101 protein-coding genes, 4 tRNA genes and 1 other annotated feature (2 of these 106 cut by a window edge) are annotated in these 115,343 nt (G+C 44.3%); of the genes, 56 read left to right on the top strand and 49 right to left on the bottom strand.

Features of this window, described 5'->3' with window-relative positions; all coding sequences use genetic code 11:
• The 5 genes from R7044_RS10610 to R7044_RS10590 all read right to left on the bottom strand — a co-directional run.
• A protein-coding gene (locus R7044_RS10610) for a septation protein A (RefSeq protein ID WP_205390935.1) crosses the window boundary here: on the bottom strand, positions 1-376 show its 5' portion. It extends 188 nt beyond the left edge of the window; the window shows 376 of its 564 coding nt (coding positions 1-376); the start codon lies at positions 374-376; its stop codon lies off the left edge, out of view.
• A 198-nt stretch (positions 377-574) separates the two neighbouring features.
• The gene (locus tag R7044_RS10605) at positions 575-817 is read right to left on the bottom strand and encodes a hypothetical protein (RefSeq protein ID WP_017634694.1); all 243 of its coding nucleotides are present in this window, start codon (positions 815-817) and stop codon (positions 575-577) included.
• Between the two features lie 111 nt (positions 818-928).
• The gene (locus R7044_RS10600; RefSeq protein ID WP_054577047.1) at positions 929-3,469 is read right to left on the bottom strand and encodes a hybrid sensor histidine kinase/response regulator; all 2,541 of its coding nucleotides are present in this window, start codon (positions 3,467-3,469) and stop codon (positions 929-931) included.
• Entirely contained in the window at positions 3,462-4,646 is a 1,185-nt protein-coding gene (locus R7044_RS10595; RefSeq protein ID WP_225455561.1) for an acyl-homoserine-lactone synthase, read from the bottom strand. The genes R7044_RS10600 and R7044_RS10595 overlap by 8 nt, the downstream gene beginning before the upstream one ends.
• A 156-nt stretch (positions 4,647-4,802) precedes the next feature.
• Positions 4,803-6,062 carry a dicarboxylate/amino acid:cation symporter gene (locus tag R7044_RS10590; protein ID WP_005376774.1) on the bottom strand — a complete coding sequence of 420 codons (1,260 nt, stop codon included), beginning with the start codon at positions 6,060-6,062 and terminating at the stop codon, positions 4,803-4,805.
• Between the two features lie 543 nt (positions 6,063-6,605).
• Between R7044_RS10590 and R7044_RS10585 the strand changes: the two genes are divergently transcribed.
• Positions 6,606-8,147: a long-chain-fatty-acid--CoA ligase gene (locus R7044_RS10585; RefSeq protein WP_225455560.1), complete on the top strand. Its 1,542-nt coding sequence runs from the start codon at positions 6,606-6,608 to the stop codon at positions 8,145-8,147.
• Between the two features lie 126 nt (positions 8,148-8,273).
• On the opposite strand, the gene R7044_RS10580 is transcribed toward R7044_RS10585, so the two are convergent.
• From R7044_RS10580 to R7044_RS10545, 8 genes are all read right to left on the bottom strand, one after another.
• Positions 8,274-8,969, bottom strand: a complete 696-nt coding sequence (locus tag R7044_RS10580) for a Crp/Fnr family transcriptional regulator (protein WP_033905676.1) — start codon at positions 8,967-8,969, stop codon at positions 8,274-8,276.
• 196 nt (positions 8,970-9,165) lie between these two features.
• Positions 9,166-9,972, bottom strand: a complete 807-nt coding sequence (gene trpA / locus R7044_RS10575) for a tryptophan synthase subunit alpha (RefSeq protein ID WP_033905674.1) — start codon at positions 9,970-9,972, stop codon at positions 9,166-9,168.
• A complete protein-coding gene (gene trpB, locus R7044_RS10570; RefSeq protein ID WP_005445041.1) occupies positions 9,972-11,162 on the bottom strand; it encodes a tryptophan synthase subunit beta in 1,191 nt (396 codons plus the stop codon). The genes trpA and trpB overlap by 1 nt, the downstream gene beginning before the upstream one ends.
• Before the next feature lie 64 nt (positions 11,163-11,226).
• A complete protein-coding gene (gene trpCF, locus R7044_RS10565; protein WP_033905672.1) occupies positions 11,227-12,666 on the bottom strand; it encodes a bifunctional indole-3-glycerol-phosphate synthase TrpC/phosphoribosylanthranilate isomerase TrpF in 1,440 nt (479 codons plus the stop codon).
• Between the two features lie 13 nt (positions 12,667-12,679).
• On the bottom strand, positions 12,680-13,690 hold the full coding sequence (trpD, locus tag R7044_RS10560; RefSeq protein WP_033905671.1) for an anthranilate phosphoribosyltransferase: 1,011 nt from the start codon (positions 13,688-13,690) through the stop codon (positions 12,680-12,682).
• Positions 13,691-13,727: 37 nt separating this feature from the next.
• Positions 13,728-14,336 (bottom strand): aminodeoxychorismate/anthranilate synthase component II, encoded by a 609-nt coding sequence (locus R7044_RS10555; RefSeq protein ID WP_064376489.1) that lies wholly within the window; start codon positions 14,334-14,336, stop codon positions 13,728-13,730.
• A gap of 16 nt (positions 14,337-14,352) precedes the next feature.
• Complete coding sequence (locus R7044_RS10550) at positions 14,353-15,918, bottom strand: anthranilate synthase component 1 (RefSeq protein WP_033905669.1); 1,566 nt, start codon at positions 15,916-15,918, stop codon at positions 14,353-14,355.
• Positions 15,919-16,044: 126 nt separating this feature from the next.
• Positions 16,045-16,148: a sequence feature (Trp leader region), on the bottom strand.
• On the bottom strand, positions 16,095-16,220 hold the full coding sequence (locus R7044_RS10545) for a trp operon leader peptide (RefSeq protein ID WP_005376787.1): 126 nt from the start codon (positions 16,218-16,220) through the stop codon (positions 16,095-16,097). (Overlaps the previous feature by 54 nt.)
• A gap of 95 nt (positions 16,221-16,315) precedes the next feature.
• Here R7044_RS10545 and rnm point away from each other — a divergent pair, with 95 nt between their 5' ends.
• Positions 16,316-17,173 carry an RNase RNM gene (gene rnm / locus R7044_RS10540; RefSeq protein ID WP_005386777.1) on the top strand — a complete coding sequence of 286 codons (858 nt, stop codon included), beginning with the start codon at positions 16,316-16,318 and terminating at the stop codon, positions 17,171-17,173.
• Between the two features lie 59 nt (positions 17,174-17,232).
• Positions 17,233-17,853 carry an L-threonylcarbamoyladenylate synthase gene (locus R7044_RS10535; RefSeq protein ID WP_005376791.1) on the top strand — a complete coding sequence of 207 codons (621 nt, stop codon included), beginning with the start codon at positions 17,233-17,235 and terminating at the stop codon, positions 17,851-17,853.
• A gap of 91 nt (positions 17,854-17,944) precedes the next feature.
• On the opposite strand, the gene R7044_RS10530 is transcribed toward R7044_RS10535, so the two are convergent.
• On the bottom strand, positions 17,945-18,655 hold the full coding sequence (locus tag R7044_RS10530; protein ID WP_005376796.1) for a calcium-binding protein: 711 nt from the start codon (positions 18,653-18,655) through the stop codon (positions 17,945-17,947).
• A gap of 565 nt (positions 18,656-19,220) precedes the next feature.
• On the opposite strand from R7044_RS10530, the gene rluB reads away from it, so the two are divergent.
• On the top strand, positions 19,221-20,159 hold the full coding sequence (rluB, locus tag R7044_RS10525; protein WP_005376798.1) for a 23S rRNA pseudouridine(2605) synthase RluB: 939 nt from the start codon (positions 19,221-19,223) through the stop codon (positions 20,157-20,159).
• 187 nt (positions 20,160-20,346) lie between these two features.
• Here the strand turns inward: rluB and R7044_RS10520 are convergent, their stop codons facing one another.
• On the bottom strand, positions 20,347-20,667 hold the full coding sequence (locus R7044_RS10520) for an HI1450 family dsDNA-mimic protein (RefSeq protein ID WP_005376800.1): 321 nt from the start codon (positions 20,665-20,667) through the stop codon (positions 20,347-20,349).
• Positions 20,668-20,669: 2 nt separating this feature from the next.
• Positions 20,670-21,236 (bottom strand): elongation factor P-like protein YeiP, encoded by a 567-nt coding sequence (gene yeiP, locus R7044_RS10515; RefSeq protein WP_005376801.1) that lies wholly within the window; start codon positions 21,234-21,236, stop codon positions 20,670-20,672.
• 194 nt (positions 21,237-21,430) lie between these two features.
• On the opposite strand from yeiP, the gene R7044_RS10510 reads away from it, so the two are divergent.
• Positions 21,431-22,198 carry a nucleotidyltransferase gene (locus tag R7044_RS10510; RefSeq protein ID WP_033905668.1) on the top strand — a complete coding sequence of 256 codons (768 nt, stop codon included), beginning with the start codon at positions 21,431-21,433 and terminating at the stop codon, positions 22,196-22,198.
• On the opposite strand, the gene R7044_RS10505 is transcribed toward R7044_RS10510, so the two are convergent.
• Entirely contained in the window at positions 22,195-24,558 is a 2,364-nt protein-coding gene (locus R7044_RS10505) for a DNA polymerase II (RefSeq protein ID WP_033905667.1), read from the bottom strand. The genes R7044_RS10510 and R7044_RS10505 overlap by 4 nt on opposite strands.
• 427 nt (positions 24,559-24,985) lie before the next feature.
• On the opposite strand from R7044_RS10505, the gene uvrY reads away from it, so the two are divergent.
• The 10 genes from uvrY (at position 24,986) to nspC (ending at position 35,247) form a co-directional block, all read left to right on the top strand.
• Positions 24,986-25,630 (top strand): UvrY/SirA/GacA family response regulator transcription factor, encoded by a 645-nt coding sequence (gene uvrY, locus R7044_RS10500; RefSeq protein WP_005386783.1) that lies wholly within the window; start codon positions 24,986-24,988, stop codon positions 25,628-25,630.
• A 1-nt stretch (position 25,631) separates the two neighbouring features.
• Complete coding sequence (gene uvrC, locus R7044_RS10495; protein ID WP_017820475.1) at positions 25,632-27,464, top strand: excinuclease ABC subunit UvrC; 1,833 nt, start codon at positions 25,632-25,634, stop codon at positions 27,462-27,464.
• 46 nt (positions 27,465-27,510) lie between these two features.
• Positions 27,511-28,068 carry a CDP-diacylglycerol--glycerol-3-phosphate 3-phosphatidyltransferase gene (pgsA, locus tag R7044_RS10490; RefSeq protein WP_005394805.1) on the top strand — a complete coding sequence of 186 codons (558 nt, stop codon included), beginning with the start codon at positions 27,511-27,513 and terminating at the stop codon, positions 28,066-28,068.
• Positions 28,069-28,530: 462 nt separating this feature from the next.
• Positions 28,531-28,604: transfer RNA gene (locus tag R7044_RS10485), tRNA-Cys, on the top strand.
• Between the two features lie 37 nt (positions 28,605-28,641).
• A tRNA-Gly gene (locus R7044_RS10480) sits at positions 28,642-28,717 on the top strand.
• Positions 28,718-28,795: 78 nt separating this feature from the next.
• A tRNA-Leu gene (locus R7044_RS10475) sits at positions 28,796-28,882 on the top strand.
• 13 nt (positions 28,883-28,895) lie between these two features.
• Positions 28,896-28,971 (top strand) — tRNA-Gly (locus R7044_RS10470).
• A gap of 899 nt (positions 28,972-29,870) precedes the next feature.
• Entirely contained in the window at positions 29,871-32,747 is a 2,877-nt protein-coding gene (locus tag R7044_RS10465) for a pyridoxal phosphate-dependent class III aminotransferase (protein WP_225455559.1), read from the top strand.
• 18 nt (positions 32,748-32,765) lie between these two features.
• On the top strand, positions 32,766-34,010 hold the full coding sequence (locus tag R7044_RS10460; RefSeq protein WP_012841628.1) for a carboxynorspermidine synthase: 1,245 nt from the start codon (positions 32,766-32,768) through the stop codon (positions 34,008-34,010).
• Positions 34,011-34,113: 103 nt separating this feature from the next.
• Entirely contained in the window at positions 34,114-35,247 is a 1,134-nt protein-coding gene (gene nspC, locus R7044_RS10455; RefSeq protein ID WP_005386789.1) for a carboxynorspermidine decarboxylase, read from the top strand.
• Between the two features lie 77 nt (positions 35,248-35,324).
• Here the strand turns inward: nspC and R7044_RS10450 are convergent, their stop codons facing one another.
• Both R7044_RS10450 and R7044_RS10445 read right to left on the bottom strand, forming a co-directional pair.
• Complete coding sequence (locus R7044_RS10450) at positions 35,325-35,837, bottom strand: glycine cleavage system protein R (protein WP_047103274.1); 513 nt, start codon at positions 35,835-35,837, stop codon at positions 35,325-35,327.
• 221 nt (positions 35,838-36,058) lie between these two features.
• Positions 36,059-36,961: a DUF3943 domain-containing protein gene (locus R7044_RS10445; protein WP_205391087.1), complete on the bottom strand. Its 903-nt coding sequence runs from the start codon at positions 36,959-36,961 to the stop codon at positions 36,059-36,061.
• 191 nt (positions 36,962-37,152) lie between these two features.
• On the opposite strand from R7044_RS10445, the gene R7044_RS10440 reads away from it, so the two are divergent.
• Positions 37,153-38,385, top strand: coding sequence for a CinA family nicotinamide mononucleotide deamidase-related protein (locus R7044_RS10440; RefSeq protein ID WP_005376816.1), 1,233 nt, complete (start codon positions 37,153-37,155; stop codon positions 38,383-38,385).
• Between the two features lie 96 nt (positions 38,386-38,481).
• On the opposite strand, the gene yfaE is transcribed toward R7044_RS10440, so the two are convergent.
• The 4 genes from yfaE to ubiG form a co-directional block, all read right to left on the bottom strand.
• Positions 38,482-38,763, bottom strand: a complete 282-nt coding sequence (gene yfaE / locus R7044_RS10435; protein WP_005376817.1) for a class I ribonucleotide reductase maintenance protein YfaE — start codon at positions 38,761-38,763, stop codon at positions 38,482-38,484.
• Positions 38,763-39,896 carry a class Ia ribonucleoside-diphosphate reductase subunit beta gene (nrdB, locus tag R7044_RS10430; protein ID WP_005376818.1) on the bottom strand — a complete coding sequence of 378 codons (1,134 nt, stop codon included), beginning with the start codon at positions 39,894-39,896 and terminating at the stop codon, positions 38,763-38,765. The genes yfaE and nrdB overlap by 1 nt, the downstream gene beginning before the upstream one ends.
• An 83-nt stretch (positions 39,897-39,979) precedes the next feature.
• Positions 39,980-42,262, bottom strand: coding sequence for a class 1a ribonucleoside-diphosphate reductase subunit alpha (gene nrdA, locus R7044_RS10425; protein ID WP_005376819.1), 2,283 nt, complete (start codon positions 42,260-42,262; stop codon positions 39,980-39,982).
• Between the two features lie 501 nt (positions 42,263-42,763).
• A complete protein-coding gene (ubiG, locus tag R7044_RS10420; protein ID WP_017636129.1) occupies positions 42,764-43,471 on the bottom strand; it encodes a bifunctional 2-polyprenyl-6-hydroxyphenol methylase/3-demethylubiquinol 3-O-methyltransferase UbiG in 708 nt (235 codons plus the stop codon).
• Positions 43,472-43,946: 475 nt separating this feature from the next.
• Between ubiG and gyrA the strand changes: the two genes are divergently transcribed.
• The 3 genes from gyrA to R7044_RS10405 all read left to right on the top strand — a co-directional run bounded on the left by gyrA (position 43,947) and on the right by R7044_RS10405 (position 48,004).
• On the top strand, positions 43,947-46,658 hold the full coding sequence (gene gyrA / locus R7044_RS10415) for a DNA topoisomerase (ATP-hydrolyzing) subunit A (RefSeq protein ID WP_017636128.1): 2,712 nt from the start codon (positions 43,947-43,949) through the stop codon (positions 46,656-46,658).
• Positions 46,659-46,783: 125 nt separating this feature from the next.
• Entirely contained in the window at positions 46,784-47,407 is a 624-nt protein-coding gene (locus R7044_RS10410; protein ID WP_025767276.1) for a tetratricopeptide repeat protein, read from the top strand.
• 42 nt (positions 47,408-47,449) lie between these two features.
• On the top strand, positions 47,450-48,004 hold the full coding sequence (locus R7044_RS10405; RefSeq protein ID WP_047103266.1) for a hypothetical protein: 555 nt from the start codon (positions 47,450-47,452) through the stop codon (positions 48,002-48,004).
• A gap of 130 nt (positions 48,005-48,134) precedes the next feature.
• Here the strand turns inward: R7044_RS10405 and nrfA are convergent, their stop codons facing one another.
• Positions 48,135-49,562, bottom strand: a complete 1,428-nt coding sequence (gene nrfA / locus R7044_RS10400; protein ID WP_206971310.1) for an ammonia-forming nitrite reductase cytochrome c552 subunit — start codon at positions 49,560-49,562, stop codon at positions 48,135-48,137.
• A gap of 450 nt (positions 49,563-50,012) precedes the next feature.
• Here nrfA and nrfB point away from each other — a divergent pair, with 450 nt between their 5' ends.
• The 15 genes from nrfB (at position 50,013) to R7044_RS10325 (ending at position 64,506) form a co-directional block, all read left to right on the top strand.
• Positions 50,013-50,615, top strand: coding sequence for a cytochrome c nitrite reductase pentaheme subunit (nrfB, locus tag R7044_RS10395; RefSeq protein WP_064354129.1), 603 nt, complete (start codon positions 50,013-50,015; stop codon positions 50,613-50,615).
• Between the two features lies 1 nt (position 50,616).
• On the top strand, positions 50,617-51,303 hold the full coding sequence (gene nrfC, locus R7044_RS10390; RefSeq protein WP_225455558.1) for a cytochrome c nitrite reductase Fe-S protein: 687 nt from the start codon (positions 50,617-50,619) through the stop codon (positions 51,301-51,303).
• Complete coding sequence (gene nrfD / locus R7044_RS10385) at positions 51,300-52,271, top strand: cytochrome c nitrite reductase subunit NrfD (RefSeq protein WP_053304292.1); 972 nt, start codon at positions 51,300-51,302, stop codon at positions 52,269-52,271. The genes nrfC and nrfD overlap by 4 nt, the downstream gene beginning before the upstream one ends.
• A 9-nt stretch (positions 52,272-52,280) precedes the next feature.
• Complete coding sequence (locus tag R7044_RS10380; protein ID WP_053306574.1) at positions 52,281-54,188, top strand: heme lyase CcmF/NrfE family subunit; 1,908 nt, start codon at positions 52,281-52,283, stop codon at positions 54,186-54,188.
• Positions 54,166-54,699 carry a DsbE family thiol:disulfide interchange protein gene (locus R7044_RS10375; RefSeq protein ID WP_005376839.1) on the top strand — a complete coding sequence of 178 codons (534 nt, stop codon included), beginning with the start codon at positions 54,166-54,168 and terminating at the stop codon, positions 54,697-54,699. The genes R7044_RS10380 and R7044_RS10375 overlap by 23 nt, the downstream gene beginning before the upstream one ends.
• Positions 54,686-55,096, top strand: coding sequence for a heme lyase NrfEFG subunit NrfF (gene nrfF / locus R7044_RS10370; RefSeq protein ID WP_053306573.1), 411 nt, complete (start codon positions 54,686-54,688; stop codon positions 55,094-55,096). The genes R7044_RS10375 and nrfF overlap by 14 nt, the downstream gene beginning before the upstream one ends.
• 146 nt (positions 55,097-55,242) lie before the next feature.
• Positions 55,243-55,419: a hypothetical protein gene (locus tag R7044_RS10365; RefSeq protein WP_020480909.1), complete on the top strand. Its 177-nt coding sequence runs from the start codon at positions 55,243-55,245 to the stop codon at positions 55,417-55,419.
• 271 nt (positions 55,420-55,690) lie between these two features.
• The gene (locus R7044_RS10360; RefSeq protein WP_025767283.1) at positions 55,691-56,287 is read left to right on the top strand and encodes a GTP cyclohydrolase II; all 597 of its coding nucleotides are present in this window, start codon (positions 55,691-55,693) and stop codon (positions 56,285-56,287) included.
• Positions 56,288-56,461: 174 nt separating this feature from the next.
• Positions 56,462-57,724, top strand: a complete 1,263-nt coding sequence (locus tag R7044_RS10355) for an imelysin family protein (RefSeq protein WP_053304295.1) — start codon at positions 56,462-56,464, stop codon at positions 57,722-57,724.
• A gap of 92 nt (positions 57,725-57,816) precedes the next feature.
• Entirely contained in the window at positions 57,817-59,199 is a 1,383-nt protein-coding gene (locus R7044_RS10350) for a di-heme oxidoredictase family protein (protein ID WP_065274667.1), read from the top strand.
• Positions 59,200-59,209: 10 nt separating this feature from the next.
• Entirely contained in the window at positions 59,210-60,247 is a 1,038-nt protein-coding gene (locus tag R7044_RS10345; protein WP_005376849.1) for an imelysin family protein, read from the top strand.
• Complete coding sequence (locus tag R7044_RS10340; protein ID WP_005376850.1) at positions 60,228-61,310, top strand: DUF1513 domain-containing protein; 1,083 nt, start codon at positions 60,228-60,230, stop codon at positions 61,308-61,310. Before R7044_RS10345 ends, R7044_RS10340 begins: the two co-directional genes overlap by 20 nt.
• 153 nt (positions 61,311-61,463) lie before the next feature.
• Complete coding sequence (locus tag R7044_RS10335) at positions 61,464-63,005, top strand: L,D-transpeptidase family protein (RefSeq protein ID WP_005376852.1); 1,542 nt, start codon at positions 61,464-61,466, stop codon at positions 63,003-63,005.
• Between the two features lie 166 nt (positions 63,006-63,171).
• The gene (locus tag R7044_RS10330; protein WP_031778936.1) at positions 63,172-63,720 is read left to right on the top strand and encodes a DUF882 domain-containing protein; all 549 of its coding nucleotides are present in this window, start codon (positions 63,172-63,174) and stop codon (positions 63,718-63,720) included.
• A gap of 129 nt (positions 63,721-63,849) precedes the next feature.
• Complete coding sequence (locus R7044_RS10325; RefSeq protein ID WP_225455557.1) at positions 63,850-64,506, top strand: MBL fold metallo-hydrolase; 657 nt, start codon at positions 63,850-63,852, stop codon at positions 64,504-64,506.
• A gap of 18 nt (positions 64,507-64,524) precedes the next feature.
• Here the strand turns inward: R7044_RS10325 and R7044_RS10320 are convergent, their stop codons facing one another.
• A complete protein-coding gene (locus tag R7044_RS10320) occupies positions 64,525-65,190 on the bottom strand; it encodes a DUF2982 domain-containing protein (RefSeq protein WP_005386825.1) in 666 nt (221 codons plus the stop codon).
• Positions 65,191-65,463: 273 nt separating this feature from the next.
• On the opposite strand from R7044_RS10320, the gene R7044_RS10315 reads away from it, so the two are divergent.
• From R7044_RS10315 to R7044_RS10290, 6 genes are all read left to right on the top strand, one after another.
• Positions 65,464-65,868: a MarR family transcriptional regulator gene (locus R7044_RS10315; protein ID WP_225455556.1), complete on the top strand. Its 405-nt coding sequence runs from the start codon at positions 65,464-65,466 to the stop codon at positions 65,866-65,868.
• A gap of 414 nt (positions 65,869-66,282) precedes the next feature.
• Complete coding sequence (locus R7044_RS10310; protein WP_017636112.1) at positions 66,283-67,374, top strand: TRAP transporter substrate-binding protein; 1,092 nt, start codon at positions 66,283-66,285, stop codon at positions 67,372-67,374.
• Between the two features lie 115 nt (positions 67,375-67,489).
• Entirely contained in the window at positions 67,490-68,029 is a 540-nt protein-coding gene (locus tag R7044_RS10305) for a TRAP transporter small permease subunit (RefSeq protein ID WP_225455555.1), read from the top strand.
• Positions 68,030-68,041: 12 nt separating this feature from the next.
• Positions 68,042-69,328, top strand: a complete 1,287-nt coding sequence (locus R7044_RS10300; protein WP_005376871.1) for a TRAP transporter large permease — start codon at positions 68,042-68,044, stop codon at positions 69,326-69,328.
• A gap of 151 nt (positions 69,329-69,479) precedes the next feature.
• Positions 69,480-70,835 (top strand): cache domain-containing protein, encoded by a 1,356-nt coding sequence (locus tag R7044_RS10295; RefSeq protein ID WP_053306569.1) that lies wholly within the window; start codon positions 69,480-69,482, stop codon positions 70,833-70,835.
• Positions 70,828-71,466 carry a response regulator gene (locus tag R7044_RS10290; protein WP_005376875.1) on the top strand — a complete coding sequence of 213 codons (639 nt, stop codon included), beginning with the start codon at positions 70,828-70,830 and terminating at the stop codon, positions 71,464-71,466. The genes R7044_RS10295 and R7044_RS10290 overlap by 8 nt, the downstream gene beginning before the upstream one ends.
• A gap of 40 nt (positions 71,467-71,506) precedes the next feature.
• Here R7044_RS10290 and R7044_RS10285 read toward each other — a convergent pair whose 3' ends face one another.
• Complete coding sequence (locus R7044_RS10285; protein ID WP_005376877.1) at positions 71,507-71,983, bottom strand: MarR family winged helix-turn-helix transcriptional regulator; 477 nt, start codon at positions 71,981-71,983, stop codon at positions 71,507-71,509.
• Positions 71,984-72,370: 387 nt separating this feature from the next.
• On the opposite strand from R7044_RS10285, the gene R7044_RS10280 reads away from it, so the two are divergent.
• Positions 72,371-73,942, top strand: a complete 1,572-nt coding sequence (locus tag R7044_RS10280) for a BCCT family transporter (RefSeq protein ID WP_005376879.1) — start codon at positions 72,371-72,373, stop codon at positions 73,940-73,942.
• A 231-nt stretch (positions 73,943-74,173) separates the two neighbouring features.
• Complete coding sequence (locus tag R7044_RS10275; RefSeq protein ID WP_005376880.1) at positions 74,174-76,057, top strand: methyl-accepting chemotaxis protein; 1,884 nt, start codon at positions 74,174-74,176, stop codon at positions 76,055-76,057.
• 70 nt (positions 76,058-76,127) lie between these two features.
• Here the strand turns inward: R7044_RS10275 and R7044_RS10270 are convergent, their stop codons facing one another.
• Together R7044_RS10270 and R7044_RS10265 are read right to left on the bottom strand one after the other, a co-directional pair.
• A complete protein-coding gene (locus R7044_RS10270; RefSeq protein ID WP_017820458.1) occupies positions 76,128-76,847 on the bottom strand; it encodes a 3'-5' exonuclease in 720 nt (239 codons plus the stop codon).
• A gap of 8 nt (positions 76,848-76,855) precedes the next feature.
• On the bottom strand, positions 76,856-78,745 hold the full coding sequence (locus R7044_RS10265; protein ID WP_047103226.1) for a DUF294 nucleotidyltransferase-like domain-containing protein: 1,890 nt from the start codon (positions 78,743-78,745) through the stop codon (positions 76,856-76,858).
• Between the two features lie 314 nt (positions 78,746-79,059).
• Here R7044_RS10265 and R7044_RS10260 point away from each other — a divergent pair, with 314 nt between their 5' ends.
• Positions 79,060-79,701 (top strand): outer membrane beta-barrel protein, encoded by a 642-nt coding sequence (locus R7044_RS10260; RefSeq protein ID WP_005376883.1) that lies wholly within the window; start codon positions 79,060-79,062, stop codon positions 79,699-79,701.
• An 89-nt stretch (positions 79,702-79,790) separates the two neighbouring features.
• On the opposite strand, the gene R7044_RS10255 is transcribed toward R7044_RS10260, so the two are convergent.
• The 3 genes from R7044_RS10255 to R7044_RS10245 form a co-directional block, all read right to left on the bottom strand.
• The gene (locus R7044_RS10255) at positions 79,791-80,981 is read right to left on the bottom strand and encodes an amino acid aminotransferase (RefSeq protein ID WP_005376884.1); all 1,191 of its coding nucleotides are present in this window, start codon (positions 80,979-80,981) and stop codon (positions 79,791-79,793) included.
• 332 nt (positions 80,982-81,313) lie between these two features.
• Entirely contained in the window at positions 81,314-81,613 is a 300-nt protein-coding gene (locus tag R7044_RS10250) for a hypothetical protein (RefSeq protein ID WP_005376885.1), read from the bottom strand.
• 245 nt (positions 81,614-81,858) lie between these two features.
• Positions 81,859-82,089: a hypothetical protein gene (locus tag R7044_RS10245; RefSeq protein ID WP_005376886.1), complete on the bottom strand. Its 231-nt coding sequence runs from the start codon at positions 82,087-82,089 to the stop codon at positions 81,859-81,861.
• Positions 82,090-82,348: 259 nt separating this feature from the next.
• On the opposite strand from R7044_RS10245, the gene R7044_RS10240 reads away from it, so the two are divergent.
• Positions 82,349-83,740: a PLP-dependent aminotransferase family protein gene (locus R7044_RS10240; protein WP_005376887.1), complete on the top strand. Its 1,392-nt coding sequence runs from the start codon at positions 82,349-82,351 to the stop codon at positions 83,738-83,740.
• Positions 83,741-83,838: 98 nt separating this feature from the next.
• A complete protein-coding gene (locus R7044_RS10235) occupies positions 83,839-84,063 on the top strand; it encodes a hypothetical protein (RefSeq protein ID WP_033905633.1) in 225 nt (74 codons plus the stop codon).
• 91 nt (positions 84,064-84,154) lie between these two features.
• Here the strand turns inward: R7044_RS10235 and asnS are convergent, their stop codons facing one another.
• Entirely contained in the window at positions 84,155-85,555 is a 1,401-nt protein-coding gene (gene asnS / locus R7044_RS10230; RefSeq protein WP_054577700.1) for an asparagine--tRNA ligase, read from the bottom strand.
• A gap of 210 nt (positions 85,556-85,765) precedes the next feature.
• Entirely contained in the window at positions 85,766-87,370 is a 1,605-nt protein-coding gene (locus tag R7044_RS10225) for a methyl-accepting chemotaxis protein (protein WP_193838081.1), read from the bottom strand.
• Between the two features lie 293 nt (positions 87,371-87,663).
• Here R7044_RS10225 and queD point away from each other — a divergent pair, with 293 nt between their 5' ends.
• The gene (gene queD, locus R7044_RS10220) at positions 87,664-88,026 is read left to right on the top strand and encodes a 6-carboxytetrahydropterin synthase QueD (protein ID WP_005376896.1); all 363 of its coding nucleotides are present in this window, start codon (positions 87,664-87,666) and stop codon (positions 88,024-88,026) included.
• A gap of 89 nt (positions 88,027-88,115) precedes the next feature.
• Here queD and R7044_RS10215 read toward each other — a convergent pair whose 3' ends face one another.
• From R7044_RS10215 to R7044_RS10195, 5 genes are all read right to left on the bottom strand, one after another.
• The gene (locus R7044_RS10215) at positions 88,116-88,583 is read right to left on the bottom strand and encodes a GNAT family N-acetyltransferase (protein WP_172563569.1); all 468 of its coding nucleotides are present in this window, start codon (positions 88,581-88,583) and stop codon (positions 88,116-88,118) included.
• A gap of 94 nt (positions 88,584-88,677) precedes the next feature.
• Positions 88,678-90,393, bottom strand: coding sequence for an EAL domain-containing protein (locus tag R7044_RS10210; RefSeq protein ID WP_086046898.1), 1,716 nt, complete (start codon positions 90,391-90,393; stop codon positions 88,678-88,680).
• 211 nt (positions 90,394-90,604) lie between these two features.
• On the bottom strand, positions 90,605-91,966 hold the full coding sequence (locus R7044_RS10205) for an L-serine ammonia-lyase (RefSeq protein ID WP_005376899.1): 1,362 nt from the start codon (positions 91,964-91,966) through the stop codon (positions 90,605-90,607).
• Between the two features lie 97 nt (positions 91,967-92,063).
• Complete coding sequence (locus tag R7044_RS10200) at positions 92,064-93,317, bottom strand: aromatic amino acid transport family protein (RefSeq protein ID WP_005376900.1); 1,254 nt, start codon at positions 93,315-93,317, stop codon at positions 92,064-92,066.
• Positions 93,318-93,662: 345 nt separating this feature from the next.
• Positions 93,663-94,262, bottom strand: a complete 600-nt coding sequence (locus R7044_RS10195) for a CoA pyrophosphatase (RefSeq protein WP_005376901.1) — start codon at positions 94,260-94,262, stop codon at positions 93,663-93,665.
• 231 nt (positions 94,263-94,493) lie between these two features.
• Between R7044_RS10195 and R7044_RS10190 the strand changes: the two genes are divergently transcribed.
• Positions 94,494-95,033 carry a heme NO-binding domain-containing protein gene (locus R7044_RS10190; protein WP_005388282.1) on the top strand — a complete coding sequence of 180 codons (540 nt, stop codon included), beginning with the start codon at positions 94,494-94,496 and terminating at the stop codon, positions 95,031-95,033.
• A gap of 7 nt (positions 95,034-95,040) precedes the next feature.
• A complete protein-coding gene (locus tag R7044_RS10185; RefSeq protein ID WP_225455554.1) occupies positions 95,041-96,741 on the top strand; it encodes an ATP-binding protein in 1,701 nt (566 codons plus the stop codon).
• Positions 96,742-97,106: 365 nt separating this feature from the next.
• Here R7044_RS10185 and pabB read toward each other — a convergent pair whose 3' ends face one another.
• Complete coding sequence (gene pabB / locus R7044_RS10180) at positions 97,107-98,471, bottom strand: aminodeoxychorismate synthase component I (protein WP_017820445.1); 1,365 nt, start codon at positions 98,469-98,471, stop codon at positions 97,107-97,109.
• A gap of 270 nt (positions 98,472-98,741) precedes the next feature.
• Between pabB and R7044_RS10175 the strand changes: the two genes are divergently transcribed.
• The 8 genes from R7044_RS10175 (at position 98,742) to R7044_RS10140 (ending at position 106,630) form a co-directional block, all read left to right on the top strand.
• Positions 98,742-100,259, top strand: a complete 1,518-nt coding sequence (locus tag R7044_RS10175) for a fumarate hydratase (protein ID WP_005376905.1) — start codon at positions 98,742-98,744, stop codon at positions 100,257-100,259.
• Between the two features lie 174 nt (positions 100,260-100,433).
• The gene (locus R7044_RS10170) at positions 100,434-100,619 is read left to right on the top strand and encodes a hypothetical protein (protein ID WP_005376906.1); all 186 of its coding nucleotides are present in this window, start codon (positions 100,434-100,436) and stop codon (positions 100,617-100,619) included.
• A gap of 255 nt (positions 100,620-100,874) precedes the next feature.
• Entirely contained in the window at positions 100,875-102,251 is a 1,377-nt protein-coding gene (locus R7044_RS10165) for a YcjX family protein (RefSeq protein ID WP_033905625.1), read from the top strand.
• Positions 102,248-103,288 carry a YcjF family protein gene (locus tag R7044_RS10160; RefSeq protein WP_225455553.1) on the top strand — a complete coding sequence of 347 codons (1,041 nt, stop codon included), beginning with the start codon at positions 102,248-102,250 and terminating at the stop codon, positions 103,286-103,288. The genes R7044_RS10165 and R7044_RS10160 overlap by 4 nt, the downstream gene beginning before the upstream one ends.
• A gap of 100 nt (positions 103,289-103,388) precedes the next feature.
• Positions 103,389-104,933 (top strand): transcriptional regulator TyrR, encoded by a 1,545-nt coding sequence (gene tyrR / locus R7044_RS10155; RefSeq protein WP_017820442.1) that lies wholly within the window; start codon positions 103,389-103,391, stop codon positions 104,931-104,933.
• A gap of 36 nt (positions 104,934-104,969) precedes the next feature.
• Positions 104,970-105,554, top strand: coding sequence for a ribosomal protein S5-alanine N-acetyltransferase (rimJ, locus tag R7044_RS10150; RefSeq protein ID WP_005376916.1), 585 nt, complete (start codon positions 104,970-104,972; stop codon positions 105,552-105,554).
• 1 nt (position 105,555) lies between these two features.
• Entirely contained in the window at positions 105,556-106,143 is a 588-nt protein-coding gene (locus tag R7044_RS10145; protein WP_225455552.1) for an HD domain-containing protein, read from the top strand.
• Between the two features lie 13 nt (positions 106,144-106,156).
• Complete coding sequence (locus R7044_RS10140; RefSeq protein ID WP_033905624.1) at positions 106,157-106,630, top strand: DUF2947 domain-containing protein; 474 nt, start codon at positions 106,157-106,159, stop codon at positions 106,628-106,630.
• 449 nt (positions 106,631-107,079) lie between these two features.
• Here the strand turns inward: R7044_RS10140 and R7044_RS10135 are convergent, their stop codons facing one another.
• The 10 genes from R7044_RS10135 to R7044_RS10090 form a co-directional block, all read right to left on the bottom strand.
• Complete coding sequence (locus tag R7044_RS10135) at positions 107,080-109,365, bottom strand: hypothetical protein (RefSeq protein ID WP_225455551.1); 2,286 nt, start codon at positions 109,363-109,365, stop codon at positions 107,080-107,082.
• A gap of 125 nt (positions 109,366-109,490) precedes the next feature.
• Complete coding sequence (locus R7044_RS10130) at positions 109,491-110,726, bottom strand: site-specific integrase (protein ID WP_225455550.1); 1,236 nt, start codon at positions 110,724-110,726, stop codon at positions 109,491-109,493.
• Positions 110,726-110,956, bottom strand: a complete 231-nt coding sequence (gene xisR, locus R7044_RS10125; RefSeq protein WP_137282197.1) for an excisionase family protein — start codon at positions 110,954-110,956, stop codon at positions 110,726-110,728. The genes R7044_RS10130 and xisR overlap by 1 nt, the downstream gene beginning before the upstream one ends.
• Before the next feature lie 121 nt (positions 110,957-111,077).
• Positions 111,078-111,341 (bottom strand): hypothetical protein, encoded by a 264-nt coding sequence (locus R7044_RS10120; protein ID WP_005376929.1) that lies wholly within the window; start codon positions 111,339-111,341, stop codon positions 111,078-111,080.
• A 10-nt stretch (positions 111,342-111,351) separates the two neighbouring features.
• Complete coding sequence (locus R7044_RS10115) at positions 111,352-111,564, bottom strand: hypothetical protein (protein WP_140131135.1); 213 nt, start codon at positions 111,562-111,564, stop codon at positions 111,352-111,354.
• A gap of 52 nt (positions 111,565-111,616) precedes the next feature.
• Positions 111,617-112,435 carry a DUF2303 family protein gene (locus R7044_RS10110; protein WP_225455549.1) on the bottom strand — a complete coding sequence of 273 codons (819 nt, stop codon included), beginning with the start codon at positions 112,433-112,435 and terminating at the stop codon, positions 111,617-111,619.
• Between the two features lie 40 nt (positions 112,436-112,475).
• A complete protein-coding gene (locus R7044_RS10105) occupies positions 112,476-112,871 on the bottom strand; it encodes a hypothetical protein (RefSeq protein WP_005376932.1) in 396 nt (131 codons plus the stop codon).
• A 136-nt stretch (positions 112,872-113,007) separates the two neighbouring features.
• Positions 113,008-113,802, bottom strand: coding sequence for a hypothetical protein (locus R7044_RS10100; RefSeq protein ID WP_213907193.1), 795 nt, complete (start codon positions 113,800-113,802; stop codon positions 113,008-113,010).
• Entirely contained in the window at positions 113,795-114,691 is an 897-nt protein-coding gene (locus R7044_RS10095; RefSeq protein ID WP_213907194.1) for a DUF4747 family protein, read from the bottom strand. The genes R7044_RS10100 and R7044_RS10095 overlap by 8 nt, the downstream gene beginning before the upstream one ends.
• Before the next feature lie 23 nt (positions 114,692-114,714).
• Positions 114,715-115,343: the 3' portion of an XRE family transcriptional regulator gene (locus tag R7044_RS10090; RefSeq protein WP_225455548.1), read on the bottom strand. The gene runs 94 nt beyond the window's last position; the window shows 629 of its 723 coding nt (coding positions 95-723); its start codon lies beyond the right edge, outside the window — the gene reads right to left on this strand; it ends in the stop codon at positions 114,715-114,717.

Raw genomic sequence — 115,343 nt, 5'->3', positions numbered from 1 at the left:
AGAAGCCAACCCAAGCCCAGTTAATCTTTGCCCAAACAGCGTCAGGTAACGTAATTTCCTTGCCTAGCATACCTTTGATGGCTGATTTTCCCAATGCGTGGCTCACTGCTAAGCCAATCGCCAGAATCGCGTAAATGATGGTGACTTTCCACTTTATAAAATTGTCGTCGTGGAAGAAAAGGGTCATGCCGCCGAAGATAGTGACGATAACAAATGTTATTAGCTGTATCTTTTCGACTTTCTTATACAGCGCATAGGTGACGACAAGTTGAATGGCTGTTGCTACGATCAGTGCACCTGTCGCCACGTAGATGTCGTACAGCTTGTATAAAGCGAAGAAAACGATGAGTGGTATAAAGTCTAGGATCTGCTTCATGATGGCAAAATCTACCTAATTATTGAATTGAAGACAGTCTAACGGAATCTGACAAGATGTGAATACTGAGGAAGTTAAGGTAAGAATAGTAACACTTAGTATATCGTACAGCCCGCAAGCTTCTTCCACGTCGAAACAGCAAATGGAAGGAATAAAAATTGCCGCGTGAAGCGGCAATAGAGTTGAGAGTTTTAAACCTTAAGCCACACGTTGATATTGGGAAATAAGCGTTTTTACATCTTCTAAATAGCCTTCCCGCAGTAAGTTATCGACCGTTGCTTCTAGCTCTTCGAGGGACATCGTGAAGCAAGTGGATTTACCAGTCATCAGGGTCAGATATTGATGATACTCTTCTTCTGTATAGTGGCCTAAGCGATCAAGTAACAGTGTTTTGATTCCATGATGAATCAAGCCGTAGTATGTATGTCGATGAAGTAACATGGCGATCTCCTTATCAAGCTCATACGCTACTCATTTGCAGCCTGCTTGACCTTCTGGATAATTCGATTTACTCCAATAATGCACATCTAGTGCCAATTCTATATTTGCAAATTAAAAAGTGCTGGAAGGTGCAAAATTCTCGTTCTGTAACCATCTTTGGATGACGACTTGAAGTGCATTTAACGTGGTGGGCTTTTCGAGCCTGTCATCCATGAGTGTCGAAATTAGCTCCAACTCTCTAGCTCCAGACTCACCAGATAAGGCAATGATTGGAACGGAGGATGTGATTTGCTTAATCCGCTGGCTGGCGTCAAATCCATTCATTACCGGCATTTGGACATCCATAAGAACGAGATCAATCTTGTGAGAGTGGAATAGTTCTACCGCAGAGGCTCCATTATTTGCTTGTAAGCTGTTGACTCCCAATCTTTTTAAATACATCTGTACCAAGGTGCGTTGCACCTCTTTGTCATCTACAATGAGCACTGTTGGTGCATCTTTACATACTTGTACGTGTTGAGCTGAATGATTTTCAGAATGTGATGCAGTTGCTTTCCAGCTATCAAAGTCCGGTGCTCTTAATGTCTCTGGTTTTGGTGCGTTTGGTACGACTGGGAAATACAAGTAGAATTCTGTGAACTCGTTCAATTCAGACTGGCACTCTATTCGTCCTCCGAAGGAGCGCATAACACGTTGGCAATAGCCCAAACCTAAGCCACTGCCTCCGCTTTTTTGATACGAGAAAAAGTCATCAAATATCTTGTGTAAGATACTGCTATCTATACCTGGCCCACTATCTCGGAAGATCAGAATGTTTTCGTAAGCCCCCGTCTGGGTACGAATCTCAATTTGACTGTCGGGATAAGAATCAAAATAGTAGATAGCGTTACGAATCAAATTGAAAATGACAAAGTTAAACAGGGTCTCATTTAACTTCGCGACAAAATCGTGTGCCTGTGGCAGGTTAATTCTCTCTATTATTTGATCGTTTTCAAAACCATAACGGCTTACTGCTTGGTCGATGGCTTTATGTATGGAAGTGAGAGCTAAAGGCTCATGCTCTGGTGAACTGTCGCTAACTTCTCGTAAAATAATATCGATAAGTTGTCTACCGCGTTGTATAGCGGCTTCACCTTTATCAATTTCTCTTTTTAGCGTATCCAGTGAGGCGTTTGACTCTATATGCTGTTTTAAAGCTTCAAATTGTAATTGTACTTGAGCGAGAGGGTTACGCATTTCATGTGCAATGGAGTTAGCCAGCGCACGGCTTTGGCGTACCTTTCTATCGGCTTCAATGGTGCTCTGGATGCGAACTAATAACGTTTGCAGAGCTGAGATTTCTTCATTAGAAAACAGCTTATTATCTATTTTATGTGAAGAAATTAGTAAGTGAGTAACAGACTTTCCACGACCGAAGAGAGGCATAACGAGCGCAGTATTGCTTGAGCGCATGCGCTCGTAGAGCTTTCTCATCGACCCTTTAGAAGAGGAGGCATAATCAATTTCTTCAGACAACTCATCTAGCACGAGAACTGACTTGCTTGACGGCAGGTACTCTTCGTAAAACGTTTCTGTGTAATTGCTAGTGACTAGCTGTAGCTTGTTGTTTGGTATGTTAAGTAACGATGCCAACTGACGCATAGCATCATCTATTGAGCGTTTAAACTCTTCCTCTAACCCAAGGATTTGCTGAACGGGAGTGTGTCGTTTCCCATAAATAAAATACGAAGCGAAACGACTGACTCGCTTAAAAAGCAAGTGCCAAGTGATACCGATAAGCGCACATAAAGGTACCGCAACAAGCCATTGGTTATCTTCAGAGATAGGAATAAATATCGCCCCTAGCGGCAGAACAAAAATGGCGCAGACTAAGAGCGCGCTTACCGTTAAGTACGTGAGATATTTAGCGCTGTAGAAGCGAGAGGTAAGTAGGGCATAGCCCACAAACAACATTTCGCTGATTGAAAGTGCTGGTGGTAACCAAGTTAGGGAGAAGTCGCCAAGGAAATACGTCATTCCAAGGTGTATCACTGCCGTAGATAACATGAATACCAAAATGCCAGCGATCATATAGTTGCTTTTTGCTAGCGTGAGCTTGCTGCTGTTAGCGCGCATGGCAATCAAGTTAAGCAGCGTTAGTACCACGAAAGCTAGCAAACTAATGAAAAAATATGAGGTATGTGGGCCAAATTCAATGACGAACTGGCTTGGACCACTAATGGTGACATTTTCGACAGTAAGATTCGGCACTAAGTTGATGTACAGTGAATACGTTGCTAGTGCGACAAAGACGACTTTTTGCCAGACTTTGACCGCTGTTTTTTTAACATCTGCGGTTAACTGGCAAGAAAAATAGAATGCAAACGCAAAGGCGAAAAAAGACGCTAAGTTCGCTAACTTAGCCATAAAAATGCCACCAACAGAGCCTAATTCTGGCAATAAATCGGTATGGAAATAGGCGTTACTGCTTATCCAAACAATGATACAGCTGGAATAAGCGATGTAAGGCGCGTGATGCGAGCCTAAGATTGATTCACTCTTCTGTTTTAGGCGATAGCAGTAATACAGTAGCCAAGCGAATACTATTAGTACAGTCGCGTACAATGCCATTGCTTTTGGGTAAAAGAGACCGTGCAAATGAACATCAAGCATGCTCATTCACCTTTTTATCCATTCTTTTTGTTCGTACGCAATGTTTGTAGTCGCGAAATTGTATGTCTTGAAATGCTTCAACCATCATACCTAAATTCCAGAAACCGCGGTATGTCTTGGTACCGTCACCGTTAATGTCGCGGTATCCTGAGTGAAAGTAGGCACTTAAATCAATAGATTGATAGAAATTTAACATAAATACTTGCTCAATAATGGTAAAGCCGAGCTTATAGCCTGCTTTATAGAGCTCGCTCATCATAGTTTTTTGCGCCAGATACAAAAAATACAGCTTTTGTTGGATGTTGCCTCCCACCATAAGGCGCAGCACTTCGCAAACCGCTTCAGTGTTCTTTACATGAGATTGAAACTGAGCATCAAACCCAATAAGAGTGTGCTCATGAGTTAGAGCACGACACTCCAAAATACCCAGTTGATTGAGAACACTGTACCCATGATTAGGAAAGCAAAACTGCCATTGTTCGTTACTAAACTGTGGTGAGTAACTGAGCCAGTTATTTCGCTGATGCCAGCCTTGCACTAAAGTGGAGGAGACCATGATTGGTGAAGATGACGATTTGAGCAAGAGCGCAAAGTGCTGCCCTTTTTGCGAGAGTGATAAAAGAGGCAAGATTTCAAACCATTGTTCAGTTTGGACGAAAAGCTCAAGATTACTCAGTGTGATCGCTTTGGAAATCGGCATTAACGCTGCATGATTTGGCAGCATTACCTCAAGATCGCAATCTGCGATATCTTCAATTAACACGCTAGTATAGCTGTGGTCGTCAAACGGAAGCGGAGTAGGAATCGCAGCTTCGTTTGAAGGATATTTTTGCTTGATTGCTTCGATCTCGCATTGACACCAGAAAACCATCCAATGCGGGTAACAATCTGCGGCAAGTTGTTCAAGTAAATGAATCTCTTTGGAGAAACCTGTCGGATACTGTTGCACTAAATCTCGATAATCCATTAACTCAAATAGTGCAGAAAGACTTTTTGATGCGTGTTTAGGAAAGAGAGATTTAAGCAGTTTTATTCGATACAGAGCAACCTGTTGAAAAAGAGCATCTCGTTTTTGTTTCGTTAGGGTAAGAATAACTGAGTCAACCAGTGCCTGCTGCTTTGATTCGATCGGCAAATTTGTTTTGGTGAGATATTCCAAAGATTGCTCAAGACTCATGATATAACCTAGTTCTAACGTTTTTTTATATTTTGTAATGGTTTATATCATTTTGAAAAATTTATGCCATCGGTTTCTATTTGTATAGTTACGTAATGCAAGAAAAGACAAAAAAACCGCTCATTATGAGCGGTTTTTGGTCTATTCAAGAAAGGGTTAGGCTTCTTGCTTTTTTAGCTCAGCTTCTGCCGTTTCTTCTTCAATTAGCGCATCAACGATAACTGCACATGCAGCATCACCTGTGATGTTCAGTGCTGTACGAATCATATCGAAAATACGGTCAAGAGCGAATAGCAGCGGTAGACCTTCAATTGGAATGCCAGCGGCAAGAAGCACGGCAACCACTAGGAAAGAAGGGCCAGGAACACCCGCTTGACCAACCGCACCCAATGTAGACGTTACGATAATTGCAATGTAAGCGCCCATGCCTAGATCGATATTGAACAGTTGAGCAAAGAAGATAGCAACCAAGCCATAGTAAATCGCATTACCTGACATGTTGATCGTTGCGCCTAGAGGCAGAACAAATGATGCAGTTGAATTTTTTACGCCCAGCTCTTTTTCACAGGTGTCCATTGTGACAGGCAGTGTTGCCATAGAAGACGCTGTTGAAAGCGCAACTGCTTGCGGTTTCTTCATTGAAGACAGGAATTTCTTCGCAGATGTCTTCGTGAAAACATGCACCATTGCTGGGTAAACAACGAAACCGAAGATTAGGATGGCGGCAACGTAAACAACGAACAGTTTAAACACCACCATTAGCGCACCAAAACCGAACGTACCGACGGCTTCTGCCATCAGACCAAATACACCGATAGGTGCAATGATCATTACTTTGTTGATCATCCAAACCATTGCGTCAACGATGCAGTTAACACCATTGATGATTGGTTCACGACGTTCTTTTGCTTGCTTAGAAATCGCAATACCAAAGAACATACAGAAAACGAGGATCTGTAGGATGTTTGCTTCATTTAGTGATTGGAAAACGTTGGTTGGGATCATACCAGTGATGGTTGCCCAGAAAGTAGGTAGTTCACCTTTTGAAGCGTATTCTGCTGAGAACATGCCTTCAACGCCAGAGACGTCGATACCCATGCCTGGTTGGAATACTTCACCCATAAATAGTGCAAGCGCAACGGCTAGGGCGGATGTTAAACCAAAATAACCTAGAGTGACGATACCAACTTTACCTGCTGACTGGCTGTTCCCAAGACCAGCGGCGCCAGAAATCAAGGCTACAGCGACCAAAGGAATAACCAACATTTTGATTAAGTTGATAAAGATAGCACCTAAAGGAGCGAACACTGTCGCATCATGACCCATCATGGCACCAACGGCTGTGCCCACGATCATGGCGATTACGACTTGTACGCCAATGTTGTTTAGCAAACTCTTTTCTTTTAACACTTCCATAACCTCTGTGCTAATAAAATGTAAAATCCTAAAATTACCCACTAACCATAAATGGATTTACGGATAATTATCTCGCCTTGCTTTTTACACTTATCGTTTACAATTGGCAATATGCAGCAAGGTATTATTGATGGATTAATCGATATTTTATTGACGAACGATAAAGTTTTGTTCAGTAGCAAACGTTTGCTATTGATTTTTCTTATAAGGGTTACGCTTGGGATTGTTCAAGTTTATTTTTCTTTATTTGTTTTCTTTTTGTTAATTTTAACCGCTTTTGTATTTGCTATTGCAGTCAGAGTTTTTAGTGACTTGGGGTGATATTTATAACAATTCATCTCTTTCAAGCTCACACTTTTATTAATTTGCCTTCTGAAATGTTAATTACTTTACATTCTTAGTCCTGATTGCGTTGTAAACATAATGTTAAATGGTAATGACTGGTGAGAATCAAATGCTGACGATCCAGTGTTAAGGATAACTTGCTTAGTTAATGCTCCTGAGCTGATTAGACGAGAAAGACAAGTAAGAGGTGAAGAGACTATGATGAATCTTGCTGCTGCGTTACAAAGAAATGCTGCGAGTAAACCAGATAAAACGGCGTTGATATGTGGCGCTGAAAAGATAAATTATGCGCAGTTTAATGCGATCGCCGGCAAGATCGCAGCGTCTTTAATCAATAAAGGCGTAAAGCCAGGTGACCGCGTTGCGATTTCATGCCCAAACATTCCTTTTTTCGCGTTTGTTTATTATGCAATACAAAAAGCTGGCGCGGTTGCAGTCCCATTAAATGTGCTTTTGAAAGCGCGAGAAATTAAGTATCACTTAGAAGATTCAAAAGCGAAGTTTTATTTCTGCTTTGAAGGGACGAAAGAACTGCCAATGGCAAAAGAGGGCGTCAAAGCCTTTGAACAAGTCGATACATGCGAAGGCATAGTCGTACTGACTCAATCTCAAGATCAAAGCTATTGGAATGGTGTAATAACTCTCAATGCGTTTATAGCCGATGTCCAACCGTTGCCGGATTATATACCGCGTAATGCGGATGATACTTGTGTGGTTTTGTATACATCAGGGACGACAGGCTTACCAAAAGGCGCTGAGCTGACCCAGCAGAACATCATAATGAACGCTCTGGTGGCACAAAATATTATGGGCAGCCAGGCCGATGATATTCACTTAGTAACTTTGCCTTTATTTCATACATTTGGTCAAACCGTCCACTTAAATGCTAGTGTTTTGGGCGGGGCAACATTGGTGTTAGTGCCTAGGTTTGAGCCTAAACATGTTCTTGAGCTGGTGGAAAAACATAGGGTGACGATATTTGCTGGTGTGCCAACGATGTACATCGGTCTGCTTCATGTGCAGCATCAATTTGATACCTCGTCATTGCGTGTTGCAGTAAGCGGTGGTGCGTCATTGCCAACCGAAATCTTTCGAACCTTTGAAGAAACATTTAATGTGCCGATCTTAGAAGGATACGGGTTGTCGGAGACAAGTCCTATTGCATGTTTTAATCATTTAGATCAGGAGCGAATACCAGGCTCGGTAGGTCAACCGGTTCAAGGCGTCGAAGTAAGAGTTATCGACATTGAAGGCAATGCACTACCGATAGGCGAAGAAGGTGAGATTGTTGTGCGTGGTCATAATGTTATGAAGGGATATCTTGACCGCCCAGAAGTTACTGAATCTGCGCTACAAAATGGTTGGTTCCATACTGGTGATGTGGGCCGCTTTGACAGTTCAGGTAATTTATTTATTGTCGATAGAATGAAAGATCTGATCATTCGAGGTGGATTTAATGTTTATCCCAGAGAAATTGAAGAAGTTTTCATGACTCATCCTGCCGTTTCAATGGTCGCGGTGATAGGGATTCCAAATGAAGAGTATGGCGAAGAGATAAAAGCCTACGTTGTACTTAAACCAAAAGAATACATTGACGCCGATTCATTACAAAAGTGGGGTAAAGAGCAATTAGCCTCGTTTAAATATCCTCGTTATGTCGAAATTCGTGAACACCTCCCGATGAGTGCGACAGGAAAGATTTTGAAACGTGAGTTGAAATCTGAATTGAATATAGCTTAGTCAATTCAATGGTTTTTGTGTCACAGCGCCACTTGCCTAAGTGCAAATGGTGTTGTGCTCTTGACCAATTAGATGCATAAGGTTTTTAGCTATCGTTAGACAATACTTACCGTTTGTTGAATGGATCTATTGCTCGAGTTCTTTAAAGTATTCTTCTAAGCGTTTCGGATTGGTAATGGTTACTGAGCCATAGTTTAGCTCTAGCATCCCAATACTTTCTAATCGTTTTAGTATCTTGTGTACGCTCTGACGAGTTAGCCCCATCATGTTAGCGATATGTTCTCTTGTTACCCTGACAACGCATGGTCGAGTAGCGATCGCTTGATTAAGTTGGTATTCAGCAAGTAGCAGCAACCTTTTGGCGACTCGTTCTTCAATTCCTCTAATCGCGTCATCTTCGATAACAGAAATAGCAGACCACAAGCGGCGGCTAAGTAAGTCGAGTATAGTGGGGTAACTTTGAGGGTATTTGGCGAGTAATTGGCGAAATTTATCTCCAGGAAGCTCCATTACAGTCACGTCCGAATGCGCGGTCGCACCAAAAATACGAGGCATGCCGGGAGAAAAAACATTGTCTCCAAACCAGCCACCAGCTTCGAAAATCATCAGTGTGACTTCTTTGCCTTTTGAACTAATTGAGTTCACTCTCACTGCACCTTGAGCTATGACCATAAGAGAAGATTGAAGCGCACCTTTATTGCAAATCAGTGCTTTTTCGTCGAAGCAGCGAACCTTAGTCATTTGCGCTGCTTCACTAAGCCCTTTATCTGGCAGCCCTGATAGTACAGGACATTTGGCTAGCAGTGTTTTGACTTCTTCCATGTAGCAACCTTACTGCACATTGCTTTATTGAGTTAGTTAAGTTACCCAAGCTTAACACTCTTTGAGTGCTCTGCTTGAGATAGATTTGGAAAGTGCGGGCGTTGAACAAAAAATGACGTGGTATAAACGCGATAGTAAGAAAACGCCCACTAAACATAATGTTAAGCGGGCGTTGTTGTGTCATATCAAACTGAAATTATTTTTGAGTGGCAGCTTTCATTACAGAAACGAATTCACCTAGCTTGTCGAGCATAATTTGTGGCTGCTCAACGTTCGCTTCAATGATTTTTACCACGGCTGAACCAGAAATTGCACCAGCCGCACCAGATTCTAGTGCTTGTTTCACCTGTGCAGGCTCAGAGATGCCAAAACCAAGTAGCGCTGGTGGTGCATCAAATTGGTTCAGTCTATCGAGCATATGACCTACAGGCATGTTTGCTTTGGTTTCTGCGCCAGTAACACCTGCACGAGAGAGTAGGTAAGTGTATCCGCCACCCAACTCTGATACTTGCTTCAGTGTTTCATCACTTGCCGTTGGTGGTGCGATGAAGATTGGGTGAATACCAAACTTTTCTGCAGCAGCAACAAATTCAGCACTTTCATTAGTTGGTACGTCTGCAATCAAAACAGAATCGATGCCTGCTTTTGCACAACGCTCATAGAAGTTCTCGATACCACGAGAGTAAACAAGGTTCGCGTACATCAGAAGGCCAATAGGCAACTCTGGGTACTTAGCTCGGATCTTACCGATTTGCTCGAAGCAGATATCTGGTGTTGCACCTGAATCTAACGCGCGAATGTTAGCGCCTTGGATGGTTGGGCCATCGGCTAGCGGATCTGAAAATGGAATACCAAGTTCAAGGGCATCTGCGCCAGACTCAACCAGTGTTTCCATGATTTTGTAAGACTGCTCTGCGTTTGGATCGCAAACCGTTACGAACGGTACAAACGCGCCTTGGTTCTTTTCGTTTAGGCGCTCAAACATCTTTTCATAACGGCTCATTAGATTGCTCCTTTTTCTTCTAGGATGGCATGCACAGTGAAGATATCTTTATCACCACGACCAGATAGGTTAACAACCAACAATTGCTCTTTTTCTGGGTTCTCACGAGCCATACGCAGTGCATGAGCCAGTGCGTGAGAAGATTCTAGAGCAGGGATGATACCTTCGTGACGCGCAATCTCTTGGAATGCTTCTAGCGCCTCATCATCTGTTACGTTGTCGTATTCAGCACGGCCGATTGCGTTTAGGTGGGCGTGTTGTGGACCAACTGAAGGGAAATCAAGACCAGCAGATACTGAGTAAGACTCTTCAACTTGGCCGTTTGGATCTTGCATCAATGGCGCTTTCATACCGAAGAAGATGCCTGTTTTACCATGCTTAAGTGGTGCACCGTGCTGGTCAGTATCGATACCTTTACCTGCTGGCTCAACACCAATTAGGCGAACGCTTTCTTCTTCGATGAAGTCAGCAAACATGCCGATAGCGTTTGAACCACCGCCCACACATGCGATAACCGCGTCAGGAAGACGACCTTCACGTGCCAAAATCTGATTCTTCGTTTCTTCACCAATCATTCTCTGGAAATCACGAACGATCGTTGGGAATGGGTGAGGACCTGCCGCTGTACCTAGTAGGTAATGCGCATCTTCATAAGTTGCAGACCAGTCGCGTAGCGCTTCGTTACATGCGTCTTTAAGCGTTGCTGAACCCGAGTGGACAGGAATAACTTCTGCGCCCATTAGCTTCATACGGAATACGTTCGGGCTTTGACGCTCAACGTCTTTTGCACCCATGTAAACGCGACACTTAAGGCCAAGTAGTGCACACGCTAGTGCAGTTGCTACACCGTGTTGGCCTGCCCCCGTTTCTGCGATGATTTCGTTTTTACCCATGCGTTTTGCAAGCAGAGCTTGACCTAACACTTGGTTGGTCTTGTGCGCGCCACCGTGAAGTAGGTCTTCACGTTTTAGGTACAGTTTGGTTTTCGTACCTTTGGTTAGGTTACGAGTTAGAGTCAAAGCCGTTGGACGACCCGCATACTCTTGAAGAAGCGTCATGAATTCGCTGCGGAATTCTGGATCTTCTTGCGCGTCGATAAACGCTTGCTCTAGTTGCTCCAGCGCTGGAACTAGAATTTGCGGAACGTACTGACCGCCGTATTCGCCAAAGTAGGCATTCAGTTTTGCCATCGTTATATTCCTTCTCGTATTTTTCGCTACGAATAGCTTTAAATTTTTTAGCTGATGTCCAGCTTTAGTAGTTGCGAATGGCGGTGAAGGCCGCAAGCAACTTCTGTGAATCTTTTTTGCCTGGTGCGCTTTCTACACCAGAGTTTAAATCTAATCCCAAGCAACCTAGTGTCGCTGCTTGTTGAGCATTTTCTGGCGACAGTCCGCCCGCTAGCATAATTTGACTTGGGTCGCCGATCAGTGACCAGTCGAACACTTGTCCGGTTCCACCTGTTTGAGTGCCAACTTGTGCATCTAATAGGTGACGGTCAATGTTGTCCGAAAGCAGTTCTGGCTTCGCATCTGTCACACCGTAAGCTTTCCAGATTTCAACACATGCTGGTAGCTCTGCTTTTAGCTGATTAACGTAAGCTTGGTCTTCTTGACCGTGCAGTTGCACCGCTTTTAAACCCAAAGAGGTCACGACAGAAGCAACAAAATCGATATCGTGATTTTGGAACACGCCTACGTAGTTAAGTGGAGCACCGCTCATGGTTAAGCGCGCACCTTCAAGGTCGACCGCACGCTTCGAATTCTCGACAAAAATCAGACCACCAAATACCGCACCAGCTTGGTACGCTTTCGCTGCGTCATCTGGGTGCGTTAAGCCACAGACTTTGTTTTCGCCTAACGTCACTTTACGTACTGCAAGTTCAAGGTTGTCTTCCGCCATCAGTGAACTACCAATCAAGAAGCCGTCTGCGTATTCCGCTAAATCACGAACTTGTTGATGTGTATAAATGCCAGATTCTGAGATTACTGTTGCGTTAGGAGCCAGTTCACGAATGGTCGGTGCCAGTTCTTTAGTACGATTCAAATCGGTACTTAGATCGCGAAGGTTACGGTTATTAATGCCGATAACGCGTGCGCCTAGCTTAACTGCACGATGAAGCTCTTCTTCGTTGCTGACTTCGGTCAAGATACCCATGTTCAGGCTGTGCGCTGCTTCCTCTAGCGCTTTGTACTCTTCGTCATTAAGGACAGAAAGCATAAGTAGCACGGCATCAGCACTGTAATGACGCGCTAGGTAAACTTGGTAGGTATCTACCATGAAGTCTTTGCACAGAACCGGTTGTTTGACTTGACCACGCACTTGAGGAAGAAAGTCAAAGTTACCTTGGAAGTACTTCTCGTCTGTTAGGACTGAAATCGCATCAGCATGGTTGTTGTAAACCGATGCAATGTAATCCAAGTCGAAGTGATCACGAATCAAACCTTTAGAAGGAGATGCCTTCTTACATTCGGTGATGAAGGCCGTCTTTTCGCCACTCAGAGCATCGTAGAAGCTGCGGTCCGATGGCAGCAAATCAGACTTAAATGTGCTTAGCGGTTGAGACACCTTACGGTCTGCTACCCACTGATATTTGTCGCGGACAATTTTCGCCAGTACTTCTGCCATTTCTGCTTCTTTCTTAGAAACGTGTTCAGACAGGTTGTCAGCTTGCTGAGTGTTGAAGTCAGTCATCTTCTTCAATTCCTTAAGCGTGTGCGGCAAGTTGTTGTACCAATTGGTACGCCTTGCCTGAATTCATTGCCTCAATCGCTTGTTGCGTGTTGGCTTTTAAATCTTCGTGGCCGAATAGACGCATTAGCAGAGCAACGTTTACTGCCACTGCACCCAACTGTGCGTCTGTACCTTTACCCGTCAGGATATTGGTAATGATCGCTTTGTTTTCTTCAGGATCGCCACCTTTGATTGCTTCTAGTGGGTGCGCTTCTAGACCGAAGTCTGCAGGCGTTAATTTGTATTCTGTGATCTTACCGTCTTTGATTTCGGCAACGGTTGTTTCACCGTGAATTGCTACTTCGTCCAAGCCACTGCCGTGTACTACAGCGGCGCGCTTCATACCCATTTGTAGCATGGTTTCTGCGATAGGACGAACCAGTTCTTCACTGTAAACGCCCATCAATTCGATGTTAGGACGAGCAGGGTTAATCAGTGGGCCAAGAATGTTAAAGATGGTGCGTGTTTTCATAGTTTGACGCACTGGCATCGCATGGCGCACACCACCGTGGTATTGAGGTGCAAATAGGAAAGCGACACCAATATCGTCTACCGCTTTGCGCGTATCTTCTGCGCTCATAGCTAGGTTGATACCAAATGAATCAAGAAGATCAGAAGAACCAGATTTGCTTGAAACGCTGCGGTTACCGTGTTTCGCTACTTTTAGACCACATGCTGCAGCAACAAACGCCGCAGTGGTTGAAATGTTGATGGTGTTGTGACCGTCACCACCAGTACCTACGATATCTGCGAAATCGTAATCTGGGCGAGGGAATGGATTTGCGTTTGCCAGCAGTGCTTTCGCCGCGCCTGCAATTTCGTCTGGCGTTTCGCCTTTGAGTTTTAGTGCAGTCAGTGCTGATGCCATCAAAATTGGGTCTAGTTCACCACGGATAATGATGTCGAATAGCTGTTGGCTCTCTTCCTGAGTAAGCGATTCTTGCTCGTACAGTTTGGTAATAATAGGGTTGATGATTGCTTCCATATTTCCTCTCCTAAATTTCTTATGTGCCAAGTGCTTTTTAAGCAGTGAGTGGGGTCGCTGAAGCTTGTTCTTCAAGTGCCCACTCAATGGCATTGGCCAACAGTGTTGCTCCGTAGGTCGTCATAATAGATTCCGGGTGGAACTGGAACCCGCAAACTTTATCTTCTTCATGTACAACAGACATTACCAAGTCATCCACTTCTGCTGTGATGGTTAGGCTCTCAGGAACCTTGGTCGCAACTAGCGAGTGGTAACGTGCAATTGCAAGTGGTGATGGTAGATTTTGGTAAATCGCATGGTTTTGGTGCTCCATCATAGAGACCTTACCGTGAATGATTTCGCCCGCGCCAGCAACGGTGCCACCGTACGCTTCAACAATCGCTTGGTGACCAAGACAAATGCCGATCATCGGCACTTTGCCTTTCATGCGTTGGATAAGCTCAGGCATTGAGCCTGCTTCTGAAGGAGCACCAGGGCCTGGCGATAGCAGAACCACTGGGTTTTCAAGCTCGTTTACCGCTTGTTCGATGGTTTCTGCTGGGATGTTGTTTCGGTAAATCTTGACCGAGTGACCTAGCGAGCGGAATTGATCCACAAGGTTGTAGGTGAACGAGTCAAAGTTGTCGATAAAAATGATATTAGCCATCTCTGAACCCTATTCCTTATTGTGACTTATGAGCTGCTTGGATAGCAGAGATTACCGCTTGTGCTTTGCCGCGCGTTTCGTCTGCTTCCGCTTGTGGATCAGAGTCGAACACCACGCCCGCACCAGCTTGAACTTGAGCAATGCCGTTCTCAACGTACGCTGAGCGGATCACGATACAGGTGTCGAGTGTGCCTTCACCAGTGAGGTAGCCAACAGCGCCGCCGTAGCTACCGCGTCGTGCGCCTTCTACATCGCGAATCAACTGCATGGCACGAATCTTAGGTGCGCCGGTGAGCGTACCCATGTTCATACATGCTTGATATGCGTGCAGCGCGTCTAGGTCTTCACGCAGTTGACCAACCACACGAGACACCAAGTGCATTACGTGGCTGTAGCGGTCGACTTTTAGAAGGTCTGCTACGTGGCGAGTACCAGCTTGAGCAATACGAGCGACGTCGTTACGTGCCAAGTCAACCAACATCATGTGTTCTGCGTTTTCTTTCATGTCGGTGCGCAGTTCAAGTTCGATGCGGCTGTCTAGGTCGAAATCAATCTCGCCGTTAGGGCGCTTACCGCGGCGACGAGTGCCTGCGATTGGGTAGATTTCAATTTGGTTGGTATCGGTTTCATACTTAAGCGCGCTTTCTGGTGATGCGCCAAACAGAGTGAACAGCTCATCTTGCATGTAGAACATGTAAGGGCTTGGGTTACTTTGTTTCAGTTCTTTATAAGCAGCCAGTGGAGAAGGACAAGGTAGAGTGAATCTACGAGACGGTACAACTTGGAATACATCGCCTTTCACTACGAACTCTTTTAAGTCGCGAACGGTTTGGCAGAAGTCTGCATCAGACACGCTAGGTTCTACCGTTACATCTGTTATTTGCTCTGCACTCGGCAACAGTTTTGGCGCTGCACATTGGGCGCTAATTTCTGCAATACGAGTCTCTAACGCTGTTTTCTCTGAACCATCAACAAACAACGTCGCTTGAAGCTGGCAAGATTCCGTTTGATGGTCGACAACAAGTAGTGTTTCCGCGACGTAGAAAACGTAATCTGGACACTGATTTGTTGCTTCGGCATTACCAAGCGGCTCAAAGTTTGCGACTAAGTCGTAGGCAAACAGACCACCAAGGAAAATTGCGTGTTTGTCTTGCTGTGAAATATCAAAACTATGCTGAACCAAACGCAGCGCATCGAAAGAAGAGGCTTCACGTAGGCGAGAGTCTTCATCTAACGTGTCGCATGGCTGGTTAAACTGCAAAGTTAGCGTTTCGCCATCGAACTTGCTCTCAACGTCACCACGGATGTTCTGGTTTAGGTGAGACAGTAGGTTTTTACCGTTATTGGTCAAGGCGTGCATGCTAACGGTATGGCCGAAGCAAACAATGCGAACCGCTGAATCTACGATCAGCAGGGATTTTAAATTTTGCTTTGAATCGATCTCAGCAGATTCCAGCAATAGGCTGTCAGTTTTGTTCTCACATAGTGTGTGGAACAAGCGAGTCGGGTCTTGAGTATAAGGGACGGAAGCCGTTAGCACTTCAAGCTGTCCAAGTTTCTTAATTTCAATGGCCTTGTTCACAAGACCTCCTTGTAGCTGTTTAAATCTTCCTGCCGTACATAGTCGCATAAAGCAAACGTTCTCCCAATCTAGAGTTGGCTATATTCGATTAATGTTTAGGCAGTTGAATGTGAAATGAGCAACAAAACAAAAAAGCCCGCTTAAGTAGCGGGCTTTACAACGTTTGGTTCTATAAACTAGAAGTATACGTTTGCCCACCAAGAACTAGTCCAAGTGCGCCACCAAGCAAGATCTGATGAGTTTGCCTTATTAAGACAAACCGCAACTTTCGCTTTTTGGTTTTGGTTAAATTCTTGTAACATGGTGAACCTTAAATTACGTACTTTGTATTTGTGTACTAGTTAACTAGTGCGAGAGTAAAAAGTCAACCCCAAAACGGCATTAAAACGATAAAAATATGAGAATTGATTTACATAGTCACACCACTGCATCGGACGGTCGGTTAGAACCTAAAGATTTAGTGGAAAGGGCGCTGAGTTTTGATATCGAGGTTTTGGCGATCACTGATCACGATACGGTTGACGGTTTGGCGTTAGCTAAGCAATACGTTCAAGATAATAATTTGCCGATAAAAATCATCAATGGCATTGAGATATCGACCGTCTGGCAAAACAAAGACATTCATATTGTCGGCCTGAATATTGATCCGGAAAATGAACAATTATCTGCCCTCATAGAGCAGCAGAAGCAGCATCGCATAACACGATCTGAGTTAATTGCAGAGCGACTACAAAAAGCAACTCGAGTAGGTGTGCTTGAAGAGGTAAGGCAAATCGCCGGTGATGCCCCAGTGACAAGAGCGCATTTCGCGAAATGGTTGGTAGATAATGGTTACGCAAAAACCATGCAAATGGTGTTTAAAAAATACCTAACGCGTAATAACCCAGGTTATGTACCACCGAATTGGTGTTCGATGAAGGATGCGGTTGATGCTATCCATGCGGCTGGTGGAATGGCGGTATTAGCGCATCCTGGCAGATATAAGTTGACAGCGAAGTGGATTAAGCGTCTTCTAGCAGCGTTTGTCGAAGCAGGTGGTGATGCGATGGAAGTTGCACAGCCACAGCAAGCGCAACAAGAAAGGCGCAACTTGGCTGATTATGCTATACAATACAAACTATTAGCCTCTCAAGGCAGTGATTTTCACTACCCATCACCGTGGATGGAGCTAGGAAGGAACCTATGGTTGCCTGCTGGCGTCGAACCAGTTTGGAAAGATTGGGGAATAGATCCTTCGTTGAATAATACTCAGTAATACGAAGTCGAGAACCCATAAAAATATAGAGCCGAGAGGCTCGATAATGAGGAATTACAATGAGCCAGTTTTTTTACGTTCACCCAGAAAACCCACAGGCTCGCTTGATTAATCAAGCAGTAGCAATCATTCGTAACGGCGGCGTTGTGGTTTACCCTACTGATTCAGGGTATGCACTTGGCTGTCAGTTGGAGAACAAACAGGCACTGGAACGAATCTGTCAGATTCGTCGTCTGGATGATAAGCATAACTTTACTTTGCTGTGTCGTGATTTGTCGGAGCTTTCTCTCTATGCGCGAGTGGATAACTCTGCATTCCGACTGCTGAAAAATAACACACCAGGTCCTTACACCTTCATCTTCAAAGGCACAAAAGAGGTGCCGCGTCGTTTGATGAATGCAAAACGTAAGACCATCGGTATCCGTGTTCCAGACAATCAAATTGCCTTGGACTTGTTGGAAGCATTAGGTGAGCCGATGATGTCTACGTCGTTGATTCTACCTGGCAGTGACGTAACAGAATCTGATCCAGAGGATATTCGAGATAAACTAGAACATGCGGTTGATGTGATTCTTAATGGCGGTTACCTAGGTGAGCAACCTACGACTGTAATTGACTTTAGCGAAGGTGAACCTGTTGTAGTTCGTTTGGGATCAGGTGACCCTGCACCATTCGAATAGTAGACGCACCACCGCCAAACAAAATAGGAGGCATCGCGCCTCCTATTTTAGTTGTCATATCGAATATCTCATTGAACTTAACTGATTGAGGTTAAGCAAAATCGAAAATGTCGATACCATTTTGTTCTGCATAGTTGATGTATGCAGAGCTCACACCGTTTAGTGTCACTTCAACATTGTATTCATCACTTGAGAATACTGCCCAGCCACACTCATTGTAAGATAAAGTCAGATCATCCGCTGAATCCAAGAACGTATCTCGAATGCCATCGTTATCAGTGTCTCGGCCCATATCAAAGACAAGTTTGTCATGGAAAATATTAAAATCGACAATGTCGGCTTTGACATCAATATCGTTGGAAGATACTGGCTGATCAGGTACACCAATAGCCAGGCGGTTTGTAAGCACGAAGGTGTCGTCTCCACAGCCACCGCTCAGTACTGATTCACCATCACCAACAACGAGGGTGTCGTTACCCCAGCCACCACTCAAGTAGTTGTTGCCTGAATAATCAAAAATTGTGTCGTCGCCACAGCCACCAAAGAGTTTGTCGTTTCCTAATCCTCCGGATAGGAAATCGTTTCCAAAGCCGCCAGAAACAAAGTCGTTACCTCGGCCACCAAGCAAGGTATCATCTCCCCAGCCACCGAAGACAATATCATTACCTCCGTATCCTACAAACTTATCATCACCACAGAAGCCGAAGAAAATATCGGTTGTTTCAGAGCCTTTTGTGCCTGTCATATCGTCATCTTGAGATGTCCCAAAAATCCAATTTAGGTCGAGATTTAGCATAGACATTGTTCTATTCCTTTTTGTCTGATTTATGCCAATCGCCGAGAGTGCAGAGCGAACCTAGAGAGTCAGAGTACACGATAGCATTAGTGTTATTTTTGATGTGAACTAATGACTTAAAGACAATTTTTGTCTTGTTACCCACGACCTTGTTTTGCTATGAGCGCTCATTGTCTGCGGTGATTGGTATTACTTAGCAGCAAACCGGGACGGCTTATTCTTCGTTGCTTTCTAGCAATACGAACAGTAAACACACCCCAAGTGGTTATTGTTGTAACCCTGACAATTTTATCAGGTACAGCGTGGTTAAAGTGGTTCAGGAAGACCGATATTAGTGGGATTCTCGTTGATCAATGCCTGCATTAAGTAGTAAAAAAGTTGCAGAATAGGACAAATATTTCGGTCATTTTTGAAGTGAATTTTGGTGTGGAGAATGGCGCCGATTTAGCTTACATTAACTAAGAAAGTTACGTATAATGTCCGACCGAAAAATCCCACTGAAATGGGTAAATAGCAAAATGCAGACCAATCCTGGTCTAGACGTCTGTGAAGACGACACATAGGTAGATAAATGAGCGAAAAGTTACAAAAAGTATTAGCACGTGCTGGTCACGGTTCTCGTCGTGAGATTGAATCGTTAATTAAATCTGGTCGCGTTAGCGTGAACGGTGTAGTCGCTAAGCTTGGTGAAAGACTTGAAGACGAGAGCAGCGTAGTTCGTATCGATGGTCACATTGTCTCTGCAAAGATTCAAGAAGAAGTGATTTGTCGTGTACTTGCGTACTACAAACCTGAGGGTGAACTGTGTACTCGTCACGATCCAGAAGGTCGTCGTACTGTTTTTGATCGTCTGCCAAAAATTCGTGGCTCTCGTTGGATTTCAGTTGGTCGTCTGGATGCGAACACTTCTGGTCTTCTACTTTTCACAACGGATGGTGAACTGGCGAACCGCTTAATGCACCCAAGCCGCCAAGTTGAACGTGAATACCTAGTACGTGTGTTCGGTGAAGTAACTGAACAGAAAGTTCGTAATCTAGTAAAAGGTGTTGAACTGGAAGACGGTTTAGCTCGCTTTGAAGATGTTGTTTACGCGGGTGGTGAAGGCATGAACCACACGTTTTACGTTGTTATCAACGAAGGTCGTAACCGCGAAGTTCGTCGACTATGGGAATCGCAAGAGTGTACCGTTAGCCGTCTGAAACGTGTTCGTTACGGCGACATCTTCTTAGACAAGAAACTGCCTCGTGGCGGTTGGATGGAGCTTGACCTGAAAGAAGTAAACTACTTGCGGGAGCTTGTAGAGCTTCGTCCAGAGAAAGAAACCATGCTTGATCTGAACAAAGACAACACGTCACGCAAACGTGAGCGTGCACGCAGCCAAAAAATTCGTCGCGCAGTTAAGCGCCATGAAGAGCGTGTTAACACGCCAAAAGGTCGCAGCAACAACCCTTCTCGTCGTAAGCCGAAGAAGACTGCTGGTGACCAAGGCGCACGCAACAAGCATCGTTAATCGATAGCAAAACATCAGAAAGGCTTGCCAATTCGGCAAGCCTTTTTCTTATCTGTTACATAACAAAAGGATCTAAAGCCGATATAGAGCAGGGTGCTTTGTATAAACAAATATCTCAGCTAGACGAAAACAACAGATAAAAAAATACCAGCACTAGGCTGGTATCTTTGTTCATGATGAAGAAACGTTAATCGCGTTTCCAAAGCATATGGCAGAACTTATGTTCAGGGTCTCGGCTGATTAGCATACGAGCAAATACGTCATCAAGAACGTCATTTTCCTCATTTACTAGGCCGATACGAACCTCTGCATATACTTCTTTGTCGATCTCGAAGCCAACATGTTCAACCCAGTCATCACCGGTTTCAACAAGTTCTGCGGCACCACGATCTTCAAATTGCGCAGTAAACAGAATCACGTCAGCAGGCTCTAGGTTATCTGGAGCCATCTCAAGGAAAATGTCGTACGCTGCGTCGATGACGTCGTCGTAAGAAATCAAATCAGACATGCTTATGCTCGGCTCATGTATTTACGTTCAGCTGTGTTAATGATAACTCGGTCACCAGTTGCAATGTACTCAGGAACCTGGATGACAAGACCTGAAGCGAAGCGTGCTGGTTTAGTACGAGCAGATGCAGAAGCACCTTTGATTGAAGGGTCAGTTTCTTCAATCACTAGCTCAACAGAAGATGGTAGTTCAATACCCACTGCAGCACCGTTAACAAGGATAATGTGGATACCTTGTGTATCTTCGTTGATGAACAGCATGTCGTCTTCAACTTCATTGTGCTTGAATGTGTATTGTGAGTAGTCTTCGTTATCCATGAAGATGTGCTCATCGCCGTCAGCGTATGAGTACACAACTGCACGTTTGTTCATTTCTACCGTTTCAACAACGTCATCAGACTTGTAACGCTCATCTACACGTGCGCCCGTGTTTAGATCTGTACAACGCATTTTGTAGATTTTAGCGCCGCCACGACCGCCAGGAGTCGTTACTTCGATGTCTTTAACTAGAAGAGTTTTACCATTAGACTCGATTGCGAAGCCTTTTTTGATTTCACTTGCCTTTGGCATTGTATATTCCTATTCATACTTATTAAGCAAAACTCGGTGATTATAGCGCTAAGTTAGCCGCCTAGCATTAAAATTCATTGCAGAAATTTGTTGTTACTCCCATGACTAAACACCTGAATGGACTTGATTCGGTGAGTCGGCTAAGAGAACATATAGCCCAACTTCTTGAACCATCTGAGAACACGTTTTAAGTCATGTCTCTGCCTGTTATCGATCCTAAACAACCATTTCAACCAGAGTTTGCGCCTTTAATTAGGGAAGTCACCGCTTGTCTCAAAGGTGGATTGGGGCAAAACTTACACAGCGTTTATGTATACGGTAGTGTTGCTCGTAAAACAGCGATCGTTGGGAAGTCGAACTTAGACCTGGTTGTCGTTACTCAATCATCCTTTGAGCACAATCGCGCGACTTTGCTCAACACAATTAAGTGGCGTGCGCAGCAGAGTTACTCTCAAGTTAATGGTGTATCGGTCCGTACAGCCTTAGTGAGCGAAGTGGCTAATTTAGATAGTATTTTTACTTGGGGCTTTATGCTTAAGCATTGCTGTGTCTGTGTTTATGGTGATGATCTAGCAGACTGCTTCGGTGATTACGTCCCAAGTTGGGAAATTGCTAAGCACTGGAATATGGATGTGGAAGATTGGATTACGGTGTATCGCAAAAAAATCGTACAAGCGAAGACGATAGAAGAGCAGGTGGCCGCCCAGCGCGTGATTGCTAAAAAGTTACTAAGAGCGTCATACTCTTTGGTGATGTATCGAGATAAACGTTGGTTTGATGACCCCGTAGAGTGTGGCAAGGTATTCTTAACTTATCATCCTGAAAAGCAGCTTGAGATCGAGCGGCTAGAAATTTTACTTTCTGGCCGGGGGATTCCCAAGCGTTCTGTTATCGGGCTAATTGATGCGTTTGGTGATTGGTTAGTCAAACAGTACCAGAAAACAGAGTTTCGTATCGGCTAAAACAACCCCATTTGTGGCGCTGAAAGCCTGTCAAAGTCCGTCCCAATGAAAGGGAGAATCGCATCTGCAACGGGTTTGAGTTGTTTATCAATGTAATGTTGATAATCAATCGGGCTATTGAGGTACTCATAAGGTTCAGGGCCGTTCACGGTAATAATGTATTCAATTCGTCCTTTGTTTTGATACTGTAATGGGCGGCCAAGCTTGGCATTTATCTCATCCGCTAAACGAGCTGCACGCACTTGTGGCGGGACGTTTTTCTGATACTCATGCAGTTTTCTGCGCAGTCGCTTTTGATACACCAACTGTTCATCAAATTCACCGTTGTTAGTTTTCTCAACCATCTCTCGGACATAGTCGCTTGGATCTTCACCATGGAAAATCATGCTATAGAGTGTATTTTGAAATTTCTGTGCTAACGAGGTCCAGTCAGTACGGGCACTTTCTAACCCTTTAAATACAATCCGTTCTTGCTCTCCTTCACCGATTAAACCCGCATAGCGCTTTTTCGAGCCAGTTTCTGCGCCACGAATCGTTGGCATAAGGAATCTGCGATAATGGGTTTCATACTCGATTTCCAACATAGATGTTAGGTTGTACTCAGAACGCAGGTGTTCTTGCCACCAAGAGTTGATGTAATCAACTATTTGATTTCCAACAGCGTCAGCTTCTACTTGACTGTATGGTCGATTCAACGACACGAATGTGGAATCCGTATCGCCGTAAATCACTTGATATCCTTGCTCCTCAATCAGCACCTTAGTTTGCTTCATGATTTCATGTCCGCGCATGGTAATACTAGAAGCTAACCGAGTATCAAAGAAACGACATCCCGATGAGCCCAGTACGCCATAAAAGGAGTTCATGATGATTTTGATTGCCTGAGAAAAAGCTTTTTCATTGTTCTTCTTTGCAACATCACGTGCTGCCCAAAGCTTTTCAATCATTTCTGGTAAAAAGTGTTTCGTACGATGGAACTGCCCACCGCGAAAGCCAGGTACAGCCTGATTTTCTTCTTTTCCAATATCGAGCAATAACCCCTCAACTAACCCCATAGGATCAATCAAGAACGAGCGAATAATCGATGGATATAGACTCTTAAAATCCAATACTAAAACAGAATCATATAGGTTAGGGATGGAGTCCATCACGTAACCGCCGGGGCTCGCAATCCAATTTTCAGGGTGTAGGTTTGGGGCAACGTAGCCTGCTCGGTGTATCTGAGGCATGTATAGGTTTGTGAATGCTGCAACCGAACCGCCGACACGATCTAGTTCGACACCAGTGAGACGAGAGCGCTCTATTGCAAAGTCAAGCAGGTGAGTGTGATTGAAAATCTTATTCACCAACACGCAGTCTTGTAAGTTATATTTAGCCAGCGATGGTTTGTCGGAGCGGTACATACGATTGATCTCATCCATGCGGTCATGAACGTTGTGGATTTCTTTCCCTTCCCCTAAGAGTTCTTGAGATACAGACTCTAATGACCAAGACCGAAAGTGATAAGTCGCCGTTTTTAACGTATCGATACCGTCCATTACAACTCGCCCTGGAATGGAAATAAACCCTTGTTGGCTTTGAGATGAACTTCTGAAAAAGCTGGCTTGGTCTGCTCTACCAAGCATTAGCTTCATGTTGTGCCATTCTGCTCGTTTGTGTAGCAGACGAAAGTCAAAATCAATGACGTTCCAACCGACAATGACATCGGGGTCGAATTGTTTAAACCAATCGATGAGTGCTTCTAGAAGCGCTTTTTCATCCTTAACCCATTGTATCGGTGTCTCCGAAGGTTCTGGTTCTCCGATCATGATAACGCGGGAATCCATGACGCTGTCTAATCCGATTGAGTAAAGAATGCCTTTCTCAGAGCATTCTAGATCTAACGAGACAACGTTTAACTTCGGCTCATATTGCCCCGCACGGCATTTTGCGCTCTGGACGCGTTGGTAGCCATTGGTGCGAGTCACATTGCCTGTAAACTCGATACTGCCTTTGATAAAACGCTCCATTAGGTAGCGATCGGCGAGGCGAATATCACTTTCATACGTAGTGATATCTTTTTGAGCGAATGTGTCTTTGAGTGCGAGAGCGTCTCTGGTTACATTGGTATAGCAGGCAGCAAGAGGCGTATGTTCAAACGTTTTGAGATCCAAAAGGCGGATGTCGACGAATATGTTTTTTTCTCGTGCGAGTGTCTTTGCTTGCTCTGAGTGTTTCTGAGCGATGAAAAATACTGGCTTCTCACCATTAATAAGTAACTGAGTAGGACCTGCTTCTGTCGAAAGCCACAGCTCGATTTTAGTTTGACCTTTGATGTCTCGTGCCTGTCGAGTTAGCAGGAAGCCTTGTTGAATATTCAAATGTGAGAAACCTTAGAAAACTTGAAGAACGTTAGTTTAACACTAAGAACTGTGAAAATAACCAGTAAAGAAAGCGTCTCAAATTTTTGCTGGAATTAGTGATTACAAGTTAGTCTTTGGTGCAAGAGGGACAGTGTCATTTTAAGTTATTGCGTGTTTCTCTGGGCAATATGAAACCTAGTTACTTGATTTATTGTACTTAATGTTGTTAATTGTCTTTTCTTAGATTTCGGTTCTGCTCATCACGCTCTAAAATAATAGAGTGGTTTATGAATAAGTTCTTGCTAAAGTTTGCGTTTCAGCACATATTCATAGAAAGCAATTTTTTGTCGATTACGTTAGTATATAGGCAGTCATACTGATATCCACATTTAACAAATAATGGTTATGTGGGTGCAGAACCAATACAAAGTGTGGAGATACAAGTTTGATAAATGTTTTCCTTGTAGATGATCACGAGCTGGTTCGCACAGGGATACGACGTATTATTGAAGACGTCCGTGGAATGAACGTAGCAGGAGAAGCTGACAGCGGTGAAGATGCAGTAAAATGGTGTCGCAGTAATCATGCTGACGTCGTTTTAATGGACATGAACATGCCAGGAATTGGTGGCTTGGAAGCCACTAAAAAAATTCTTCGCGTGAATCCTGATGTGAAAATCATCGTACTTACCGTTCATACAGAAAACCCGTTTCCAACCAAGGTGATGCAGGCAGGTGCGTCTGGTTATTTAACCAAAGGTGCTGGCCCTGACGAAATGGTGAATGCGATTCGTGTAGTTAATAGTGGACAGCGTTACATCTCGCCAGAGATTGCGCAGCAGATGGCATTGAGTCAATTTTCTCCAGCCTCTGAGAACCCTTTTAAAGACTTATCCGAACGTGAATTGCAGATCATGCTTATGATCACCAAAGGCCAAAAGGTAACGGATATTTCTGAGCAACTTAATTTAAGTCCAAAGACAGTCAATAGCTATCGCTACCGACTCTTTAGTAAATTGGACATTAATGGTGACGTTGAGTTAACTCACTTAGCGATTCGCCACGGAATGCTGGACACCGAGACCCTTTAGCGTGAATCCTCCTTTCGATTCGGCTTCCTTTCTCAAGACAGTAACTCATCAGCCCGGCGTTTACAGAATGTACAACGCCGAAGCTGTTGTAATCTACGTAGGTAAAGCCAAAGACCTTAAAAAGCGCCTTTCAAGCTACTTTCGGAAAAAAGTAGACAGTGAGAAAACTCGCGCGCTTGTCAGTAATATCGCCAAAATAGACGTCACGGTGACTCACACTGAGACAGAAGCGCTGATCCTAGAGCATAACTACATCAAGCAGTATTTACCGAAATACAATGTGTTGCTGCGAGATGATAAGTCTTACCCTTATATCTTTATTAGCGGTCATAAGCACCCACGGCTTTCTATCCACCGTGGCGCCAAGAAGCGCAAAGGTGAATATTTTGGCCCCTACCCAGATTCTGGTGCAGTAAGAGAAACATTGCATTTGCTGCAAAAGATATTTCCTGTGCGCCAGTGTGAAGACACTGTCTATTCCAACCGAACGCGCCCATGTTTGATGTACCAAATTGGTCGTTGTGCAGGACCATGCGTTAATACCATCATTTCTGATGAAGAATATGCAGAGTTGGTTGGCTTTGTGCGCATGTTTTTGCAAGGCAAAGATCAGCAAGTACTCAAACAGTTGATTGAGAAAATGGAAGTTGCCAGTCAGCAATTGCGCTTTGAAGATGCCGCTAAATTTCGCGATCAAATCCAAGCGATTAGGCGTGTTCAAGAGCAGCAGTACGTCTCAGAAGACAGCATGGATGATATGGATGTACTCGGGTTTGCTCAGGAGAATGGTATCGCGTGTATCCATATCCTGATGATACGCCAAGGCAAAGTGCTTGGTAGCCGTAGCCATTTTCCGAAAATCCCACAAAATACAAGCCAGCAGGAAGTGTTCGATAGTTTTCTGACTCAATACTATTTGAGCCATAACGAAGCACGTACAATTCCTTCTCGTATTATTTTGAATCAAGAGTTGGCAGAAGATATTGCGCCAATACAGAAAGCGTTAAGTGAAGTGGCAGGCCGTAAGGTTCATTTTCATACGTCGCCAACTGGCTCTCGAGCAAGGTATCTCAAGCTTTCGAACACTAATGCACTAACGGCGATTACCACCAAAATCAATCACAAAATGACGATTAATCAGCGTTTTCATGCGCTTCGCGAAACATTGAATTTGGAGTCTATAGCTCGAATGGAATGTTTTGATATCTCCCATACGATGGGGGAAAGCACGATTGCGTCATGTGTGGTGTTCAACAATGAAGGCCCCGTTAAGCAAGAGTATCGTCGCTACAACATTACTGGGATTACCGGTGGTGATGATTACGCAGCAATGGGACAAGCGTTGGAGCGCCGTTATTCGAAGCAATTGGACGTAGAGAAAATTCCCGACATCATCTTTATCGATGGCGGTAAAGGTCAGTTAAATCGTGCGCATGACATCATTTCGCAGTACTGGGGGGATTGGCCAAAGCGTCCTATCATGATTGGTATTGCAAAAGGCGTTACTCGCAAACCAGGTTTAGAAACGCTGATTACAGTCGATGGGGACGAGTTTCATTTACCAAGCGATGCTCCTGCGCTGCATCTTATCCAACATATTCGTGATGAAAGCCATAACCATGCTATAGCGGGGCACCGTGCTAAGCGAGGTAAAACCAGACGTACGAGTGCACTCGAAGGGATTGAGGGAATCGGCCCTAAACGACGTCAGGCGTTACTCAAGTACATGGGTGGGTTACAAGAACTTAAACGTGCAAGTGTCGAAGAAATCGCCAAAGTACCGGGAATAAGTCACTCTTTAGCAGAAATTATTTTCCAAGCATTGAAACAATAAGGAAAATCGCGCAACATTAAGCCGCAATGTGTAAGAGAATAATAAAATGCGTTTGAATATCCCGAACATTCTGTCTCTTCTTAGACTGTTCCTAATCCCTGTTTTTGTGGTTGTCTTTTATCTACCTTATTCATGGGCACCGTTTGCAGCAGCAATGGTGTTTTGGGTAGCGGGTTTTACTGACTGGCTTGACGGCATGTTGGCCCGTAAACTTGGCCAAACTTCTCGTTTTGGCGCGTTTATTGATCCTGTCGCTGATAAAGTGCTAGTGGCAACGGCATTGATTCTAATCACGGAACATTATCATTCAATTTGGGTGACCATTCCTGCGGTAACGATGATTGCGCGAGAAATCATTATCTCAGCATTGCGAGAATGGATGGCTGAAATCGGTAAGCGAGCGAGTGTTGCGGTATCTTGGGTTGGCAAAGTAAAAACTGTTTCGCAAATGTTCGCCTTATGGGTGTTGATATGGCGTTACGATGAATGGATGGTTTGGCTAGGCTTTGCGGCCTTGTATGTGGCAACTTTCTTGACATATTGGTCAATGATTCAATATTTGGCTGCTGCGAAAGACGATCTGTTGAATGAAGAGCACCATTAAATTCTGATGTTAGAAAGCAGGCTTAATAGCCTGCTTTTTTGTATCTAAGACAATCTACAGCATTTTTTGCTTCTCTCGCTTTTCAATGCTTGCTAACGGCCATGCTTACAATTTGTATCTGGGGCTTTTGCTTCGATAGAGTTCCATTTGTGATCTAAGTCTTGTTTTTGTCCTTGGAGAGTCTTAGAGAGGCGAGTCTTCTGATTATTAATACTTCAATGCACGCAACGCACGGCCAGCAGTGTAAGGCGTAGCCAAAGTTTTATGATAAACAAGTGTATTTAAGCGATTTTTAGTATTAAAACTAAGCAATCCATCGTCTTTCGCACAAATTCTAGTCAAACGATTTAAAAAAATAAAAATAGTGTTGACTCGATCGCTCGAATCCGTAGAATGCATCCCGTACCCAGGAGAGCACGGCTCAAAAGGGTGGTGAAAAAGCTTAGCTTTATTCACAAATGAGGCGCCTTGGCAGAGTGGCTATGCAGCGGATTGCAAATCCGTGGACCTCGGTTCGACTCCGGGAGGCGCCTCCATTATTCTTTTGAGAGTGAATGGCTTTCGAGAATAAATGCGACACTAGCTCAGTTGGTAGAGCGCAACCTTGCCAAGGTTGAGGTCACGAGTTCGAACCTCGTGTGTCGCTCCAAATTTTATTGATATGGCATTTAGCGGTATCAGATGGTGTTTTACTTTTCTGTAAAGGCATCACAAAGAATATTTGTGTGCCCTGGTGGTGGAATTGGTAGACACAAGGGATTTAAAATCCCTCGACGTTCGCGTTGTGCCGGTTCAAGTCCGGCCCGGGGCACCATCTCATATTAAATGCGACACTAGCTCAGTTGGTAGAGCGCAACCTTGCCAAGGTTGAGGTCACGAGTTCGAACCTCGTGTGTCGCTCCAGATTTAAGGCCTAACATGAAAATGTTAGGCCTTTTTCGTATTTTTTTGAAAATCTCAAACTTCTTTTCTGTCACAGACTTCGTTAAGTAGCGAACCCTTTGTCTCATTGACTCAAGTGATTGTTAATTCTGCCATTGCAAAACATCTTAGCTATTCCTACTAGTCTATGTTTAAACCATCACTTGTGGTGAATAACCACTCTTACTCCAGGCAAAGCTGTGACGAGAATGCTATCTTTTTAAATGTTCCGGATATAGAAAGGAATGTTTTACGATTAAGCAGCACAACCTTAAACCTCTGTTTAGATGAGGTGATGATATCTCAAGAATATTTGTTTAAATAACAGCTATTTGAGAGAAGCAGAAAAGCATAGCTCATGAATATGAACATGTGAGTTGCAATGGGGTATGTTTTGTTGTGATTTACATCACTGTTACTAATATGAAAAATCGTTGCCAGAAGATTTTATTTTGTGATAAATTCGCGCGCAATCTCGGAGCGTAATTAACAACGTTTGATCTCTGGGGGATACGCGTAGTGACCATTCAAGCTGATTGTGACACTGCGTAGGGTAGGTATCGGCAAAGCCTTTTGTCGATAGACGGGATACTAATGCTGTAAACGCGGCATATTAATGGGAAACCCAACATTGAAACCTTTGAATAAACACACACTAATCAGCTTCATACTGCCGAAATGTCCTGTTTTACAAAACGGGTGCATTACAGAACCTTGATTAATCCCTTTTACATATAAAGTCGCGAGTATCGTGGCGGATGATCTGTATTTGTCATTTATGCACTGACAAATGCGGAGGGGTATTCACACCTCCTGTAATTTCATTCTAATGATTATTAATACAGGATACAGAATTATTATAATTCAAGGGATTATGTAGTATGAGCACTGCCTTTGAAGTCGATAGCAATATCGCAAACATTTTTTCGTCTCAGGTTCCTATCGTTGAGGGAACGTATGACTTAACGCCAGATCAAGTATTGATTGATCAGGCTGAGCATGAATCTGAAGTACGTTCTTATCCACGTCGTTTGCCGATCGCAATTAAACAAGCCTTTGGGTGCTTGGTTGAAGATACGCGTGGACAGATCTTTCTAGACTGCCTTGCGGGGGCAGGCACTCTAGCTTTGGGGTATAACCATCCTGAAATAAACCAAGCTCTGAAAGAGCAATTAGATTCAGGACTGCCATATCAGACGCTAGATATTGCAACATCAGCAAAAACGACGTTTATTCAATCTGTTAAGTCTTTTCTTCCTCAAGAGTTAAGCGAGAACAGCGTTATCCAATTTTGTGGCCCGTCTGGAGCTGATGCGGTTGAAGCTGCTATCAAGCTCGCGAAACAGACTACCGGTCGCAACACTATGTTTGCCTTCCGTGGCGCATACCATGGTATGACTAATGGTACGATGGGGATGATGGGTAACTTAGGCACCAAAGCTCGTCGAACTGGTTTGATGTCGGATGTGCACTTTATGCCTTTCCCATACAACCTGCGTTGTCCTTTTGGGCTTGGCGGTGATGAAGGTGCGAAAGCAAGTATTCGCTATATCGATCGTCTTTTAAACGATGATGAGTCAGGCATTATGAAGCCTGCCGCGATTATCGTGGAGCCAGTGCAAGGTGAGGGTGGTGTTGTTCCTGCGCCAGCATTCTGGCTACGAGAGTTACGTCGTATTTGTGATCAGCACGGTATCTTACTGATCTTCGATGAGATCCAGTGTGGTGTTGGTAAAACTGGCTACAATTTCGCGTTCGAAGAGTCGGGCATTGTTCCAGATATTCTGTGTTTATCAAAAGCAATTGGTGGTGGCTTACCAATGTCGCTATTGGTTATCAACAAGCAACATGATACATGGAAGCCGGGCGAGCACACAGGTACATTTCGTGGTAACCAGCTAGCTATGGTCTCTGGTGCGAAAGCATTAGAAATTATCCAGCGTGATAACCTTGTTGAGCATGCCAATATTGCGGGTCAGTACCTGCGTTACGGCCTTGAGAGTATTCAAAAGCGTGTGAACTGTATCGCAGAGGTTCGTGGGAAAGGTTTGATGCTAGGCGTTGAGATTAAAACTCCAAACGGTGAACTCAATAAATTTGGTGAACCTCAAGCGGATAGTGAACTCACACTGTCTATTCAACGCGCAGCACTCGAGCGTGGCTTGATCGTTGAGAAAGGTGGACGCGAAGGCGCAGTAATTCGTTTCCTTCCTCCTCTTATCATCTCGTTTGAACAAATCGACTTTGCTTTACGTGTATTTGAAGACGCGATTTTAGCCGCTGGCGGTAGTCACATCGAAACTCAGCCACAAGATGAATGGAAGAAGCATTTCATCCACACTGGAGAGATGGGCAGCAATGAATTTGCTTCGGTGATGAATCACACTACTACGGCAATGAAGTCAGTGTTTGAACAAGTGACTGCACCGTATTCAGGTATGGATCCAAAAGCATTGGAAGCAGCGATTCACGACGTTGATCTTGATAATGGAAATGCGCCTCTTAAATCCGTTATCGACGATGCTGCTGATCTGGTCGCGAAAAACGCAATTTTTACTCAACATCCAGATTGTATTGCTCACCTGCATACTCCACCGTTGATGCCAGCGATTGCGGCAGAGGCAATGATTGCGGCTTTGAACCAGTCGATGGACTCATGGGATCAAGCTTCATCAGCGACTTATGTTGAACAGAAAGTTGTGAACTGGCTATGCGATAAATATGAGTTAGGTGAAAAAGCGGACGGTATCTTCACGAGCGGCGGCACGCAAAGTAACCAAATGGGTTTGATGCTTGCGCGAGATTGGATTGCTGACAAACTCAGTGCACACTCAATTCAAAAGCTTGGCCTTCCTGAATACGCAGACAAGCTACGTATTGTATGTTCGAAAAAATCCCACTTCACGGTTCAAAAATCAGCGTCTTGGATGGGATTGGGTGAAAAAGCGGTCATGACCGTCGATGCTAATGCCGATGGAACGATGGATGTCACTAAGTTAGACGAAGTTCTCCATCAGGCCAAAGCAGAAGGTTTGATCCCATTTGCCATTGTTGGTACAGCGGGTACAACGGACCACGGTGCTATTGATGACTTAGACTTTATCGCCGATATCGCAGCGAAACATGACATGTGGATGCACGTCGACGGTGCATACGGTGGAGCTCTGATTCTAAGTAGCCAAAAAGCGCGTCTGAAAGGTTGTGAGCGTGCACATTCCATCAGCGTAGACTTCCATAAGCTGTTTTACCAAACCATCAGTTGTGGTGCGCTATTGGTAAATGACAAGTCTAACTTTAAATTCCTGCTTCACCATGCAGACTATTTGAACCGCGAACACGACGAACTACCGAACTTGGTGGATAAGTCTATTGCGACAACTAAGCGTTTTGATGCGCTCAAAGTGTTTATGACGATGCAAAGCGTAGGGCCAAAAGCCCTAGGCGATATGTATGATCATTTGCTTGAACAGACGCTTGAAGTGGCGGACATGATTCGAGATAACAAACACTTTGAGTTGTTGGCTGAACCATCACTATCTACGGTTCTGTTCCGCGCGACAAATGAATCAGCGGATCTTGATGAACTGAACAAAACGTTGCGCTTAGAAGCGTTAACACGCGGTATTGCGGTATTGGGTGAAACCATTGTCGACGATAAAACTGCATTGAAATTTACGATTTTGAACCCGTGTCTGACGACGGCGGACTTTGAATCTTTGCTCTCAAAAATCAATACGCTAGCGGCAGAGCTAGTTTAACAAAGGTAACGGAAAACTATGGCAATTCTACAGATTGGTGCAGGCGGCGTTGGCTGGGTAGTTGCACATAAAGCAGCACAAAACAACGACGTTCTGGGTGATATCACAATCGCATCACGTACCGTAGGTAAGTGTGAGAAAATCATCGAATCGATTCAGAAGAAAAACAATCTGAAAGATTCAACTAAGAAATTAGAAGCGCGAGCGGTAAACGCGGACGACGTAGATTCTTTAGTTGCTTTAATTAAAGAAGTACAACCTGACTTAGTGATCAACGCAGGTCCTCCTTGGGTGAACATGTCTATTATGGAAGCATGTTACCAAGCTAAAGTGTCATACCTTGATACATCTGTTGCGGTTGACTTGTGCTCTGAAGGCCAACAAGTACCTCAAGCTTACGATTGGCAGTGGGGTTACCGTGAGAAGTTTGAAGAAGCGGGCATTACAGGTATTCTTGGTGCTGGTTTCGATCCGGGCGTAGTATCGGTGTTTGCCGCATACGCAGTGAAACATCTGTTCGATGAAATCGATACTATCGACGTAATGGATGTAAACGCAGGCGACCACGGTAAGAAGTTCGCAACTAACTTTGATCCAGAAACGAACATGCTTGAGATTCAAGGCGATTCGTTCTACTGGGAAAACGGCGAGTGGAAACAAGTACCTTGTCACTCACGTATGCTTGAGTTTGAATTCCCGAATTGTGGTTCACACAAAGTGTACTCAATGGCGCACGACGAAGTTCGATCTATGCAAGAGTTCATCCCTGCGAAACGCATCGAATTCTGGATGGGCTTTGGTGACCGTTACCTAAACTACTTCAATGTGATGCGCGACATCGGTCTACTCAGCCCAGATCCACTAACGCTTCATGACGGTACGGTTGTTCAACCTTTGCACGTGCTAAAAGCACTACTACCAGATCCAACATCACTCGCGCCAGGCTACACTGGCCTAACGTGTATCGGTACTTGGGTTCAAGGTAAGAAAGATGGTAAAGAGCGCAGTGTATTTATTTACAACAACGCTGATCACGAAGTCGCATACGAAGATGTTGAACACCAAGCTATCTCATACACCACTGGCGTACCAGCGATCACTGCGGCTTTGCAGTTCTTCCGTGGCAAATGGGCAGACAAAGGCGTGTTCAACATGGAGCAGCTAGATCCAGACCCATTCCTAGAAACCATGCCATCTATTGGTCTAGATTGGCATGTTCAAGAACTGGAGCCAGGACAACCTGTTATCCATAAATTGAAGTAAGAATTTAGCGACTCTTATTTGTACGTTTAAGCCGATGCACTTGCGTCGGCTTTGTTCGATTTTATAGTGTCTTTGCTAAGACGAAGGGACGTAAGGTATCAAAATGCAACAAAACGAACTAAAAACGCCATACTTCATGATCAATGAAGACAAGCTGATTGAGAACCTAGAGAAAGCAAAACAGCTAAAAGACATCTCTGGTGTGAAGCTTGTATTAGCACTGAAGTGCTTCTCAACATGGGGTGTATTCGACATCATCAAGCCTTACCTAGACGGAACAACAAGTTCTGGCCCGTTTGAAGTGAAGCTTGGCTACGAAACGTTCGGTGGTGAGACACACGCATACAGTGTGGGTTACAGCGAAGATGACGTTCGCGATGTGGCGGACATCTGTGACAAGATGATCTTTAACTCTCAGTCACAGCTAGCGGCTTATCGTCATATTGTCGAAGGTAAAGCATCGATTGGCTTGCGCCTAAACCCAGGTGTGAGCTATGCAGGGCAAGACTTAGCAAACCCAGCGCGTCAATTCTCTCGTCTTGGGGTTCAGGCTGATCACATCAAACCGGAAATTTTTGATGGTATTGATGGCGTAATGTTCCACATGAACTGTGAGAACAAAGACGTGGATGCGTTTATCGGCTTACTCGATGCTATTTCAGCTCAGTTTGGCGAGTACCTAGATAAGCTGGACTGGGTAAGCATGGGTGGCGGCGTGTTCTTCACATGGCCGGGGTACGATATCGAGAAGTTGGGGTTAGCACTTAAAGCGTTCTCAGAGAAACACGGCGTACAAATGTATTTAGAGCCGGGTGAAGCGATAATTACTAAGACCACTGATCTCGTTGTAACAGTGGTTGATATTGTAGAGAACGTAAAGAAGACGGCGATTGTCGATTCGGCCACAGAAGCTCACCGCTTAGATACGTTGATCTACAATGAGCCAGCGTCAATCCTTGAAGCATCTGAAAATGGTGAACATGAGTATGTGATCGGCTCGTGCTCTTGTTTGGCTGGTGACCAGTTCTGCGTGGCGAACTTCGAACAGCCTCTAGAGATAGGACAGCGTCTGCATATTCTAGATAGTGCCGGTTACACCATGGTGAAACTAAACTGGTTTAACGGTCTACGTATGCCGTCGGTCTACTGTGAACGCTCGAATGGTGACATTCAAAAACTGAATGAATTTGACTACTCTGATTTCAAACGTTCACTGTCTCAGTGGTCAGTGAAATAAAACGTATTGAGTATTAGAACGACAAAGAGCAGCTGAATTGCTGCTCTTTTTATTGGGGAAGCGTTAAAGGTATGCAGTTAGCTTTCTACAATTACACGAGTGTCTTCACTCAGAGATTCTAACTCATTGGCTATGTCTTCAATTTCTAGCTCGCTAGGTAGTTTTATCGCCATTTTAGCGCTGAATAAGCTAGAGCTTACCCCTCCGCCTCCAGCAATGAATACACGCTGACAATCCATATCTAAAATTGAGATACCTTGATTATCGAGAACGTGAGTAATTTCATTCACAATACCCGCTCTATCGTTGGCATCTAAACGAAGTTGGAAGATAGTGTCTTCACGATATGAATGAGGTTCAGAGTCGACGAACCTAACAACAAGAGTCTGACAAGAAGAGAACGCCTGTTTAACGATGTCGGCATTATCTCTTGGAAGCTCTACTTTGATGACACCTGCAACTTGGTCTTCGATAAAGTTTACTTTGCTGATCAGCCATTTCCCGCCGTTTTCGTGTGTGATTGCAGCGAGCTCTTTAATCGTGGCGGGTGACGCTTGTCCGACAAAATTAACAATAAATACGGTGTTCATAATGTCCCCTCCTGGAATCAAGGTTTGGACGCAGTACGAATAAACGTGCTACTTAAGTTATTGGAATAAATCCTTTTATTTAGTGTAGGTGCTAAGGGCAGGTAATGTTTGATGAAAGTCAATTTTTAACACTAATTCGTGATGCAAATAATTAAAACAATGTTCAGAGCACAAAAAAACAGCCATCGTAAGGCTGCTTTTTACCGAGTATCAACTTAGGATTAGAAGGTTACTTTTAACTCGATACCATAAAATTGACTGTCGTAGTTTGCGCCTGCGTCCATGGCGAATTTTGCAACATCTTGGTTTCCAAACCAAGGTGATGAATTGAATTGTAGTTCTGCACTACCGCCCCATGCATCAGTTACCCAATAATGAATATGTCCAACAGGGTTTAAGAAGACGAGCGAAACATCACCTGCGGTTTCAGAACCCATAACTTCGCCGCCGTTTGCAATAATGTCTTGCTCAGCCGTTAACATCATTTCACCAACAACAGCACCAAAGAATGGTGTGATAAAAATATCCTGCCAAGATGGTACTTCTGCGAACGCCTCCACGCCATACTCCCAAAAGAACGTCGACATAGTTGCGGAGTACAAAAACGACTGAAATTCATTATAGCCAGCGTGACGTGCTGCCGTGTAGTAAACGCCGCCAAAATATGGGTGCATGATGTAGTTGAGGACATGTTCATCGCGATCCCAAACGGGGCCGTCAGAGACATTATCTTTCCACTTTTGCCCCAACTTACTCATGTCTCGGTCTTCTTCGTCCCATTTGGTGATACTTTCTGGAAGAAAAGTCATCATGCCTACGGTCGCGATACTGAGACCTAGAATGGTGTAGGTTTGACCCATCAGATAATCCCAGTCTTTATCTTGAGGGATGATGAGATGTTTAGGCTGAAGCCCTGCGTCAAGGTTTAGCGAATCATCATTATTCTGTTCATACATAACACCGCGATTTTGAGCCTCGAAGGTGTACAGAGTCGTCGTTTCGCAGTAACCTGACAAGCAATCAGGTGTGTAAGAAAACTCTGTATGACGGTTTAGGTCATAGCGACTTGCGTGCGCAAGCGCTGACGAAGCCAAGCAAAGGCCTGTTAGAGTCGTCTTGAACATGGATGATTTTGACACAAAGGTCTCCGAGTTAATGGTGTATGTTCGGGCTCGTAATTATCCCTCAAAACATCAATCATTTAAACACTTGACCCTTATTTAGTCCCAACAAACCTCGGCGAGATTTGTCCAAATAAAAAGAAAAATAAGCGCTATAACGAAAATAGGATTGTGCTTACGTTCAGGAGTCAGTTGTGAAAATAGCAATGCTTAGTACTGGTGAGGAAGTCCTCCACGGTGATATTGTTGATACTAATGCGGCATGGTTGTCTAGCCTGTTTTATCAACATGGATTTGGCTTAACAAAGCGCTCAACGGTTGGCGATAGCCTATCGAGTTTGGTTGAAGAGTTTTTAATGCTCAGCTTTAACAACGATGTGGTTATTGTTAATGGTGGTTTAGGCCCTACAACGGATGACATGAGTGCCGCCGCCGCCGCGAGAGCCGCCGATTGTAAACTGGTGCTATTCAAAGAGTGGTTGCAGCATCTAGAAAGTTTGTATGCTCGACGTGGCATCCCTATGCCGGACAGTAATTTAAAGCAAGCAATGCTGCCAGAAACGGCAGAGATATTGGACAACCCGATAGGCACTGCTTGCGGTTTCAAAATGCTGATTAATGATGCCATTTTTTATTTCACACCGGGTGTACCAAGTGAATTTAAGCTCATGGCAGAGACGCAAATTCTTCCCGATCTGAGAAGAGTGTTTCCCGATGTGCAAGGTTCATGTTGTAGCCGAATCTACACGTTTGGTCTGTCTGAATCCGGTATTTCAGATAAGCTAGATCAGCTAAAACTTCCTCAAGGCTATGAGCTAGGGTATCGCTCTTACTTGCCTTTTATTGAAGTGAAACTTTTTGGTCCTTCAGATCAGCTTGAACAGCGTTTGAAACTCGTACAGATAATTAATAAACACCTTGAGAGTAATACCGTTAGTATTGACTTACCTATGGTTGAAAATGTCGGCCAGTTGTTGGTCGATAAAGGACTAACAGTGTCGACCTCCGAAAAAAGTAGCGGAGGATACTTAACGTACTGGCTAAACGGTGATGAAAACGCTGAAAAGCAACTAGGGCATGGTTGGATACTACCGAGCCTGACTCAAGCGATGGCCAACAGCGGAGATCCATTAGCAGAAACGTTTGCTCTGGCTGGTGCTACGCGAGAGAAGTGTGGGACGGATTTATCACTCGTTACTGGCCATATTGAAGAGGGTGTTTTTTCCGTCGCTTTATCGACACCGTCAGGCGAGTGGGGAGCGTTATATAAACTCTCGAAAAAGTATCAGCGCAGTGATCAAGTTAAAGTGATCAGCACGGCAGCACTAGACTTGTTGCGTCGCTACCTAGAACGTAAACCGATGTTTGCGCATTATGCATTTTTAGAGAAAGTTAAAGAGATGCACCTCCCGAGCAGTGCTTTATAACCAAAGCTCTATACAGTAGTCTGAGAGACAAAACACAGAGACAAAAAAGCCAAGGTGATTGCCTTGGCTTTTGCATTTTATACCGTCGAGTCAACGTTATGCGCGCTGCTTTTCTTTCATCGCGTAGTTAACGCCGCTAAGTGACAAATCTGATTTTGCTTTACAGATACAAGGTAATATTTCATCACTTTGTGTGTAAGCCATGGCAAAACCAACATACTCCACTTCACCAGACTCCAATTTGCAGCGACAGGCGCCGCAGTGCCCATCACGGCAGTTGTATTCTGGTAATAGGCCAGCTTGCTCCATTGTTTCCAAAATCGTATTGGAAGGGTTGGATTCAATGCTGATCAGTTTGTTGATTTTGAGTGTTGCCATTACAGCTCGAATCCTTCGAAGTCATCTGCGCGAACTTCATTGTCAATTTGACCCACAAGGTAAGAAGAGATTTCTGCTTCTTGAGGCGCAACTTGAACGTTATCTGAAGACAACCAAGCGTTAATCCATGGAATTGGGTTGGTTGTTGCTTCTGGATACGCTGCTGGTAGACCTACCGCTTGCATACGAATATTTGTGATGTATTCAACGTATTGGCTTAGGATGTCTTTGTTTAGACCGATCATAGAGCCATCTTTGAATAGATACTCTGCCCACTCTTTTTCTTGCTCAGCCGCTTCTTTGAATAGGTCAAAACAGTCCTGTTTTGCCTCTTCTGCGATTTGCATGAAAGTGAAGTCATCTTGACCGTTACGTAGCAGGTTGATCATGTGCTGCGTGCCGTTTAAGTGAAGTGCTTCGTCACGAGCGATCAGCTTGATGATTTTCGCGTTACCTTCCATTAGTTCGCGTTCTGCGAAAGCGAAAGAACATGCGAAACTTACGTAAAAACGAATGGCTTCTAATGCGTTAACAGACATCAGACAGATGTACAGCTTCTTCTTAAGATCGTACAGACTAACCTTAACCGTTTCACCGTTAAGGACATGCTCACCTTCACCGTAGCGATGGTAATCATTCGTCGCTTGAATCAAATCGTCGTAGTAGTGCGCGATGTCTTTTGCACGCTTCAGAATGTGCTCGTTCTCAACGATATCATCAAACACTACAGCAGGGTCGTTCACGATGTTACGAATAATGTGTGTGTAAGAACGAGAGTGAATCGTTTCAGAGAAAGACCAAGTCTCAATCCAAGTCTCTAGTTCTGGCAGAGACACAAGCGGCAGCAGTGCCACGTTAGGGCTGCGGCCTTGGATAGAGTCAAGAAGCGTTTGGTACTTCAAGTTAGAGATGAAGATGTGCTTCTCGTGATCTGGCAGTTTGTTGTAATCGATACGGTCACTAGATACGTCTACTTCTTCTGGACGCCAGAAGAAAGAAAGTTGTTTCTCGATAAGTTTTTCGAAAATCTCAAACTTTTGTTGGTCGTAACGTGCAACGTTTACTGATTGACCTAGGAACATTGGTTCCTTCAATTGGTCATTCTTTTTTTGGTTAAAAGTACTGTAAGCCATAATGCCTCAATTCCTTTTAAACCTCCCCGTAAGGGGGAGGTTATCGATAGTCTGTCTTTACGGGTTCGCTAGGTACGGGAAGATTAAATCTTACAACCGCCGCCAGCACAATCGTCATCTTGTGGTTGAACAGCGTCTTTCTGTTCATCTTTCGCGCCATCACGAGTGTTGTGGTAGTAAAGCGTTTTCACACCAAACTTATACGCTGTTAGCAGGTCTTGAAGTAGTTTCTTCATTGGAACCTTGCCAGTCTCGTAACGTGACGGGTCGTAGTTAGTATTAGCAGAGATAGCTTGGTCAACAAACTTCTGCATAATACCCACAAGGTGTAGATAACCGTCGTTCGAACCGATATTCCAAAGCAGTTCATAGCTGTCTTTAAGTTCTGTGAACTCTGGTACAACTTGCTTCAGGATACCGTCTTTCGAAGCTTTTACTGAAACGTAACCACGTGGTGGCTCAATACCGTTAGTTGCGTTTGAAATCTGAGAAGAAGTCTCAGAAGGCATTAGCGCAGTCAGTGTTGAGTTACGTAGGCCGTGCTCCATAATTTCTTTACGTAGGCTGTCCCAGTCGTAGTGCAGCGCTTCGTCACAAATTAGGTCGATATCTTTCTTATACGTATCAATCGGCAGTAAGCCTTTCGCGTAGTTCGTCTCGTCGAATGAAGGGCACTTACCTTGTTCTTTCGCCAGTGCTACAGATGCTTTCAATAGGTAGTACTGCATTGCTTCGAACGTACGGTGAGTTAGGCCGTTCGCGCTACCGTCAGAGTATTTCACGCCATTCTTCGCTAAGTAGTAAGCAAAGTTAATCACACCAACACCTAGCGTACGACGGTTCATAGTCGATTTGTATGCCGCTGGTAGAGGGTAATCTTGGTAATCAAGCAGTGCATCTAACGCACGAACAACAAGATCGGATAGCTCTTCGAAATCATCTAGAGACTTGATAGCACCTAAGTTGAATGCAGAAAGCGTACACAGTGCGATCTCGCCTGAGTCATCTTCAACGTTAGTTAATGGTTTCGTTGGTAGTGCGATTTCTAAACATAGGTTCGACTGACGAACTGGAGCAACTTCAGAATCAAATGGGCTGTGAGTATTACAGTGGTCCACGTTCTGGATGTAGATACGACCCGTTGATGCACGCTCTTGCATTAGCAGAGTGAACATTTCAATCGCTTTAACCGTTTCTTTCTTGATTGAAGGATCGTTCTCGTACTTCACGTATAGACGCTCAAACTCTTCTTGGTTTTCGAAGAATGCGTCGTACAGACCAGGTACATCAGATGGTGAGAATAGCGTAATATTGCCGCCTTCAACTAAACGTTGGTACATCAGTTTGTTTAACTGAACACCGTAGTCCATGTGACGAACACGGTTTTCTTCAACACCACGGTTGTTCTTAAGTACCATTAGTGAGCGTGCTTCACCGTGCCACATTGGGTAGAACACAGTAGCTGCGCCACCACGTACACCACCTTGTGAACAACATTTTACTGCTGTTTGGAAGTACTTGTAGAACGGAATACAACCAGTGTGGAATGCTTCACCACCGCGAATCTCTGAGCCTAATGCACGGATACGACCTGCGTTGATACCAATACCAGCGCGCTGAGATACGTAACGAACAATTGAGCTTGCTGTTGCGTTAATAGAATCAAGACTGTCGCCACACTCGATCAGAACACATGAGCTGAACTGGCGAGTAGGGGTACGCACGCCAGACATAATTGGCGTAGGTAGAGAAATCTTAAATGTCGATGTCGCATCGTAGAAACGTTTGATGTAATCAAGACGTGTCGCTTTTGGATATTTCGCAAATAAGCACGCTGCTACAAGGATGTATAAGAACTGAGCACTTTCGTAAATTTGGCCCGTAACACGGTTCTGTACGAAGTACTTACCCTCTAGCTGCTTAACTGCCGCGTATGAGAAATTTAGGTCGCGTTTATGGTCGAGGTACGCATCAAGTTCGTCGAGTTCTGCTTTTGTGTAGTCTTCTAGAATATGTTGATCGTACTTACCCATATCGACGAGGCGAGACACGTGATCATAAAGCGTTGGTGGCTCGTATTGGCCATACGCTTTTTTACGCAGATGGAATACCGCTAGGCGAGCAGCTAGGTATTGGTAATCCGGAGTCTCTTCAGAGATCAGGTCTGCCGCAGACTTGATGATTGTCTCGTGAATATCTGTCGTTGTGATGCCGTCGTAAAACTGGATGTGAGCGCGAAGTTCTACTTGAGAAACCGAAACATTATCTAGACCTTCTGCAGCCCAAGTGATAACGCGGTGGATTTTATCCAGATCGATACTTTCTTTACGGCCATCACGCTTGGTGACGGTAAGTTGTTGGTTCATTCTGCTTTATTTCCCTAAGAAAACTGATAAAAGCCGTATTTTTGTTTGTTTATGTGCAATATGAGTAAAGCTTGCGGCGGCTTTGTGATCAAAGTCTATCTATATATTGTCGCTTAAACACAACATATAGGGGTTCATTTGTTTGCGGGTTACAAGATAGTGCTATTACACTGATTTATCAAGGTACAGATCGGGGATGACTTGTGGATAACTGACAAAATGAAAAAAATCAGTAAGTGAACACTAACCGATGAGAAAAGGGCAGACTTGAATGGTTAAAAGTACGGTTTCGAGATCGGTTTAGAAATAACCGCATGCAAAAATATTTTCCTTGATCTTTGGCCGTTTTTATCTACGAAAAATGGCTTGGTCAAAATGGAATCTAGAGCACGAATTTTAGCCATAAAAAGACAAAAAAAGCGGCAACTTTGTGCTACCGCTTCCGATTCATTTTCTTTAAAAAATGTCAATCACAAAACTCATTTTTTAACTTAATAGCGTTCAGTATTTTTTAGTATGAACGATGTAGTTTACATCTACATTACGACCGAGTTTGTAGCTATCATTTAGAGGGTTGTAATGAAGCCCAGTAATGCCCATTTCCGTCAGGTCAGTTTGGTCTATCATCTTCATCATTTCGGCTGGCTTGATAAACTTATCGTGCTCATGAGTGCCTTCAGGAACAATCTTAAGAAGCTTCTCAGCACCGACAATAGCAAATAAGTACGACTTAATGTTTCGGTTCAAAGTTGAGAAAAACACGTGACCACCGGGTTTGACTAGCGCAGCACAAGAGCGGATAACGGAGAGAGGATCTGGAACGTGTTCAAGCATCTCCATACAAGTCACGACATCGTAAGTTCCTGCGTTTTCTATAGCGTGGTCTTCTATTGTGCTCTGAATGTAGGTCAGTTGAGTGCCTGTTTCTAATGCATGTAGTCGCGCGACTTCTAATGGTTCTTTACCCATATCAAGCCCCGTCACAATAGCGCCTTCTTTTGCCATGCTTTCAGCAAGAATGCCACCACCACAGCCGACATCAAGTGTTCGCTTGCCAAACAAGCCATTTGCTTTTTCAAGTACATAGTTCAAACGAAGTGGGTTAATTTGATGAAGCGGCTTAAACTCGCCTTCTAAATCCCACCATCGAGAAGCCATGTCCTCGAATTTCTTAATTTCACTTGGGTCGACGTTTTGTGCTTTAGTCATAATTGGTTTTATTGCATTCAATCTGAGTCCTTTAGAGGGCGCCAGTATACTCCAACGTTTTACACCCAAACAACCTCGATGTGCTTAGTTAAGGGACAATGACAGAGTTCACTGGCGCGGCAATCGAGACAGGTGCCTGTAATTTGTAAAGCGCTAACTATTGTTTTTGGTTCATCCTTGAACTGGTGCCAGTGATAATAACTCTAAAACCTGCATTTTCGCGTTGTGTGGTTAAAGGAATTTACCTCGCTTTTCCGCGTAAAGGGTCCGATTTTGCTCAATATTGACCGAAATATAACCACTAATCAGAAAGATATGGGATGAGTGTGCAAATTCTCGACATTTGATTCATAACCAAGCTCACAACCTGATAAAAGGAGAGGGAAAGTGATGCCGAAGTGATGAATTGTGTGTTATATTTTTGCACCTTACACGTATCGTAATTACGATCAGATAATAGAGGGATAATGGCTCTATGAGCGATTTAGCTAAAGAGATCACGCCCGTAAACATTGAAGATGAGCTTAGAGGTTCATACCTAGACTATGCGATGTCAGTCATCGTGGGTCGTGCTCTTCCAGATGTGCGTGATGGCCTAAAACCAGTACACCGCCGCGTTTTATTCGCGATGAACGTACTAGGCAACGATTGGAACAAACCATATAAAAAATCAGCCCGTGTTGTCGGCGACGTAATCGGTAAATATCACCCACATGGTGATAGTGCTGTGTACGACACAATCGTACGTATGGCTCAGCCGTTCTCGCTTCGTTACATGCTGGTCGATGGTCAAGGTAACTTTGGCTCGATCGATGGCGACTCTGCTGCGGCAATGCGTTACACCGAAGTTCGAATGGCAAAAATTGCCCATGAACTATTGGCTGACCTAGACAAAGAAACCGTAGACTACGTACCAAACTACGACGGTACTGAGCAGATCCCAGCGGTTCTTCCAACTAAAATTCCAAACCTATTGGTTAACGGTGCTTCTGGTATCGCAGTAGGTATGGCAACCAACATCCCGCCTCATAACCTTGGCGAAGTGATTGATGGCTGTCTTGCATACATCAATAATGAAGAAATCACTATTGATGAACTAATGGATTACATTCCTGGTCCTGATTTCCCAACGGCGGCGCTTATCAGCGGTCGTAAAGGCATTGTAGACGCGTACAAAACAGGTCGCGGCAAAATCTACATGCGTTCGAAAGCGGACATCGAAGTGGAGAAGAATGGTAAAGAGACCATTATCGTCACTGAAATTCCTTACCAGGTGAACAAAGCTCGCTTGATCGAAAAGATCGCTGAGCTAGTTAAAGATAAGAAAGTAGAAGGTATCAGTGCACTGCGCGACGAGTCAGATAAAGACGGTATGCGCATTGTTATTGAGTGTAAGCGCGATGCTGTGGGCGAAGTAGTTCTAAACAACCTTTACGCTCAGACTCAGCTGCAAACCACTTTCGGTATCAACATGGTGGCCCTAAACAATGGCCAGCCACAGCTATTCAACCTAAAAGATATGTTGAAGTGCTTTGTTGATCACCGTCGTGAAGTTGTGACACGCCGTACTATTTTCGAACTGCGTAAAGCGCGTGAACGTGCTCATATCCTTGAAGGTTTAGCTCTAGCGCTTGCTAACATTGATGAAATTATTGAGCTTATCCGTAAGGCACCTACACCGGCTGAAGCAAAAGCGGGTCTTATCGCTCGTGGTTGGGATTTAGGCAACGTTTCAGCAATGCTAGAGCGTGCTGGTACAGATGCTGCGCGCCCTGAATGGCTAGAGCCTGAATACGGTATTCGTGATGGTCAGTACTTCCTGACTGAGCAACAAGCACAAGCTATCCTAGATCTACGTTTACATAAACTAACAGGTCTAGAACACGAGAAGATTCTTGGCGAATACAAAACACTTCTAGAAGAAATCGCTGAACTCATGCATATCCTTGCGAGCACTGAGCGTTTGATGGAAGTGATCCGTGAAGAACTTGAAGCGGTTCGTGACGGCTTTGGTGACGCTCGTCGTACAGAAATCACAGCTGCGAGCCATGATATTGACATGGAAGAGCTGATCGCACGTGAAGACGTTGTGGTTACTCTATCTCACGGTGGTTACGTTAAGTACCAAGTACTGAGCGACTACGAGTCACAGCGCCGTGGTGGTAAAGGCAAGAGTGCGACTAAGATGAAAGATGAAGACCATATCGAGCGTCTTCTAGTGGCGAATACCCACGATAACATCTTGTGTTTCTCTACTCGTGGTAAAACATACCGCCTGAAAGTTTACCAATTGCCTCTAGCGAGCCGTACTGCGCGTGGTAAGCCAATCGTAAACATCCTTCCACTCGAAGAAGGTGAGCGCATTACCGCGATTCTACGTGTTGATGAATTCTCTGAAGACAAATTCATCTTCATGGCAACAGGTGACGGTACGGTTAAGAAAACGCCGTTGAACCAGTTTGCAAACGTACGTTCAAACGGCCTAATCGCTGTGAACCTACGTGAAGACGATTCGTTAATCGGTGTGGATATCACTAACGGCGAAAACGAAATCATGCTGTTCTCTAAAGCGGGTAAAGTGGTTCGCTTTAAAGAAGCAGAAGAGATTCCAGTACTTGATGAAAATGGTAAACCAGTTCTTGATGAGAATGGTCAGCCAGAGATCAAGTTTAAAGGTGTTCGTCCTATGGGTCGTACCGCCTCTGGTGTTCGTGGTATGAAACTGGCTGAAAATGACCAAGTTGTATCACTTATTGTTCCTTCGCACGAAGGCGATATCCTAACGGTTACAGAAAACGGTTATGGTAAACGTACAGCACTTAGCGAGTACCCGACAAAAGGTCGTGGCACTCAAGGTGTAGTTTCTATCAAAGTTTCTGAGCGAAATGGCCCGGTAGTTGGTGCTATCCAGGTTGTTGAAGGTGATGAAATGATGATGATCACCGACGCTGGCACGTTAGTACGCACTCGTGTGGGTGAAGTTAGCCAAGTTGGTCGTAACACACAAGGTGTAACGCTTATCCGTACTGCGGAAGATGAATCAGTTGTTGGTTTGCAACGTATTGAAGAAGTTGATGATGAAGAGCTGCCTGCTGATGAAGATGCAGAAGCGTTAGAGTCAACAGATGAAAATACGCAGCAAGACGCTCCAGCTGCTGATGATGCAGAGGAAGGTAACGAAGAGTAATCTTACATCGTTATCCTGATATGAAAAGCCGAGCCCTTAGTTGCTCGGCTTTTTTTGTATCTGTATCAACGCATTTAAAGTAAGAAATGCGTACACTGACGTTATCTTTGTTTACAGGACGTGTTATGTCTGTTTGGTTTTTCGCTGCCATCACTCTGATGGGGTTGTTTATCGTACTCTTATCACTGAGTGCATCAAAAGCTAAACCTGCTCAATGGTTTGGCTTTTGCCTGTTAGTACTTGTCGTGACGAGTGCCAGTTTCTTATTGCTTCATCAAACACCGCCTAAACCAATACACGCGGAAATGTCACGAATGATGACTGCTCGTGACATCATGAAAGAGATTCAAGACCAGTTGCGTGAAGATCCGAACAACGCTGAATTGTGGTTCCAACTCGGGCAGGGCTACCTGCTAGAGGGTGAATTTGACGGTGCGTTGATTTGTTTTGATTACGCGATCCAACTGACTGAGCCAGTCAGTGCCACGCAACTTGCTGCAAAGGCGACTACCTTGTACTACATTCACCAGCAATCAATGACGCAAGAAGTTAGCTTGCTTTTGGAGCAAGCTTTGCAGATAGAACCGCACAATGAAGCCGCTTTGTCTTTGATCGCAAATGATCATTTTCTGTCATTCCGATTTCAGGAAGCGATTGATGCCTGGGTAATATTATTAGATTCTAATGATCCAAATTTAGATAGGGTGCAAATCATTAACTCTATTAACAAAGCAAAAGAGCTATTGTAAGCGTACAATTTAACAAGCAATAGAGAGAAAGGTGGGCAACGAATGAAAAATAAAGCACTAAGCATATTGGTTTTGCTGTGCGGCTCTGTGCTGGCGGGTTGTAGCTCTTCCGATCATTCTGGCTCTTCCTCTATGGTTTATTATTCATCGGGTTATTACGATCCGTGGTGGTACGATCATGACGACTACTGGATTTATTACTATCCGGGCTGTTGCGATAACGACGATGAATACAAAGAGAAACTGGAAGAGTGGTGGAATGGTTTAGATGAAGACCAACAGCAATCCATCAAAGACAAAGTCGAAGATTGGAAAGACGATGATATGTCCGCCAATATCGATAACATGAAACGCCAACTCGACGATCATTGGCAATCATTGCCTGACGAGCAAAAGCAAGAGATTAAAACCAAATGGGAGAATCGTCCGGAACGTATTGAGCCAGCGACTTTACAAGACAAAGCGGTAAAAGAAAAGGTTCAACAAAGAAAAGCATTACCGGAAACGAAGATCCAGCGTCCAGTTGCTCGTCCAAATGTGCAGATACCTAAAGCACGTCCAAATATTCAGCCTAGACCGAGGCTTCCTCGTCGCTAGTACGTTCGATTTTGTCTCTCGATAGAATCGGGGATGAAGAAATAAAGATAACAAAGAAACAAATAAACAAAAAAAAGGGGCGTTCAGTACGCCCCTTGTTGTATCTATAAACTAACCTCTGCAAGTTAGACTAATATGTGGCTTCGCGTTCAGCTGCTGCTTTATCCCATTCTGGTGCCACCGTTTCTAGGAAGTGTTTCTTGTCTGCGTTCATCTTATCCATATCCATGCCCAGTGCTTGCTGTGCTTTCGCTTTGGTCGAGATATCTGGAATTTGAACAGGGTCAGTAATGCCTTTGGTTGCCAGTAAGCGAACCAACTTGGTACGGGCGTCAGCCGCGCGGTCAACTGCAGTACCAAGTACTTCTAGTGCTACCTCAGGAGCATGCATGTGGACACCGTGAGAAGCAATCGCGTAGTCCCAACGCCATTGTGCGTGGCGAATATCTTGTAGGATAGGTTCCATCTCTGCTTCTGTTGCACCTGCTTTCCACGCTGCGCCTGCTTCAAAGTGTGCCGCTACGATTTGCTTCTCAGCGGTTAGCTTCATGTTCAATACTTGCGCTTTGCGAGTCGAAACGATGCCTTGTAGCTGCTCTTTAGTTTGGGTATGGCATTGCGCACAGGTGTCTTCAAAACGATCAAATGGGTTACCCACTTTGTGGTCTGTGTACACCGTACCGTCTTCTTTGGTCACTTTAGGCATGTGGCAGTCCACACACACCACTTTGTTTTTACCATGAATACCCGCTCTCCAAGTTTCGAAACCTGGATGTTGCGCTTTTAGCATCGGCGCTTTAGATACGGCATGCGTCCAATCTTTGAAATTCAACGCGTCGTAGTATTTCTCCATGTCATTAACGGTGGTGCCCATATCCCATGGGAATTTAACCGCTTTAGTTGGGCCGGTGAAGTAGTATTCAACGTGACATTGAGCGCAGACCGATGCTTGCTTATCTAGGCGAGACTGTTCATCAAAGTTTTTACCAATAGTATCAAAAGCACGCTCGACGTATGGGCGAGTCAGTGCTAGCGCAGGTTCGCCTTTCTTGAAGGCTTCAGAGCCTGTGTTGTGGCAATCGGAACAACCGATAGGGTTGACGATTTCTGAGCCTAAGCGTGCCCATTTACCTTCGAAATAACCGTCTTCACCACGTTCATCAATCACGCGAGCAACGTCTGGGCTTTTACAGCTCCAACAGGCCATTGGCATAGGCCCGGACTTCTCGTCGGTTGGTGAACCGGTACGTAAGGTTTGGCGAACATCATCAAGTGCGTAAAAGTGACCGCGCGCTTTGTTGTAGTCTTTCGCGAAGCCGTAGCCAGCCCATAAGATCACCATGTTTGGGTCTTCACTTAGAGCATCTTCTATGTGCTCACTTTCGGATGTTGCTTTCCAAGAATGGTATTGATCAGGGTGGTTCTGTTCAAAGACATCGTTACGAGGATCGATAAAATCCTTCTCTTCTGCCGCTAACGGAGCGCCAACCAAAAATAATTGGCTGGCGAATAAGGTCGCAACCGCAATAGGTGCGCTCATCCAGTGTTTTATGCTCACAGTGTTATCTCCATATTCGTTTTTATTAGCAGCGTTGTGAGGAGCTATTCCAAATAAGAACTGGAGATCTACGATTAATAATATTGCTTAATTGGATAGATGAAATAGAGAGTGAATCTTGTCTTGTTTTAGATCAATTTACACCAGTGATCTCAGTCATATTTGAATTTATATACCTCTAAAGTGGTAGCTGTTAAGTCATTGTTGTGCAATGCTTTGAGTTTTTAACCTTTTTAAATATAGGGTGATTTAGTTCGCTTTTTGAGCAGGCGTTTCTACCCCTTATGAATAATAGAGGTATTATAAATATAGGTTTAGCGTTGTGGCTTTCCGAAATAAGAATTGATGTCATTTGAAGATCTAAAAAATATCTTCAGAGGAAATTAATTGTCGCTCAAATAAATAATTGAGAATAGTTATCAATTATTATCGAGCTAAGGAAAGAACAATATGGGCAATATAAAATTGACCATAGAGACAATGCTGAAACTTCTCTTCGTCTTTGCCATCTATGGTTTCTCCATCGCCGCCCATGCGACTTCTTCAGAGCCGATTGAAGGTGCTCAAGCTGAGCGTCATCAAGTCGAGTTGATCCGTGACCGTGACTACAAGTGCCTGCAATGTCATAAGGATGCAAAAGAGACTCTGAACTTATCGCATGATTCGCAAGCTCTACTCAGCCAAGGGAAGCAACTTAATTGCACTAACTGCCATAGCAACATTGGTCCCGACCATCGTGAAGGTGCACCTGATGTGATTAAGTTTTCTGCCGCGCAATCGAAAGAGGTACACGACAAAGTGTTCCTTGATCCAAGTATGATTCTTAAAGCCAACAGCCAATGTGTGGATTGCCATGCACCGACACAACTGAGAGAGAGCCACTGGACGCACGATGTGCACGCCAAAAACCTCACTTGTTCAAATTGCCACGATGTACACGCAGCGAAAACCAAAGCGTTGTCGTACGACAGAAAACAACTGATCAAGCAGTGTGTGGATTGTCACTCTGAATTTGCCGTCGAACCTGAACTTGCCAAAGAAGAGGAGAGATAGCATGAAATGTTCGAGAAGAAACTTTTTAGCCGGCAGCGGCGCGTTGATTTTAACTACAGGCGTTGCAGGCACTTCCGTTGTTAGCTCCTCTCTCTATGCCAGCAACAGTGAACAAGCGAAACGCATGGGTATGGTTCATGATGAAAATGCCTGTATTGGCTGTACCGCTTGTACCGATGCTTGTCGCGAAGTAAATAAAGTCCCTGAAGGCGTAACGCGACTTAAAATTCATCGCAGTGAACCGATTGGCGAATTTCCAGATGTGGAATACCAGTTTACTCGCGAATCCTGTCAGCACTGTGATAACCCACCATGTGTGTACGTTTGTCCAACAGGCGCTGCATACAAAGATGAAGCGACCGGCATCGTGGATGTGCACAAAGAGAAATGTGTCGGATGTGGTTATTGCCTTGCCGCTTGCCCTTACCAAGTGCGCTTCTTTAATCCAGTCGATCACTCTGCGGATAAATGTAACTTCTGCCGTGATACCAACCTAGCGCAAGATAAGCAGCCAGCTTGCGTGGAATCTTGCCCAACAAAAGCACTCATCTTTGGTGATTTGAATGACCCAACTAGCGAGGTGAGCAAAGCTATCGAAAGCCATGTTGTCTATCGCGATAAATCGCATTTAGGTACGCAACCTAAACTGTACAAAATTCCGCATAGCAAAGGGGAGGTGTCATCATGAACGGCTTCGAAAGTGCATTCCACTTTGACTCGTTAGTCTGGGATTGGATCATCGCGATTTACTTATTCCTTGCTGGGATGTCAGCAGGTGCGGTGATGATTTCTATCTATTTAAAACGCAAAGTGATTGAAGGTGATCCCGCAAACAACGGCATCATGAAAGCTATGGCTTGGCTTGCGCCATTTGGCATCATTGCTGGGTTGGTAATTTTGATTTTCCATTTAACCAAGCCTTTAGAGTTTTGGAAGATCATGATCTACTACAACCCAACGTCTGTGATGTCGATGGGCGTGATCTTGTTCCAAGTGTACATGCTGGTGCTGTTTGTTTGGATTGGCGTTATCTTCCGCCATCAAATCATCAGCTTCTGTGAAGGGAAGTTACCAAGCAAACTGCTGGATTTTGCCGATGGCATTTTGATTAAGGCGGGGAAAGCCAACAACGCCATTGAATTGTTCTTGGGCTTCTTAGCCATCGTGCTTGCAGCGTACACTGGCTTTCTATTGTCTGCATTGAAGACTTACCCAATGCTAAACAATCCAGTACTGCCAATCTTGTTCCTGTTCTCTAGTTTGTCCTCGGGTGCAGCGGCATGCTTGATGTTCGGCATCTTGGTGTTTAAAGAGTCGACCAGCAGCCCAAGTGTGTCTTGGGTACACGGATTTGAACGCCCAGTAGTATTGTTTGAGCTGTTTGTCTTAGTGACTTTCTTTACTGGACTGATCTTCAGCGGTGGTCAGAACGAAGTCGCGGCTTGGAATGCTATTTCGAGTGGATTCTGGGCTCAATGGTTCTGGGGTGGGGTAGTGTTCATCGGCATGATAACGCCTTTGACTCTCAATTGGTTGGCGCCTTCTGAAGTGCGCCACAAAGGCAGTTACGTTTTTGTGGTCACGACGTTGAGCTTGGTTGGCGTACTTATGCTGCGTACTTTCATTCTCTATGCCGGTCAAATGACCTTAGTGTAAGGGGGATAAATGGAAGCTGAGCTAGGGTTCTTCTTACTGATATTGGTGGCTGTAACATCGACTTGTGCATCGTTGCTGCATTGGCTACGTCGTGCTATGAGTAAGAAGGCGACATTGCCGCATCAAGTCGCGATGTCCCACATCATTAGCTTAGCTTCCTTCATTTGTTTAGCACTTCTGATCGTCTGCTTCGTGCAAGACAACTTCGCGTTGGAATATGTTGTTACGCATTCCAACAGTCAACTCCCCGTAGCATTCAAGATTGCTGCCGCTTGGGGCGGGCACCAAGGCTCCATGTTGTTTTGGGTCGTCACCTTGAGTTTATGGGCGTCGTTTATTGCATTTAAGTCACCGCTCAACGCCCAATATACTTGTGACTGTTTAGGAATCATGAACGTTCTTATTGCGACATTTGCTTGGTTCACGTTAATGACCTCTAACCCGTTCGAGTATGCCCAAGTATTGGCGTCGGAAGGACGAGATCTAAACCCAATGTTGCAAGATGTTGGGCTTATCATTCATCCACCATTGCTTTATCTCGGTTATGTCGGTTACGCAGCAATATTAGCTTTTGCATTAGCAGCCCTATTGGGTAAACAACCGATGAGCGATTGGTATGTGGTTGCTCGAAGCGCAGCGTTTTTTGCATGGGGAACGCTCACGTTGGGTATCTTGGTGGGATCATGGTGGGCGTACAATGAGCTAGGGTGGGGCGGCTGGTGGTTTTGGGACCCTGTGGAGAACGCTTCTCTACTCCCTTGGCTTACTGGTACTGCTTTGTTGCACAGCGGTGTTGTCGCAACACGTAACAGAGGCGCAATTTGGAGCACCTATGCACTGGCGTTTGCTACGTTCAACCTAAGCATTTTAGGGACATTCGTGGTGCGCTCTGGCGTGCTGACTTCAGTGCACGCTTTTGCGGTGGACCCAACTAAAGGTTTAGTGCTGCTTGGTGTATTGAGCTTGCTTGTCATCATCACTTTTGGCGTATTGATTTTGCGAGGAGAACAACTCCCTCGTTTCAAACTTCAATCTCTAGCGAGCCAAGCTTACACTGCTTATATCGCCAAAGGGCTGCTGGTTATTGCGACTGCCATCGTTTTTCTTGGCACTTTTTATCCGATGGTTTATCAACTGCTCGGCTTAGGGAACATTTCGGTTGGCGCACCTTACTTTAATAGTCTGACCTTTCCATTAAGCATACTGGCTCTGATTGCCTTAGCATTCATGCCAGTGCTGAAATGGACAAAAGGCGCAGTTCCGAGTGGAAGCACTGATATCGCGATTAGTATTGCGTTATCTATAGTCTCTGGGATCGGGTTTATGTTCTCAGTGAACGTACTGCATTTCGAAGTATTGCTAACCATAATATTGGCTACTTGGGTGATTGTGGCGCATCTCGTTATGCTGTTTCGTTGTTCCAATAAGCGCAAACTCATGCCAATCGTGATGGCACATATCGGTTTTGCGCTGGCGGTGAGTGGAGCTGTATTCAACAGTCACTACTCATATGAACATAATTTACGTGTCGAACCCGGCAGTTCTCAACAAAGGGCGGGGATCACTATCGATTATCATGGTATCGAATGGCTGGTGGGGCCAAACTACACCGCGGAACAAGGACAGATCACCTTGCACTTGGAAGATGGCCGCATGCTCAATTTCAACCCGCAAAAGCGTCATTACCCTGTGCGAGTGATGAATATGACCGAGCCCGCGATTCGTTCACTATGGCATGGCGATTATTACGTGACATTGGGTGATAAAGTCGACACTCATGCTTATGCGATTAAAGTTCAGTACCGCGCAGGTATTTGGTGGATATGGTCTGGCGGGCTACTAGCTGTGTTTGGTGCGCTATTAACCGGCCTAAAGAAAAGGAGAGAGGCTATCAATGCGATCGAGAAATACGCTTAAACTCGCAGGTCTGTTTGTGGCTGTTGCCGTGTTTGCTGTAGTAACTGCGGTGGCTTTGTCTGAGCGACCACATGTTGAATTGTCCCCACAACGAAATTTAGATGCACCTAATTTTCGCTCTACTTCTCTGATCTCTGATGACATGGTTTCTGAGCAGTTGTTCAAAAGCGACGGATATAAATTATTGAATGTTTGGGCATCTTGGTGCGGAGTATGCAAACGAGAGCATGAAGAATTATTGCAGTTAGCAGAACTCGGTGTGCCTATTATTGGGCTGAATTATAGAGATCAAAAACAAGCCGCTCGTGAATATTTGAGCTCTAAACGAAATCCATATATTGAAGTAATTAGTGACCCTAATGGAAAGCTCGCTGTGGAGCTAGGTGTTATCGGAACGCCGGAAACTTACTTGATTGATCCAAATGGTCGTATATTGATCAAATATCGTGGAGAGCTAACGGCAGATAAATGGAACGATATATTTTCAGGATACTTGAATGTTTCGATTTAATAATCTTCTCCTCACTTTAATCCTATTTATACTATTTTCTCCTTTCACGAGAAGTGCGGATATAGAACAGAATGTTGATCTGTTTGAATTTCATTCCGTTGAAGTGCAACAGCGTGCAACCTCGTTAGCCAAGGCATTACGCTGCCCGCAGTGTCAAAACCAAAACCTTGTCGAGTCTAATGCACAAGCGGCTAAAGACCTGAGGTTGAAAGTGTATACGATGGCCAATGAAGGCAGCTCAGATCAAGAAATAAAGGACTATCTAGTTGCTCGTTATGGGAATATTGTTCTGTACCAACCACCATTAAATTATTCCACGGCGCTGTTGTGGATCTTTCCTGTGCTATTTTTGATCTTTTTTGTCTTATATTCGATCCGAATGGTGAAGCGTAATTAATGTGACCGTTATTCCACTATTAAAAATAAATTGTGCACTTAACAAGCAGAATGTTATCATTTTTCCGAATTTATGAAGTTTCCAGTATAAAGAAAATAAAAATTTTGAGCTGGATAAGTAATAAAAGAACGAAATAGGTGCACGCAGTGGATTCAGTTATATTACAACTTAAAAAAGACTTCTATTCGCAGATTCGTGCATTGCAATCACCGAACCTGCCTCAAGTTACTTCAACGCTCGCCGTGTTGACCGACGAGGAAATCCAAGAACTCGAAGCAGTTTGGATTGAACTCGCCGTTTGGAAGCGCAGTCAGACCCATTAAAAGATAGACCAAACGACCTTCTTGAAACCCCAGACAAAATTTGTCTGGGGTTTTTTATTGTAGTTTTTTTAAATTGTTATAATATAACAATTGTTCAGTTGGAGAGTGTTTCTCTTTTGCTGTCTTGAGTGGATAACTGCCCTCAATTGTGATCTCTATATTGCAAAATGCGGTATCAGTCCCCATAGTTGAAGAGCAACGAGTAAATCCCATGAATGCAATAACGAAAACGCATCAAGCGCATCAAGCAATAAATCGAGTGAGTATAGATATGGCGGAAGTACGTGCCAGAGTAGATTTTAAAGTCGGGGCAAAAAGTAACATTGATGCCGAAATTCTGTCTTTCCATGGTCTGAAGACAGACAAAGAGCATGTTGCTATTATCTTTAAACAAGCGGACCAAACTCAGGACATGCCTTTAGTTCGTATGCACTCTGAGTGTTTGACAGGCGATGTGTTCCACTCTTCACGCTGTGACTGTGGTGAGCAACTAGAAGAGACGATCAATCGCATGGGCGAGTCCGGTGGTATCATCTTGTATCTCCGTCAGGAAGGTCGTGGTATTGGCTTGTACAATAAGATCGATGCATACCGCTTACAAAGCCAGGGCATGAACACGTACGAAGCTAACAACCATTTGGGCTTTGATGATGACCTGCGTGATTTCACAGAAGCAGCACAAATGCTAGAAGCTTTAGGCGTGAATAAGATCCGCCTCGTGACGAACAACCCTAAGAAAATCCGTGAGTTATCTGAGTACGGAATTGAAATTGGCGAGGTTGTCAATACCTCTGCACATATCAAAGATGGCAACGAAAATTATCTGAAGGCAAAAGTCTCTCACGGAAAACATGACCTAAAGGTTTAATCCTAAAGATAAAACTGACAATAAAGTCTGTGAAAAACCTCATTTTTATGAGGTTTTTTTGTATCTGGAGTTGCAAATAAATTGTAAATTTGTATTATCTCGAGACTAAAGTGCAAATAAGAATAATTAGCACTACCAATACGATAATTGAAAAGCTCAACAAGGATGCTTCAGATGAATGCAAAAAAAGTTTTAGTCCAATCTATTGCTGCATCACTCCTCATTGCCAGTGGTTCTACCGTTGCTGCCACAGTAACTAAACAACAAGTAGTCGAACATTACGCGGACGTTGCCCATGCTGTATTTGCTGATTCAGTAACAACAGCGAAAGCGCTTGATGTGAAAATCGACGAATTTCTACAATCACCATCAGCGAAAAAGCTTGAAGAAGTAAAACAAGCTTGGCTAGATTCTCGCGTGCCTTACCAACAGTCTGAAGTTTTCCGTTTTGGTAACGCGATTGTTGATGATTGGGAAGGTCAGCTGAACGCATGGCCACTTGATGAAGGTTTGATTGACTACGTAGCGGCTGATTACCAATACGAATTGGGTAACGAGGGCGCTGCTGCCAACATCATCGCGAACACAAGTCTGCAGATTGGTGCTTCTAAACTGGACGTTTCAAAAATCACTCCAGAATTGCTAGCGGATCTAAACGAAGTAGGCGGTTCTGAGGCAAACGTTGCATCAGGTTACCACGCGATTGAATTCTTGCTTTGGGGTCAAGACCTAAACGGCACTAACGCGGGTGCAGGTCAACGTGCTTACACTGATTTCGTCGTTGGCTCTGAGTGTACGAATGGTCATTGTGATCGTCGTGGTGAGTACCTAAAAGCGGCCGCTGATCTACTGGTTCAAGACCTAGAGTGGATGGAAAAGCAGTGGTCTGCAGAAGTGAAAGGCAACTACCGTGAAGAGCTATTGAACGAATCTGCTGACAATGGTCTTCGTAAGATGCTATTCGGCATGGGTTCTCTTTCTCTAGGTGAGCTAGCGGGTGAGCGCATGAAGGTGGCACTAGAGGCAAACTCGACTGAAGACGAACACGATTGTTTCTCAGACAACACGCACAACTCTCACTACTACAATGAGCAAGGCATCTACAACGTTTACACAGGTACATACAAAGGTGTAAACGGCAAAGAGCTATCTGGTCCAAGTATCGCTGACCTTGTTGCTCAAAAAGACAAGAAAGCCGCGACCGAAATTCAAAAGCAGTTTGATACAACACGTAGCCAAGTTGGTGAGCTAGTGACTTCTGCAGAGAAGAACAACCAGCACTTTGACCAACTTATTGCAGCGGGTAACGCACAAGGCAACGCGCTAGTAAACGACACCATCATGTCGTTGGTAGCACAAACCGGTGCGATTGAGCGTGCGGCAAGCATTGTCGGCATCGACAGCCTAAGCCCTGATACTGCTGACCACGAGTTTTAATAAGAAAACCATAATAAATAAGGGCTCTTTGTGAGCCCTTTTGACGTTTGAGCTCGTTGTTATCACCCTTGTTGTCTATGTAGAGCAATGATATGAAGCCATACCTAATTTCTGCGCTAGCCGCGATCCTTTCTTCTTCTGCCATGGCTTATGATGTTAAGTCTGGTGGCAAAACCAGTGTTAAAAAAGACGGCGCGAATGCCTATTCTCTTCCTGCTGCTAACTTGCCAATGAGCAAACGCCTCGACTTTAGCGTAGGTAACAGCTTTTTCCGTAACCCTTGGGTACAAGCGCCAGCGTCAACGGACGCTCGTGATGGCCTAGGCCCGCTTTTTAACACCAATGGTTGTCAGAATTGTCACATCAAAGACGGTCGTGGTCATCCGCCAGAGAAAGATGATTTACATGCCGTGTCTATGTTAGTGCGCTTAAGCATTCCTGCGATGACGCCAGAACAAAAGAAAGCTTACATCAAAGATGGCGGCATACCTGAGCCGACTTATGGTGGCCAGCTTCAAGATTTCGCTCTGCAAGATCAAACGCCAGAAGGCAAAATCGAAATCACTTACACCGATGTCCCAGTGAAATTTAAAGACGGTACGACGGTGACGCTAAGAAAACCTCATTTGAACATTACCGATCTGGGTTACGGCGATATGCACCCTGATACCGAGTTCTCAGCACGCGTGGCACCGCCAATGATCGGCCTTGGTTTGTTGGAGAGTATTCCCGACGAAACGCTACTTGCTTGGGCTGATGAACAAGATGCCGACAAAGACGGTATCTCAGGCAAAGTCAATAAGGTGTGGGATATTGAAAAGGACGACTTCTCGATTGGTCGTTTTGGCTGGAAAGCAGGACAACCGACGCTAATGCAGCAAAATGCAGCAGCATTTAATGGTGATGTGGGTCTTACGAGCCATTTATTCCCAAATGAAAACTGTACCTCGAAACAAAGCATTTGTGACGACATGCCAAATGGCGGCAAACCTGAAGTGAGTGAAAATATTCTCGACTTCGTAGAGTTTTACAGCCAACACTTAGCCGTACCTATTCGCCGTAACATCAATGAGCCTAGCGTGAAACTTGGTCAGCAAATCTTTGCTGCGTCTGGTTGTGAAAGCTGCCATAAAACCAGTGTTAAAACGGCGAAGCGACCAGAGTTACCAGCGCTTTCTGAGCAGCTTATCCATCCATACACCGACATGCTTCTGCACGACATGGGTGAAGGCTTAGCCGATAACCGTCCGGAATACTTAGCAAACGGCCGTGAATGGCGAACGGCACCGTTGTGGGGTATTGGTTATACCGAAGAAGTAAACGGACACACGTACTTTCTACATGATGGCCGCGCTCGTAACCTGATGGAAGCGGTGTTGTGGCACGGCGGCGAAGCTGAAACGGCGAAACAAAATGTTTTAGCTCTGAACAAAAAAGAACGTGATGCTCTCATTGCGTTTCTGAACTCTCTATAAGGAAGCAACCATGAAAAAAACACTGTTAGTGAGTGCGATTGCCGCAACGTTAAGTTTGGTTGGTTGCCAATCGACCATCGGTTCGAGCTCAGCCAAGCCTGAGAGTACAAGTCATATTTCTCAAAGCGTGTACGAGGTTGAGTTTCAATCAGCTCAGACGTTTTTAGCGCAAACCACAGAACTTGAACAGCGCTTCGCGGATTACTGCGCATCAGAGTCGAAAGATGATGCACAAGTAAAACAGCAATGGCATCAAACGATGCTTGCGTGGATGGCATTACAAGGTCAAGAACGTGGCCCTGCTACGGCGTTGGAGCAAAGCTGGAATGTTCAGTTTTGGCCAGATAAAAAGAACACCACTGGTCGTAAAATGTCTGTACTGACGAAATCTGATCAAGCTTGGAGTGCAGAAGGTATCTCCACCCAAAGTGTCACCGTGCAAGGTTTAGGTGCATTGGAATGGCTGCTTTACGATAAAGCGTCGACCTTATCTAGCAATAGCAATACCTGTGTGACAGGCGTAGCGATTGCAGAAAACCTCGATAACAAAGCGCAGATCATCGCGGATTCTTGGGCAGAGAACCCTTGGAAAGCGCTAGAGATGACGGAATGGGAATCTGAGTACATTTCACTGCTCTCGAATCAGCTTGAGTACAGCATGAAGAAGTTGAGCCGACCGCTAGCGAAGATTGGTAAGCCTCGCCCGTATTTTTCAGAATCGTGGCGTTCAGAGACCTCACTTTCAAACTTAAAAGCCAACCTTCAAGGGATGGAAGCGTTGTACTTTGCGAACGGAAATGGTCTAGATGCGCTACTAAGAGAGCAAGGCCATGCAGATCTCGCAGACCGTGTTGTTCATCAGTTTGAAATGGCGTTAGAAACTTGGCCAGAAGATAAGAGCTTGTTTGCTGCACTACAAACAAAAGAAGGCTATCGCATGGTGCTTGCTCAATACAATAAGCTAGAGCAATTGAAGTACCTGATTCACGAAGAAGTGGCAATCGAGCTTGGCGTAGTTATAGGATTTAATGCAACCGATGGTGACTGATCAAACCCGCCGAACTTTGCTGAAAGCCGCTCTATTCGGGGCGGCTACACCTATGATGCCATTTGGTTGTTCTTCAACAAGCTCACGTGAGCCTGCGTTGATCGGCTGCTCTATCATTGGCCGAGATAAATATGCAGCGGTGGTGGCGGATGAGCATGGTATGCCGCTATCTTCATTGCCGATTCCTGAGCGTGGTCACGGTGTGGCAACCAACCAACAAGGCCACGCCGTAGTTTTTGGTCGTCGACCTGGTACTTTCTTCATGGTGTTTGATTATCGTTCAGAGCAGATGATCAAACTGCAACTAGCAACGCCAAATCGCCATTTTTACGGACATGGTGTTTACTCCCATGACGGCACGTTGCTATTTGCCACAGAAGGGGAGAGGGGGACAAGCCGCGGGATCATTGGTGTTTATGATGTACAGAAGCAATATCAAAAGATCGATGAGTTAACAGGCTTTGGCCTTGGCCCTCATGAAGTGATCATGATGCCTGATGGCGCATTGGCGATTGGCGTTGGTGGCGTACACACTAATGGCCGTGAACCTCTCAATCTTGATAGCATGAGACCGAGTCTGAGTTACCTTTCACAAGAAGGGGAGCTATTGGATCAAGTGTCTTTACCGGATCATAAGTTGAGTATTCGCCATTTAGCTCATGATGGTGCGGAAACCGTGCTTTGTGGGCAACAATATCGTGGTGAGCCGGACGAGTATCCAGCCTTGATCGCCATGCACACGCGTGGTGGTGAGATGCAGGATCTACAAGCTGATCCTGAAGAGTGGGCGCGTTTCAATCACTACGTTGCGAGTATTGCAGCAACCGATGAATGGATCTTAGCCACTTCGCCTCCGGGCAGTTGTTATGGTATATGGTCTAAATCTACGGGCAAATTGGTCGAGCTAAGTGCGTTACCAGATGCCTCTGGTGTTGTGGTCTATGGCGATGAGTTCCGAGTCAGTTCTGGGGCGGGAAAAGTGGTAGAGCAAAGACCTGAGGAGTCAAAAAGTACCTTCGCAAGCGGAGTGCAATGGGACAACCATTGGTCGAGAATTATCTAGAAAGATCATTGAGTAATTACTTATAGAGAGTTTTGTTGTCGTTTTCGGCATCAGATTCTTAATTTTAAACCTGCAAGCTGTGAGATATTTGCCATACTTTTTATTATGGCAAGTAGCGCAAGGATCATTTCAGTGTTTGCTAGGGTTTTAATCATGACGGCACTTCTGGTGCCGTTTTGCAGCTTTTCCACCGTCGTTTCTCTCGAAGCTTCAGCGCAAGTCGAGCAAGAGGGAGCGGTACAAAAGCTGTCTGTAGAAAAAATGATCCATTATCCAGAGGTGATTGATCAACTGTATCAAAGCACCAATTACCGTTTGAACTGGGAAAATGAAAGTGATATTGAGCAGTTTCTTTTTCAAGTAAACCTGGTTGCACTTGCGGATGTCACCGATGAATTCGAAAATCAACTTCACCGGATAAACCAAGTAAGGTGGCAGGGAGATAATCTCGACTTCGATTTAGTGATGACAGATTCACTCTTGATGTACCTTAGTTATCTTGAGCAACTCCCCGAAGAAGGGATTAATTGGCTATTTACAGACAAAGCCCATGTTACGTTACCCGCTCCTAGCATCGATACTTTATCGGTTCTGAGTAATGAGATTACGGTTGGCAAACTTGGTCAGTTTTTGGCAAGTCTCCGGTCTCCATTACAAACAGATGATGCTTTCTACTCCGCCTATTCTTCGCTATCGGAACATTCTCAGTACCAATATCCTGCCTATCAACAAACTGGGCTAGCACGTGTTGGCGATATATTAGAAAACAGACCCCTATTGATTGAGCGAATGGAGATCGTAGGCGTAGATGTTTCTTACTTGGATTTAGTCACTGAAGAATATGACGAACAATTAGAGCTTGCGATAAAAGAGTTCCAGCGTATTCATGGTTTGAAAGAAGATGGCGTTATCGGCCCGAATACCATTCGATGGATCAACTTTTCTCCTCAAGAGCGATTGCATCTGCTGGCGTTGAATTCTGAGCGTTCAAGAATTTGGTCGAAAGAAAGGGATAATGTTGTCTTTGTTAACGTGCCTGGATACGAAGTCACGTATTGGCATGATGGTCAACCCTTGTTTGAGTCTAAAGTTGTGGTAGGGAGAGCATCAAGAAAAACGCCCATCATGTCGGTAGCACTGGATTCAGTTATTCTCAACCCAACTTGGAACGTGCCTTGGACTATCATGGTTAAAGACATTATTCCTAAAGTAAAACGTAATCCGATGTATTTGATTAACCATAATATTCAAATCATTCGGTCTTGGACTTCGAACGAAATTATTGACCCTACAACCATCAATTGGGCAACGGTGAATCCGAGAACATTTCCTTATCGTATGCGACAGGCGTCGGGCTTACAAAATGCACTGGGATTGTACAAGTTCAATATGCCTAACCCACAAGCTATTTATTTGCATGACACGCCAAGTAAGAACTTGTTTGAACAGGACAGACGCGCATTCAGCTCAGGATGTGTTCGTGTAGAACATGCAGACCAGTTAGCAGAACTTCTGTTCAAAACTCAGGGGTTGGAAGAACGTTTAGCGAAAAAGCGAGAAAGTTCTCGTCGGTCTAACACGTCAGTTCCTTTGGGAGAGCGCATTCAAGTACACATCATTTATCAAACAGCATGGTTGGAAGAGGGAACGCTTTACTACCGTGATGATATCTATAAGTACGATCACCGCAGTTGAAATCTTTAAGGAAAATTTACAAAACGAAGAATTCTCTTTTCGTTCAATAATTAAGCAATAATTACTGCATCTGAAAATCAAGATGGAGCGTTTTATGCATTTGACGTGACAAATGTGTTTGGTTAATGTCCACGACTTGTCTAGTTGTTGAGCACTGTATTTTGAAATGGTAAGTCGTAACTTTTCCCGCCGAGATTTCCTTAAAATGACCGCTGGTGGTGTGGTGTTGGCGTCTGCCCTGCCATCATTTTCTTGGGCTTCACTCCCTGACGAGCCACGTGCGCTGGCGATGAACAATCTTAATACTGGAGAGATCCTCGAAACATGCTATTTCGATGGAAAACGATACATTAATGATGAACTTCAAAGGCTGAATGAGTTTTGTCGAGACCATCGACGGAATGAGGTTCATCCCATGGATAGACGCTTGTTCGATCAAATAAGCCAAATTCAAAAGTTAATTGGTACAGAAGCAGAGGTGATCGTCATTTCAGGTTACCGTTCTCCTGCCACTAACGCCTCGCTGCGCAACGGGTCTTCTCGTGTAGCGAAAAAGAGCATGCACATGGAAGGAAAGGCCATTGATTTTCGTTTAGACGGCGTGAAGCTTTCAACGGTTCGTGATGCTGCATTAAGCCTAAAAGCCGGTGGCGTGGGTTATTATCCAGGTAGTAACTTTGTTCATATCGATACGGGAGCTGTTCGTTCCTGGTAGTGCTAGTTGAGACAAGGTTTCTAGTCTCAGAACGTCGTCGATTACCCACAGTTCAAAGCTTGAAGTCGCTAGGCCTTAGTGTCATAGTTGCGGCAGTTTTCATGCAAATTTATTCGGTATAGGTTATCTATGGCTCTGAAATACCAAGTTGTTCCAGTAACATCTTTCTCTCAAAACTGTTCTATTGTCTGGTGTGACGAAACCATGAAAGGTATTGTGGTTGACCCAGGCGGCGATGAAAAGCAGCTCGCTATGCTTATCAAAGAGCTGGGTGTTGACGTGGTAAACCTAGTGCTAACACACGGTCACTTGGACCACGTAGGTGGCACGGAACCGCTGTCTGCACTTCTTGGCGGTACAGAGATTGTTGGTCCTCACAAGGCAGATAACTTCTGGTTGCAAGGTTTGGAAGGTCAGAGCCAAATGTTTGGTTTCCCGCTGACAGAAGCGTTTGAACCGCACCAATGGCTAAATGAAGGTGACACTGTCACTTTTGGTAATCAAGTGCTGAACGTATTCCACACACCTGGTCATACACCTGGTCACGTTGTGCTTTACAGTGAAGAAGCGTGTTTAGCGTTTGTGGGTGACGTTTTGTTTAACGGTAGCATTGGTCGAACTGACTTCCCACAAGGTGATTTCAATACGTTGATTAGTTCTATCAAAGAGAAATTGTGGCCTTTAGGCAATGATGTCACGTTTGTCCCTGGTCACGGCCCTCAATCGACTTTCGGTCATGAGCGTAAAACTAACCCGTTCGTTGCTGACGAGATGCCGCTTTACTAAAAGTGCGTGTACTAAGCATTATTCTGGCTCGGCGGCAGCTAAGTATCGCCGAGTCAGTCCCACAAAATCCTCAGCCTCACGATCTAGATCACTTGCTGATATAAATAGATCGTAGCCATAAAAGCCTCTCTGATACTTCATCCGGTTGGCGAGCATCGCTAACAAACCTTTGTACTCAATCCCATCTCTGTTTATATACGGTTTAGGGTCAAGCACTATATCCTCAAACTTATCTTCACACTGATTTTGTTTCGCGCCTAAGTAAAGCAGTGCTCGCTGGCTGAGGAGAATTTCTGTCGCTATACGAGGGCAGATTGAATTTAAGTAGGGCGAGTAGTGTTTTAGACGAATACCGATCCAAGGTAGCGGTTGGTGCCACCCTTCCTGTTGGTAGCTACAAATACCGATTGACTCAATATTTCGCCATCGGACGACCCAACCTCCTTTAAAAAGGTGTTGCTGAAAGTGAGAAGCTGTCAGCGTAAAAGTGACTTGGCTTTTCTTAATCATCAAGATGGCGAAACCAACGATTGCAGACATCAAAATGACCGACAACATGGCTTGCTTCCATCCCGGAGAAATGGCAACCAAAAACAAAGTGATGAGTGCAACGAGCAACAAAAGTATTCTGTTGATAGGGGAGTCGGGTTTGAAATGTGAATTTGTTAGGTGCAGCGTTTCCATGCTTATAACCTCATCGAATACTTGTCCAAAAATAAGTGGGTAGCTTTATGTGCATTGACTTGCATTTAAAATAAAACAAACCTCTGTTTTTATACCCAGTATTCAATAAATCCGTTCATAAAATATCTGATTAAATAGTAGACGTTCTATGCTTTGAGCGCATTTTTCATCGCGTTTCGCCGCTAAAACCTACAAATTGCTTGTGAATTTTGGTATAAAACGCGCTTCAAATTTTCATCCCTGCTGAGATGCAGTGAACTGGAGAAATATTCAATGAGACTTGCTCATAAGCGTAAAGTGCAGATGAAACTGCAAAAACGCATTAAAGCGACAGTAGCAAACTTAGCTGCAGCACCTAAAGCAGTGAAGCCTGTTGCGGAAAAAGCAGTAGCACTTTCTGTTGCTGAAAAAGCTGTTGCGGAGAAAGTAGTAGCTGATAAAAAAGTAGCTGCAGTGAAAACAGTTGATGTTGCCCTTACTCCTAAGCAACAACAAGTATTAGACATCGTTATTGCGAATGCTGAAGGTATTAACCCTAAAGGCATCGGTCTAGCTGCAGGTCAAGAAGATACTAAAGCGGCATCATGGGCTACTGGCGCACTAAAGAAGCTTCTTGAAGAAAACCTAGTTCAAAAAGAGCAGTTAGCAGGTAACAAAGTTATCTACAAAGCAGTTTAATTACCGCTACCGTTCTAGATTGAATACCTCGGCCGATGCCGAGGTATTTTTTTATCTTGGTATTGGAAATAATGCATTAAGTACTGACTTTAACACTACCAATAAGTGGTTTGTCACATTTTCTTAAATACTATGTAAATTTTTTGGCAGAAAAATACGTACGTATTGTCTTTTATTTTTATTCATAGATAAAAATATAATTTATTGATTTTGCTATTAACAGTCTTTTGTCATGACGATTATCCTACGTACTTGTACGTAATACCTTAGGCTAATACCTTATTGATGAATTACTCGCTTCCGTGTTCATGCCCATTTCGCATTAGACAACATTGTTACATCTTTTATACCGAATACAGCCAATCCTAATGAAATGGATGACAACAATAACCTTGGTGATAAAGGACGTGAACGATGAGTCTAATCCAAAAATCTTTAAAACGAGTGCTCAAAACAACCGCTGTCGCTGCCGCGATGGCACTCGCAGCGACTTCTGTAAACGCTGCTGAAAAAGTCTATCGTTTAAAGCTTGCTGAAACTTGGGGGCCTAATTTCCCAATTTTTGGTGATACCACAAAAAACATGGCCAAAATGGCGGAAGAGATGTCCAACGGACGTTTGCAAATCCGCATTGATTCCGCAAACAAGCATAAAGCGCCTTTTGGGGTGTTTGATATGGTTAAGTCGGGTCAGTATGACATGGGTCACTCAGCGTCTTATTACTGGAAGGGTAAGGTTCCAAACACACTTTACTTCACTTCTATGCCCTTCGGTATGTTGCCAACTGAGCAGTATGCATGGTTTTACTACGGCGGTGGTATGGAGCTGATGGAAAAAGTGTACTCTCCACATAACTTGATGTCTTTCCCTGGGGGTAATACCGATACTCAGATGGGCGGGTGGTTCCAAAAAGAGATCAAGTCCGTCGAGGACTTACAGGGTTTGAAAATGCGTATCCCAGGGTTTGCTGGTGAGATTTTGGCTGAGTTAGGTGCCAAGCCAACGAATATCGCCCCTGGTGAGCTATATACTTCTCTAGAGCGTCGCACAATTGATGCCTTGGAATGGGTTGGTCCATCGCTGGATCTACGTATGGGCTTCCACAAAATCGCGCCTTACTACTACACAGGTTGGCATGAGCCAGCGACTGAGCTTCAGTTCCTCGTTAACAAGCGCACCTGGAACCGTCTACCTGATGATCTAAAAGCGATTTTGCAAGTAGCCATGAAAACGGCCGCTTACGATATGTACACGCAATCGAAACACGAAAGCGGCAAAAACTGGGCATCTATTAAGTCTGAATACCCAAATGTTGAAGTAAAAGATTTCCCACCTGAAGTAGTAGCTGCGTTGCGAGAAGCAAACGATCGTTTGTTGAAAGAACATGCAGAAAAAGATGCTTTGGCGAAAGAGATTCAAGAGTCGCAAGCGAACTATATGAATCAAGTTCGACCATGGTCAGATATTTCGCACCGAGCGTACTTAAACAGTCAAGCTCAACAATAACGTTATGAAGCAGGCGATGCCGAGAGGTTTAGCCTGCTATCGAAGCCCAAGAAAACTTCATAATGAATGCTCCGCACCATAGCGGAGCGCATCTAAACGTTCCACGGAGTTCGGAATGAGAAGTCTTATTTATATTGAGCGATTATTTAACCGCTTTAGCGATTTTCTCGGATGGTTATCCAGCATCCTGTTTATTTTGTTGTTAGCAAACGTTGTGTACGACGTTGTCATGCGTTACGTGTTTCATGATGTGTCTATCGCATTCCAAGAAATGGAATGGCATCTATTCTCTGCCGTGTTCTTGCTTGGTGTGCCTTACGCAATTAAGTCCGGTGGGCATGTTCGCGTCGACATTTTTTATGAACGGTTATCTTACAAAGCACAATCCATCATCGACATCATAGGCACACTATTTTTCTTATTCCCTTTTTGCCTACTGGTGGCTTGGTTTGGTATTGATTTCGCCAAGGAAAGTTACGCGTTAGGCGAGACGTCTGGTGACCCAGGTGGCTTACCATATCGTTGGATTATCAAAGCGATGATTCCGCTGTCATTTTTCTTTATGGCGGTGAGTGGTATTGGATTGTTACTTCATTCAATCAACAAAATTGTCAACCCTCATCTCATCTATGCCGGTAATAACGGTAAGTCGTAAAAGGAAGTCATTATGATCGGTATAGTGATGTTTTTTGTTGCGCTCTTTGCGCTTCTATTGGGATTTCCCGTTGCCTTTACTTTTGGTGGTATCGCGCTGATTTTTGGTGTTTGGGCTGAAGGCATCGAGATGTTTGCTTTTATGCCATATCGAATTCAGTCCATTATGGAAAATACGGTGCTAATGGCCGTACCGCTGTTCGTTTTTATGGGGCTAGTGCTACAGAAAACGAAGCTTGCTGAACAGCTACTAGAATCAATGGGGCGTTTGTTCGGTGGCGTTCGCGGTGGTATCGCTATTTCTACCGTGTTAGTTGGCGCATTGCTTGCCGCTTCAACGGGTGTGGTAGGCGCATCAGTTGTTGCGATGGGCTTAATATCTCTTCCTGTGATGCTCAAGTACAATTACGACAAAGGTTTAGCGTGTGGGACTATTTGTGCGTCTGGCACGTTGGGCCAAATTATCCCACCTTCTATCGTGTTGATCTTGTTGGGTGATGTACTTGGCGTACCGGTAGGGGACCTATTTCAAGCTGCGATCTGGCCCGGTATTACACTTGTTGGCGCCTATGTGATCTACATTCTCATCTACGCGAAGTTGAACCCTCAAGCCGCACAGGCGATAGAGCGCGATGAGTCGATCAGTCGTAAACAAGAAGTGCTCACCGCACTGAAAGCTGTATTGCCACCTTTAGCATTGATCATCGTGGTATTGGGCTCCATCTTTGCAGGGATTGCAACACCAACAGAGTCAGCGGCACTGGGTGGTGCAGGTGCGATTATTTTATCGCTATTGTATAAGCAGTTTAGTTGGTCGATGATTTATGATGCATCAAAAGAGACAGTTAAAGTAACCGCAATGGTCTTTGCGATCTTACTTGGTGCGACCGCCTTCTCAATGGCATTTACCTACACTGGTGGTGATTATTTAGTTGAAGAGTGGATGTTAGAACTGCCGGGTGAAAAGTGGGGATTCCTTATTATTACCATGGTGGTGATTCTGATTTTAGGTTTCTTTATCGACTTCGTTGAAATCTGTTTTATCATCGTGCCAATTATTGCGCCAGTCGCTGAATTGATGGGCATTAATATGACGTGGTTTGCGATTCTTATTGCGATGAACTTGCAGACGTCGTTCCTCACACCGCCATTTGGCTTTAGTTTGTTTTATCTAAAAGGTGTCGCTCCAGCAGGGGTTACTACGCGTGATATCTACAAAGGTGTGATGCCATTCATCGCGATTCAGATTGTTGTGTTGGCGTCTTTGCTGTTTTTCCCAGGTTTTTACGGTATGAGTTAATCACTCGATAATAAAGAGATTTTGTGAACTGAGAGTTTTTACCTTTTGAGACAAGTTGTTAAGCTGTTAATTATGTCTATGCAGACACAATCGATTCGTTTGTACTGCTAAGATAGTAAGCTGTAAAGGCAGCGTTTCATGGAGGGAAGGGATGCCTCTCAAAGCAAAGTTAATTCTGCTGACACTGATACCCGTGGTATTGGTGTCAGCGAGTATCAGCTGGATCTCTATCTATCAAACCAAGACCCTTGGAAAAAGGGAGGTAGAGATCTTTCATCAAAACCTGATCCAATCAAAAGAAGCGGCGCTGAAAGATACGGTCGACGTCGCTTTTGACTCCATTTCTTACATCTACAACGATCCGACTTTAGAAGAGAGTGTTGCCAAAACGCGTGTGAAAGCGATTTTAAATCGTTTGAGTTATGGGTCGGACGGCTATTTTTTTGCTTATGATAAATATGGTACCAACCTTGTACACCCAGTTCTTCCGGAGCTTGTCGGGGAAAACTTACTCTATCTTGAAGACGAAAATGGCGATCGCTTAATCGAAGCTTTATTGTATCAAGCGCAATCTGGTGGTGGATTTCATCAGTACCTGTGGCAAAAGCCATCTACGGGTGAAGTTGTCCCTAAGCTTAGTTACGCTGCATGGCTCGATAAGTGGGAATGGATGATAGGGACTGGGCTGTATATTGAGGATGTAAGCCGAGAAGTCGCCAATATGCGCGCGGCGGTGAACAAAAATATCGAAACGACATTTTTCTCAGTCGTCGTGATCTTAGCGGTGACCGTTGCTGTAATCATTGTTCTCACTTTGGCGATCAATCTGCACGAGCATCGCCTCGCTGATAAGAACCTGAAAGAACTGGCACATAAAACCGTGATGTTCCAAGAAGATGAGAAAAAGCATTTAGCGCGAGAACTGCACGATGGAATCAATCAGTTGTTAGTCTCCAGTAAATGTCATTTAGACTTAATGAGTCATAGACTGGAAGACGAAAAACTCAAATCCCACTTAGATAAATCACAACGATCGCTCGTTACCGCGATAAACGAGGTGCGGCATATTTCTCATCAGCTCCGTCCAAGCGCCCTCGATGATATCGGTTTAGAAGCAGCACTGACGACCTTGCTACAGGACTTTCATTCCCATTCCGGGATTGATATCGAGAGCAATTTCGATACTCAGCAGCATAAACTGACTTCGGAAGTCGCAACGACACTATATCGCGTCGCTCAGGAGTCTTTGAATAACATTGAAAAACATGCGCGAGCGAAAAAAGTAACGGTTACTTTGCAAAAAATGGGCAATATGCTGCAATTACTCATACGTGACGATGGGCTTGGATTTGTGGTTAACCATGCAGTGCACCAACAAGGGATTGGGTTAAGGAACATGCAAGAGCGTGTAGAGTTCATCGGTGGTGAATTTGAGCTAATGAGTGAGCTTGGCTTGGGAACAGAGATTACCGTGCTGCTTAATTTGGATGAAATAGTTTATGGATAAACCGATTAGTGTAGTGATTGTCGATGATCATCAAGTGGTATTGGATGGCTTCATGGCTCGTTTGGAGTTAGAGCCTGACATCGAAGTGGTGGGTACAGCAAGTAATGGTTTGGAAGCGATAGAGGTCGCAAAGCACTTGCAACCGGACGTCATATTGATGGATATCAGCATGCCAATAATGAACGGTATTGAAGCGACTGGTGTGATTAAAGAAGCGCGCCCAGAGAGCAAAATACTTATGTTGACCATGCACGATAATCGCGAGTACATCATGAAGGTCATGCAAGCTGGTGCCGTAGGATATATGCTCAAGGAAATCTCGGCCGAGAAAATGGTGCAAGCAATAAAAACGGTGAACCAAGGCTCGACGTATTTCTGTGAATCCGTCACACAAACACTCTTTACCCAAGAAGTGGTGCCTGCCACGCAAAAAACGAATCCTCTCAGCCGCAGGGAAGAAGCGGTACTTAAATTAGTTGCTCAAGGAAACAGCAGCAAGAAAATCGCCACTTTACTCAATATTAGTTATCGAACGGTAGAGACGCATCGCCATAACATTAAGCACAAGTTGGACTTACATTCGACGGCAGAGTTAGCAAAATATGCGTTTGAAACTGGGTTGACTGAGTAGGAGAGTAGTGCCCGCAAAAAGCGAGCACGTGGGAGCGAAACTAATCGGCTTTGGTAATGCTACCAAGCTCTAGCATTGGAGCAACATCGATGTCCTCTGCATTCATCATCGTCGAGATGCGTTGAACGGAAGATAGTAGAAGGGATTGCTCCCATTCTTCCAATTTTTGGAATCGATTAATGAAGTGCTCTTGCAGCGGCGTTGGTGCTTGTTTTAAGGCTTCTTGGCCCTTGCTCGTAAGTACAGCATGCACTTTACGCTTGTCTTGAACACTGCGCTGACGCTCAACAAACTGGCCTCGTTCTAGTCTATCTAGAATGGTCGTTGCGGTCGCTTGGCTCATGTTAGTGTGGCTAGACAACTGTTTAATCGTCACGTTATCTAAGTCATTGATAGCGCGCATCAAAATCAACTGTGGAGCAGTCAATCCAGACTCTTTGCTCAGCTTTTTAGAATGTAAATCAATAGCGCGGATGATCTGACGAATCGAGACCAATACTTCTTCGTACTTTTCCAATTTATTCATCCAGTCTGTAGGGAACATTTATCGAGGCGACACTAACTTAAATGCGCCCTTATTTAAAGGGGGGAAATCAAAAATTACCCCTACAATTTTACGCCGTGTCCTCAATACCATTTTGTCGCGTCTTTTCGACAAAATAAGAAGAGCTAAAATTATTATAGCAATAAATGTTTGTGGTCTAACTATTGTAGTAGTGATTTGTTCTATCAAAGGCCGTAACCACACAGTGAAAAGTAAGTTATTGGATTTTTTAATAGCAAAAAGATAGACAAAAACGTGTCAAATGATAGGATCTTGCGCCTTCACGGAATGCAAAACGTATCGTGTTCGAAAGATTTTTTTGTTTGGTACGTAAAAACACTACAAAAATAGAGAGGAACGATGACAAAGGGTATAGATAAGTACAGTATCGATAGTACCGACTATACGGTAGGTCAGGACAACGTTCAAAAATGGGGTTTTGATGTTCATAACCCAGTTTTTGGTATTAGTGCAGGTTTAATTGCGCTGTTTCTTGTCGCTGCATTAGTTCTAGATGCACATACCGCAAAGACGGCACTTGATGGGCTGAAGTGGAAAATTATTGGTTCATTCGATTGGTTGTTCATTATTGCAGGTAACATTTTCGTTATTTTCTGTTTGGCACTTATCGTCTCACCAATGGGTAAGATTCGACTAGGTGGTAAAGACGCTGTTGCCGATTACTCGTTTATGTCATGGCTTGCAATGCTATTTGCAGCTGGTATGGGTATCGGTTTAATGTTCTGGAGTGTTGCAGAACCTGTCGCTTACTTCACCGGTTGGTATGAAACGCCACTTGGTGTTGAGGCAAATACACCAGAAGCCGCGAGATTGGCACTGGGTGCAACGATGTTCCACTGGGGCCTTCACCCATGGGCAATTTACGGTGTTGTAGCACTTTCTTTAGCATTCTTTGCCTACAACAAAGGTTTACCGCTATCTATGCGTTCGATCTTCTACCCACTTCTGGGTGATCGTGCATGGGGTTGGGCTGGCCACATTGTGGACATTCTGGCTGTGCTTGCGACTTTATTTGGTCTTGCTACATCCCTAGGTCTAGGTGCGCAGCAAGCAGCAAGTGGTATTCATCACGTATTTGGTGTTGAGCCAGGCCTAGGTCTGCAAATCGTCGTTATTACCGTGGTGACTTTACTTGCTGTTGTTTCAGTCGTACGCGGCATCGATGGTGGTGTTAAAGTCATTAGTAACATCAACATGGTTGTGGCGTTCTTGCTACTTCTCCTTGTTGGTCTTATCGGTTGGGCGGCGAGCCTCGGTTCGATTCCAACCACACTTATGGCATATGTAGAGAATATCATCCCACTAAGTAACCCGTTTGGTCGTACGGACGAAGCTTGGTTCCAAGGCTGGACAGTGTTCTACTGGGCTTGGTGGATTTCATGGTCGCCATTCGTAGGCATGTTCATCGCGCGTGTTTCTCGTGGCCGTACCGTTCGCGAGTTCATCACAGCAGTTCTGTTGGTTCCAACTGCGGTTACCGTTGTTTGGATGTCTGTATTTGGTGGCCTGGCGATCGAGCAAGTTGTTGATAAAGTAGGTGAGCTGGGCACAAATGGCTTGACTGACGTATCACTTGCTATGTTCCAAATGTTTGATGTTCTTCCATTTGGTAGCATGCTTTCTATCATCGCTGTTGTGCTGGTACTTGTGTTCTTTATCACGTCTTCTGACTCTGGTTCACTTGTTATCGACAGCATCACAGCGGGCGGTAAAGTCGACGCTCCTGTACTTCAACGTGTTTTCTGGGCATTCATGGAAGGTGCAATTGCGGTCGCTCTGCTATGGATTGGTGGCTCCGAGGCGGTTCAAGCTCTTCAGGCCGGTGCCATTTCTACAGCACTGCCATTTACCTTCATTCTGCTTGCAATGTGTGTGAGCTTATTGATGGGTATGAGAACAGAGCGTCAGTAATTCGGCATTTTATAAAACCGTCTGACTAACAATTAATCAAAAGGCCAGCAATTTGCTGGCTTTTTTTGCGCGGTTTTTATGACGCTCGAGACAAAAAAATGACACATGAAAGTTCATATTTTACAAAGAGTTAATGTGCTATTTTGTTTTTTAAAAATTAGTGAATAGTCGTAAAAAAGTGTGTAATATTCATGCACCTTAACTGTTCTCCCAACTCAAAAAACTATAAATATGAAATTATCATTAAAACAAAAGCTTATAGGCGCAAGCCTTTCTGCTGTTGTTGTGATGGCAACAGCACTTACTTGGTTGTCGGCTGGTCAATTATTTGATCAGACTCGTTCAGGTGTCTATTCACGTGCGCAAAGTCTTAGTACTACTGCGTCAGAGGGAATTTCTGATTGGGTCAATATCCGTAAAGATATTGCCACTGCGTTCAACGACTACTCGACCGAGCAAGACGTTGTTCCTTTCCTACAACAAGCTCGCAAGGCTGGTGGCTTCGATGACATCTTCCTTGGTACACCAAACGGTGATATGTACCGCTCTCATCCGGAGCGTAACCGTGCTGATTATGACCCTCGCACACGTCCTTGGTACAAGGATGCTGATGCAGCGGGTAAGCAAATCATCACAGCCGCATATCAAGACGCAATCACGAATGCACTACTTGTGACCATTGCTGAGCCAGTAATGAAAAATGGTCAGTTTGTTGGTGTTGTTGGTGCGGACGTACTGATCGATCAGCTTATCAGCGATGTGATTAACTTAGATGCAGGTGAAAACGCGCATGCGATGCTAATCGACATGAATGAAGGCACCTTCTTAGCGCATCCAGATAAAAGCTTGACGCTTAAGCCTATCACCAGTGTTCTAAAAGATTTTTCAGAAGAGGCAATTGAGCGCGCCGCCGATGAAGGTCGTATCGAAGATACGGTAATCAAAGGAAAAGAGAAGCTTTACTACTTCAATAAAGTTCCTGGTACGCATTGGATGTTTGCGATTGAAATGGATCGCGCAACAGAAGAAGCAGGTCATGCGGTATTGCTACGAGATCTATTGTTCACTGCTGTGGCGATCACGATTGTGGTTATTCTTGCAGTTTCTTGGCTAGTTGGTTTCTTGTTCCGTGACTTGAACCGCGTATCAAATGCACTGGAAGAAATTGCATCTGGCGAAGGTGATTTAACGCAACGCCTAGAACCACGCAGTGATGATGAAGTAGGTAAACTGGCGGAAAACTTCAACCGTTTTGTTGGCAACATGCACACAATGGTTACTAAGCTTAGCCATGTATCTTCTGCGCTTTCAGAGCAAGCACGCACGACAGCACAGCAAGCTGAGGAGCGTAGTCAGCGTATCTCTTACCAGCAAGATGAAATCAACATGGTGGCGACGGCTGTGAATGAAATGGCAGCAGCGACACAAGAAATTGCAGGTAATGCTGATAGCACGGCAAGTAACTCAGAAGAAGCGGTTCAAGCTTGTTCACATGGTTCTAGCCAAGTAACTCAAACGCAAGGCTCTATTCAGAACTTAGCGCAAGAAGTTCAAGTTGCTACTGATGTGATTCAAGAGCTAGAAGCACACGGAAATAGCATCAATACGATTCTATCAACGATTCAAGGCATTGCAGAGCAAACGAACTTACTTGCACTGAACGCGGCGATCGAAGCGGCACGTGCAGGTGAGCAAGGCCGTGGTTTTGCTGTGGTTGCAGATGAAGTCCGCGTATTGAGCCAGCGTACTCATGCTTCAACGCAAGAGATTCAAGAAACTATCGAGATGCTACAAGGCACAACGGCCAAAGCGGTCGGTATTATGGGTGACAGTCGTCGTCTAGCTGATACCAGTGTTGATGATGCCAATGCGGCTGCAGCGAGCTTGACGCAAATCCACACTGCTGTTGAGCGTATCAGTGATATGGCAACGCAGATTGCTTCAGCAGCAGAAGAGCAAGCATCGGTAACCACTGAGATCACTCGTAACACTGAAGGTATTCGTGACGTGTCTAACGAGTTGTCAGTCGAAGCTCATCAAGCAGCAGAACAAGCTGCTCACCTGTCTGAGCTATCACACGAACTTGAACAAGAGATTCAACGCTTTAAGCTGTAATCTTGTCTCAACCTAAGTAAAAAAGGAGCCATCTGGCTCCTTTTTTGATCGCTATTAAGCGTGAAGTATATTACAGCCAGAACTCACTGATGGGTTGCTCTTCACTGTAATGATGGGCGATTTGCGCTTGCAGTAGCTCTGCGGTAGCAATTGCATCGGTTAATGCATGGTGAGGCGTATAGTCTGGCAGCCCATAACGGCGTCGAGATTGCGCTAGCCGAACCGATTCTGGTTTTTTCCCTTTTAAACGCTTCCAGAGAGAGCCTGAACGTTTCTGTTGAATCGTTTCTTCAAGGTGCAGCGTATCTAAAACAGGAAACTCAATACCTTCCCCTAAACGGCTTTTGAGCGCTTTATCCAGAAACTCTCTCTCGATACGACGGTAATGAACAACAATGATTTTCCCGCTTAAGCATGGTAGCAGCTCGCTTAAGATATCGCCTAAGTCAGGCGCATCGATCAATTCGCTGTGAGTAATACCGTGTATAATGACTGAGTCTTCATCGAGTGCACGCTGTGGACGTACCTTCCAATGACGCGAGTTACGTAGGAAAATTCGCTTCAGGTTAAACGGCACTAAACCAATAGTAATGATGTCATGTTTTTCAGGATTCAAACCCGTCGTTTCGAAATCTAACGCCACGAACTCCACCTCAGATAACGGTGTTTCTGGAGCAGGCGGCTTGTTGCTATAAAACGCAATTAAATTCTCATCCTTCGCCATCTCCAGCTTTTGTTCAAACTTCGTTGGCCACTGAATGGTTGGCTTCTGAAAGAGCTTTTTAATCATGCTAAACCTCACTTAAAGCTCTTGTTCGCTTGGTAGCGGAACTTAAGGAAATTTTGACCATTGCTTAGGATCTGGAATGCATCCTTTAGGTTGCGACGTTCAAACTCAGAGAGGTTTTCCGGTTCGATATTGTTATCAGGATCAATGCCTAGTTCCACGTCCGTCGCTTGGTGACGAATACGCACCATGGAAATAAACTCTAACGCGTCTTTTAAGTCTTGTGCTCGACCTTTTGGCAAAATGCCAGCGTCAATGATGTCGTCGAGACGCTCAAACGAGTTCTGTGCACGTGAGCCAACTGCCAGAGAGTGAACACGAATTAAGTCGACCAGAGGAGCAGTACCGCGACGTTTGAGGTTGATGGAGTTGTTGTGTCTGCCATCTTTTTCCATCACGAAGTCTTTAAAGAAGCCCAGAGGTGGTGTTCTGTTTAGTGCGTTACGAGCCAAACACGCTAAGAAGCGGTTGTTCTTTCGAGCGCGACGAACAATAAAGCTGGTTAACTGTTCTGCCCATTTTAAGCGGCCATAGACGCCATCCAAATCGAAAAAGATGGAGGCGTTGAGTAGTGCTTTCGGGTTCGGGTTATCAATCCAGTCAGCAAAACACTCTTCCCACTCTGAACGAGTCATGCGCCATAGTGGGTTGGTTGCCATAATATCGCCTGTGCAATATTTGTAGCCACAGGCATCTAACCCATCGCTGACGTATTTTGCTAGGGCTTCGAAGTATTTACCATGTTTCTCCTCTTGATAAGTCTCATCTAGAATGATGGCGTTATCTTGGTCAGTCACCAACAGTTGCTCATCTCGCCCCATTGAGCCAAGTGCAAGGAAACAATAAGGAATTGGCGGTGGGCCAAGCTCTTCTTCTGCCATTTCTAGCAGACGCTGTTTGAAGCTTCGGCCAATGACCGACATCGCGCTACCCACCATGTGAGAGTTGGCATCTTCATTGACAAGACGCACGAAGCTGCTTTTCACTTCTTCGGCAACAACTGCTAAATCTTCGATAGTCTGTTGTTGGAAAATACTACTCACCAACAACAACGAATTCTGAGATTCATAACGAACAATGTCGGTTGTTTCGATAATACCGATTGGTAATTGGTTTTTTACCACTGGTAGGTGGTGTACGTTGTAACGCAGCATCGTTAACATTGCTTCATAGATGTAAGCGTTGTGGTCAAGAGACATGACTTCAGTGGTCATCACACTGGACACATCGTCCTGTGGGGACAAACCTTCAGCTAACACACGGGTACACAAGTCACGGTCAGTAATGATACCAAGTACTGGGGACTGTGGATCGTCTTCATCACGAACGAAATCTGGGTCGACGATAAGTAAAGCCGATACGTTGTCATTCGCCATTTGCTGCGCGGCTTGTTGGATTGTCTGACCACGATCAATCGTATGAGCCTCGCCAGTCAGCAAGGTTTTCACTTTCGATGTCGTCAGGTCATTGGCGTCTTTGTTTTCTGAAATGGCTTGGCGTAAACGAGCGCTATTTTCAACTTCAACAAAATCCGCAAAGGAATCAAAGTTATCGTAAATTTCTTGGAAAATGTCACCAGGAATACAGTAGAGCAGGGTATCCTCAATGGCTTTTACCGGAAAGCGGACTTTGTTATTGGTGAGCATGCCCATCTGGCCAAATAGGTCACCTTCGTCAAGGCGATTATACAGCTCACCTTTGCGTCGATAAACTTCAACAACACCGCTTCGCACCACGTATAAATCTTGGATATAGTCTCCAAAATGGATGATGGGGGTATCTTCTCGGTAGTACGAGATTTCGACACTCTCTGTCACCTTGTTTAGTGTTTCTTCAGGGAGTTCATTGAACGGGGGATACTTGGCGAGAAAGTTGTAAATCTCGAGAAGTTCTGCATCCATCGAAGGCGCCTTTTAGTTCGCAAATAATAAAGTAATCTTAACTTAGTTTTAAAACAGAGTCTTATCTGAACCGCGATTTTCGTGCTCAGTCATAAGATTCTGACATATCGCACGATAAGGGAGCTTCATTTTTACTACTATATGGTCACCTCAATTGAAAAAGACGTCGCCGATATGTTTTCTTCGTGATGACTGATTAGATCTTTGGCTGTTTCAGATCGTTATCACGTCTTTAGATTAAGCTATTCTTCTTGAGCCAAGTAGCTCAGGCGATGGAATACAGTGTTTAGATAATTCTCATGAAAGGAAGTCGAATGGTGAGAAATTTATTGCTTGTTTCTTTAGCTGCTTTGCCGGCGATATCAAGCGCAGTGGTCATGGACCAAGCAGAAAAATTTGGGTACGAACACATTCATTTGGATGTTGGTGCCGGAACGACAAACGAAGAATGGTTAGATAACTCTAATACGACCACAGTGGGACTCGGTGGTAACTATTTGTTTACTGAGAATTGGTTGTTTAATGTTGATTACTCAGCGCAGTTTTTCCATCCGGATGATTTTACTCTTCGCATTGACCGCCTTTTGTTTGGTGGTGGTTACCGTTATGGAGTTACAGAGCAATTCGATATCTACGGGATATATGGAATAGGCGCAATCAAAGCGAAAGCGACGGACGACAAAACGGATAATACGTTGTCTTCCGATAGCGAATTGATTCAAGCTGTAACTGTTGGGGTGAATTACTTGCTCAGTGAAAAGCTTATTGCGACAGCTGAAGTGGAGTTGAACCGTAGTGATATCGTTGATGAGAACAATTTTAAGATCGGTCTTAACTACCAATGGCATAAAGTCATCGGCACTGGTCTTTTTTATCAGTTTAGAGATACTGATTACAGCGGTGAAAGCTCAGATTACGTCAATGAAGTTGGGCTGAGTTTGAAGTTTGTCTACTAGATCGGACGGGTTCGTTTTTGGCGTTAAGTTAAAACAAAAAAGGTCAGCTTATGCTGACCTTTCCTTTTAACAAAGTATGCGACAGTCGATTATAAAACCGCTGCAATGCCTTTACACAGAGGGCCCATATTTGACTTCGTCATACCAGCAACACTGATTCGGCCAGAACCGACAATGTAAATACCGAACTCTTCTTTAAGGCGGTTAACTTGCTCTTTAGAAAGACCAGAGAAAGAGAACATACCATTTTGACGTTCGATGAAACTAAAGTCTGCGTCCACACCTTCTGCTTTTAGTGTCGCTACAAATAGTTCACGCATTTCTTGAATACGGTCACGCATTTCTGCTACTTCAGCTTCCCATTCCGCACGCATTTCGGCGTTGCCAAGAATGTGAGTCACGACAGCACTGCCGTGTGCAGGTGGGTTAGAGTAGATAGAGCGAATAATGGCTTTAACTTGAGAAAATGCGGTTGTTGCGACTTCTTCTGACTCAGCTACTAACGTGAAGGCACCTACGCGTTCATTGTATAGGCCAAAGTTTTTCGAGAAAGAGCTCGCGACTAGGATTTCTTTGTTGTACTTAGCAAAAGTACGAAGACCTGCAGCATCTTCTTCCACACCTTTAGCAAAGCCTTGGTAGGCGAAGTCGAACAGAGGAAGCAATTTCTTCTCTGCGACAAGTTTCGCCAATGTTTCCCATTCTTCAGCCGTAGGATCGATCCCTGTAGGGTTGTGACAGCAGCCGTGTAGAAGCACGATGTCGCCTTCAGATGCAGATTGCAGATCATTTAGCATCGCATCGAAGTCTTTGTCTTTTGTTTCAGCATTGTAGTAGCTGTATTGTGCCGTTTCGATACCAGCAGCAGTAAATACGCCGTTGTGGTTCGCCCATGTTGGGTTGCTGATCCAGATCTTTACATCGCCTAGTTGACGTTTAATGAACTCGCCGGCAACACGTAGTGCACCAGTACCACCCGGAGCTTGAGCTGTTTTAGCGCGTTTTTCGTTTACAATTTCTGCATCAGAGCCGAAAAGCAGTTTTTGCACTGCAATACCGTACTCTGCTGTGCCTTCGATGGTTAGGTAAGATTTGGTTTTTTCAGTTTCAACAAGTGCTGCTTCAGCTTTCTTTACTGTCGCAAGAACGGGAGTTTCGCCTTGCTCGTTTTTGTAAATACCTACGCCAAGGTTAATTTTTTCTGCGCGAGCATCTTTTTTAAACTCTTCAGTAAGGCCAAGAATAGGGTCAGCCGGAGCGGCAACTACTTTTTCAAACATAATCTTCATCCATGTTAATCGAAGGGGTGTGCTAACATTTATACCTTTCAGCAATATTGGTTACAACCGTTACTGAAAAGAAAACCTAAAAAAGTTGCGATTTGAAACAGAATTCTAACATAACTAAAGTTTTTGCCATGAAAACGTTTGGTAGGCACAGAGTTTGAAGGGCATTTATGCCATGGTTGGAGAAGTTTTGCACACATCCCAATCGTTTCAATTCAGTGCTTTGCGTTAACGCGTTTATAGTTGTCTAGTGAGGATTTGTTGAGACAAAAACGCCCCACCAAAGGTGGAGCGTTTACTGTTAGAAGTATGGATATCGGTTGGGGTTACTTCTTCAGATTGATTTCCGACTCAACCGCATTGGTTTCGATGTCAGGGTTAGAAGAAAGTTTTTCAGTCGCCCAGTCGTTCATATGCTTTAAGATCGCTTTTAATGCGTGTTTTTCGGTTGGTACTTCTGTCTTTTCAACTTCAAGTTTTTGCTTCGGATGCGTACCCGTCGCATCTTCTGCAACGTGTAACCAATCTGGATGCCAGTAATAAGGTTGGCCGGAAGGAGAGCTCCAAGAATGTACGCCGTTGGATTCACCTTTGTATTTAATATCTTCTTCGTTGTATTTCGCCATTATTGTTTTCTCTCATAATCCATGAGTTGAGGTGTGCATCACCATTACTATTTAAATGTAACAGATGTAATGAAAATTAATGTGATAACAATCGACTTATTTTGCCCTTTGAACGCGATAGAAGATGCGTACTTCTCATTCAGAAGAATTTACTATTTGGCAGGTTTTAGCTTTATTTGTGTTTAAAGCATACGACGATGGATTCGCCTACCTAATGCTATTCTTGAACGGTGATAGAGCCTAAACTACTCGTCATTCAAGTGTTTGAGAATCGCCGCTTTTACATGCTCTTCTGTAGCTGTTTCTCCATCAGGGACTTCAAGGTCAGCCTTTTTGTGTTCACCCAAAGCATCTTCAGCGATATGCAGCCAATCAGGATGCCAATAATAAGGGGTGGTACTGCCAGGATGGTCCCAACTATGTACACCTTTATGTTTTCCGCGATACGAGAGATCGTCCATTGTAAAAACTTTCATCGCTTCCTCCTGATTTAAAGACCGTAGCTCGAAGTGAGTTTAACGCACTCAGTCCAACGTAAAACGTTGGCTTTTAGGTATTGCAAAGATGTGAGGCAATATGTGTGTAACAGTCAAAGTATGGGATATAAACGCTCACTTCGTGGCTGAAATATCTATTGATAAGCTTGATAAATTACGTTGCTAAATTGAATACTCCCATATCAGAATGCTGGCGCGAAGTATGCTATGGTGCGGCTGTAAGTGAAATGAGGGAAACATGAACCGATACCGTCAACTGGCTGAGCTGTTCAAAACGCAGATTCAGCAAAATACATGGAGAGCAGGGGAAAAGCTGCCATCAGTGCGTGTAACAAGCCGAAACCATTCTGTCAGCGCAGGTACGGTATTACAAGCTTATCAGCTGCTCGAAGCACAAGGTTGGGTCGCAGCGAAACCTCAGTCTGGATACTTTGTTACTGCGGAGTTGGACCGCTTCGAACCGAGTTCTCCAGCTACTTCCGTTTATCGCTCTAGCATCAACGATGAACTTTACGACTACCTCAAAAATCAGGCCTCACCGAATGCGGTGAAGTTTGGCTCCGCGTTTCCAGACCCTGCATTGTTCCCATTAGAAGCGCTAAACCGCAATCTAGCCAGCTCAGGTAGGAAGATGGGGGCAGAGACGTTATTGGATAACTTGCCGCCGGGTTGTGAGTCTCTACGCCGTTTGATTGCTCAACGGTACATCCAACAAGGTATGGTGTTTACCCATGATGATGTTGTCGTTACTTCTGGCGCATTAGAAGCGTTGAATTTGAGCCTTCAGGCCGTGACCCAGCCTGGAGATACTGTTGTAGTTGAATCACCGACGTTTTATGGCGCACTTCAAGCGATTGAACGTTTAGGTCTAAAGGCGATAGAAATAACGGTGGATCCGTTAACTGGACATTCAGTGGATCAAATTGAAGCGACTTTTGCCGACAATGATGTTCGCGCATGTTGGTTAATGACTAACTTTCACAATCCAACAGGAACCTTATTAAGTGACGGGCAGAAGCAACGTATCGTCGAACTGGCTGATAAATACGATGTGTACTTGATCGAAGATGATGTGTATTCAGAGCTTTATTTTTCTGAAAAAAAGCCAAGCTCACTTAAAGCTTTTGATACACAAGAACGCGTGTTGCATTGTGGATCATTTTCAAAAAGCCTTTGCCCTGGCTATAGGCTGGGCTGGGTGGTAAACAAACGCTTCAATGAGCAACTTCAAAAGCTGCAACTTATCTCGACGTTGTCAGGCAGTGCACCAATCCAGCAGGGTATCGCGCATTACTTACAAAACGATAGTTATGATAGCCATCTTAGAAAACTGCGAAAGAATCTTGAGCAGCGGCAATTGGCGTTTATTGAACTGGTTGATAAGTACTTTCCCCAATCAATTCGTTACACGCAACCGGAAGGCGGCTATTTTCTTTGGATAGAACTGCCGAAAACAAAGTGCGGAAAAGCGATTTATCAAAAGTTATTGGAAGCGAACATCACTGTAGCATTTGGTCAGTTGTTTTCTGTCGCTCCAAATTATGAGAACTACCTGAGGCTTAATACATCGTTACCTGTAAATGATGAATTAGAACAAGCCGTGAAGACGGTCGGAGAATTACTTCATTAGCCAACTGTTTACCTGTTTTTTGCTCAAACTGTATCAGTGGACGATACCGAAGCTGTGTTTCAATCATGGGCAGACAACCATTTAGGTTAGGAGCCGTAATGAAAAAGCAGTTGGTAAAGCATGAACTTAGGTTGATGGGTGTTGCTATTTTTAGCGCATTTTTGTTGGTGTTTGCACACTTGATATTGGCGAAATCTTTCTCTCATATGGTTTGGACGGAATACACTGCTGCCGTTATCCCATTTGTGATGTTTGGCTTGTGTGTGGTTGGAGTAAAATACGCAGCGCGAGCAGATGAGGATGACGACGAAGATAACAACTAGAGTGCATACACCGGTTGCTAGAAAATCATTCGTACAAAATAAAAGACCTCCACATGGGAGGTCTTTTTAATTCAATATCACTAAAAAGTGATTAGAAGTTCGCAGAGCGAGGAGTACGTGGGAATGGGATCACGTCACGAACGTTGCCCATACCAGTTACGTAAGATACTAGGCGCTCGAAGCCTAGACCGAAGCCTGCGTGTGGCACTGTACCGTATTTACGTAGGTCGCGGTACCAGCTCATATGTTCAGGATCGATACCCACTTCACGCATACGTGCATCTAGAATGTCTAGGCGCTCTTCACGCTGAGAACCACCGATGATTTCGCCGATGCCCGGTGCTAGAACGTCCATCGCTGCAACTGTTTTACCGTCATCGTTAGCACGCATGTAGAATGCTTTGATGTCTTTCGGGTAGTTCTTAACGATTACAGGTGCTTTGAAGTGTTCTTCAGCAAGGAAACGCTCGTGCTCAGAAGACATATCGATACCCCATTCAACTGGGAATTCGAACTCACGACCTGAATCAAGAAGGATCTGGATTGCGTCAGTGTAGTCAACCTGCGCGAAGTCAGAAGAAACGAACTGCTCTAGACGAGTGATTGCTTCTCTGTCGATGCGTTGAGCGAAGAACTCAAGGTCATCGCGACACTCTGCAAGCACTGCTTTAAACACGTACTTGAGCATGTCTTCAGCCAGTTTCGCTACATCATCCAGTTCTGCGAACGCAACTTCAGGCTCAACCATCCAGAACTCTGCTAGGTGGCGGCTTGTATTTGAGTTTTCAGCACGGAAAGTAGGGCCGAAAGTGTAAACTTTGCTTAGCGCACAAGCGTAAGCTTCTGCGTTTAGCTGACCAGATACGGTTAGGAACGTCTCTTTACCGAAGAAGTCTTCGTTGTAGTCCACTTTACCAGCGTCAGTGCGAGGAAGGTTTTCCATGTCTAGCGTAGATACACGGAACATTTCACCAGCGCCTTCAGCATCTGAAGCCGTGATCAACGGCGCAGATACCCAGAAGTAACCTTGCTCGTGGTAGAAGCGGTGGATTGCTTGAGATAGGCAGTTACGTACACGTGCTACTGCACCGATTACGTTTGTGCGCGGACGTAGGTGCGCAACTTCACGTAGGTACTCGATTGAGTGACGAGTTTTTGCCATTGGGTAAGTTTCAGCATCTTCAACCCAACCAACCACTTTAACGTCAGTGGCAGCAAGTTCGAAGTCTTGACCCTTTGCAGGAGATTCAACAATCTTACCAGTTACTTCAACAGAGCAGCCAGTCGTTAGCTTTAATACTTCGTCTTCGTAATTATTAAGATTATTTGGGACCACGGCCTGAATCGGGTCGAAACAAGAGCCGTCATATATGGCAAGGAAAGAGATTCCAGCTTTGGAATCACGACGTGAACGGATCCAGCCACGAACAGTCACTTCGCTGTCTACTGCTAGCTGACCTTTCAATACGTCTGATACAGGCGCGTAAGTCATGTTTTCAATATTCTCCATTGAGGTAAAAATTCAACTCAACGCTTACTTAAACTACTTGTCTGATAACATTTTTGTTCAAAAAACAAGCTAAGCGCTGAGTTGGGTAGCATTTTACAGATTCAACGAGACATATTACCTGTCAATTCGCTCGCATCAACCTTTATATTCGTTTTGATGGGGAGAATCTCTCTATTTATTCATTCTTTTGTGCTATGAAAGTGTGAATTGGTTTAGTAATTGCTCTAAACGTTCGGATAGATGCTCTAAATCAACACTAATATCACGCGTGTGCGATGCCGATTGCGATGTGTCGTTAGCATGCAGTGTGATCACATCTATTTTAGATTGAATATGCTGACTTACATCAGATGTGGTTTGCGTCTGGTTTTGGATATCTTCTGCATGTCTGAGCACTTGGCGCATTTCGTCAACAACGTTATGCATTGTGGCTGATAGTGCCTCGACATCGACAGAGCGTTGATGAGCAAACTGGCAGACGGTATCAACAGAAGTTAATGACTCTTCACTTCCTTGCTGGAATTGAGAAATGATATGTTCAATATTACCAGTGGCTTCAGCCGTCCTAGAAGCCAGGTTACGCACTTCTTCCGCGACGACCGCAAAACCGCGTCCTTGCTCTCCGGCACGGGCGGCTTCGATAGCAGCATTCAACGCGAGCAGATTGGTTTGTTCTGCAATACCCTTAATAACCACAAGAATGGACGACACTTCTTCGGTTCTTTGATTTAGAGAGCTGATTTTTTCCCGTACGGTATCAATGTTACTTACTAGTTGTTTGATGTCTTCACTGACGTTGTGTGCTTGGCTTGCACTATGAGTGGCGACATCAACGGTGTGATTGACCAAAACAGTAGCGTTGTTAGTCGAGTCCTCAACCGCAGTTTGTTGCTGCAACATATCGGTGATATTACTTTGTACTTCGTTGGTCTCTAGCTGTTGGTTATTGGCCGCTTTATCTGTGGACTGCGCGACAGCAGTTAGTTTACTCGCGGAGTCGGCAAGTGAGTGAGAGGTGTCTTGCACACGTTCTAAGCTTTCGGAGACCGTATCCATGAATGAATTGATTGCTGTAGAAAGTTGGCCCACTTCATCCTGTTGGTGATGCATAAGTCGTTGAGATAGATCTTTGCTATGGCTCACATTCGACATGAATTTCGACGTTCTTTGAATTGGTCGTACAATGATTTTTTGAATCAAACTCATCGTTATGATGAAGCCCACAAATGCGATTACGGCCATTATTCCCATCGCAAACATTGCCTGTTTACTGATCATTGAATTGACATGATTCATGTTGTATTCCAAGCGAATCGCGCCCAACACTTCTCCTGCTGGTGCAACGTGGCAAGAAACGCAGTTGGTGCCACGGTAATTTTCGCTCGATTTCATTGGTAGCGCGACTACTAACCCTTTGCCCCAATCGGCTGAGATTGGTTCAATCACCAGTTCACCATTCAACGCTCGTTGATCAATATCATCGACAGGCTGCTGGTTTTGTTGCCCAGGTCCGTAAAGTTTGGTCACAGCGTCAGCTCGCAACACGCGAACTGCTTCAATGCCTTCTTGGGCCAGGGCCTTTTGACGTAAGGTTTCTTTTTGCGACATGGTGCCCGTAAGCATCATCATATTTAGGCTGTCGAAATAATTACTAGCCTTATCATGGAGTTGTTCACTAAGAACATCATTGATTAAGGTTTTTTGTTGATGGTATTGGTAAGCCGTAGAGGCAGCTAGAACGCAGCTGAAGACAGCAATTAACGCCAGTAAGAGCTTAAAAGTGATAGTTGAGCGCATAAATTTATAAGTGTAATTGGAACGAACTGCACAATATTAATGTGCACAAATGCGCACTGCGAACAACGAAATGAATGATTGTGACCCCACACATGTTGGGGATATGTAATTGTGATGTGAGTGCTGTGTAATCAAATGTTTGGCGCGTGACAGAAATACGGCGCTCTGGTGTGAGTGATAGCAAAGAGGCCAGGAACCAGCGGAAGTTTTTGCTACGCTTGTATGGGGTAACGCTTGTCTCTTGGCAGCGAATTCCTTAGTATTGCCTGTCTTTTTAAAGCCTGAGAATCAAGATGAAAACAGAATTATACAAAGAGTTTATGTTCGAAGCAGCACACCATTTGCCACACGTACCAGAAGGTCACAAGTGTGGTCGTTTGCACGGACACTCTTTCCTTGTTCGTCTTTATGTAGAAGGTGAAGTTGATCCACATACAGGTTGGGTAGTGGATTTTGCAGAGATCAAAGCTGCATTTAAACCAATTTACAATCGCTTAGACCATTACTACCTAAACGACATTGAAGGGTTAGAGAACCCGACTAGCGAAGTATTAGCAAAATGGATTTGGCAGCAGCTTAAGCCAAGCTTACCACTGCTAAGTAAAGTAGAAATCAAAGAAACGTGCACAGCGGGTTGTATTTACAAAGGTGAATAAGTCACTTTCCATTGAGCATTAAACAAAGGCAAGCGAGAAGCTTGCCTTTGTTGTATCTGAATGCCCCAATTTTGATTATGCTTCGCCTGCTAGCTTAATGGGTGTCGTAGAATCCATTCTTTTTCATTATCACCCAATGTTGTTTCCACTGTATTAATGAATCCGCACGCATCAAGAAAACTCATAGCGTATTGCTGACTTTGTGGAACAGTGGAGCAAAGAGAGGTGCTTTTAGGGTTAATGGTATACGCATAAAGGAACAGTTTACGCAATGCCTCACTCCCAACCCCTTGACGTTGGAAACGTTGATCAATCATCAAGTATTTAAGCTCCAGTTCGTATCGTTTAGCAAACGGCGCATGTTGGGAGAAACCTTTATCGATAACAAGATAGCCTACTAATAGGTCATCAGAATAAATCGTAAAGAACGCCTCTGACTTACTACGTTTTTGATAAGCCATTTCAAACGGTGTAAAAAATCCTTTTTGCTCTTCTTGCACATCCAATTGCATCAAACTTGAAAAATCTTTCAGTTTGGTGGGTTTAATCGCAATCATCGCTCAATCACAAATTGGCGGCATACCGTTATGCCACCACGAGTTTTTATAGAGTATTAAATCTATTTTAAGTAACTAACCGAGTGAAGAAAAGCTAGCAATGAAGAGGGTAATAATAACCTTGGTGAATGTATGCGCCCAATGTTGTGAGTAAGTGAGCACTGTCTGCCGTTTCTACGCCTTCAACAATGACCGTGCAGCGATACGTATTGCCCATAGCAATTAACTGACGCAAGGTTTCTATCTTTTTATCATCAGTTTTTAGGCCAATAACAAATTCTCGGTCGATTTTGAGATAGTCCGGATTCAGCTTGCTGATAAGCGCCACATTATTATTACCGGTGCCAAAGTCATCAATACTGATTTTACAATCCAGAGCTTTTAGTTTCGCGACATTGCCATAAATCTCAGAGGTATAGTACATCGATGCATTTTCTGTGATTTCGATTGTCAGCAAACGGCAATCCCGATTAGATAGCTCTCTATATAGGATTGAAAAGTTACGCCCTCGCAGCAAAGAAGGACAAACGTTAATGCTGATAGGGATGGGCAACGCTTTTTGTTTGGTGTAGATGGAATCAATCACCAGTAAGGTATGAGTTAGCAGCAATCCATTGCGGATCAGTGTTTCAATAAACCGTTGCGTATTTTTTACCTTAAACCGGGAGAGGGCTTCGTAGTGCACAATCTTTTGTGCCGAAGTGTTATAAATCGGTTCCAGTTTTATTTTGAATTGTCGAATTGCGCACAAGTAAGCCATAAAGGCTTGTAGGGAGCGGTGACGCAGTATAATGAGAAAAAGTAAGCTCAGTAGAATGATACTTTGAAACGGTCCAGAGATGTAATACACCTCTTTATAGCCACTATTCTTTACGTGATAATTGAAAAAGCGTTCATTGGTGTTACCAATCTCTAACGACGTTCCGGTATTCGTTGATAGCTTCATACCAGAAAGAAAAAAACGTGAAATATGATTTTCAACATTGTCGGATAAGTTAATGTTTTTAACACGAACCAAAACGGTTGCGTTATTTAAGTCAAATGATTGGGTGGTGTAATTGTTATTGTTACTCCACTCTTCAAAGGCTTTTTTGCTGACAGGGACAACGGTTTCTGGAGTGACTAAGCATCGAATATTGAAACGATCTAGCATCATGCTCGATTCCACCAACTTCACATTATCAAATAGTGACTTCAGTTCGCTTTCATTAGCAAAGCAACTCCTGCGGGAAAGGCTCTCTGCAATTTCGAAGGCGTTATCCAGATAATTATGTTTAACGATGCTGTTTATCGCGTAGTAACAGATAGCAAAGAAAATGATCGCAGTGATCAACACAACCCACATCGCTTCTGAATAGATCTTTTTATTACGCAGGCAAATACGAAGTGCTTTTCGAAGACTATTGGTTGTGTATTGATTGATCTTCTGTTGATGTTCGATGCCATTCTGGTGGTTGTTTTGCATAGTAAAAGGGATGAAGTATCCGGTCCGGTGAATGTTTTCGATAATGTTTTTGTTAGTGGTTAAGTGTTCTTCCGTGAGCTTGCGAAATTTCTTTCTTAGAGCGGCCACCGCGTTTTTAAAGCCATTTTCAGGCAGTGTCATTTTGTATTGTTGAGTGATTTTGCTTTCTATTAACCGCTGACTAATCGGCGTATTTAAACTGCCGTATGTGGCGATAGTTGACAGAATGGCGTACTCATTTGGGTTGACAGGAATGGAGTGGTGGAGTGACTGATTGAGCTCTAGAGATATTTCGTTTTCGGACAAGCAAACGCAGATTTGGTTTCCAATTTCAAACCTAATCATGTGTTGATGTGCTCCAAGTTTAATTTTTGGCTACGTTATCAATAAAGCTAGGGAAGAGATGTGATTTTTTACTGAGATATCCATAATATTTGGATATATTCAACGTTTTAGGTTTTTTTTACTTGTCCTGATAACGCATTTTCCTGGATTTTTTAGGTATAAAAAAACCCGAGCATAAACTCGGGTTTTGATTGGTATTCAGAAAGGCGTGTTAGCAAATCACTTTGATTGCTAGACCACCTTGAGATGTTTCGCGGTATTTCGCGTTCATGTCTTTACCTGTTTCTAGCATGGTTTCGATAACCTTATCTAGAGAAACAGTTGGAGCTGAAGAGCGACGTAGTGCCATGCGAGTAGAGTTGATTGCTTTTACTGCCGCAATACCGTTACGCTCAATACATGGAACCTGAACCTGACCTGCAACTGGGTCACACGTTAGACCTAAGTTGTGCTCCATCGCGATTTCTGCTGCCATACACACTTGCTCTGGGCTACCACCCATAAGCTCAGCAAGGCCTGCTGCTGCCATAGAACATGCCACGCCAACTTCACCCTGACAGCCAACCTCAGCACCAGAGATAGACGCGTTGCGCTTGTAAAGACCACCGATTGCGCCAGAAGCCGCAAAGTAACGGATGTAATCTTTTTCAGTCACAGTTTGGATGAACTTATCGTAGTAAGCCAGTACCGCAGGGATGATGCCACACGCACCGTTAGTTGGTGCTGTAACAACGCGGCCACCTGCTGCGTTCTCTTCGTTTACTGCGAAAGCAAACATGTTTACCCAATCAACAACAGACATTGGGTCGTTTGTCGTCTTTTCTGAAGTAAGTAGCTGCTGGCGAAGTGCTGCTGCACGACGAGGCACGCGTAGTGGACCAGGCAAAATACCTTCTTCATTCATACCGCGATCCATACACTCGCGCATTGTGCGCCAGATGTTCGCGAAATAAGTACGAGTTTCTTCATCTGAATGAAGCGCATGCTCATTCTTCATGGTTAGTGCGCTGATGGACAATCCACTTTCGTGGCATTGGTTAACCAGTTCCTCTGCCGTTGTAAACGGGTAAGGTACTTTTACTGGGTTCTCAGCTTCTTTACCGAAATTTTCTTCATCAACGATGAAACCACCGCCGATAGAGTAGTAAGTTTTTGAGTACGCTTTTTCGTCATCAATCCAAGCGTGGATCTGCATGCCGTTTTCGTGTAGCTCTAGGTTTGTTTTGTGGAAGTTCATTCCACCTTCACGTGGGAACGATACTGTGTGACAGTGCATGCCAACAGGAAGGCGTTCAGTTTCTTCTACACGAGCGATAAAGCCCGGGATAGAATCGATATCAACTTTCTCAGGAGTGTTGCCTGCAAGACCCATGATGATAGCAATATCTGTGTGGTGACCTTTCCCTGTCAGTGATAGTGATCCATAAACGTCAACGGTGATTTTAGTGATGTCGCGCAGTTTTCCCATTGCACGAAGATCATCAATAAACTCTTTACCCGCTTTCATTGGGCCTACAGTGTGTGAGCTTGAAGGTCCAACACCGATTTTATAGATATCAAAAACACTAATCATATCGATTACCTCAGAAGAAAGCCTCCCAAGGGGAGTTGGGAGGCTTAATTTTATCGTTATATTTTTGGATTAATCATACTGCACTGGGCAGAGATGATTAAAGAGCGCCGTAGATTACAGAACTAATTGCAGCAAGACCACAGATTGCTGTGAAAATTTGCACAGGTGCTGAAGTTTTGTACTTAGCCATCGCAGGAACTTTTTGCATTGCGAAGATTGGCATCAAGAATAGGATTGCCGCAATCATCGGTGCACCCATTGTTTCAATCATACCTAGGATGCTTGGGTTAACGATAGCAACGATCCAAGTTGTGATTACAATGAAGATTAGAGACATCTTCTCGATCTTGCTTACTGGTGATTTTGAACGAGATTTCACTAGACCAACTAGACCTTCGTGCGCGCCTAAGAAGTGGCCAAAGTAGCTAGAGGTGATCGCTGCGAAAGCAACCAATGGACCCATGTAAGAGATCAGTGGAGATTCATGCACGTTTGCTAGGTAAGAAAGAACAGAGATGTTTTGCTCTTGCGCTGTTGCTAGTTGCTCTGGAGACAGAGAAAGTACAACAGAGAAAACGAAGAACATAACAAAGCCCATCAGCATCATTGCTGCGCCACCAGTGATAGTGTCAGTTTTCTTAACTGCGTCATCACCGTATACACGACGTTGCTCTTTAGAGAATTGAGAAATGATTGGGCTGTGGTTGAAAGAGAACACAATAACAGGGATTGCTAGCCAAACGATAGCTGGCATTGCACCCCAGTCAGGCGACACTTCCATCATTGAAGTGTTCCAACCAGGAATTAGGTATACAGACAGTGCTAGTAGGATGAACACGAGAGGGTAAACCATTGCTGAAGTTGCTTTCAGCATAAGCTCTTTACCGAATACTACGCCTGCTGTCATTGCAGCAATAAGTGCACCAGAAAGTAGCCAGCGAGGAATAGATTCCATGCCCATTTGGTTAACTAGGAAAGAGTCAACTGTGTTTGTGATACCAACACCGTAGATAAGTACGATTGGGTAGATAGCGAAGAAGTAAGCGAACGTAATAAGGTTTGCGCCAGTCTTACCAAAGTGCTCTTCTACTGTGTCGGTGATGTCCGCTTCAGGGTTTTTCGCAGAAAGAACGAAACGAGCTAAAGATTTGTGTGCGAACCAAGTCATTGGTGCTGCAATTAGGGCTAGGATTACTAATGGCCAGAAGCCACCTGCACCTGCTTTAATAGGAAGGAACAGTACACCTGCACCTACTGCCGTACCAAAAAGGGACAGACACCAGGTAAAGTCTTTGTAAGAAAACTTACTAGACGATTGTGCGGTAGAAACCGCAGAAGTAGTTGTATTCATTTTTTAGTTACTCATTTTGGGAACAGGAAATAAGTCGGGAGTAATTTTGCAAGATTTTACACTAGGAAAATTAGATCTAAATCATTTATTGCTTACGCTTATTGAATGATATGTCAAAAACCTGCTTTTTATCACGAAAATGATGTGCTACTCGTGATTTCTGCTAATGAGTAAAATTAGAAAAACTTATCAATAGGGCTGTTTGTATAAATTTATTTCACCGCAAGCGTTTGCGGTGAAAATGGAAAATTAATCTAATGTGAATGAATGTTTATGAAGCAACGTTTTATTAATATTGATGCGCATAATGATCGCGCCTATAAAAGCACCGATATCAACAACTGTTTAATGTGAAATAATATGTTTTTGCATTGATTCGATAATTTGTGCCGTCATGCCCCAGATGAAATGCTGTCTATATGGGATAGCAAATACACGATGACTGCTTCTTTTTAGGTCAAATTTGGTGCTATACAATTTTTTGGGGTTCAGAATATGGTTGGCTGGAACCTCAAAAACTGACTCTACTTCATTTGGGTCAATATGCGTTTTATATTCCGGAGAAACAAAAGCCAAAAAAGGTGTCACATTAAACTGACTAATCGTTGGTAGTGTAGGCAGTTGACCAAACACATGAATATGCTCATCTTCTATCCCAACTTCTTCTTTGGTTTCTCTTAAAGCGGTATTCACGAGCTGAATATCTTCCTGCTCATATTTGCCACCGGGAAAGCTGATTTGTCCCGGATGATGGCGTAAGTGGGCTGCGCGCTTAGTCAGAATGACTTGTAACCCGTCATCGCGTTCCACAAAACCGATTAAGACTGCCGCATCTCTCAGGGACTTTTCTTTCATCCATTTCAGTCGTGCAAGGGACTCTTTGTGGTAGCCCGTTGGAAGCCGAAATTGAAAGTTCTGTAGTAAATGAGTTTTGTCGATAACCAAACTGGGTCCTTATTTATCGTGCCTAACCATTATTTATTATACTCAAAGACGGCAAAGCGTATGGCGTTATCGTTACTGGTTACCAAATAAAGCATTCGCATTAAAACACTCGCCAGCACTTTCCCTCTTTGTGTTGTGTGTCTCACTCTGCTTGAACATATTAATTTGAAACTTATAAGGTTATACACCATTCTTTATTTTAGGACGTCACTATAGGGCAAGCATTGACCAATGAAAGGGATTATTTTCACCGAGTTCATGGAGTTAGTGGAAGAGAAATTCGGTCTTGATGTGTTAGACCAAGTTCTCGATCTTTCTAACGATGAAGGTGTTTACACCGCTGTTGGTAGTTACGATCACAAAGACTTGGTTAAGTTGATCGTGAATCTCAGTAAAGTATCTGGTGTTCCCCCCGAGCAACTGCAAGAAGTGTTTGGAGAGTGCGTCTTTTTGAATTTACTTCGCTCCATTCCTAGTCACGCCAGTTTGCAACAGTGTGAAACGACGTTTCAATTTGTTCGCCATGTTGAAGACTTTATTCATGTCGAAGTTAAGAAGCTCTATCCTGATGCTAACCCTCCGCAATTTGATTTCATTAGTGAAAACCAATCCCAATTGGTATTTGACTACCACAGCGCAAGATGTATGTCTCACGTATGCTTAGGATTGATAAAAGGCTGTGCTGCACATTTTGGTGAGGTAGTTCATATCAAACATCAAAACCAGTCAGAAGATGGCAGCAAAGTACGTTTTTGGTTAGAGGCTCAATAAGAACAATATGACGGGAAGTTCCTCATTAGAAAGGAAACTCAAACGAGAAGTTGCATCAAGAAAAGCAGCTGAGCAGCTGTTGGAACAGAAAAGCTTAGAGTTATATGAATCCAACCAGCAACTCAGTGTTGCATTGAAAAAGCTAGAGCTGAAATCTAAAAAGGATCTGCGTAAGTTTGAGTTTGAAGAGCAAATTGATGCGACGTTGATTAAGTTCGGTCGTACTTTTTTATCGAGCGCGTTCGATGAAGCAATGATAGCGAGCTTTATTGAGCAGCTCACTTCTAACTCGATCATTTCTGCGGCTTACTTGTTTCTTGACGCTACAAAGCTGAGCTCATTACGTCGTCATCACTTTGGTCACTTACAGCTTCGTCATAACAACGAGATTTTCACCACTCCTAATTGGCAGGGAGAGAATTTGCATTTGCCAGTTATCATTGATGGGGAAACGGTTGGGGAGTTGATTTTCTCTGTGTTGCAAGATCAAATCGATCAGTCTTTTATTTCCAAACAGATGGAGCTCGTGTCTGACTTAGTTCATGGTGTTATTGGTCGACACTTAAGTTTAGAGCGAGAGGTCGAGCTGAGAAAGCGGGCTGAGGAATCAGAGAAAGCGACGAAGGAGTTTGTCGCCATGATTAACCATGAGCTGCGAACTCCTCTCAATGGCGTATTGGGTAGTGCGGAGTTATTGAGTCGAACCCAATTAGAAGAAGAGCAGCGTCAATACTTGAGCAATTTGACTCAATCAGGGGACTTATTGAGAGTTATCATTAATGATCTTCTTGATTTCAGTAAGATGAATGCCGGTATGATGGAAATCATACATAAAGTTTTTGCCTGGGAGGAGCTTGAAAAAGCCATCATGGGTGTATTTGCAGCTAAGGCTGCGGAAAAACGCATCCATTTCTCTATCGACAAAAAGCTGGGGATCCCTGAATTTTTAGTCGGTGACTTAGAGCGCATTACACAAATTTTGGTTAACTTGGTGGGAAACGCGATTAAGTTTACTCACTTGGGTGGTGTCGTGTTACGTGTGGAATGGCTTAACGGCACGGCTTATTTTGAGGTTGAAGACACTGGTATTGGCATCCCAATAAAAGCACAGCCGTCACTCTTTGACCCATTTGTCCAAGTTGATCGCTCGGCGAAACGCAGCTTTGAAGGCTCAGGTTTAGGTCTCGCGATTTGTAAAAACCTCGTGGATTTGATGCAAGGTCAAATTAGCTTTGAGAGTGAAGAGCGCAAAGGGACAACTTTTAAAGTTGCTATTCCTCTTGAGGAAGGGCAAGCACAAGGCACAGCAGAGGGGGAATTGGTCACTATAGAGCGAAGCGATTTAGCAGGACGCTCAATATTAGTGGTTGATGACATCAGAATGAATCAAGTCATTGTTACTCAAATGCTGAAAAAACTCGACATTACACCTGATTTAAAAGCCAACGGAAAAGAAGCATTAGAAGCGGTGAAAAGTAAAGACTACGAACTGATATTCATGGACTGCCGAATGCCAGAAATGGATGGTTATGAGGCGACGATGTATCTGAGAGAGCGTGGCTTTACTCATCCTATTATTGCATTAACCGCTGGCACTACCATCGAAGAGCGTCAAAAGTGCATTGATTCAGGCATGGACGACATACTCACTAAGCCGTACACCGCAACCGATATCGAACAGATTATGTGTAAGTGGCTTGAGCAGTAGACGCTGCCTCTTAAAAAGTATGTTTGTTGGCCAACGGCTAAAAGCTAAAGTACATGCAAATAAAACACACAAAAAAACGCACCAAACTGGATAATGCCGCTCGTTTAACGATGTTTTTTGGGTCATTCTAGCGAGCCTTGGCGAGACTAAGAATCTAGTAGCAACACGATGAGCGGGTAATGAAACAAATTTGACCACAAAGTGCTTGAATAGAAGAACCTGTATCACGCTCCTTCGTCGCTGTGCAGGGTGATGAGATACAGAAATATGCCACTCGCTGTTAAATGAGCGGCATTATCCGTTCTGGAGGCGTTTTAGATTGTTTTCGTCAATAGCATTAAAGCGGCGTTGTGTGCTGTTGAAACCTACGATTGCAGCGCTGGCAAAATCTTTGAAAGCTTATCCAACGTTTCTTGATACTCAGAGGCGCAATCGCTATCTGCCACGACGCCGCCGCCAGCCCAAGCGTAAAGTTTGTTTTTTTCCGCTACAAGAGTTCGGATAGTAATGCTGGTGTCCATACGACCATGGCGTGAAATGTAGCCAATACTGCCGCAATACGCGCTGCGTCGATGCGGCTCCAGTTCTTCAATAATCTGCATTGCGCGAACTTTAGGTGCTCCCGTAATTGAACCGCCTGGAAAACACGCTCGCAGCAAATCCGCAGGAGCGTATTGTTCATCCAAATTTGCACGAATGGTGCTCACCAAATGATGCACGGCAGGGAAGCTTTCAATATCGAACAACTTTGGCACGTGGACGCTACCCGGTGATGCAACTCGACCAATATCATTACGCAGCAAATCGACAATCATCAGGTTTTCTGCCTGATCTTTTTCCGCTGTCTGCAAGTCATGGGCATTAGCGTTATCTTTCGTTGGATCTTCGCTGCGTGGGCGAGTACCTTTGATTGGTTTTGTTTCAATGACGCGATCTTTGAGCTCTAAAAAGCGCTCTGGAGAGATACTCAAAATCGAAGACTCAGGCATACGGATAAACGCTGAGAATGGCGCTTGGTTGGCGGACTCCAATTTCAGATACGCTTGCCACTCGCTGCCTTGATACGGTGCGTTAAAGCGCTGCGCCAAATTTATCTGATAACAGTCACCGCTCAACAAGTATTCTTGCACCTTGTCAAAGCGAGTAGCGTAGCTCTCTTTCGTCATGTTTGACTGCCAAGCACCAGACAAAGCGAAGTCAACGGTTTGTTCTGCTTTTTGCTCGTTTAACCACTGCCAAGCTTGCTCGATATTCTGACCAACTAGGCATGCTTTTTTAAGCTTGTGGTCAACAACAACGGCCCATTCATACAGACCTACCGCCATATCCGGCGTGTTGAGATCTTTTTCTGCCACTTCTGGCATCGTTTCTACGCGGCGACCTAAATCGTAACTGAAGTAACCGAGCGCACCACCAACAAAAGGCAAATCCAATTCTTTATTTAACTCTACGTGAGGAAGCCACTGTTCTTGCAATTGATGAAGCAGCGTGAATGGGTCATCTTGAGTTGAATAGGCATTCGATGGCGTTTCAACTTGTGTGTTGTCGGCAGTGGTTTCTAACGTTGCAATCGGGTTGGCGACCAACACATCGAAGCGGCTATCGATATGCGTTTTTGATGCAGAACGCAGCAACATCGCCCAAGGTAGGTGTTGAATGCGAGAAAAAAGGTGAAGAGCAAACTCTGGTGCGTATTCCAACGCTTTAAAATCAATGAATTGATTGTCCATGTTGTTCATTTGTGTAATTTGTGACAAAGAGATCGTTCACTGCATGGCATGTCATGGGCAGCAAGAGTATCATATTCCTCTGTGTAGCCAAACTCCCTCTATTCATAGGGTTTTGAGATGGTTTACAAGTAGGCAACTTCAGCATTTCGTGTGTCGATATCAGCCGTTCGACAATTGTTTATAAAAAACGAAGCTCAAAAGAGCAATAAGCTCAACAAACACGATTGAAGCTAAGCCAATAATGGAAGCATAACTATAACGAGGCATGTAATGACGGTAATACGCAAGCAGGATGTGATCAGCAGTGTCGCTGATGCGCTACAGTATATTTCTTACTACCACCCGCTAGACTTTGTTCAAGCTCTTGAAAAAGCCTATCACCGCGAAGAGAGTCAAGCCGCGAAAGACGCGATTGCTCAGATCCTAATTAACTCCCGAATGTCCGCAGAAGGTCACCGTCCAATTTGTCAGGATACTGGTATTGTGACGTGTTTCGTCAACATCGGTATGGGCGTGCAATGGGATTCGACCGACATGACGGTTCAGCAGATGGTAGATGAAGGTGTTCGACAAGCGTACACGAACCCTGATAACCCGTTGCGTGCGTCAGTACTTATGGACCCTGCTGGTAAACGTATTAATACCAAAGACAACACGCCTGCCGTCGTACATATCAACATGGTTCCGGGCGATAAAGTTGAAATTCAGATCGCTGCGAAGGGCGGCGGTAGCGAAAACAAAACTAAGATGGTGATGCTAAACCCATCTGACGATATTGCTGAGTGGGTAGAAAAAACGCTACCAACTATGGGGGCGGGCTGGTGTCCTCCTGGCATGCTTGGCATTGGTATCGGCGGTACGGCTGAAAAAGCAGCGGTATTGGCAAAAGAATCTCTAATGGAACACATCGATATTCAAGAGCTTATTGACCGTGGCCCACAAAACGCAGAAGAAGAGCTTCGTTTGGATATCTTCAATCGCGTGAACAAACTTGGTATCGGTGCGCAAGGTCTTGGCGGTTTGACGACTGTTGTCGACGTTAAAATCAAAACTGCGCCAACGCACGCGGCTTCTAAGCCTGTTTGTTTGATCCCGAACTGTGCGGCGACTCGTCACGTACACTTCACGCTTGATGGTAGCGGCCCAGCAGAGCTAACACCACCTAAACTAGAAGATTGGCCAGATATCACTTGGGAAGCGGGCGAAAATACGCGTCGCGTAAACTTAGACACAATTACTAAAGAAGAAGTACAAGAGTGGAAGACAGGCGAAACGGTTCTTCTATCAGGTAAAATTCTGACTGGTCGTGATGCTGCGCATAAACGTATTCAAGGCATGCTAGATAACGGTGAAGGTCTACCTGAAGGCGTAGATCTAAACGGTAAGTTCATTTACTACGTAGGCCCTGTCGATGCAGTTGGTGATGAAGTCGTTGGTCCTGCTGGCCCAACAACATCAACGCGTATGGATAAATTCACCGACATGATGCTAGAAAAGACCGGCATCATGGGCATGATCGGTAAAGCTGAGCGTGGCCCTGCAACGGTTGAATCTATCAAGAATCACAAAGCGGTTTACCTAATGGCTGTAGGTGGCGCTGCGTACTTGGTGGCGAAAGCAATCAAGAAAGCTCGCGTTGTCGCATTTGAAGATTTAGGTATGGAAGCGATTTACGAATTTGAAGTTGAAGATATGCCAGTAACAGTGGCCGTCGACTCAAATGGTGTTAACGCGCACCAAATTGGTCCAGACACTTGGAAAGTGAAAATTCAAGAGATGGAAGCATAAGGCAAAGGGCAATCTTGCTGCGTCTCAGTAGAGAGAATGTGACAAGGTGCTGATTTACCTAGCAAACAATTGACAAAAGTGCAGCGAAACCTGCACTTTTTGTCTATATAATTAAGGATATAAACCTTTAGGCATAGCAATCAAACGTTATGCGAACAATAATTAGGAGACGGCATGCCTCGTTTTATTCAGATTCTACAAATTATTCTTGCTGTAGTGATAGGTGGCTTTGTTGGCTATGACTTGATTCTTCACGGTATCAGCATCTTTGATGAAAAGTACGTGACCATCACATGTGTGTTGTGGTTGATTTTGGAAATCGCTCTATTTGTTATCTATAAGTTAATCGAAGACGACTAGGCTTAAAGAAAGCGGGTTCCTGTTTAACATAGTAATCAGCGCATATAGAGTTACTAATGCTGTAGATTAAGTAAGCCTCTGAACCACTCAGGGGCTTTTCTTTTTTAACACAGCATTAAGCCGGATGTTTTGTTCATCTTTTATTAAGGTATATAAAGTTAAACTCATAGAATTCGGGATAGAACAGTATTCATAGATCGAAATTCGAAGTCGCTGACAACGTTGTTTTAAAGTGGAGTAAGATAAAGAAGCGTAATGAAGAGAATAAAGAAAGAAGTTAATGACTTTATCAACAGAGGTATGGACTCTAATGTTCGAATTGCTGTCACCGGACTTTCTCGTGCCGGTAAGACGGCATTCATCACGTCATTAGTGAATCAGCTTCTTCATACTGCAACCCATGACAATTTGCCTCTTTTGACTGCGGCTAGAGATAAGCGCCTTATTGGGGCGAAGCGTGAGCCTCAATCGAATATGATGGTGCCACGCTTTGCTTACGATGAGGCGATGAGCCAAATTCATGCCACTCCACCTCAGTGGCCAGTACCGACACGTGATGTGAGTGAGATTCGCTTAGCGCTCAAGTACAAACCAAATAAAACTACGAAAAAGCTGTTGAGTAAAACCGCAATTTTAAATGTTGATATTATCGACTATCCAGGAGAGTGGTTGCTCGACCTGCCTTTATTGGACATGGACTTTGCAACGTGGTCGCAAACTCAGTTTGATGCACTTAAAGGCCAGCGTGGCGATTTAGCCAAAGCTTGGCTTTCTGAACTGGAGAAAGTGGATCTCTTTGCAGAAGTGAATGAGAAACTACTTGAGAAAGTTGCACACACATACACCGAGTACCTTCATGCCTGTAAAGACGCTGGCCTTCATTGGGTTCAGCCTGGCCGCTTTGTATTACCTGGTGAGCTAGCAGGCGCGCCGGTGCTACAGTTTTTTCCGTGTCGTGTTGATTCGGAAAGCAAAGCGTCCAAGGGCAGTAACTTAGCGATGTTAGAAGCCCGTTTTCAGGAATACCAACAGAAAGTCGTGAAAGCGTTTTATAAGCATCATTTTGCGACCTTCGATCGCCAGATTGTACTGGTGGATTGTTTGCAGCCTCTCAATGCCGGTGATGAAGCGTTTTACGACATGCGCCAAGCGCTAGAACAGATCATGCATAGCTTCCGCTATGGTCGTAGTAGCTTTTTGCGTCGTTTGTTCTCACCAAAAATCGACAAAGTGTTGTTTGCTGCTACAAAAGCGGATCATATCACGCCCGATCAGCACCCAAATTTGGTGTCTCTGCTCCAACAAATGGTGCATCCAGCATGGCAAACGGCAGCCTACGAGAATATTGAGATGAGCTGCATGAGTATCGCTTCCATCCAAGCAACCACGACGGGGTTTATTTCCTCTGGAGATAAGACCATACCGGCGTTACAAGGAACAACATTGGGTGGTGAGCCGATGACTATGTTTCCCGGAGAGGTGCCGAAAAAGCTACCAAATGCAGCGTATTGGCAAAACAACGGGTTTGATTTTACGTCGTTTCGTCCGATGCCCTTACCGAATGATGAGCCAGTGAAGCACATACGCTTAGACAAAGCATTGGATTACCTGATTGGAGATAAATTGAAATGAGTGAGTTGAAGCAAAAACAAGTTTTCTCTGAAAAGGTAATGGAAAAAGAGCAGCAATCGAATCAACCGGAATTGACGGCGCAGCAAACATTCGGCGAAAAAGAAACATTTGTACCTGTTGAAGTTAAAGAAGCGCACCAGGAGACCGAACAGGAATTGCAACTCGAGCATGTCATTCGTCCAAAATCGGGCAGAAAATGGCTCGCGACTGGCGCATTTGCAACTTTTGCTGGTCTGGTTGGCTGGCAAGCGGTGGACTCGGTTATAACCGCAATTCAGGCTTCTGATTGGCTAGCCTTAAGCTGGACGGGGTTTATTGCTGCGATCGCTTCGCTTGGTTTAGGAGCTATGGGTAAAGAGCTTTGGAAACTGCGAAAACTACGAAATCATTTTAGTGTTCAAGATGAAGCAGAAGCACTTGTTAATAGTGAGAGCGTTGGGAAAGGGAAAGCCTTTTGCGAAACCGTAGCAGAACAAAGTGGTGTGATGGCAGAGAATCCGGGCTTTGATCGTTGGCAGAACAGTATTAACCCTGCTCATAGTGACGCTGAAATTCTTGATATGTATGACTCGATGGTGGTGAGCCAACAAGACAAGTTGGCAACGAAAATCGTATCACAGCACGCAACCGAGTGTGCGGCCCTAGTCGCCGTGAGCCCTCTGGCTGCCGCTGATATGTTGCTGGTGGCTTGGCGAAATTTCAAAATGATCGACAACCTCTCCAAAGTATATGGGGTAGAGCTAGGTTATGCCTCTCGCATCAAGTTACTAAGAGCGGTATTTGTCAATATGGCGGCGGCTGGAGCCAGTGAGCTCGCTATTGATGCCAGTATGGATTTGATGTCGATGGATCTTGCTGGCAAAGTTTCTGCTCGTGCAGGGCAGGGACTAGGTGTTGGTATTCTAACGGCACGTTTGGGCTTGAAAGCGATGACCTTATTGCGTCCACTACCCTGGTATCCTGACCGTCAGGTTAAGTTGGGCACCATACGCAAGGCAGTGGCGGCGAAAGTTGCATCAATTACGATGAAACCGTAACGAATATCAACTTTGATGGATAGGATTGCTTGACGCCATTCCAAGCATGATAGAAACTACTGTCAACTTTTCCTGACAGTTGTGAATTGGGATATTTTAAGTGCGTCTTGAAGTCTTATGTGAAGATCGACTCGGCTTGACCCGAGAACTGCTCGATATTTTAGCGTCTAAAAGCATCGACTTGCGTGGTATCGAAATCGATATTAGCGGTATTATCTATTTGAATTGCCCGGATATTGATTTTGATACGTTTAGTGAGCTGATGGCTGAAATCCGCCGTATTCCGGGGGTGAAAGACGTACGTAAAATCCAGTTTATGCCGATGGAGCGCCACAATACGGAGCTGCTCTCGTTAGTTGATAACTTGCCCGATCCGGTTTTTGCCATTGATCTTAAAGGTGCCGTAGACATGGCAAACATGTCTGCACTTTCATTGCTTGGCCTTCACAAGCAAGAAGTGATTGGTACTCAAATCGGTGCTTTGTTACCAAGTGTTCGTTTCTCTCGTTGGTCTGAAGGTGTTAATGGTCGAACGCGGGAAAACCTTGTGATTGATGGCTTGGACTATGTTCTAGAGTTGATGCCCGTTTATATCCGAGACGAAGCGCAAAACTCGACTCTAGCGAGTACTCTAATGACGATTCGCTCTAGTCAGCAAGTTGCCAGAATTGAAGAAGCACTACCGCTGCATAATCCTCTGGGTTTTGAGCACTTTGTTGGTATATCGAACCGTCATAAAGCACTAATGAACCAAGCTAAGAAGCTGTCTGTGCTTGACCAACCATTGTTGATTGAGGGCGAAACGGGGACTGGTAAAGAAATGCTTGCTAAAGCTTGCCACAGCCGTTCTAGCCGCGCGAGCAAGCCATTCCTAGTTTTGAGTTGTGCTTCTATGCCTGACGATGTAGCAGAAACCGAACTTTTTGGTCATGCGCCGGGTTCATTCAATCATGAACAAGGCCACAAAGGCATCTTTGAGCAAGCAAATGGCGGCACGGTATTTCTTGATGAAATCGGTGAAATGAGTTCGCACCTTCAAATCAAGCTGTTACGTTTTCTACAGGATGGTAATTTCCGTCGTGTCGGTGCAGAAGATGAGATGCATGTCGATGTTCGTATCATCGCTTCAACAAAACATAACCTTGCCGAGCTTTCTGAAGCAGGAATGTTCCGTGAAGATTTGTATTATCGTCTCAACGTACTTACGCTCAGCATTCCTCCGTTACGTAAGCGCTCAAACGACGTTGCACCATTGCTTGAGTTGTTTGTGGCGAAACATGCTCAACAGCTTGGGATTGATAAGCCAGAGTTTGATGATGGTCTAGTTGATGCCCTTGCAAATTATCAGTGGCCAGGAAACATGCGCCAGCTGGATAACATGGTTCTTCGAGCGCTCACGGAAATGGATGGTGATATACTAAACGCGGATCACTTCAATTTACCTCAGCCTCAGTCAGTCGGCGCTGGTAGTGCAACGCTTAACATCGACGGTTCTTTGGATGAGATCATGCGTGATTATGAATCTCAAGTTCTGGAACGTTTGTATCAGTCATTCCCATCAAGCCGCAAGCTTGCTAAGCGCTTGAATGTATCGCATACCTCAATCGCTAATAAACTGCGTGATTACGGTATACGTAAGAATTAATCGAATTGAACGAAAAGACGGAATTAATCATTTGTAATGGAAGATAACAGCTCATCTATCGCCGTTCATAAGTTGGACGGTGACTTGCTTCTTCGTACCGCTGAAATCGGTGACGCAGATATGATTGCCGAATATTTTCAAGCCAACCGAGAATACCTGAAACCGTTTGAACCGAAACGTGAAGAGGCTTTTTTCTCAGTGAACGGTTGGTTGCAAAAGCTTATCAAGCTCAATGAGCTGCATCGAATGGGATTGGGGTATTATTGCCTTTTAGTCAGAGCCTCTTCGGGTGAAATGCTAGGTACGATATCCTTTAGTAGTTTGAGTCGTTTTCCTTTTTATTCTTGTAACGTCGGATATTCTCTCGCTGAAAAAGCGCAAGGGCATGGTTATATGCGTCGTGGATTAACCATGGCTTGCGACTACATGTTTAACGTTCAGAAACTGCATCGTATTCAAGCTGGCTACATGCCTCACAATAAACGCAGTGAAGCTGTGCTAGAGCATGTAGGTTTCAACCGAGAAGGGTATGCAAAAGATTACCTTTTGATTAATGGTGAGTGGCAAGACCACGTTCTAACGTCGCTTATTAATCCGAATTGGCAGCCAGAAGGGCGATAGTATGGAACGATTGGAAAAGCAGTTAGCACTTGTAATCGAGCTCGATAAACTCAAAAGCATTTTGCGCCGAACTCGAGTTAAAAGTGCTGAAGGGCGCCTCGAAAATAGTGGTGAGCATAGTTGGCATGTCGCACTGATGGCAATATTGATGGAAGAGCATGCGAATGCACCTGTTGATATTTGCCGAGTGATGAAAATGTTATTGATACATGACGTAGTAGAGATCGACGCGGGCGATACCTTTGTTTATGATACTGCTGCGTCTCAAGAGCAAGCAGAAAAAGAAATTAGAGCTGTAGAGCGCTTGTTTGGTATGTTACCCAGCGATCAGGAGCAAGAGCTATTGGCGCTTTGGCATGAATTTGAAGCCGCGCAGACCGATGATGCTGAGTATGCAAAAGCACTCGATCGATTAATTCCAATGCTCTTGAACTACCATAATAATGGTCAGAGTTGGAAGGAACATGGTGTCTCACGCGAACAAGCACTTACCATTAATAAACGAATTGAATTTGGCTCTGTTACCTTATGGGACAAAGCGAAAGAGTTGATTGAAGAAGCCACAGAGAAAGGTTGGCTGAAATCGTAATAAAGGAGACTGAATGTCTTATTTGCCTTTGGATGAATACCAAAGAAAATGGATTTTTACGCATCAGTCGATGCCTATGCCAGAAGAAGATTTGGCTTTTATTAAGCCGATGAGCCAAGCCCGTTCAGCACAATTTTGGAAAGAAAATATCAGTGCTCAAAGCCCTGATATGGATAGACTTAGTTCCCAAGACTGGCCAATGAATGAGGCGAATTGGTCTGAAACTGTGGATTGGATGGCTGCCTGGGAGTCGGATGATCCTGACATGCTAGCGGAAGTTGAGGCACATATCGATTGGCAAGACGATGTGACCGTTTACTTTTGCTACGAGAAGTACAATGTCATCGAAACGAAATGGTCTATTTTTAAAAAGCACTGGAAGAACTTTCTCTTTTATGACGATGGTCCGATACTAATAGGACGTCGCCGTTCACAAGCACTTTGGTTTGATTCAAAAGGCAATGTGAAACTCGGTGTTCGTCAATAACGAGTTATAAAGCAAAGCCACCTTTCGAGGTGGCTTTGTTTTTCTAAAGGCTGGATAATGGACTCAACACACCGCCAGCCCCGCGCTCGATAACGTGAGTATAGATTTGCGTGGTTTTTACACCCACGCTATAAGTGGTTGTTTTTATTGGTGACTATCACGCCCCGATTGAAGTGGGGCGCTGGTGGGACAATTCAGAATTATTTATGGGTATACGGATTAAAGTTCGCATGTGAAGCTTTGAACATTAACTGTAGTAACTCATACTGGATCTTACATATCCGCTGATTAGTCACCACTAGGTCATACTGTCGAACTAGTCATGATTCACAATTGGGCAAAAGATTGTCAGCGACTTAGCTAAATTAGTAATATATGAATAACCACAAGTATGGTAAGTCGCTTAGTTTTGTGTCCAGTTTTGATGGTGCAGATCACCTATGGCCAAATCAAAAAAATCGACTGTAGCGATGCGCTGGTGGCATTTTCCACTCCAATTGCGCTTGACGTTGAAAATGTTTTGTTAACGCCGAGTTCATTTTTTTGCTGACAATAAAACCCTCCTTTTGTAGCTTTTCTTGCGCTATTGTCATGGCTTTTTTTACATATTGTTCAATGGTCATAAGACCTGTGAGTTCGCTTAACCGGGCTTGGGTGTCCTCGCTTGCCAATGCTTTCTTCATAGGGCTGTACGCACCAGAAAGTGATTCCAGTTCAAACTGATATTTAGTTGGAAACACACGACCTCCCATCTCGACTGGTTTCAACGCCATAATGGCGGCCGCGATATTGTCCAGATTTAACCAACCGCCAGACTCATAATGCCCTTGTGGAGCCTTCTGTGGCTGAACCCACATTTTTTTCGCGTCATCCACCGCCAGGTTGAGACCTTGCATTTGATAAAGCGTTTTTAGCGGATTTAGCGAACTGCTCCAACAACCTATCTTGGGTAAATAGTTTAGGTGACCAAAGTGTTTTTCCAAGATAGTGCACCGGACATTACTGTCACTCAAATCGAGGTTATCCATGCGACCTAAATGGGCCTCAAATGAGAGGTTGGCCGATTGGCACACTTGCTCAGTACCCAAGTGCGTCATCATCACTATCGCCGACTCCCATTTTGGCAGAGTGATGGCAGCGATTTCGCTTCGCGACGGCAGCAGACGTGATCCACTGTGATAAAACAGCGTGCCCTTCAACCATCTGGTTAAACCCACCAGATCATAGTTACACGCCGTTTGGTAGGTCGGTTCATAGTCCAGTATTGAAGGCAACGTTGACCGGCTAAAATAGAGGTCTATCGCGTCTAAAATTTGTTGGTTGGCCGCGTCACGTCGAGTCCTAACCGTATTCTCTGCGCCGATGATAAGGTGAGGGATATCTGTGGCGATCAGAGTCTGGTAATACGCTTTTGAGTCGTCGATATAAGCGGCTTCCCTGCGACGACTTGCTGAAACCCCTTTATCACCAAACATTTGCTCGGTCTTGACCATCATCACTTCCACAATCATCCTTCCACCGAGCACAAAGTCGACTCGGCGGTTTAACGAGGGGACATAGCACTGCGACTCAACTGTCACAGGCACGCCATAATTTTTGAGTTTTTTTTCAACCGAGGTGGATTGCAATAATTGACCTATCAGTACCTCGCCCGATGTACCATTTTTTGTTGCGTCAACTCGAAGCGCGCCCTGATTGGCCTTGTGAGTAAAATCAAGCTTGCCACGCGCAAATAAATGCGCTTGATATTCGGTGATGTTCGCAAACCCATGACTCTCTACTGCACGTTTTATGGTGACGCTGCAGTAATCCTTCGACAGCACATCAATGAGGCTTAAGTTGACCATTTTGGTTCGACCCTTACAAAGGTCGATAAAAAACTCCTCTAACCGTTTCAGCCCGTGTTTACCTGAAAATGATAAACGTGCATCAGTTGACATCGGTAAGACTTCGCAAAGTTTGGTTTCATTACGAAAATAATCCAGATAGTTCAAAGCAACTGTGCTGATGAGTGGATCATTGCATTTGACGATTTCCCGATGACCGGGAAAGGCATCGAACACGGTCATCATTCTCGCCGCGATGATCATTTGGGTTAACAGCGGTTCATGGTTGATGGTGTTTTTTATGCTCCAAAGAGGCGGATGGCGTTTAATGGCCCGACCGAGTGCGCGCAAATTATCGAGACAAAATTGCTGTTGGTAATCAAAACCCTTGAGCACAATTTTATTCTCGGACAGCAGTTCACGCTGCAAAGTGGCAATATGACCGTAATCGCCTTTTGTCATCTCAGGCCAAAAGACTTGTCGTAGTCTTTCGGCTAAGGTCGACGCCTTGATTTCAACGATATAGTGATCGAATTCGAGGAGTTTTGAATCCTTGATCTGGTTTAATAATGCTGAATTGGAGAGTAACGTCTGGTGCTTGGTGCACAGTTCGGCGTAAAACTCGCGTAACGCTTGTTTTGCCTGCTTGCTTTCCCAAACCCTAACATCTGTCGTGCGTTTTAAAACTCTTTTTAAACCATTGCGCATCGCAACGTCTTCCAAATTGAGCCCAGTTTTTAGCAGTGGACGAAGCGGCTCCAATTCAAGATTAGTTTTTATCGCCTTATTCAGCACACCGTGTGCGGGCAGACCTAGGAAATGCGTATTGAGTAGCTCGCGCTGATTGGGAGTGAGTAGCATCGTTATATTTATATCCAAAAAGTATACGTAGTCAAAAGTTTCAGTCACTTACAAACTGTACAAGTATAAGAGAAATTAAGTCAAAGTCAGATCATTAAAATGCGTTACCACATACCTGAAACAAAACTTGAGGAAATTCTGTTCCGCATATTGAAATGCACATCATAATGGCCTTATTTCTTTGAAGCCATGATCCCATTTAAATATTCGATCTGCTCATGCGAGTGTGATTTCATGAATCGGCCGTAAACGCGTTCCAACATCATTGTGCTTTTGTGTCCCATCTGCTCAGCGATAAAAGAGAGGTTTGCCCCCTTGGTGATCAACCAACAAGCGTAGGTATGTCGAGATTGATATGAGCAGCGATGGCGAATGCCCGCTCGTTTAAGCGCGCGTGACCATAGACGATTATATGTTGTCGTTTTATAGGTCTCGCTAGGTGCTTGACCGTTACGACGTTCTGGAATAAATACGAAACGAACGCTTTCCTGGCGAAACGTGTTTGAGCCTTTTACTTCCACTAAAATATCTCTAACCGGGCTAAACATGGTTAGCTCTCTTTGAGACTTAAGGGCAAGGAGAGCAGGTTCAAGTAAGTGAATAGTTCGCTCTGACTTCTTATTCTTCGGCGTTGTGAACTTTCGTTCAATCGTGACGTTGCGAGTAACTTCGATCGTACCTTTCTCAAGATCGACGTCTTCCCATGCTAACGCACAGAGCTCACCAGTTCGCATGCCCGTGTAAATGGCTAAGGTGAACATATTCCGCTGCTGTAAGTTTGTCGTTGACTCTATTAGCTGGTGGAACTCTTCTAGTTCTAGTGGATCCGGTTCACCAGAGCCACCACTAAGCAGCTCAACATGCAGAAATGGATTGTCCTCAATAAACTTTGACTTCACCGCCAAGTCAAAGCATCGGCGCAGAAGTTTGATCATATTATTGATCGTCTTAGCGCTGCGTGATGCACCAGTGCGAGTAGGGGAGTCGACCATTAACTTTTGGCACTTTAGTGCATCCATGATCGTGATGGTGGAAATAGTACGTTCCTCCCCAACAAACAAGCAGCATGCTCTTGCTGTTGTGCTCAATACATAGAGTGACTGTGAGGCCATTGTCGTTTGCTTCAATTGAATATAGTCATCAAACAATTCGCGAACGGTAAGGTTCTTGCCTCGCTGTTCTGGCGTCGCAAAGAGTTGTGCTTTCTTTGAAGTGGGAAAGCGAGATAAGTAATCAAATGTGCCCAATGAAATTTCAGAAAGTATAGATGCGCGTAGATGACCTGCTTTTTTGAGATTGCCTTTGGTGACTTCCCAACCTTTTAGTGTCTCCCGACAACGCATCTCGCGGTAAGTAAAGCTAATGCGGATAGACTTACCGCGGATCTCTACACCTTCTGGTGTGTTCATTATGCAACCCTTTCTCTTGCTGAAAACTCATCGATGGCAACACGGTCATACTTATAGCCTTTACCACCATCACTACTCTTACCGGACGACTTTTTAAAATGAACGCCTTCAATCCAACGAAACTGACGATAGTCTTTGATTTCATTGGTCGACATGCCTGTTAAATCAATTAAAAGGTCCTCTTTCACCCAACGGCTAGGTTCTAATTGAATCACCGTAAATGTTCTCATCGGTAAACTCCTATATAGTTGAATTGAGAGAAGAGCAGGGCAACCACCTTACTCTTCTTAATTTGGTGGTTGACGGGTTAATAACAGCGTAGTGACAGATACTGTAAGTTAATGAAGGCCATTACTTTACTCCACCAGGATATCGATTGAAGTTCAGGTTCTTACGACCACCTTTCGTTATGTCCTGATTACAAAAATAGAAAGCGGAACCTAACACTGGTTCATTTTCCATAATTGCTGCCAGTTCCTTCTGAAACTGCACATCATTCATTCGTTGTTTAACGGCTGAGTCCTTGGGTTGCTCTTTTGGTAAACGCGCACCAGTTGGGCGAAGTTCCATCACACCATCAACCGCTCTATTGATCTCTTCTTGTGTCATGCTCATCGCGAAATCCTTACATTACTTGTGCTGCATCTCTGGCGAACATGTTTAGAAATTGATTGGTGAGCGAGACATTGGAAGGGCACTCTCGGCTAATGCCCCAGCCGTTGCTCTCGTTCTCTGGTTTAATCAGAGTTAGATTGATCACTTCACAACCTAGCTGGTGACTAAAGTAAGGGGCCGATGTCGTGACCTGCCCGAATTGAGTATCGATGGTTGCCGCCATAGATATTTCCTCGCAAGATACGCCCCCTTTAAGAAGAGGGCGCCAATATTAGTTAAGAGCTGAACGAACCAATGAAGGTATCAATTTCGATCTCGCCGTCTTTAAAGCAGGCTTGAAGTTTCGTCTGGAACTCTTCGCCCATCTCTTCTTCGTGTTGTTCCAGCTTCTTGATGCGAAGGACTAGAGTTTCATTACCGATAGTGCTCATGCGCATTTCAAAAGTGCGCTCTGCTAAACCCAAGTAAGGCACACACGTGAACTTAAACACCGCGGGCATTGGGAACTCTTCCTTGGTGCGAACCGCAACAGACTCGTATTCAGATTGGTGATGGCTGAAGTCATCTACATTGGATTCACGCCCAGCTTTCGCTTCAAACTTCATATTGCGAATAGCTGCAGACGCAACAGAGTTTTCAATGACCTCCCCAGTAGTAGAGAAGACCTGAACAAACTCACTGTAGTCTTCGACCCACTCAGCCAGTTTCTTTTGTCCAAGGCGTTCTTCGTTAATGTTTAGAAGGGCGTTAAACGCTGCGGTACGGCGTAGAATCAAGTTTGCTTGGTGTTTGCAGTGCCCAGGTAAGTTATGAGTGCCTAGGTCAAAAATAGTTACCGCAGCCATACGTTCTGCATTGATAAAGCACTGGTTGCCTTCAGTTTGGTACTCTTCGTGGTAACGCACAAACTCGTCGATATTTGCCGTCTTCATTGTGCCGCGGAAATAATTGCGGTTTGGCATGAACTTCTCCAAGTCATGCAAATCGAAGGACTCAGGTAGGGCGGCAACAGGGAATCCCGCTTTCTCTAACTGTTTTAAAAACTGCGGTGCATTCGATGATTCTTGGATCTGCTGGATTGCTGATTTATCCATTTATGTATTCTCTCTTTGAGTGAGTTGCTGGTGGAGTGGGTTAGCCGCGTACTTCGCGCAGCATGCCTTCTTCAATAACGGCTTGGCCGTGAATATCTTCTTTTGGTCGGTCGTAGGTAAGTTTGCCGCCTTTGCCTACGTACGCGATTGAGGTGTATTGGAAGTCTTCTGACTTGGTACCGAATCCGGCTTTTGGCTCTTTTACCGACATGTTGACGGTGATTTCGACCATCTCGTTGTTGGTACCCATTGGTTTGAGTTTTAGATCCATCTTCACGTTTCCCTGCTTATCGCTGTAGGACACAGCTCGGGCTACGTTAGATAACGCCAAACCGACGACATTGGAGACAACTCCGCCGTCCAGTTCCTGCATCAGTTTTGGGAAGTTAGTAGTACGGTCCTCAAGACTGAGGTTTCCTGCTTCTTGGTTAGACATGTGATTTCCTCGCTGTCCACATTTTGTGTATCAATAAAATACACAAAATGTGTTTATTGTGTCAACACGTTTTGTGTATCCATTTTGTGCGGACGAAAAAAAACCGCCATCTGGCGGTTGTACAATTTCTTATTTCTTAGCTTATCTGGAAGTGATAGGTGTCGGTGAGTTGTCGGAGTAACCTTATTCGTTCCATATCATCTGTGCATTTAAGTAGTAATGATTCATTATCACCTGAAAGTTCAACGACCATTACGTGGATTACAGTTTTCTCTGATGGATGTTCAACCCATTTTAGAGGGACGTTTTTGATCGTTCTTGCTGCGTCAATTGGTGAGTGAGCTGTGACCACGTTATAGCTATTCCAGTCTGAGGTTGCGAATGTGGCCATCAAGCCTTTTCTGTCTTGATTTGCAAAAGAACGATATTCGTCGTACCACTTTGCTACTTTTAAGATCGCAAATACTGCTGCGATAGTAGTTAGAAGAGCGTATACAAATACAAAGTGCGCACTAAACGCATATATCCTTGCGGCAATCGCCATATATGGATTGTTAATAACAATAGCGTCAAAACTTTTAGCTATGATTGCTAATATCAGTGCGAGGATCTGTAAGAGAAGAAAGTGAGTAAATGTTGCGTTGACTTCCATGTAGGGAGATATTTCGTCTTCTTCATCTGCACCTGCGATTAGTCCTTTAAACTTTTCGTCTCCTATTGCTACCCACATAGCAAAGCCGCCCAGTGTAAAGCCTAAGAAGTTGGGAGTTATGGACAGAACCATTTCCCACCACTTACTTTCAACTGGGTACCATGAATTGAATAATAGAGAATTTAAAGCAGCAGCTCCCCAAAAGTACTTGCTAGAGAACAGAGCTTTCCATCCACCATATGCTAGCCAGTATTCTTTTAAAGGGGAGGTGTTAGTCATTATTTATCCAGTCCTGAATCTTTTGAATAATTTTTGGTGCTTGCTGTTTCAATTGTGAAAACGCATCCGTTGTCTCAGGGTTGTAAACAACAGTTTGAGACAAATGATGCGCTTTAGTTGACCGAGTTTCAACTCTATTCATCTCGTTGTTTACCTTGGCTTCAACATAACCATTTTTTGCCGCTACCTTGGCAATCGTCTTTTCTTCTTCATCCAGTTCAATCACTTCTCCCTTTGGAGGAGTTAGTATTGTTTCTTGCTTTTCTACATTTAAACGAGCAAGACGTTTTTTAAACTTACTCTCTGCAGATTTTACATCGTCTGGGTTGGGACGGTTGATAACCATTGCAAAGTAAGAAATGCTCTTATCGTTAAGGATCTCATTAACTTTGTTAGTTTCTGGAATTATGTGAACGTGTACTTTGCCATACTTATCAAACAGCTCGGGAGTGTTTAGTAAATTGGAAAGAACCTTTTGTGCATAATTTGACGAAAAGGTTTTGTTATCGTACTGCTGCTCGAAAACTAAAGTGTGACTTTTTGGGTAAAAAATAAAGGAAAATCGAGACATGTTTGGCTTGAGATGTTCTGGGAGCTCTTTGATTTTCTTTAACTCATCTTCAGTCGCCACGTCTTTACTCGCGATGCTGTACCATTCTGAATTTCGATCTATCTCCGTATATTTAACGAACTCTCCAGCTACAGGACCTGGTTCTTTTTGATCTTTTTCAAGTTTTCTAATAAAAGAGATATTTGCCCAAGTGTCTCCTCTCATATTGAAAGGACGGTCAAGTTTCTCCGCTTGTTTCAGTAGCTTGAGGTAGTTTTGCGGAGAGTGCGGATGAGTAACAATACTTATCGCACCTAATTTAAGAGTTTTATGTGCCATTGACGTTTTATTTCCATTTTTATTTATAACAACACCGAATACCAAAAAACACGACCAACGATAGTGATTTTTTGTTCAAGTACTTGTTCTTCTGTGTACTCTCTTGGTGGATACTCTATCTCATTAAAGCTGTATATTCTGAGTCCGCCACCAGGTAAACGGTATAACTTCTTGATAAAAAGCTCACCATTGTGGTTGATAGCAAAAATTTTGCCTTCCATTAGAGTTTTGTTTCCACAATCAATACCCACAGTGGAGCCATCCGGCAGAACGGGCTCCATACTGTTTCCATGGACGGCTACGCAGACCGCGTTCTCTGGCGCTACGTTGTAGCGACGAAGGGTGGATTTAGCAAAACGTAAGCGGAAACCGTTGTCATGTTCTAGGTCGTTTACGAATCCATTTCCGGCGGAAAGCTTTATTTCAGATAAGAATGGCACAGCTACTTCGTCATCCCCAATTGGAGTGCTGCTGTCCCATGCTTGCATATTGCCCAGAACTTTTGCATTTCCTTGAGGTGGTTTGTTGGCAATCAAACTTTCACCAAACAGTAGGGTTTTCGGTGAAATATTCAGTGCGTTGGAAATGATTTCAGCGTCATCCAAGCTGATGCTTCTTATCCCAGACTCATAATTACTTATACGTGAAGGCC

The sequence above is a fragment of the Vibrio sp. 1402 genome, from assembly GCF_033340275.1.
Note: the sequence above shows the minus strand (reverse complement) of the source record. Positions and strands in the feature narration are given on the sequence as shown.

Excerpts from the sequence above, each read along its gene's own strand:
- pabB (WP_017820445.1), bottom strand. The coding sequence starts at position 98,471 with ATGGACAATCAATTCATTGATTTTAAAGCGTTGGAATACGCACCAGAG.
- pgsA (WP_005394805.1), top strand. The coding sequence starts at position 27,511 with ATGCGTTTGAATATCCCGAACATTCTGTCTCTTCTTAGACTGTTCCTA.
- R7044_RS10295 (WP_053306569.1), top strand. The coding sequence starts at position 69,480 with ATGCCTCTCAAAGCAAAGTTAATTCTGCTGACACTGATACCCGTGGTA.
- nrfC (WP_225455558.1), top strand. The coding sequence starts at position 50,617 with ATGAAATGTTCGAGAAGAAACTTTTTAGCCGGCAGCGGCGCGTTGATT.
- R7044_RS10235 (WP_033905633.1), top strand. The coding sequence starts at position 83,839 with ATGAAAAAGCAGTTGGTAAAGCATGAACTTAGGTTGATGGGTGTTGCT.
- asnS (WP_054577700.1), bottom strand. The coding sequence starts at position 85,555 with ATGACTTACGCGCCTGTATCAGACGTATTGAAAGGTCAGCTAGCAGTA.
- R7044_RS10100 (WP_213907193.1), bottom strand. The coding sequence starts at position 113,802 with ATGACTAACACCTCCCCTTTAAAAGAATACTGGCTAGCATATGGTGGA.
- R7044_RS10555 (WP_064376489.1), bottom strand. The coding sequence starts at position 14,336 with ATGGCTAATATCATTTTTATCGACAACTTTGACTCGTTCACCTACAAC.
- R7044_RS10190 (WP_005388282.1), top strand. The coding sequence starts at position 94,494 with ATGAAAGGGATTATTTTCACCGAGTTCATGGAGTTAGTGGAAGAGAAA.
- ubiG (WP_017636129.1), bottom strand. The coding sequence starts at position 43,471 with ATGACTAAAGCACAAAACGTCGACCCAAGTGAAATTAAGAAATTCGAG.
- R7044_RS10535 (WP_005376791.1), top strand. The coding sequence starts at position 17,233 with ATGAGCCAGTTTTTTTACGTTCACCCAGAAAACCCACAGGCTCGCTTG.
- yfaE (WP_005376817.1), bottom strand. The coding sequence starts at position 38,763 with ATGGCAACACTCAAAATCAACAAACTGATCAGCATTGAATCCAACCCT.
- R7044_RS10260 (WP_005376883.1), top strand. The coding sequence starts at position 79,060 with ATGGTGAGAAATTTATTGCTTGTTTCTTTAGCTGCTTTGCCGGCGATA.
- rnm (WP_005386777.1), top strand. The coding sequence starts at position 16,316 with ATGAGAATTGATTTACATAGTCACACCACTGCATCGGACGGTCGGTTA.
- R7044_RS10320 (WP_005386825.1), bottom strand. The coding sequence starts at position 65,190 with ATGGAAACGCTGCACCTAACAAATTCACATTTCAAACCCGACTCCCCT.
- R7044_RS10095 (WP_213907194.1), bottom strand. The coding sequence starts at position 114,691 with ATGGCACATAAAACTCTTAAATTAGGTGCGATAAGTATTGTTACTCAT.
- R7044_RS10340 (WP_005376850.1), top strand. The coding sequence starts at position 60,228 with ATGCAACCGATGGTGACTGATCAAACCCGCCGAACTTTGCTGAAAGCC.
- nrfB (WP_064354129.1), top strand. The coding sequence starts at position 50,013 with ATGGGCAATATAAAATTGACCATAGAGACAATGCTGAAACTTCTCTTC.
- R7044_RS10355 (WP_053304295.1), top strand. The coding sequence starts at position 56,462 with ATGAATGCAAAAAAAGTTTTAGTCCAATCTATTGCTGCATCACTCCTC.
- rimJ (WP_005376916.1), top strand. The coding sequence starts at position 104,970 with ATGGAAGATAACAGCTCATCTATCGCCGTTCATAAGTTGGACGGTGAC.
- R7044_RS10350 (WP_065274667.1), top strand. The coding sequence starts at position 57,817 with ATGAAGCCATACCTAATTTCTGCGCTAGCCGCGATCCTTTCTTCTTCT.
- R7044_RS10300 (WP_005376871.1), top strand. The coding sequence starts at position 68,042 with ATGATCGGTATAGTGATGTTTTTTGTTGCGCTCTTTGCGCTTCTATTG.
- xisR (WP_137282197.1), bottom strand. The coding sequence starts at position 110,956 with ATGAGAACATTTACGGTGATTCAATTAGAACCTAGCCGTTGGGTGAAA.
- R7044_RS10215 (WP_172563569.1), bottom strand. The coding sequence starts at position 88,583 with ATGATTGCGATTAAACCCACCAAACTGAAAGATTTTTCAAGTTTGATG.
- R7044_RS10530 (WP_005376796.1), bottom strand. The coding sequence starts at position 18,655 with ATGTCTATGCTAAATCTCGACCTAAATTGGATTTTTGGGACATCTCAA.
- R7044_RS10175 (WP_005376905.1), top strand. The coding sequence starts at position 98,742 with ATGACGGTAATACGCAAGCAGGATGTGATCAGCAGTGTCGCTGATGCG.
- R7044_RS10580 (WP_033905676.1), bottom strand. The coding sequence starts at position 8,969 with ATGGAAGAAGTCAAAACACTGCTAGCCAAATGTCCTGTACTATCAGGG.
- nrfF (WP_053306573.1), top strand. The coding sequence starts at position 54,686 with ATGTTTCGATTTAATAATCTTCTCCTCACTTTAATCCTATTTATACTA.
- R7044_RS10360 (WP_025767283.1), top strand. The coding sequence starts at position 55,691 with ATGGCGGAAGTACGTGCCAGAGTAGATTTTAAAGTCGGGGCAAAAAGT.
- R7044_RS10130 (WP_225455550.1), bottom strand. The coding sequence starts at position 110,726 with ATGAACACACCAGAAGGTGTAGAGATCCGCGGTAAGTCTATCCGCATT.
- R7044_RS10335 (WP_005376852.1), top strand. The coding sequence starts at position 61,464 with ATGACGGCACTTCTGGTGCCGTTTTGCAGCTTTTCCACCGTCGTTTCT.
- R7044_RS10310 (WP_017636112.1), top strand. The coding sequence starts at position 66,283 with ATGAGTCTAATCCAAAAATCTTTAAAACGAGTGCTCAAAACAACCGCT.
- gyrA (WP_017636128.1), top strand. The coding sequence starts at position 43,947 with ATGAGCGATTTAGCTAAAGAGATCACGCCCGTAAACATTGAAGATGAG.
- R7044_RS10450 (WP_047103274.1), bottom strand. The coding sequence starts at position 35,837 with ATGAACACCGTATTTATTGTTAATTTTGTCGGACAAGCGTCACCCGCC.
- R7044_RS10170 (WP_005376906.1), top strand. The coding sequence starts at position 100,434 with ATGCCTCGTTTTATTCAGATTCTACAAATTATTCTTGCTGTAGTGATA.
- R7044_RS10345 (WP_005376849.1), top strand. The coding sequence starts at position 59,210 with ATGAAAAAAACACTGTTAGTGAGTGCGATTGCCGCAACGTTAAGTTTG.
- nrfD (WP_053304292.1), top strand. The coding sequence starts at position 51,300 with ATGAACGGCTTCGAAAGTGCATTCCACTTTGACTCGTTAGTCTGGGAT.
- R7044_RS10375 (WP_005376839.1), top strand. The coding sequence starts at position 54,166 with ATGCGATCGAGAAATACGCTTAAACTCGCAGGTCTGTTTGTGGCTGTT.
- R7044_RS10240 (WP_005376887.1), top strand. The coding sequence starts at position 82,349 with ATGAACCGATACCGTCAACTGGCTGAGCTGTTCAAAACGCAGATTCAG.
- R7044_RS10140 (WP_033905624.1), top strand. The coding sequence starts at position 106,157 with ATGTCTTATTTGCCTTTGGATGAATACCAAAGAAAATGGATTTTTACG.
- R7044_RS10250 (WP_005376885.1), bottom strand. The coding sequence starts at position 81,613 with ATGGCGAAATACAACGAAGAAGATATTAAATACAAAGGTGAATCCAAC.
- trpA (WP_033905674.1), bottom strand. The coding sequence starts at position 9,972 with ATGAGCCGTTATGAAAAGATGTTTGAGCGCCTAAACGAAAAGAACCAA.
- R7044_RS10595 (WP_225455561.1), bottom strand. The coding sequence starts at position 4,646 with ATGAGTCTTGAGCAATCTTTGGAATATCTCACCAAAACAAATTTGCCG.
- R7044_RS10245 (WP_005376886.1), bottom strand. The coding sequence starts at position 82,089 with ATGAAAGTTTTTACAATGGACGATCTCTCGTATCGCGGAAAACATAAA.
- R7044_RS10105 (WP_005376932.1), bottom strand. The coding sequence starts at position 112,871 with ATGTCTAACCAAGAAGCAGGAAACCTCAGTCTTGAGGACCGTACTACT.
- R7044_RS10270 (WP_017820458.1), bottom strand. The coding sequence starts at position 76,847 with ATGATTAAAAAGCTCTTTCAGAAGCCAACCATTCAGTGGCCAACGAAG.
- R7044_RS10465 (WP_225455559.1), top strand. The coding sequence starts at position 29,871 with ATGAGCACTGCCTTTGAAGTCGATAGCAATATCGCAAACATTTTTTCG.
- R7044_RS10185 (WP_225455554.1), top strand. The coding sequence starts at position 95,041 with ATGACGGGAAGTTCCTCATTAGAAAGGAAACTCAAACGAGAAGTTGCA.
- R7044_RS10520 (WP_005376800.1), bottom strand. The coding sequence starts at position 20,667 with ATGTCTGATTTGATTTCTTACGACGACGTCATCGACGCAGCGTACGAC.
- R7044_RS10585 (WP_225455560.1), top strand. The coding sequence starts at position 6,606 with ATGATGAATCTTGCTGCTGCGTTACAAAGAAATGCTGCGAGTAAACCA.
- trpD (WP_033905671.1), bottom strand. The coding sequence starts at position 13,690 with ATGGAAGCAATCATCAACCCTATTATTACCAAACTGTACGAGCAAGAA.
- R7044_RS10255 (WP_005376884.1), bottom strand. The coding sequence starts at position 80,981 with ATGTTTGAAAAAGTAGTTGCCGCTCCGGCTGACCCTATTCTTGGCCTT.
- R7044_RS10325 (WP_225455557.1), top strand. The coding sequence starts at position 63,850 with ATGGCTCTGAAATACCAAGTTGTTCCAGTAACATCTTTCTCTCAAAAC.
- R7044_RS10205 (WP_005376899.1), bottom strand. The coding sequence starts at position 91,966 with ATGATTAGTGTTTTTGATATCTATAAAATCGGTGTTGGACCTTCAAGC.
- R7044_RS10275 (WP_005376880.1), top strand. The coding sequence starts at position 74,174 with ATGAAATTATCATTAAAACAAAAGCTTATAGGCGCAAGCCTTTCTGCT.
- R7044_RS10200 (WP_005376900.1), bottom strand. The coding sequence starts at position 93,317 with ATGAATACAACTACTTCTGCGGTTTCTACCGCACAATCGTCTAGTAAG.
- nrdA (WP_005376819.1), bottom strand. The coding sequence starts at position 42,262 with ATGAACCAACAACTTACCGTCACCAAGCGTGATGGCCGTAAAGAAAGT.
- R7044_RS10115 (WP_140131135.1), bottom strand. The coding sequence starts at position 111,564 with ATGGCGGCAACCATCGATACTCAATTCGGGCAGGTCACGACATCGGCC.
- R7044_RS10605 (WP_017634694.1), bottom strand. The coding sequence starts at position 817 with ATGTTACTTCATCGACATACATACTACGGCTTGATTCATCATGGAATC.
- R7044_RS10545 (WP_005376787.1), bottom strand. The coding sequence starts at position 16,220 with ATGTTACAAGAATTTAACCAAAACCAAAAAGCGAAAGTTGCGGTTTGT.
- R7044_RS10120 (WP_005376929.1), bottom strand. The coding sequence starts at position 111,341 with ATGAGCATGACACAAGAAGAGATCAATAGAGCGGTTGATGGTGTGATG.
- R7044_RS10145 (WP_225455552.1), top strand. The coding sequence starts at position 105,556 with ATGGAACGATTGGAAAAGCAGTTAGCACTTGTAATCGAGCTCGATAAA.
- R7044_RS10445 (WP_205391087.1), bottom strand. The coding sequence starts at position 36,961 with ATGTTCAAGACGACTCTAACAGGCCTTTGCTTGGCTTCGTCAGCGCTT.
- R7044_RS10330 (WP_031778936.1), top strand. The coding sequence starts at position 63,172 with ATGGTAAGTCGTAACTTTTCCCGCCGAGATTTCCTTAAAATGACCGCT.
- R7044_RS10280 (WP_005376879.1), top strand. The coding sequence starts at position 72,371 with ATGACAAAGGGTATAGATAAGTACAGTATCGATAGTACCGACTATACG.
- R7044_RS10315 (WP_225455556.1), top strand. The coding sequence starts at position 65,464 with ATGAGACTTGCTCATAAGCGTAAAGTGCAGATGAAACTGCAAAAACGC.
- R7044_RS10290 (WP_005376875.1), top strand. The coding sequence starts at position 70,828 with ATGGATAAACCGATTAGTGTAGTGATTGTCGATGATCATCAAGTGGTA.
- R7044_RS10600 (WP_054577047.1), bottom strand. The coding sequence starts at position 3,469 with ATGCTTGATGTTCATTTGCACGGTCTCTTTTACCCAAAAGCAATGGCA.
- nrdB (WP_005376818.1), bottom strand. The coding sequence starts at position 39,896 with ATGGCTTACAGTACTTTTAACCAAAAAAAGAATGACCAATTGAAGGAA.
- nspC (WP_005386789.1), top strand. The coding sequence starts at position 34,114 with ATGCAACAAAACGAACTAAAAACGCCATACTTCATGATCAATGAAGAC.
- R7044_RS10410 (WP_025767276.1), top strand. The coding sequence starts at position 46,784 with ATGTCTGTTTGGTTTTTCGCTGCCATCACTCTGATGGGGTTGTTTATC.
- trpCF (WP_033905672.1), bottom strand. The coding sequence starts at position 12,666 with ATGACTGACTTCAACACTCAGCAAGCTGACAACCTGTCTGAACACGTT.
- yeiP (WP_005376801.1), bottom strand. The coding sequence starts at position 21,236 with ATGCCAAAGGCAAGTGAAATCAAAAAAGGCTTCGCAATCGAGTCTAAT.
- R7044_RS10160 (WP_225455553.1), top strand. The coding sequence starts at position 102,248 with ATGAGTGAGTTGAAGCAAAAACAAGTTTTCTCTGAAAAGGTAATGGAA.
- rluB (WP_005376798.1), top strand. The coding sequence starts at position 19,221 with ATGAGCGAAAAGTTACAAAAAGTATTAGCACGTGCTGGTCACGGTTCT.
- R7044_RS10265 (WP_047103226.1), bottom strand. The coding sequence starts at position 78,745 with ATGGATGCAGAACTTCTCGAGATTTACAACTTTCTCGCCAAGTATCCC.
- trpB (WP_005445041.1), bottom strand. The coding sequence starts at position 11,162 with ATGGCAAAACTGAATGCCTACTTTGGCGAATACGGCGGTCAGTACGTT.
- R7044_RS10590 (WP_005376774.1), bottom strand. The coding sequence starts at position 6,062 with ATGGAAGTGTTAAAAGAAAAGAGTTTGCTAAACAACATTGGCGTACAA.
- R7044_RS10460 (WP_012841628.1), top strand. The coding sequence starts at position 32,766 with ATGGCAATTCTACAGATTGGTGCAGGCGGCGTTGGCTGGGTAGTTGCA.
- R7044_RS10380 (WP_053306574.1), top strand. The coding sequence starts at position 52,281 with ATGGAAGCTGAGCTAGGGTTCTTCTTACTGATATTGGTGGCTGTAACA.
- R7044_RS10165 (WP_033905625.1), top strand. The coding sequence starts at position 100,875 with ATGAAGAGAATAAAGAAAGAAGTTAATGACTTTATCAACAGAGGTATG.
- R7044_RS10225 (WP_193838081.1), bottom strand. The coding sequence starts at position 87,370 with ATGCGCTCAACTATCACTTTTAAGCTCTTACTGGCGTTAATTGCTGTC.
- queD (WP_005376896.1), top strand. The coding sequence starts at position 87,664 with ATGAAAACAGAATTATACAAAGAGTTTATGTTCGAAGCAGCACACCAT.
- R7044_RS10405 (WP_047103266.1), top strand. The coding sequence starts at position 47,450 with ATGAAAAATAAAGCACTAAGCATATTGGTTTTGCTGTGCGGCTCTGTG.
- R7044_RS10110 (WP_225455549.1), bottom strand. The coding sequence starts at position 112,435 with ATGGATAAATCAGCAATCCAGCAGATCCAAGAATCATCGAATGCACCG.
- R7044_RS10210 (WP_086046898.1), bottom strand. The coding sequence starts at position 90,393 with ATGATTAGGTTTGAAATTGGAAACCAAATCTGCGTTTGCTTGTCCGAA.
- R7044_RS10305 (WP_225455555.1), top strand. The coding sequence starts at position 67,490 with ATGAGAAGTCTTATTTATATTGAGCGATTATTTAACCGCTTTAGCGAT.
- R7044_RS10510 (WP_033905668.1), top strand. The coding sequence starts at position 21,431 with ATGTCTCTGCCTGTTATCGATCCTAAACAACCATTTCAACCAGAGTTT.